Annotated in this window: 103 protein-coding genes and 1 riboswitch (1 of these 104 running past the window's edge); of the genes, 41 read left to right on the top strand and 62 right to left on the bottom strand. The window is 67.6% G+C overall.

All coding sequences use genetic code 11. From position 1 onward, the window contains the following. From hpaH to HMPREF2581_RS19595, 7 genes are all read right to left on the bottom strand, one after another. Positions 1–765, bottom strand: partial view of a 2-oxo-hept-4-ene-1,7-dioate hydratase gene (hpaH, locus tag HMPREF2581_RS19625; protein ID WP_003101261.1) — the 5' portion only. It extends 39 nt beyond the left edge of the window; the window shows 765 of its 804 coding nt (coding positions 1–765); the start codon lies at positions 763–765; the stop codon falls past the left edge of the window. A 17-nt stretch (positions 766–782) separates the two neighbouring features. Further along, positions 783–2087 (bottom strand): MFS transporter, encoded by a 1305-nt coding sequence (locus tag HMPREF2581_RS19620; RefSeq protein WP_003101263.1) that lies wholly within the window; start codon positions 2085–2087, stop codon positions 783–785. A 92-nt stretch (positions 2088–2179) separates the two neighbouring features. Beyond that, a complete protein-coding gene (locus tag HMPREF2581_RS19615; protein WP_003093450.1) occupies positions 2180–2572 on the bottom strand; it encodes a 5-carboxymethyl-2-hydroxymuconate Delta-isomerase in 393 nt (130 codons plus the stop codon). A 10-nt stretch (positions 2573–2582) separates the two neighbouring features. Beyond that, on the bottom strand, positions 2583–3506 hold the full coding sequence (gene hpaD / locus HMPREF2581_RS19610; protein ID WP_003093449.1) for a 3,4-dihydroxyphenylacetate 2,3-dioxygenase: 924 nt from the start codon (positions 3504–3506) through the stop codon (positions 2583–2585). A gap of 131 nt (positions 3507–3637) precedes the next feature. Next, positions 3638–5098 carry a 5-carboxymethyl-2-hydroxymuconate semialdehyde dehydrogenase gene (hpaE, locus tag HMPREF2581_RS19605; RefSeq protein ID WP_003093448.1) on the bottom strand — a complete coding sequence of 487 codons (1461 nt, stop codon included), beginning with the start codon at positions 5096–5098 and terminating at the stop codon, positions 3638–3640. Further along, on the bottom strand, positions 5095–5874 hold the full coding sequence (locus HMPREF2581_RS19600) for a fumarylacetoacetate hydrolase family protein (protein ID WP_003137560.1): 780 nt from the start codon (positions 5872–5874) through the stop codon (positions 5095–5097). The genes hpaE and HMPREF2581_RS19600 overlap by 4 nt, the downstream gene beginning before the upstream one ends. A gap of 10 nt (positions 5875–5884) precedes the next feature. Then, on the bottom strand, positions 5885–6544 hold the full coding sequence (locus tag HMPREF2581_RS19595) for a fumarylacetoacetate hydrolase family protein (RefSeq protein ID WP_003110133.1): 660 nt from the start codon (positions 6542–6544) through the stop codon (positions 5885–5887). Positions 6545–6763: 219 nt separating this feature from the next. Between HMPREF2581_RS19595 and hpaA the strand changes: the two genes are divergently transcribed. Both hpaA and HMPREF2581_RS19585 read left to right on the top strand, forming a co-directional pair. Further along, on the top strand, positions 6764–7675 hold the full coding sequence (gene hpaA / locus HMPREF2581_RS19590) for a 4-hydroxyphenylacetate catabolism regulatory protein HpaA (RefSeq protein ID WP_003093443.1): 912 nt from the start codon (positions 6764–6766) through the stop codon (positions 7673–7675). 51 nt (positions 7676–7726) lie between these two features. After that, the gene (locus HMPREF2581_RS19585) at positions 7727–8530 is read left to right on the top strand and encodes an APH(3')-II family aminoglycoside O-phosphotransferase (protein ID WP_003137562.1); all 804 of its coding nucleotides are present in this window, start codon (positions 7727–7729) and stop codon (positions 8528–8530) included. Positions 8531–8653: 123 nt separating this feature from the next. On the opposite strand, the gene HMPREF2581_RS19580 is transcribed toward HMPREF2581_RS19585, so the two are convergent. From HMPREF2581_RS19580 to ppnN, 4 genes are all read right to left on the bottom strand, one after another. Next, on the bottom strand, positions 8654–9223 hold the full coding sequence (locus tag HMPREF2581_RS19580) for a COG3904 family protein (protein ID WP_003093439.1): 570 nt from the start codon (positions 9221–9223) through the stop codon (positions 8654–8656). Between the two features lie 77 nt (positions 9224–9300). Then, entirely contained in the window at positions 9301–11487 is a 2187-nt protein-coding gene (bphP, locus tag HMPREF2581_RS19575) for a bacteriophytochrome BphP (protein WP_003137565.1), read from the bottom strand. A 27-nt stretch (positions 11488–11514) separates the two neighbouring features. Continuing rightward, positions 11515–12102: a biliverdin-producing heme oxygenase gene (locus HMPREF2581_RS19570; protein WP_003132314.1), complete on the bottom strand. Its 588-nt coding sequence runs from the start codon at positions 12100–12102 to the stop codon at positions 11515–11517. Between the two features lie 117 nt (positions 12103–12219). After that, positions 12220–13605: a nucleotide 5'-monophosphate nucleosidase PpnN gene (gene ppnN, locus HMPREF2581_RS19565; protein WP_003093432.1), complete on the bottom strand. Its 1386-nt coding sequence runs from the start codon at positions 13603–13605 to the stop codon at positions 12220–12222. Positions 13606–14024: 419 nt separating this feature from the next. On the opposite strand from ppnN, the gene HMPREF2581_RS19560 reads away from it, so the two are divergent. The 3 genes from HMPREF2581_RS19560 to HMPREF2581_RS19550 all read left to right on the top strand — a co-directional run bounded on the left by HMPREF2581_RS19560 (position 14025) and on the right by HMPREF2581_RS19550 (position 20259). Next, the gene (locus HMPREF2581_RS19560; protein ID WP_003101282.1) at positions 14025–14534 is read left to right on the top strand and encodes a GNAT family N-acetyltransferase; all 510 of its coding nucleotides are present in this window, start codon (positions 14025–14027) and stop codon (positions 14532–14534) included. 153 nt (positions 14535–14687) lie between these two features. Next, a complete protein-coding gene (locus tag HMPREF2581_RS19555) occupies positions 14688–15878 on the top strand; it encodes a sugar transporter (protein ID WP_003101284.1) in 1191 nt (396 codons plus the stop codon). Positions 15879–16005: 127 nt separating this feature from the next. Then, positions 16006–20259, top strand: a complete 4254-nt coding sequence (locus tag HMPREF2581_RS19550; protein WP_003137568.1) for a PAS domain-containing hybrid sensor histidine kinase/response regulator — start codon at positions 16006–16008, stop codon at positions 20257–20259. A gap of 163 nt (positions 20260–20422) precedes the next feature. Here HMPREF2581_RS19550 and HMPREF2581_RS19545 read toward each other — a convergent pair whose 3' ends face one another. Together HMPREF2581_RS19545 and HMPREF2581_RS19540 are read right to left on the bottom strand one after the other, a co-directional pair. After that, positions 20423–20821, bottom strand: a complete 399-nt coding sequence (locus HMPREF2581_RS19545) for a hypothetical protein (RefSeq protein ID WP_003093424.1) — start codon at positions 20819–20821, stop codon at positions 20423–20425. A 64-nt stretch (positions 20822–20885) separates the two neighbouring features. Continuing rightward, entirely contained in the window at positions 20886–22079 is a 1194-nt protein-coding gene (locus HMPREF2581_RS19540) for a class C beta-lactamase PDC-34 (RefSeq protein ID WP_003137570.1), read from the bottom strand. A gap of 148 nt (positions 22080–22227) precedes the next feature. Between HMPREF2581_RS19540 and ampR the strand changes: the two genes are divergently transcribed. Continuing rightward, complete coding sequence (gene ampR / locus HMPREF2581_RS19535; RefSeq protein ID WP_003137572.1) at positions 22228–23118, top strand: LysR family transcriptional regulator AmpR; 891 nt, start codon at positions 22228–22230, stop codon at positions 23116–23118. A gap of 558 nt (positions 23119–23676) precedes the next feature. On the opposite strand, the gene HMPREF2581_RS19530 is transcribed toward ampR, so the two are convergent. Together HMPREF2581_RS19530 and HMPREF2581_RS19525 are read right to left on the bottom strand one after the other, a co-directional pair. After that, a complete protein-coding gene (locus HMPREF2581_RS19530) occupies positions 23677–24921 on the bottom strand; it encodes a cyclic di-GMP phosphodiesterase (protein WP_003137575.1) in 1245 nt (414 codons plus the stop codon). Positions 24922–25203: 282 nt separating this feature from the next. After that, entirely contained in the window at positions 25204–26079 is an 876-nt protein-coding gene (locus tag HMPREF2581_RS19525; protein ID WP_003093413.1) for a LysR family transcriptional regulator, read from the bottom strand. Between the two features lie 158 nt (positions 26080–26237). On the opposite strand from HMPREF2581_RS19525, the gene HMPREF2581_RS19520 reads away from it, so the two are divergent. After that, positions 26238–26990, top strand: a complete 753-nt coding sequence (locus tag HMPREF2581_RS19520) for an SDR family NAD(P)-dependent oxidoreductase (RefSeq protein WP_003093411.1) — start codon at positions 26238–26240, stop codon at positions 26988–26990. Positions 26991–27006: 16 nt separating this feature from the next. Here the strand turns inward: HMPREF2581_RS19520 and HMPREF2581_RS19515 are convergent, their stop codons facing one another. The 6 genes from HMPREF2581_RS19515 to HMPREF2581_RS19490 form a co-directional block, all read right to left on the bottom strand. Further along, positions 27007–28686, bottom strand: a complete 1680-nt coding sequence (locus HMPREF2581_RS19515) for a GMC family oxidoreductase (RefSeq protein ID WP_003137578.1) — start codon at positions 28684–28686, stop codon at positions 27007–27009. Positions 28687–28840: 154 nt separating this feature from the next. Beyond that, on the bottom strand, positions 28841–30145 hold the full coding sequence (locus HMPREF2581_RS19510) for a carbohydrate porin (RefSeq protein WP_003137580.1): 1305 nt from the start codon (positions 30143–30145) through the stop codon (positions 28841–28843). Between the two features lie 84 nt (positions 30146–30229). Beyond that, positions 30230–30955: an SDR family NAD(P)-dependent oxidoreductase gene (locus HMPREF2581_RS19505; RefSeq protein ID WP_003093405.1), complete on the bottom strand. Its 726-nt coding sequence runs from the start codon at positions 30953–30955 to the stop codon at positions 30230–30232. A gap of 14 nt (positions 30956–30969) precedes the next feature. Beyond that, the gene (locus HMPREF2581_RS19500) at positions 30970–32028 is read right to left on the bottom strand and encodes a 2,3-butanediol dehydrogenase (RefSeq protein ID WP_003137583.1); all 1059 of its coding nucleotides are present in this window, start codon (positions 32026–32028) and stop codon (positions 30970–30972) included. Beyond that, complete coding sequence (locus tag HMPREF2581_RS19495; protein ID WP_003137585.1) at positions 32025–33284, bottom strand: MFS transporter; 1260 nt, start codon at positions 33282–33284, stop codon at positions 32025–32027. The genes HMPREF2581_RS19500 and HMPREF2581_RS19495 overlap by 4 nt, the downstream gene beginning before the upstream one ends. 70 nt (positions 33285–33354) lie before the next feature. Next, positions 33355–33888: a 2,4'-dihydroxyacetophenone dioxygenase family protein gene (locus HMPREF2581_RS19490; protein ID WP_003137588.1), complete on the bottom strand. Its 534-nt coding sequence runs from the start codon at positions 33886–33888 to the stop codon at positions 33355–33357. Between the two features lie 318 nt (positions 33889–34206). Between HMPREF2581_RS19490 and HMPREF2581_RS19485 the strand changes: the two genes are divergently transcribed. Together HMPREF2581_RS19485 and HMPREF2581_RS19480 are read left to right on the top strand one after the other, a co-directional pair. Continuing rightward, positions 34207–35166 carry a helix-turn-helix domain-containing protein gene (locus HMPREF2581_RS19485; protein ID WP_003137590.1) on the top strand — a complete coding sequence of 320 codons (960 nt, stop codon included), beginning with the start codon at positions 34207–34209 and terminating at the stop codon, positions 35164–35166. A 47-nt stretch (positions 35167–35213) separates the two neighbouring features. Beyond that, positions 35214–35630 (top strand): PaaI family thioesterase, encoded by a 417-nt coding sequence (locus HMPREF2581_RS19480; RefSeq protein ID WP_003137592.1) that lies wholly within the window; start codon positions 35214–35216, stop codon positions 35628–35630. 9 nt (positions 35631–35639) lie between these two features. Here the strand turns inward: HMPREF2581_RS19480 and HMPREF2581_RS19475 are convergent, their stop codons facing one another. Both HMPREF2581_RS19475 and HMPREF2581_RS19470 read right to left on the bottom strand, forming a co-directional pair. Further along, complete coding sequence (locus HMPREF2581_RS19475; protein ID WP_003137594.1) at positions 35640–36752, bottom strand: Rieske 2Fe-2S domain-containing protein; 1113 nt, start codon at positions 36750–36752, stop codon at positions 35640–35642. A 28-nt stretch (positions 36753–36780) separates the two neighbouring features. Continuing rightward, positions 36781–37746 (bottom strand): PDR/VanB family oxidoreductase, encoded by a 966-nt coding sequence (locus HMPREF2581_RS19470; RefSeq protein WP_003132330.1) that lies wholly within the window; start codon positions 37744–37746, stop codon positions 36781–36783. 173 nt (positions 37747–37919) lie between these two features. Between HMPREF2581_RS19470 and HMPREF2581_RS19465 the strand changes: the two genes are divergently transcribed. Further along, positions 37920–38711 (top strand): helix-turn-helix transcriptional regulator, encoded by a 792-nt coding sequence (locus HMPREF2581_RS19465; protein WP_223218622.1) that lies wholly within the window; start codon positions 37920–37922, stop codon positions 38709–38711. Positions 38712–38754: 43 nt separating this feature from the next. Here the strand turns inward: HMPREF2581_RS19465 and hpaC are convergent, their stop codons facing one another. The 6 genes from hpaC to HMPREF2581_RS19435 form a co-directional block, all read right to left on the bottom strand. After that, on the bottom strand, positions 38755–39267 hold the full coding sequence (gene hpaC, locus HMPREF2581_RS19460; RefSeq protein WP_003093392.1) for a 4-hydroxyphenylacetate 3-monooxygenase, reductase component: 513 nt from the start codon (positions 39265–39267) through the stop codon (positions 38755–38757). A 29-nt stretch (positions 39268–39296) separates the two neighbouring features. Further along, the gene (gene hpaB / locus HMPREF2581_RS19455; protein ID WP_003137596.1) at positions 39297–40859 is read right to left on the bottom strand and encodes a 4-hydroxyphenylacetate 3-monooxygenase, oxygenase component; all 1563 of its coding nucleotides are present in this window, start codon (positions 40857–40859) and stop codon (positions 39297–39299) included. A 165-nt stretch (positions 40860–41024) separates the two neighbouring features. After that, positions 41025–41315 carry a DUF2218 domain-containing protein gene (locus HMPREF2581_RS19450; protein WP_003093387.1) on the bottom strand — a complete coding sequence of 97 codons (291 nt, stop codon included), beginning with the start codon at positions 41313–41315 and terminating at the stop codon, positions 41025–41027. A 302-nt stretch (positions 41316–41617) separates the two neighbouring features. Beyond that, positions 41618–42379, bottom strand: a complete 762-nt coding sequence (locus HMPREF2581_RS19445) for an SDR family oxidoreductase (protein WP_003104535.1) — start codon at positions 42377–42379, stop codon at positions 41618–41620. Further along, the gene (locus HMPREF2581_RS19440; protein ID WP_003093384.1) at positions 42376–43761 is read right to left on the bottom strand and encodes an aspartate aminotransferase family protein; all 1386 of its coding nucleotides are present in this window, start codon (positions 43759–43761) and stop codon (positions 42376–42378) included. Before HMPREF2581_RS19440 ends, HMPREF2581_RS19445 begins: the two co-directional genes overlap by 4 nt. An 8-nt stretch (positions 43762–43769) precedes the next feature. Next, positions 43770–44594 carry a molybdenum cofactor biosynthesis F family protein gene (locus HMPREF2581_RS19435; protein WP_003111033.1) on the bottom strand — a complete coding sequence of 275 codons (825 nt, stop codon included), beginning with the start codon at positions 44592–44594 and terminating at the stop codon, positions 43770–43772. Between the two features lie 470 nt (positions 44595–45064). Here HMPREF2581_RS19435 and HMPREF2581_RS19430 point away from each other — a divergent pair, with 470 nt between their 5' ends. From HMPREF2581_RS19430 to HMPREF2581_RS19400, 7 genes are all read left to right on the top strand, one after another. Next, on the top strand, positions 45065–45634 hold the full coding sequence (locus HMPREF2581_RS19430) for a fimbrial protein (RefSeq protein ID WP_003137599.1): 570 nt from the start codon (positions 45065–45067) through the stop codon (positions 45632–45634). A 30-nt stretch (positions 45635–45664) separates the two neighbouring features. Further along, positions 45665–46411, top strand: a complete 747-nt coding sequence (gene cupB2 / locus HMPREF2581_RS19425; protein WP_003093375.1) for a molecular chaperone CupB2 — start codon at positions 45665–45667, stop codon at positions 46409–46411. Between the two features lie 321 nt (positions 46412–46732). After that, positions 46733–49267 (top strand): fimbrial biogenesis outer membrane usher protein CupB3, encoded by a 2535-nt coding sequence (cupB3, locus tag HMPREF2581_RS19420; RefSeq protein ID WP_003137603.1) that lies wholly within the window; start codon positions 46733–46735, stop codon positions 49265–49267. Continuing rightward, on the top strand, positions 49264–50004 hold the full coding sequence (locus HMPREF2581_RS19415) for a fimbrial biogenesis chaperone (RefSeq protein WP_003137605.1): 741 nt from the start codon (positions 49264–49266) through the stop codon (positions 50002–50004). The genes cupB3 and HMPREF2581_RS19415 overlap by 4 nt, the downstream gene beginning before the upstream one ends. 87 nt (positions 50005–50091) lie before the next feature. Continuing rightward, complete coding sequence (locus HMPREF2581_RS19410) at positions 50092–53148, top strand: two-partner secretion domain-containing protein (RefSeq protein ID WP_003137608.1); 3057 nt, start codon at positions 50092–50094, stop codon at positions 53146–53148. A 99-nt stretch (positions 53149–53247) separates the two neighbouring features. After that, positions 53248–54393, top strand: coding sequence for a fimbrial protein (locus HMPREF2581_RS19405; RefSeq protein WP_011666547.1), 1146 nt, complete (start codon positions 53248–53250; stop codon positions 54391–54393). A 644-nt stretch (positions 54394–55037) separates the two neighbouring features. Further along, the gene (locus HMPREF2581_RS19400) at positions 55038–55682 is read left to right on the top strand and encodes a response regulator (RefSeq protein WP_003093364.1); all 645 of its coding nucleotides are present in this window, start codon (positions 55038–55040) and stop codon (positions 55680–55682) included. Positions 55683–55696: 14 nt separating this feature from the next. Here HMPREF2581_RS19400 and HMPREF2581_RS19395 read toward each other — a convergent pair whose 3' ends face one another. The 4 genes from HMPREF2581_RS19395 to HMPREF2581_RS19380 all read right to left on the bottom strand — a co-directional run bounded on the left by HMPREF2581_RS19395 (position 55697) and on the right by HMPREF2581_RS19380 (position 60239). Then, entirely contained in the window at positions 55697–56386 is a 690-nt protein-coding gene (locus HMPREF2581_RS19395) for an SDR family oxidoreductase (protein ID WP_003093362.1), read from the bottom strand. A gap of 89 nt (positions 56387–56475) precedes the next feature. Then, entirely contained in the window at positions 56476–59451 is a 2976-nt protein-coding gene (locus HMPREF2581_RS19390) for a non-ribosomal peptide synthetase (RefSeq protein WP_003137623.1), read from the bottom strand. A gap of 210 nt (positions 59452–59661) precedes the next feature. Beyond that, the gene (locus HMPREF2581_RS19385; RefSeq protein WP_003093358.1) at positions 59662–59868 is read right to left on the bottom strand and encodes a helix-turn-helix transcriptional regulator; all 207 of its coding nucleotides are present in this window, start codon (positions 59866–59868) and stop codon (positions 59662–59664) included. Beyond that, complete coding sequence (locus HMPREF2581_RS19380) at positions 59865–60239, bottom strand: hypothetical protein (protein WP_003093356.1); 375 nt, start codon at positions 60237–60239, stop codon at positions 59865–59867. Before HMPREF2581_RS19380 ends, HMPREF2581_RS19385 begins: the two co-directional genes overlap by 4 nt. A gap of 106 nt (positions 60240–60345) precedes the next feature. Here HMPREF2581_RS19380 and HMPREF2581_RS19375 point away from each other — a divergent pair, with 106 nt between their 5' ends. Beyond that, complete coding sequence (locus tag HMPREF2581_RS19375; protein ID WP_003132375.1) at positions 60346–61182, top strand: class I SAM-dependent methyltransferase; 837 nt, start codon at positions 60346–60348, stop codon at positions 61180–61182. Here HMPREF2581_RS19375 and HMPREF2581_RS19370 read toward each other — a convergent pair. Next, entirely contained in the window at positions 61179–61847 is a 669-nt protein-coding gene (locus HMPREF2581_RS19370; RefSeq protein ID WP_003113042.1) for a helix-turn-helix transcriptional regulator, read from the bottom strand. The two genes, HMPREF2581_RS19375 and HMPREF2581_RS19370, sit on opposite strands and share 4 nt — an antisense overlap. 228 nt (positions 61848–62075) lie before the next feature. Here HMPREF2581_RS19370 and HMPREF2581_RS19365 point away from each other — a divergent pair, with 228 nt between their 5' ends. From HMPREF2581_RS19365 to HMPREF2581_RS19340, 6 genes are all read left to right on the top strand, one after another. Then, on the top strand, positions 62076–63563 hold the full coding sequence (locus HMPREF2581_RS19365; RefSeq protein WP_003137624.1) for an aldehyde dehydrogenase family protein: 1488 nt from the start codon (positions 62076–62078) through the stop codon (positions 63561–63563). Between the two features lie 190 nt (positions 63564–63753). Next, entirely contained in the window at positions 63754–65244 is a 1491-nt protein-coding gene (locus HMPREF2581_RS19360) for an APC family permease (RefSeq protein ID WP_003093348.1), read from the top strand. Continuing rightward, positions 65219–65797: a DUF3156 family protein gene (locus HMPREF2581_RS19355; protein ID WP_003137625.1), complete on the top strand. Its 579-nt coding sequence runs from the start codon at positions 65219–65221 to the stop codon at positions 65795–65797. Before HMPREF2581_RS19360 ends, HMPREF2581_RS19355 begins: the two co-directional genes overlap by 26 nt. A 160-nt stretch (positions 65798–65957) precedes the next feature. Then, the gene (feaR, locus tag HMPREF2581_RS19350; RefSeq protein ID WP_003093343.1) at positions 65958–66908 is read left to right on the top strand and encodes a transcriptional regulator FeaR; all 951 of its coding nucleotides are present in this window, start codon (positions 65958–65960) and stop codon (positions 66906–66908) included. A gap of 268 nt (positions 66909–67176) precedes the next feature. Further along, on the top strand, positions 67177–68061 hold the full coding sequence (locus tag HMPREF2581_RS19345) for a dTDP-4-dehydrorhamnose reductase (RefSeq protein ID WP_003113045.1): 885 nt from the start codon (positions 67177–67179) through the stop codon (positions 68059–68061). Continuing rightward, positions 68054–68983 carry an NAD-dependent epimerase/dehydratase family protein gene (locus HMPREF2581_RS19340; protein WP_003137626.1) on the top strand — a complete coding sequence of 310 codons (930 nt, stop codon included), beginning with the start codon at positions 68054–68056 and terminating at the stop codon, positions 68981–68983. The genes HMPREF2581_RS19345 and HMPREF2581_RS19340 overlap by 8 nt, the downstream gene beginning before the upstream one ends. Here the strand turns inward: HMPREF2581_RS19340 and HMPREF2581_RS19335 are convergent, their stop codons facing one another. From HMPREF2581_RS19335 to HMPREF2581_RS19310, 6 genes are all read right to left on the bottom strand, one after another. Next, positions 68984–69340, bottom strand: a complete 357-nt coding sequence (locus HMPREF2581_RS19335; protein ID WP_003159320.1) for a SirB2 family protein — start codon at positions 69338–69340, stop codon at positions 68984–68986. It abuts the gene before it with no gap. 83 nt (positions 69341–69423) lie between these two features. Beyond that, positions 69424–70122, bottom strand: a complete 699-nt coding sequence (oprG, locus tag HMPREF2581_RS19330; protein WP_003093337.1) for an outer membrane protein OprG — start codon at positions 70120–70122, stop codon at positions 69424–69426. A 147-nt stretch (positions 70123–70269) separates the two neighbouring features. Continuing rightward, a complete protein-coding gene (locus HMPREF2581_RS19325; RefSeq protein ID WP_003137628.1) occupies positions 70270–70788 on the bottom strand; it encodes a DUF3299 domain-containing protein in 519 nt (172 codons plus the stop codon). 17 nt (positions 70789–70805) lie between these two features. Beyond that, complete coding sequence (locus HMPREF2581_RS19320) at positions 70806–72071, bottom strand: ABC transporter permease (RefSeq protein WP_003137629.1); 1266 nt, start codon at positions 72069–72071, stop codon at positions 70806–70808. A gap of 2 nt (positions 72072–72073) precedes the next feature. Continuing rightward, positions 72074–72778 carry an ABC transporter ATP-binding protein gene (locus tag HMPREF2581_RS19315; protein ID WP_003093325.1) on the bottom strand — a complete coding sequence of 235 codons (705 nt, stop codon included), beginning with the start codon at positions 72776–72778 and terminating at the stop codon, positions 72074–72076. 88 nt (positions 72779–72866) lie between these two features. Next, the gene (locus tag HMPREF2581_RS19310) at positions 72867–73457 is read right to left on the bottom strand and encodes a DUF2796 domain-containing protein (protein WP_003137631.1); all 591 of its coding nucleotides are present in this window, start codon (positions 73455–73457) and stop codon (positions 72867–72869) included. 132 nt (positions 73458–73589) lie between these two features. Between HMPREF2581_RS19310 and HMPREF2581_RS19305 the strand changes: the two genes are divergently transcribed. After that, the gene (locus HMPREF2581_RS19305; protein ID WP_003137632.1) at positions 73590–73934 is read left to right on the top strand and encodes a hypothetical protein; all 345 of its coding nucleotides are present in this window, start codon (positions 73590–73592) and stop codon (positions 73932–73934) included. Between the two features lie 36 nt (positions 73935–73970). Here the strand turns inward: HMPREF2581_RS19305 and trxA are convergent, their stop codons facing one another. From trxA to HMPREF2581_RS19290, 3 genes are all read right to left on the bottom strand, one after another. Then, on the bottom strand, positions 73971–74840 hold the full coding sequence (trxA, locus tag HMPREF2581_RS19300; RefSeq protein WP_003137633.1) for a thioredoxin: 870 nt from the start codon (positions 74838–74840) through the stop codon (positions 73971–73973). A 71-nt stretch (positions 74841–74911) separates the two neighbouring features. After that, positions 74912–75574, bottom strand: coding sequence for a class I SAM-dependent methyltransferase (locus HMPREF2581_RS19295; RefSeq protein ID WP_003119123.1), 663 nt, complete (start codon positions 75572–75574; stop codon positions 74912–74914). Continuing rightward, a complete protein-coding gene (locus tag HMPREF2581_RS19290) occupies positions 75571–76041 on the bottom strand; it encodes a YbaY family lipoprotein (RefSeq protein WP_003132387.1) in 471 nt (156 codons plus the stop codon). Before HMPREF2581_RS19290 ends, HMPREF2581_RS19295 begins: the two co-directional genes overlap by 4 nt. 185 nt (positions 76042–76226) lie before the next feature. On the opposite strand from HMPREF2581_RS19290, the gene nrdR reads away from it, so the two are divergent. From nrdR to HMPREF2581_RS19225, 13 genes are all read left to right on the top strand, one after another. Further along, positions 76227–76691, top strand: a complete 465-nt coding sequence (nrdR, locus tag HMPREF2581_RS19285) for a transcriptional regulator NrdR (RefSeq protein WP_003107181.1) — start codon at positions 76227–76229, stop codon at positions 76689–76691. Next, a complete protein-coding gene (gene ribD / locus HMPREF2581_RS19280) occupies positions 76688–77809 on the top strand; it encodes a bifunctional diaminohydroxyphosphoribosylaminopyrimidine deaminase/5-amino-6-(5-phosphoribosylamino)uracil reductase RibD (protein ID WP_003137634.1) in 1122 nt (373 codons plus the stop codon). The genes nrdR and ribD overlap by 4 nt, the downstream gene beginning before the upstream one ends. An 81-nt stretch (positions 77810–77890) precedes the next feature. Then, positions 77891–78053: riboswitch (FMN riboswitch) on the top strand. A 183-nt stretch (positions 78054–78236) separates the two neighbouring features. After that, on the top strand, positions 78237–78896 hold the full coding sequence (locus HMPREF2581_RS19275; protein ID WP_003093316.1) for a riboflavin synthase: 660 nt from the start codon (positions 78237–78239) through the stop codon (positions 78894–78896). 26 nt (positions 78897–78922) lie between these two features. Then, positions 78923–80020, top strand: a complete 1098-nt coding sequence (ribBA, locus tag HMPREF2581_RS19270; protein WP_003093313.1) for a bifunctional 3,4-dihydroxy-2-butanone-4-phosphate synthase/GTP cyclohydrolase II — start codon at positions 78923–78925, stop codon at positions 80018–80020. A gap of 117 nt (positions 80021–80137) precedes the next feature. After that, positions 80138–80614: a 6,7-dimethyl-8-ribityllumazine synthase gene (gene ribE, locus HMPREF2581_RS19265; protein ID WP_003093311.1), complete on the top strand. Its 477-nt coding sequence runs from the start codon at positions 80138–80140 to the stop codon at positions 80612–80614. Beyond that, positions 80611–81090 carry a transcription antitermination factor NusB gene (nusB, locus tag HMPREF2581_RS19260; protein WP_003093308.1) on the top strand — a complete coding sequence of 160 codons (480 nt, stop codon included), beginning with the start codon at positions 80611–80613 and terminating at the stop codon, positions 81088–81090. Before ribE ends, nusB begins: the two co-directional genes overlap by 4 nt. Positions 81091–81108: 18 nt before the next feature. Then, complete coding sequence (thiL, locus tag HMPREF2581_RS19255) at positions 81109–82077, top strand: thiamine-phosphate kinase (protein ID WP_003137635.1); 969 nt, start codon at positions 81109–81111, stop codon at positions 82075–82077. Further along, positions 82070–82585, top strand: a complete 516-nt coding sequence (locus tag HMPREF2581_RS19250; protein WP_003093304.1) for a phosphatidylglycerophosphatase A family protein — start codon at positions 82070–82072, stop codon at positions 82583–82585. The genes thiL and HMPREF2581_RS19250 overlap by 8 nt, the downstream gene beginning before the upstream one ends. Before the next feature lie 8 nt (positions 82586–82593). Then, positions 82594–83340 carry a substrate-binding periplasmic protein gene (locus HMPREF2581_RS19245; protein ID WP_003093303.1) on the top strand — a complete coding sequence of 249 codons (747 nt, stop codon included), beginning with the start codon at positions 82594–82596 and terminating at the stop codon, positions 83338–83340. A gap of 2 nt (positions 83341–83342) precedes the next feature. Continuing rightward, positions 83343–83987 (top strand): TIGR02281 family clan AA aspartic protease, encoded by a 645-nt coding sequence (locus tag HMPREF2581_RS19240; protein WP_003093301.1) that lies wholly within the window; start codon positions 83343–83345, stop codon positions 83985–83987. A gap of 130 nt (positions 83988–84117) precedes the next feature. Continuing rightward, the gene (gene ribA, locus HMPREF2581_RS19235; RefSeq protein WP_003093299.1) at positions 84118–84735 is read left to right on the top strand and encodes a GTP cyclohydrolase II; all 618 of its coding nucleotides are present in this window, start codon (positions 84118–84120) and stop codon (positions 84733–84735) included. Next, positions 84732–85151, top strand: a complete 420-nt coding sequence (locus tag HMPREF2581_RS19230; protein WP_003093296.1) for a hypothetical protein — start codon at positions 84732–84734, stop codon at positions 85149–85151. Before ribA ends, HMPREF2581_RS19230 begins: the two co-directional genes overlap by 4 nt. Beyond that, a complete protein-coding gene (locus HMPREF2581_RS19225) occupies positions 85151–85948 on the top strand; it encodes a cobalamin-binding protein (RefSeq protein WP_003137636.1) in 798 nt (265 codons plus the stop codon). Before HMPREF2581_RS19230 ends, HMPREF2581_RS19225 begins: the two co-directional genes overlap by 1 nt. Positions 85949–86071: 123 nt before the next feature. On the opposite strand, the gene dxs is transcribed toward HMPREF2581_RS19225, so the two are convergent. The 3 genes from dxs to HMPREF2581_RS19210 form a co-directional block, all read right to left on the bottom strand. Continuing rightward, positions 86072–87955 carry a 1-deoxy-D-xylulose-5-phosphate synthase gene (gene dxs / locus HMPREF2581_RS19220; protein ID WP_003102816.1) on the bottom strand — a complete coding sequence of 628 codons (1884 nt, stop codon included), beginning with the start codon at positions 87953–87955 and terminating at the stop codon, positions 86072–86074. A gap of 108 nt (positions 87956–88063) precedes the next feature. Continuing rightward, positions 88064–88951: a polyprenyl synthetase family protein gene (locus HMPREF2581_RS19215; RefSeq protein WP_003093289.1), complete on the bottom strand. Its 888-nt coding sequence runs from the start codon at positions 88949–88951 to the stop codon at positions 88064–88066. Beyond that, positions 88948–89190, bottom strand: a complete 243-nt coding sequence (locus HMPREF2581_RS19210; protein WP_003093283.1) for an exodeoxyribonuclease VII small subunit — start codon at positions 89188–89190, stop codon at positions 88948–88950. The genes HMPREF2581_RS19215 and HMPREF2581_RS19210 overlap by 4 nt, the downstream gene beginning before the upstream one ends. Positions 89191–89347: 157 nt before the next feature. Here HMPREF2581_RS19210 and HMPREF2581_RS19205 point away from each other — a divergent pair, with 157 nt between their 5' ends. Continuing rightward, positions 89348–90517: a mandelate racemase/muconate lactonizing enzyme family protein gene (locus HMPREF2581_RS19205; RefSeq protein ID WP_003137638.1), complete on the top strand. Its 1170-nt coding sequence runs from the start codon at positions 89348–89350 to the stop codon at positions 90515–90517. Between the two features lie 231 nt (positions 90518–90748). On the opposite strand, the gene HMPREF2581_RS19200 is transcribed toward HMPREF2581_RS19205, so the two are convergent. From HMPREF2581_RS19200 to mucE, 8 genes are all read right to left on the bottom strand, one after another. Further along, positions 90749–91756: a DUF4340 domain-containing protein gene (locus HMPREF2581_RS19200; protein WP_003137639.1), complete on the bottom strand. Its 1008-nt coding sequence runs from the start codon at positions 91754–91756 to the stop codon at positions 90749–90751. A 1-nt stretch (position 91757) separates the two neighbouring features. Next, positions 91758–93560, bottom strand: a complete 1803-nt coding sequence (locus HMPREF2581_RS19195) for a GldG family protein (RefSeq protein ID WP_003137643.1) — start codon at positions 93558–93560, stop codon at positions 91758–91760. Positions 93561–93569: 9 nt separating this feature from the next. Further along, positions 93570–94304, bottom strand: coding sequence for an ABC transporter permease subunit (locus HMPREF2581_RS19190; protein WP_003137645.1), 735 nt, complete (start codon positions 94302–94304; stop codon positions 93570–93572). Next, positions 94301–95227, bottom strand: coding sequence for an ABC transporter ATP-binding protein (locus tag HMPREF2581_RS19185; protein ID WP_003137646.1), 927 nt, complete (start codon positions 95225–95227; stop codon positions 94301–94303). Before HMPREF2581_RS19185 ends, HMPREF2581_RS19190 begins: the two co-directional genes overlap by 4 nt. A 404-nt stretch (positions 95228–95631) precedes the next feature. Then, a complete protein-coding gene (locus tag HMPREF2581_RS19180; protein WP_003137647.1) occupies positions 95632–97932 on the bottom strand; it encodes a CHASE2 domain-containing protein in 2301 nt (766 codons plus the stop codon). Between the two features lie 18 nt (positions 97933–97950). Continuing rightward, positions 97951–98952, bottom strand: a complete 1002-nt coding sequence (locus tag HMPREF2581_RS19175; protein ID WP_003110517.1) for a FecR family protein — start codon at positions 98950–98952, stop codon at positions 97951–97953. 165 nt (positions 98953–99117) lie between these two features. Continuing rightward, entirely contained in the window at positions 99118–99807 is a 690-nt protein-coding gene (aqpZ, locus tag HMPREF2581_RS19170; protein ID WP_003102790.1) for an aquaporin Z, read from the bottom strand. Positions 99808–100153: 346 nt separating this feature from the next. After that, on the bottom strand, positions 100154–100423 hold the full coding sequence (gene mucE, locus HMPREF2581_RS19165; protein ID WP_003093256.1) for a mucoid induction factor MucE: 270 nt from the start codon (positions 100421–100423) through the stop codon (positions 100154–100156). A 194-nt stretch (positions 100424–100617) separates the two neighbouring features. Here mucE and HMPREF2581_RS19160 point away from each other — a divergent pair, with 194 nt between their 5' ends. Further along, positions 100618–101334, top strand: coding sequence for a response regulator transcription factor (locus HMPREF2581_RS19160; RefSeq protein WP_003093250.1), 717 nt, complete (start codon positions 100618–100620; stop codon positions 101332–101334). A 90-nt stretch (positions 101335–101424) separates the two neighbouring features. On the opposite strand, the gene ppa is transcribed toward HMPREF2581_RS19160, so the two are convergent. From ppa to HMPREF2581_RS19145, 3 genes are all read right to left on the bottom strand, one after another. Next, positions 101425–101952 carry an inorganic diphosphatase gene (ppa, locus tag HMPREF2581_RS19155; RefSeq protein ID WP_003093248.1) on the bottom strand — a complete coding sequence of 176 codons (528 nt, stop codon included), beginning with the start codon at positions 101950–101952 and terminating at the stop codon, positions 101425–101427. A gap of 79 nt (positions 101953–102031) precedes the next feature. After that, a complete protein-coding gene (locus tag HMPREF2581_RS19150; RefSeq protein ID WP_003093244.1) occupies positions 102032–102862 on the bottom strand; it encodes a M90 family metallopeptidase in 831 nt (276 codons plus the stop codon). Positions 102863–102864: 2 nt separating this feature from the next. Next, on the bottom strand, positions 102865–103530 hold the full coding sequence (locus HMPREF2581_RS19145) for a DedA family protein (RefSeq protein ID WP_003093241.1): 666 nt from the start codon (positions 103528–103530) through the stop codon (positions 102865–102867). Between the two features lie 193 nt (positions 103531–103723). Here HMPREF2581_RS19145 and HMPREF2581_RS19140 point away from each other — a divergent pair, with 193 nt between their 5' ends. Further along, positions 103724–105307 (top strand): protein kinase family protein, encoded by a 1584-nt coding sequence (locus HMPREF2581_RS19140; protein WP_011666548.1) that lies wholly within the window; start codon positions 103724–103726, stop codon positions 105305–105307. Here the strand turns inward: HMPREF2581_RS19140 and HMPREF2581_RS19135 are convergent. The 5 genes from HMPREF2581_RS19135 to eat all read right to left on the bottom strand — a co-directional run bounded on the left by HMPREF2581_RS19135 (position 105200) and on the right by eat (position 110501). After that, complete coding sequence (locus HMPREF2581_RS19135) at positions 105200–106093, bottom strand: substrate-binding periplasmic protein (protein ID WP_003093237.1); 894 nt, start codon at positions 106091–106093, stop codon at positions 105200–105202. The genes HMPREF2581_RS19140 and HMPREF2581_RS19135 overlap by 108 nt on opposite strands. A gap of 49 nt (positions 106094–106142) precedes the next feature. Further along, positions 106143–106604 carry a GNAT family N-acetyltransferase gene (locus tag HMPREF2581_RS19130; RefSeq protein WP_003093235.1) on the bottom strand — a complete coding sequence of 154 codons (462 nt, stop codon included), beginning with the start codon at positions 106602–106604 and terminating at the stop codon, positions 106143–106145. A gap of 163 nt (positions 106605–106767) precedes the next feature. Beyond that, complete coding sequence (gene eutC, locus HMPREF2581_RS19125) at positions 106768–107589, bottom strand: ethanolamine ammonia-lyase subunit EutC (RefSeq protein ID WP_003110520.1); 822 nt, start codon at positions 107587–107589, stop codon at positions 106768–106770. Between the two features lie 10 nt (positions 107590–107599). After that, a complete protein-coding gene (locus HMPREF2581_RS19120; protein WP_003093232.1) occupies positions 107600–108994 on the bottom strand; it encodes an ethanolamine ammonia-lyase subunit EutB in 1395 nt (464 codons plus the stop codon). Between the two features lie 58 nt (positions 108995–109052). Continuing rightward, positions 109053–110501 (bottom strand): ethanolamine permease, encoded by a 1449-nt coding sequence (gene eat / locus HMPREF2581_RS19115; protein WP_003093230.1) that lies wholly within the window; start codon positions 110499–110501, stop codon positions 109053–109055. Between the last annotated feature and the right edge of the window lie 264 nt (positions 110502–110765).

The following is a 110765-nucleotide window of genomic DNA, read 5'->3' as shown; positions in this document are numbered from 1 at the left end:
GTCGACGTGGAAGGTGTCCCCCGGCGCGGCCGCCACCGGGCGGGTGAAGGAGCCGCCGAGGATCACCTGGCCGGCCTCCAGGCAGACGCCGTAGGGCGCCAGCTTGTTGGCCAGCCAGGCGACGCCCTTGGCCGGGTGGTTGAGCACCGCGGCGGAGACGCCAGACTCCTCGATCACGCCATTGCGGTAGAGGATCGCCGGTACCCGCCGCAGGTCGATATCGCCTGGCCGCACGGCCCGGCCGCCCATCACCACGCCGGCGTTGGCGGCGTTGTCGGAGATGGTGTCGAAGACCTTGCGCGTGACTTTCGTTTGCGGGTCGACCTGCTGGATGCGCGCATCGATGATTTCCAGCGCCGGGATCACCCACTCGGTGGCCTCGAGCACGTCGAACAGGGTGCAGCCCGGTCCCTTCAGCGGCTTGCCGAGGATGAACGCCAGCTCCACCTCGACCCGCGGCACGATGAAGCGCTGGAAGGGGATGTCGCTGCCTTCCTCGAAGAACATGTCGTCGAGCAAGGCGCCGTAGTCCGGCTCGCTGATGTTCGACGAGACCTGCATGGCGCGCGAGGTCAGGCCGATCTTGTGGCCCTTGAGTACGCGCCCGTCGGCGATCTTGCGCTCGACCCAGGCGCGCTGGATGGCGTAGGCGTCCTCGATGGCGATGTCCGGGTAGTCGAGGGAGAACTGCCTTACCTGCTGGCGCGAGCGTTCGGCGGCGTCGAGGCGGTTGGCGGCTTCCTGGATCAGGCGGGGATCGAGCATGGTCGGGGTCTCTCGGTTCAGCGTGGGTTGACCACGGCGGCGGGGGTCCGCAGGACCAGGCCGGCGCCGAGGGCGATGAGGATGGCCAGCAGGTACAGGGCCAGGCTGGCGCTCTGGGTGGTGTCGCGCATCCAGCCGATCAGGTAGGGCGCGAGGAAGGCGGCGATGCTGCCGAAGGAACTGATCAGGGCGATTCCGGCGGCCAGGGTGGCGCTGGAAAGGAAGGCCGGCGGCAATTGCCAGAACATCGGCAGGGCGGCGCTGGCGCCCATCCCGGCGATCACCAGGCCGCCCATCACCAGCCAGGCGCTGGTCGGCGCCAGGGCCGCCAGGCTGAGCCCGGCGGCGGCCATCAGCAACGGAATGCCCAGGTGCCAGCGGCGCTCGCGCAGGCGGTCGGAGGAACGGCCGATGAAGATCATGAAGGCGCAGCCGGCGAGATAGGGCACCGCGCTGAGCATGCCGATGCGGCTGTCCTGGGCGATGCCGGCGCCGTGGATCAGGCTCGGCATCCAGAACGCGATGGTGTTCACCGCCAGCATCACCGCGAAATAGATCGCCACCAGCAGCCACACCTGCGGATTGCTGAAGATGCCGGAGAAGGAGGTGATGGTCTTGCGCTGCTCCTCGCCGGCCAGTTCCTCGCGCAGCAGGTGCTTCTGTTCGTCGCTGAGCCACGTCACCCGTTCGAAGCTTTCCGGCAGCGAGCACCAGACCACCACGCCGAGCAACACAACCGGCAGGCCTTCGATCAGGAACATCCACTGCCAGCCGCGCAGTCCGAGGGCGTCATGGAAGCCTTCTAGGATCCAGCCCGAAAGCGGTCCGCCGATCACCCCGGCCATGGGCACGGCGATGGCGAACAGGGCGGTGATCTGCCCGCGTCGGCGCGCCGGGAACCAACGGTTCAGGTAGACCAGGATACCGGGGAAGAAGCCGGCCTCGGCGACCCCCAGAAGAAAGCGCAGCAGGTAGAAGCCGCGTGCGGTCTCCACCAGCAGCATGGCGGTGGAGAGACAGCCCCAGACCAGCATCAGGCAGGCGATCCAGCGGCGCGGGCCGATCCGTTCCAGCATCAGGTTGCTGGGCAGGCCGAACAGCGCATAGGCGATGAAGAATAGCCCGGCGCCGAGACCGTAGACGGTGTCGCTGAAGTGCAGGTCGGCGCTCATCTGCAATTTGGCGAAACCGATGTTGATGCGGTCCAGATGGGCGAAGACGTAGCACACCAGCAGCAGCGGCATCAGCCGCCAGGTGACGCGGTCGTGGGTGCTGTCGCTGAGAGGCAGGGTGGTGCTGTTCAGGGTGCTGGCTGTGCTCATGATCTTGTACTTTTTGTGAGCGCCCGGACGTCCCGGCGACCTGTCGGTGGCCGGGAGGCGAGCTGGGTGAGTGCAGCGTTATGGCGGGCCGGTCAGTCCGCCGGGTTGTTCAGGAATTCATGCACGTTGTTGCGCTTGTAGTTCAGCTCCGCGTCCAGTTCGGTGAGTTCGAAGGACAGCGCCAGCAGGCGTCGCGCCTGGAGCTCGGCGAAGTGCGCGGTGATCACCTCGAAAAGTGCCTCGGCGACTTGCCGGCGAGTCTCCAGGTCGCGACCGGCGCCGACTTTCAGGGTCATGTGGACGAAGGCGTAGTCGTGCTTGCCGTCGGCCATGCGCCAGGTGTCCAGGCGCACGCCGCGGCTGCGGATGCCGCCGAGTGGGAACACGCCGCTGGCGCCAAGGCAGGCGTGGACCTTCTCGAACAGGCCGGGCAGGTCGGCTTCGGCTTCGATGTTGTCGGTGTATTCGGCGATGAAGTGCGGCATGGTGGCGTCCTCAGAGGCGGCTGGCGCAACTGGCGCCGGCCGGGTTGCCGGCTTGGGCGGCGGGAATCGCCGAGCCGTCCTGGGCGGTGACCGGGAATACCGCGTTGATCTGCCCGGTGCCGGAGGAGCCGAAGTAGGGCGTCACCACCTCCGCCTTGCCGTCGTAGGCCGACCAGCCGAGGGCGCCGAGGAGCATCGCGGTGTCGTGCATGAAGCCTTCGCCATGGCCCTTGGAGGCGTACTCCGGGAGCATCCCGCAGAATTCCGCCCAGCGGCCTTCCTGCCACATCTGCACGACTTCATGGTCGAGGACCTCGAGGAACGGGCTCCAGATGCGGTCGGAGAAGTCCGGCGCCTGGCCGTTCTGGGCGAAGCGGTGGGACAGTGAGCCGCTGGCGAGGAACGCCACCGTGCCGTCGTAGTGCTCTTCCACCGCCTTGCGCATGGCCCAGCCCAGGCGCGCGCTGTCGTTCAGGTAATGCACGGTGCACAGGGCGGAGACCGAGACCACCTTGAAGTGGCGGTCCTGGTTCATGTAGCGCATCGGTACCAGGGTGCCGTACTCCGGGCCGAGGGTAGTGGCGTCGTGGGCCAGGGTCTCCACGCCGAGCGCGTTGCAGCCTTCGGCGAGGATGCGGCCCAGCTCCGGGTTGCCGGGGAAGCCGTACTCCATGTTGGCGATGAAGTGCGGCAGCTCGTTGCTGGTGTAGAGCCCCTCGAAGTGCGGCGCGCAGTTGATGTGGTAGCCGGCGTTGACCAGCCAGTGGGTGTCGAACACCACGATGGTGTCGACCCCCAGTTCGCGGCAGCGCCGGCCGATCTCGCGGTGCCCGTCGATCGCCGGCTGGCGGCAGCCGTGGCGCGGGCCGGGCAGCTCGGACAGGTACAGCGAGGGTACGTGGGTGATCTTGGCAGCCAGAGCGACTTTGCCCATGACGATTCTCCTGGTGGCCCGTTGGGCCTGGCAGCGGGCGCGGCCGCTGGCGGCTCGCCCGGATTCTTCTGATTGTGTCTGCACGCCGGCGCTGCTGGCGGCCTCGGGCGGCCGCTCTGCACGAGCGCGCCCTACACGCCCCAGCGGGGGATGTGATGGCTGCCCATGGATATACACACGTTCTTGATCTCGGCGAATACCTCGAAGCTGTATTCCCCGCCTTCGCGTCCGGTGCCCGAGGCCTTCACCCCGCCGAACGGCTGGCGCAGGTCGCGCACGTTCTGGCTGTTGATGAAGACCATCCCGGCCTCGATGCCGCGTGCCAGGCGATGGGCCTTGCCGATGTCCTGGGTCCAGATGTAGGAGGCCAGGCCGTATTCCACGTCGTTGGCCAGGCGCAGCGCCTCGGCTTCGTCCTTGAACGGGATTAGGCAGACCACCGGGCCGAAGATCTCCTCCTGGGCGATGCGCATGCGGTTGTCCACGTCGGCGAACACCGTGGGCTGGATGAACTGCCCCTTGCTCAGGTGCGCCGGCAGGCCGGTCGGACGCTCCAGGCCGCCGGCCACCAGGGTGGCGCCTTCCTCGAGGCCGATGCGGATGTAGCCGGTGACCTTGTCGTAGTGGGCCTGGGTGATCATCGAGCCGACCTGGGTCTTCGGGTCCTGCGGATCGCCGACGATCAGGCGCCTGGCGCGCGCGGCGAACTCGGCGACGAACTGCGGGTAGACGCTTTCCTGGACGAAGATGCGACTGCCGGCGGTGCAGCGCTCGCCGTTCAGCGAGAAGATGGTGAACAGCGCGGCGTCCAGCGCCCGCTCGAGGTCGGCGTCCTCGAAGACCAGCACCGGCGACTTGCCGCCCAGCTCCATCGAGTATTTCTTGATGCCGGCCGCCTCCATGATTCGTCGCCCGGTGGCGGTGCCGCCGGTGAAGGACACCGCGCGCACGTCGCGGTGGCGAACCAGCGCGTCGCCGGCGCTGGCGCCGTAGCCCTGGACCACGTTGAACACCCCCGGCGGAATGCCCGCCTCGTGCACCAGGCGGCCCAGCTCGTTGGCGGTCAGCGGCGACAGCTCGGACATCTTCAGCACCGCCGTGTTGCCCAGCGCCAGGCACGGCGCGGTCTTCCAGGTGGCGGTCATGAACGGTACGTTCCACGGCGAGACCAGGCCACAGACGCCCACCGGCTGGTACAGGGTGTAGTTGAGCATCTGGTCGTCGACCGGATAGCTGTGCCCGTTCATCCGCGTGCAGACTTCGGCGAAGAACTCGAAGTTGTGCGAGGCGCGCGGGATCAGCACATTCTTCGTCTGGTGGATCGGCAGGCCGGTGTCGAGGGTCTCCAGTTCCGCCAGGTGCGGCACGTTCCGGTCGATCAGCTCGCCGAGCCGGCGCATCAGGCGCGCGCGCTCCTTGGCCGGGGTATTGGCCCATTTCGGGAAGGCTTCCCGGGCCGCCGCCACCGCCGCGTCGATTTCCGCCGCGCCGCCGCTGGCGACCTCGCCGATCAGCTCGCCGGTGGCCGGGTTGTAGTTCTCGAAGACGTCCTTGCTTTCGACCTCGCGGCCATTGATCCAGTGTTTGATCATTCTGCGTGCTCCTGTGCGCGGGCGCGGAAGAATTCGGCCTCGCTGACGATTCGGTTGACCAGGCGACCGACGCCTTCCACCTCCACCACCACTTCGTCGCCGGGGACCACGTCGGACAGGCCTTCCGGGGTGCCGGTGGCGATCATGTCGCCCGGCTGCAGGGTCATGAAGCTGGAGAAGTATTCGATCAGGTAGGGAATGTCGAAGATCATGTCCGCGGTGCTGCCTTCCTGGCGCAGCTCGCCGTTGACCCAGGTGCGCAGGGTCAGCCGGTTCGGCTCGGGAACCTCGGCCGCGTCGACGATCCACGGCCCCACCGGGGTGGTGGCGTCGCGGTTCTTCACCCGCAGGTTGGGCCGGTAGTAGTTCTCCAGGTAGTCGCGGATCGCGTAGTCGTTGCACACCGTGTAGCCGGCCAGGTAGCCGAGGGCGTCCTCGCGGCGGACGTTGCGCGCCGGCTTGCCGATCACTGCCACCAGTTCGCACTCGTAGTGCATGTAGTCGACGTTGTCCGGACGCCAGCTGACCTGGCGGTGGCCGGTGTAGGTGCCCGGCGACTTGATGAACGCCAGCGGTTCGCTGGGCGCCTTGAACGACAGTTCGGCGGCATGGTCGGCGTAGTTCAGGCCGAGGGCGAACATGCTCCCGGTGGCCGGCGGCAGCCACTCCACCCGGTCCTCGGCGAGCAGGGTGCCTTCGGCCAGGCGGACGGCGTTGGCGTCTTCCACGGTGACCTGGTGAACCCGGCCCTGGTAGCGGATGCGTGCGTGTTTCATGGTCGGTTCCTCATTCCGCGACGATGCTGTTGGCGAGGCGGCCGAGGCCGTCGATCTCGACCTCGACGCGGTCGCCGGGATGCACGTCGACGCGCCCTTCGGGGGTGCCGGTGATCAGCACGTCGCCGGCGTGCAGGGTCATGAACTCGCTGATCTCGGCGATCAGCCGCGGGATGTCGCGCACCAGGTTGGCGGTGTTGTTGCGCTGGCGCAGTTCGCCGTTGACGTACAGCTTCAGCTCCAGCGCATGGGGATCGGCGATCTCCTGCGTCGGCACCAGTTGCGGACCGAACGGGCAGAAGCCGTCGCGGCACTTGGCTTTCACCGCCGGGCGGTAGTAGCTGTCTTCCGGCAGGCTGAACTCGTTGACGATCACGTAGCCGGCGACATGCGCCATGGCCTCTTCCTCCTTCACCCGGCTGGCGTCGCGAGCGATCACCACGCCCAGCGCCGGGCCCGGTTGCAGGCGCTCGACGCCGCGCGGGAAGAGCACCGGGGCGTCGTGCTCGTTGCGGGTATTCGGTGTCTTGATGAACAACACCGGCTTCACCGGCGGCTTCTGGTAGGGCGGCTGCTGGAACTCCGGCAGGCGGCTGTCGAGCAGGCCCTTGTAGTTCAGCGCGACGCCGAACAGGGTGCCGGCGGCGACGTCATTCAGTGCGCGGCTCATTGTGGTGGTGTCTCCTGGCGCGATAAGCGAACGGCGAGGGGGCCGTCCTGGCGAAAACTCGTTAATGTGTTAACGTTATATTTAACATGTTAATGATCGTCAACCCCGGTTGCTGCGCCATTCGTCCCGGGGAGGTGGCAAGAGGCGCCGTCTGCGGTATACGGATGCCCGCGACGGCTTGCGTGCGCAGCCGGGAAGAACAACAAAGAGAAGATCGCCATGCCAGAGCGCCAGCCGATCCCCAACATCAACATTGGGCAGGTCTACGACCAGCGCTATGCCGACGCCGAGGTGCACTACGATGCGCTGGGCAACCTGGCCGGATTCTTCGGCCGTAACATGCCGGCGCACCGGCACGACCGTTTCTTCCAGGTGCACTACGTGAAGAACGGCGCGGTGCGGGTCTATCTCGACGAGCGCCAGTACCTGGAGTCGGGGCCGATGTTCTTCCTCACCCCGCCGACCGTGCCGCACGCCTTCGTCACCGAGGCGGACGCCGATGGCCATGTGCTGACCGTGCGCCAGCAACTGGTGTGGAGCCTCACCGAGGCCGAGCCGGGCCTGGCGCCCGGCCCGCAGGTGGCGCCGGCCTGCGTGGCGCTGGGCAACCTGGAGGGCGGCGCGGCCGAGGAGGCGGCGCGCCTGGCGCTGCTCTTCGAGCAGTTGCGCAGCGAGTCGATGGCCAGCCGTCCCGGCCGCCAGCAGACGCTGCTGGCGCTGACCCGCCTGGTCATGATCAGCCTGCTGCGTCTCTCGGCCAATTCGGTGGCTGCGCGGCCGATGCGCCACGAAGACCTGCAGATCTTCCAGCGCTTCAACGCGCTGATCGAGGAGCGCTATGCCGAGCACTGGCCGCTGTCGCTCTACGCCAGCCGCATCGGCGTCACCGAGGCGCGCCTCAACGACGTCTGCCGGCGCATCGCCGACCTGCCGTCGAAGCGCCTGGTGTACGAACGGCTTATGCAGGAGTCCAAGCGCCTGCTGCTGTTCACCGGCGGCTCGGTGAACGAGATCTGCTACCAGCTCGGCTTCAAGGACCCGGCCTACTTCAGTCGTTTCTTCGTGCGTTACGCGGGGCTTACCCCCAGCGCTTACCGCCAGCGACAGGCCGACGGGGAGTCCCGTCGCTGAGCGGGTGGGCGGGTATACTCGCGCTCCCACTCGAACAGGAAGCGTTTCTCCATGCATGATGCAGCCACCTCCATGCCGCAGGCTCCCTCAACCTGGGCCGACTACCTTGCCGGCTACCGCTGGCGAGGGCAGGGCGAAGGATGTTCCGCGGCCACGGTCCACCGCCTGGAGGCTGAGCGGCGGCCGACCCTGTTCGTCAAGCAGGAAGTGCTGTCCGCACATGCCGAGCTGCCCGCCGAAATCGCCCGCCTGCGCTGGCTGCACGGTGCCGGCATCGATTGCCCGCAGGTGCTGAACGAAACCCAGAGCGACGGCCGGCAATGGCTGCTGATGAGCGCAGTGCCGGGGGACACGCTGTCCGCGCTGGCGCAGCGCGGCGAGCTGGAGCCCGAGCGCCTGGTGCGCCTGGTGGCCGCCGCCCTGCGCCGGCTGCACGATCTCGATCCGGCCGCCTGTCCCTTCGACCATCGCCTGGAACGGCGTCTGGACACCGTGCGCCAGCGGGTCGAGGCCGGGCTGGTGGACGAGGCGGACTTCGACGACGACCATCGCGGTCGCAGCGCCACGGAGCTGTATCGCCTGCTGCTCGACCGGCGTCCGGCGGTCGAAGACCTGGTGGTCGCCCATGGCGACGCCTGCCTGCCAAATCTGCTGGCGGAGGGGCGGCGCTTCAGCGGCTTCATCGATTGCGGGCGGCTCGGCGTCGCCGACCGGCACCAGGACCTGGCCCTGGCCGCGCGGGACATCGAGGCCGAACTCGGCGCGGCCTGGGCCGAGGCCTTCCTCGTCGAATACGGCGGCGATATCGACGGCGAACGGCTGGCGTACTTCAGGCTATTGGACGAGTTCTTCTAGAGTAGGGCCGGTTCGGGTCCGGACTGGATTCGGCCTGCCGTTGCACGAAAACGAGGTACAACGGCATCGGCCACTATCGCCAACGCCACCGCGCGCCCTCGCTCGTTCCGCGGAGTCGCCGGTTCAGTTCAGCCGGTACTGCGCCAGTTCCTTCGCCGAAAGCACGCGCATCCGTTTGGGATCGGTGCTTTGCATGGCCTGTACCAAGGTGCTGGGGATATCCATTTCGCGGAAGTAGGCGGCGGAGTCGTAGCGCATGCCGTTGGCCGAGCGCGAGTGCAGCGAGTCGCCGTGGGCGTAGTAGGGACGGTGCAGGCCGACGTAGCCGCGTACGGTCTTGCGCTTGCCGGCCGCCAGCAGGTAGACGCAGGTGCCCTGGCAGACGCTGCTCGACGGCACCAGCGCGTCGAAGCCGGATTCGCGCAGCAGGCGGCCCATGCGGATCGCCTCCGGCACGCTGCCGCCGATGCTGTTCAGCAGGAGCAGCTTGCGCGAGTAGGTTCCCGGATTGTTGCGCAAACCCTTGAGCAGCGTCTCGTAGTCGCCCGGCGCGATCTCCTCCGAGACGCGGACCGTCAGCACCCGCCCCATGCTCTTGTGTTGCAGCGAATGCACTTCGACCCTGGCCAGTGCGGGAGTCGCGCAGAACACGGCGAGGCAGGCGAGGACGGTCCGGAGGCGGAGGCGGGGCATGGAACGGGGCGATCCTGTCAGACGGCGATGGCTGCCGAAGATACCTGCAAGCGTTGCATTGTGCACGGTCCTCGTCGTCAGGACGAGGAGCCGGTCTCCGCCTGGCGCACCGGCAGGCGCAGGCAGAAGGTGATGACGTCGTCGCGGCAGTCCACGTCGATACGTCCCTGGTGGGCCTGGGCGATGGCCTGGGAGATGTACAGGCCGATACCGAGGCCGTTGCGGTTGCGCTGGTTGTCCGCCGACTCGCGCTTGAACGGTTCGAACAGGTTGGCCAGCTGCGCTTCGGAGAGGCCGCTGGTTTCGTTGAGCACGCTCAGGCACACCTCGTCGCCCTGGCGGGTCAGGGTGACCAGCACCGGCCGGCCGGGCAGGCCGTGATGACGGGCGTTGCTCAGCAGGTTGGCGGCGACCTGGGCGTAGCGGTCCGGGTCGACCACGGCACGAACCTGCGGGTCGATGGCGATCTCGATCACCAGGCCGGGATAGGCGACGTCGGTTTCGCAGACGATCTGCTGCACCAGTTGCGAGACGTCGGTGTCGACCGGGTTCACGGTGAGGCCGATGCCCGATTGCAGGCGGCTCATATCGAGGATCTGGCTGACCAGCCGTTCCATGCGGCTGCTGGACGCGGAAATGTGTTGGCGCAGTTCGGTGGTGCGGGTGTCGCTGGAGGACAGCAGGGCCGCCGCCATGGAGATCGACTGCAACGGGTTGCGCAGGTCGTGGCCGAGCACCGCGATCAGGCGCTGGCGCATGCGGTCGACCTCGGCCGCATGGTTGAGGCACAGTTCCATCAGGTCCAGGCGCAGCTTTTCGGCGATCGCCAGGTCGGTTTCGCTCCAGGGCGTGGAGTGGCCGCGGACCACTTCCTCCCAGGCCTCGAACGAGCCGCGCGGGGTCAGCCGCGGGCCGGAGGGGCCGATGGTCAACAGCTTTTCCGGCTTGCCGCCCCAGCGGATGCGGTGCACTTCCTCGTGGCGGAACCAGAAGATCCAGCCCGATTCCTGGCGGTGGAAACGGATCGCCAGCACACCGCAGCAGTCGCCGCCGTCCGGAGAGTCCTCGCTGGGCTGCGGCCAGTTGTCGGTGTGGTAGATGTCCCGTTCCGGGTCGCGCTGCAGGCGTTGCAGGACATTCCCGGCCTGGCGCTCGAAGTCGCCGCGGATGCTCAGGGTGCGGCCGCCGAGCATGACCAGGGCGCCGTCGCAGGGAATCAGTGCGGCGATGCCATCGTCCGGGTGGGCCAGTGCGCCGAACAGGTCGTCGGCGTCCCGCGCGCGGCGAGCCAGGGCCAGCCTGCGCTCGGTGGACACGCGCAGCAGTTCGGCGATACGCCCCTGCTCCAGGCGCTCGACGATGGCGCTGCAGACCTGGGAGAAGATCTGGAACGACATGCGCACCGGGTAGGGAATCAGTTTGGGCGACATGTGATGGCAGGAGAACAGTCCCCAGAGCTTGCCGCCGACCACGATGGAGATGCTCATCGAGGCGCGCACGCCCATGTTGGTCAGGTATTCGCAGTGGATCGGCGAAACGCTGCGCAGCACGCTGTAGCTGAGATCGAACGATTCGTTGGTCTCCGGGTTCAGCGCGGGAAACACGCGCATCGGCGTATAGGCCACGTCGGCGATCAGCCTGATCGGGTTCTGGATGTACAGGCGACGCGCCTGGGCCGGGATGTCCGAGGCCGGGTAGCGTTGCCCCAGGTAGCTTTCGAGGTCTTCGCGACGGCTCTCGGCGACCACCTCGCCGGAGTCGTCATGACGGAAACGGTAGGCCATCACCCGGTCGTAGCCGGTCATCCGGCGCAGTTCGTCGGTGACGTTGCTGAGCAGGCTGGCGGTGTCGTTGTGCAACTGGACCTGGGCGATGATGCGCTGGGCGTTGAGGGTGAAGGAGGTGATCGACAGCGTGTCCGCGGTGCGGATCTCGAACTCCAGGTAGAACACTTCCTTGTAGCTGTGGCCGATCACGTCGAACAGGTGTTCGCCGATCCGCGTCTCGACGCTGTTCGACCATGGGCCGTTGCCGGTCAGTCCCTCTTCGAGCATGCGCAGGACCTCCGGCCCCACCTGCTCCGGCGTCAGGTAGGAACCCGGCGAGGCGACGAAACCCAGTAGCGCCTGGATGTTCTCGCTTGCCGCGAGGACCATGCCGTCCGCGCGCAGGGCGATCAGCGCCCCGTGCGGCTGGATCGCGCCAGGCACGTGGATGGGTTCGTCCTCGCAGTTCGCCAGGGTAACCGGGGTGATGCTCGTCATCTATCGTCCAGCCTGGTCTCCAGGCAGTCAGGCTTCGTCGAGAACCCATCGACGAAACGAAAGGAATGTAGCCTGTGCCGCATCCTGCGCAAGGCCGATGGCTTCGGGGCTGTCGATCTGCCGGGCGAGCTGTTCGAGAAACTCCTGCCAGCGCACCCCGGTTGCCTGGCCGTAGCCCCGCAACCACTGTAGCGGCAGACCGGGCAGGCGTGGAGCTAGTCGTTTGTAGAGATACGCGCCGCCCAGCGTCGCGCCTTCCATCACGTAGGCCACCCCGAAGACCTCCGCGGCCCGTGTCGCATTCGGCAGGTCGGCGCAGCGCGGTAGCGCCTCCACCTGCGCGCGGCTCATGCCGCCGGCCAGCAGGTCGCTTTCCAGCCAGGCGCTCTTGACCAGCCGCGCGTCGGCCCGCAGCGCCGCCGGCCAGCCGCTGCGGTTGTCGCGCAGCGCGCGCTCCAGAGGCTCCAGCCAGCCAAGGATGCGTCCGGCATGGTCGAGGTAGGCGCGGTCGTCGAGATCGTCGTCGCCCAACGGCGAACGGCGGTCCAGTTCTGCGTGCAGGTCACGGGTGGCGTCGCGGAGTGCGGCGAGGGCTGGCGATGGAGATGGGGACATGAGGTCAGGGCCAGCGATTCGAGGCATGAACGGAAAAGAGTAGCAGGAAGCCGTACGCCCGGCTCGGAATAAATGGGCATCCCCGCGCGTGGCGCAGGGATGCCGGAGCGGGCGCGCTCAGGCCGCCTCGGTCTGCACCACCCGGTAGCAGGGGACGTAGGCCGCGCCGCCGGGCAGCTTCATCCGGTGCTGCTTGACGAAGGCCTGCAGCAGGCGGTCCAGCGGCAGCATCACCGCCGGGTCGCCGTGGATCTCGTAGGGCCCGTATTGCTCGATCATGCGGATGCCGTTGTCCTTGACGTTGCCGGCGACGATCCCGGAAAACGCGCGGCGCAGGTTGGCCGCCAACTCGTGGGGCGGCAGGCTGCGGCTGAGCTGGAGGCTGGCCATGTTCTCGTGGGTCGGCTCGAACGGGCGCTGGAAGCTTTCATCGATCTTCAGCATCCAGTTGAAGTGGAAGGCGTCGTTGCGCTCGCGGCGGAACTGCTTCACTTCCTTCAGGCCCTGGGCCATCTGCTTGGCCACCTCGGCCGGGTCGTCGATGACGATCCGGTAGTGGCGCTGCGCCGCATGGCCGAGGGTCGCCCCGACGAATTCATGGAGCTGCTGCAGGTAGGCTTCGGCGCTGCGGGGACCGGTGAGGATGACCGGGAAGGGCAGGTCCTGGTTGTCCGGGTGCATGAGGATGCCCAGCAGGTAGAGGAACTCCTCCGCGGTCCCGGCGCCGCCGGGGAAGATGATGACCCCGTGGCCGACGCGGACGAAGGCTTCCAGGCGCTTCTCGATGTCCGGCAGGATCACCAGTTCGTTGACGATCGGGTTCGGCGCCTCGGCGGCGATGATCCCCGGCTCGGTCAGGCCCAGGTAGCGGCCGCCGACGATGCGCTGCTTGGCGTGGCTGATGGTGGCGCCCTTCATCGGCCCCTTCATCACCCCCGGTCCGCAGCCGGTGCAGACATCCAGGCTGCGCAGGCCGAGTTCGTGGCCGACCCTCTTGGTGTACTTGTATTCCTCGCTGCTGATCGAGTGGCCGCCCCAGCACACGACGATCTTCGGCTCGACGCCGGGGCGCAGCGTACGGGCGTTGCGCAGCAGCTGGAAGACGTAGTCGGTGAGGCCCTGGGAGCTGTCCAGGTCGACGTGCTGGCTGTCCAGCCCGCTCTGGGTGTAGACGATGTCGCGCAGGGCGCTGAACAGCATCTCGCGGGTGCTGGCGATCATCTCGCCATCGACGAAGGCGTCGGCCGGCGCGTTGATCAGCTCCAGGCGCACGCCTCGGTCCTGCTGGTGGATACGCACCTCGAAGTCCTTGTAGGCGTCGAGGATGGTCTTGGCGTTGTCGCTGTGGGCGCCGGTATTGAGGATCGCCAGGGCGCACTGGCGGAACAGTTGGTAGGTCTTGCCGTTGGCGGTTTCGCTCAGTTGTTGCACTTCGCGTTGGGAGAGGGTTTCCAGCGTGCCTTTCGGACTGACCGAGGCGTTGATCACAGGGCGATGAGACATGTGCGATTCCATGCAGGGGACGCGGCGGCGTAGAAGAACCGCCGCATCCGGATAAGGGAGCGCCGGGCAGGTTGCGTGCCGGGGGAGAGGGCGATCAGCCGTCGGAGTGGGGCGACGAGGCAACCGTGCGCTGGGGCTTGGCTCCAGGGTCTTGGTTAAATGTAATAGCGAGAACCTGACTGATCTGACAAGGAAAATCTCGAATTTATCTGTCGCCGGCCTGGCAGCGGGGAAATCCTGCCACTAGCCGTGGACGAAAAGATCCGGCATCGGCTGGGATAATCGACTCTTCTCCTGATATCGTTGCGTTTCCGCCGGATGCTCGGCCAGTCGAAGGGAGGAACGAAGCATGTCGTATGAACAGTCCAGCAGCGTACCTAGCGACTTTCTTTCCTCCTTTTTCCAAGAGCCTGTCATCCATGATCGAACTCAGAACCATCACCCGCGACGACTGGGAAACCTGCATTGACCTGAAGGTCGCCCGCCACCAGGCGCACTTCGTCGCTTCCAACCTCTATTCGCTGGCCCAGAGCCGCTTCCTGCCGGGGTTCCGCGCGGTCGGCATCCACCACGGCGGGCGCATGGTCGGCTTCGCCCTCTACGGCCCCGACGCCGACGACGGCCACTACTGGCTCTACCGCCTGATGATCGACCGCCGCTACCAGGGCAAGGGGCATGGCCGCGCCGCCCTGCAACGGATCATCGCCAGCGTGCGCCGGACGAGGCGGCGCAGCGATCGCCTGATGGTCGCCTACGCCGTCGACAACGACGTGGCCCGCCAGCTTTATCGGGACGCCGGCTTCGTCGAACAGGGCCTCGCGCCCTGGGGCGAGACGATGGCCTGCCTGATGCTGCCGGAGCCGTCCCATCGTTCCGGGAAGGTCGCCGGAGCGCCGGGCGGGCGTGCAGCGCACGGCGTCCCGGCGTAGAATCGCGGGATTCGGCAGTTCCCTCCAATACCTATAACGACCATCCAACGCACATCGCCGCCCCGGACCCTTGCGTCCGGGGCGTTTTCCGTCGTGCGTGGCGAGGGTCGCGGGACCTGCCCGTCCGCCCCCTGCTCCGGAACCGAACGCCCCATGGACAGCACCTCCGAAACCCGCAGCGGCAGCTGGCTGAGCGTGATCGCCCTGGCCCTGGCCGCCTTCATCTTCAACACCACGGAGTTCGTCCCGGTCGGCCTGCTCAGCGACATCGGCCACAGCTTCGAGATGCCCACCTCGCAGGTCGGCCTGATGTTGACCATCTATGCCTGGGTGGTGTCGCTGGCCTCGTTGCCGATGATGCTGCTGACCCGCAATATCGAGCGGCGCAAGCTGCTGGTCGGGGTATTCCTGCTGTTCATCGCCAGCCACGTGCTGTCCGGGCTGGCCTGGAGCTTCCAGGTGCTGATGCTCAGCCGGATCGGCATTGCCTTCGCCCACGCGGTGTTCTGGGCCATCACCGCTTCGCTGGCGGTGCGCGTGGCGCCGCCGGGACAGCAGGCCAAGGCGCTAGGGCTGCTGGCCACCGGCACCACCCTGGCGATGGTCCTGGGCATCCCGCTGGGGCGGGTGGTCGGCGAGGCCCTGGGCTGGCGTACCACCTTCATGGCCATCGCCGGACTCTCGGTGCTGACCTTGCTCTACCTGGCGCGCTCCCTGCCGCTGCTGCCAAGCCAGAATTCCGGTTCCCTGCGCAGCCTGCCGATGCTGTTCCGACGCCCGGCGCTGGTTTGCCTGTACGTGCTGACCGTGGTGGTGATCAGCGCCCAGTTCACCGCCTACAGCTACATCGAGCCCTTCGCCAAGCAGGTGGCGCAGATGAGCGGCGAGGCGACCACCCTGCTGTTGCTGTTGTTCGGCGGCGCCGGGATCTTCGGTTCGATCCTCTTCAGCCGCTACAGCGAGGCTTTCCCGCGAGGCTTCCTGCTGGCCGCGATCCTCGCCTTGGGCAGCAGCCTGGCGCTGCTGTTGCCGCTGTCCGCGCAGCCGACCTGGCTGATGGCGCTCAGCCTGCTCTGGGGCATGTCGATCATGTGCTTCGGCCTGGCCCAGCAGTCCCGCGTCCTGCGCCTCGCCTCGGACGCCACCGACGTGGCCATGGCGCTGTTCTCCGGCCTGTACAACGTCGGCATCGGCGCCGGCGCGCTGCTCGGCAGCGTGGTCAGCGAACGCATGGGCCTGGCCTCGATCGGCAACGTCGGCGCCGCGCTGGCGCTGGCCGGCCTGCTGCTCGCCCTGTTCGCCGCACTGCGCTACGCGGAGGCGCTGAAAACCACGTCGTTGTGAGTGCTCATTCACTGGCCCGGATGATTCGGCGGAGGAATCCGCCCGCTTGATCTAGTCTTCTGTGACGAAAAGGCGCAGGGAGTGCGGGATTGCCCCGCGCCGGGCCGGCGCAGGGACGGAATATCGGGTGAACGTACAACAGAGCAAGTTCAGGCTGAGCCGCTGGGCGGGCGCGACACTGGCGCTCGGACTGTTGCTGTCCGGGCTGGGCGCCTGGGGGCTGGCGCTGGTCAACGAGCAACAGGCGCGGATGGCGCTGGAACGCGAGGCGGAACTGCTGGCCGAGGCGGTGACCCGCCGCGTGGAACTCTACCAGTATGGCTTGCGTGGGGTGCGCGGTGCCTTGCTGACAGCGGGCGAGGCGCACATCGACCGCGAACTGTTCCGCCGCTACAGCCTGACCCGCGACATCGACCGCGAGTTTCCCGGCGCCCGCGGCTTCGGCTTCATCCGCCGGGTGGCGGCCGCCGACGAGGCCGGGTTCCTGCGCCAGGCGCGGGCCGACGGCCAGCCGGAGTTCCGCATCCAGCAACTGACTCCGCACGATGGCGAGCGCTACGTCATCCAGTACATCGAGCCGGTGGCGCGCAACGGCCAGGCGCTGGGCCTGGACATCGCCTCGGAAGCCAATCGCCGGGAGGCCGCCCGCGCCGCCCTGGAGACCGGGCAGGTGCGCCTGACGGGGCCGATCACCCTGGTCCAGGCCAGCGGCTTGCGCCAGCAATCGTTCCTCATCCTGATGCCGATCTACCGCAGCGGCATCACTCCACCGCCGGGGCCCCAGCGCGAACTCGAAGGCTTCGGCTGGAGCTATGCGCCGCTGCTGACCGGCGAGGTGCTGGCCGGGTTGCCCATCGACAACGCGGCGATCCACCTCGAACTCAGCGACGTCACCGGCGACGGCGCTGCCGTGCCCTTCTTCGTCAACGGCGCCGCGGCGCCGGCTCAACGCCTGTTCGGCCACATGCTGCGGCGGGAGATCTACGGTCGGCACTGGCAGATGGCGTTCAGCGCACTGCCGCTGTTCGTCCAGCGCCTGCACCAGCCTTCGCCGCGCATCCTGTTCCTGGCCGGCAGCCTGGTCAGCCTGTTGCTGGCGGCGCTGGTCAACGCCAGCGCCCTCGGCCGCCAGCGCCGGCATCGGGAGGCGGCGACCCAGGCGCGGCTGGCGGCGATCGTCGGCAATTCGGCGGACGGCATCATCGGCGTCGGCCTCGACGGCGTCATCAGCGACTGGAATCGCGGGGCCGAGGCGTTGTTCGGCTACCGCGAGGAGCAGGCGGTCGGGCGGCGGGTGGTGGACCTGCTGGTGCCGCCATCCAAGGAGAACGAGGAACTCGACATCCTCGCCCGCATCGCCCGTAAAGAACAGGTGGTCAGCTTCGATACCGTGCGCCGGCACCAGGATGGCCACCTGCTCGATGTGGCGGTGACCGTCTCGCCGATCCTCGGTCCGGACGGCGGCGTGGTCGGCGCCTCGAAGACCGTACGCGACATCTCCGCGAAGAAGGCCGCCGAGGCCCGCATCCGCGAACTCAATACCGGCCTGGAGCACCAGATCGCCGAGCGTACCGCCGAACTGCGTCGGTTGAACGTACTGCTCGGCAGCGTGCTGCAGGCGGCGTCCGAGGTGTCGATCATCACCCTCGACCGCGACGGCATCATCAGCGGCTTCAATCTCGGTGCCGAGCGGATGCTCGGCTACCGCGCCGACGAGGTGGTCGGCAAGGCCTCGCCGACCCTGCTGCACAGCGAGCGGGAGTTGCTCGCCCGCGGCCAGGAGCTGGGCGAGGAGGGTTTCCGCGTGCTGGTGGCGCGGGCCGAGCAGGAGGGCGCCGAGACCCGCGAATGGACCTATCTGCGCAAGGACGGCTCGCCGCTCAGCGTGACGCTTTCGGTTACCGTCCTGCGCGACGAGGCTGGGGCGATCAACGGCTACCTGGGCATCGCCGTCGATGTCACCGAATGGCGCAACGCCGAGCGCGAGATGGCCGCGGCGCGCGACCAGTTGCAAATGGCCGCCGACGTGGCGCGCCTGGGCATCTGGCGCTGGAACCTGGCCGACGACAGCCTGCAGTGGAACGAGCGCATGTGCGAGCTGTATGGCCAGCCGCTGGCGTTGCGCGACGGCGGCCTGGTCTACGAGCATTGGCGCAGCCGCCTGCATCCGGAAGACCTCGAGCGCACCGAGGCCAGCCTGCGCGCGGCGGTGGAGGGGCGCGGCAACTACGATGTGATCTTCCGCGTGGTGCTGCCCGACGGCGGCATCCGCTTCATCCAGGCCGGCGCGCAGGTCGAGCGCGACGCCGACGGCAACCCGCTGCAGGTCACCGGGATCAATATCGATATCACCAGCGACCAGCAACTGCAGGCGCGCCTGCGCGAGGCCAAGGAGCAGGCGGACGCCGCCAGCGCGGCGAAGTCGTCGTTCCTGGCGAACATGAGCCACGAGATCCGCACGCCGATGAATGCCGTGCTGGGCATGCTGCAACTGGCCCGGCAGACTGATCTCAACGAACGCCAGCGCGACTACCTGGACAAGGCCAGCTCGGCGGCCACCTCGTTGCTCGGCCTGCTCAACGACATCCTCGACTACTCGAAGATCGAGGCCGGCAAGCTGGTCCTGGAAATGCTCCCCTTCGAGCTGGAGCCGCTGATGCAGGACCTGGCCGTGGTGCTCTCCGGCAACCAGGGCGACAAGGACGTCGAGGTGATCTTCGACATCGATCCCGAGCTGCCCAGCGCGGTGGTCGGCGACCGCCTGCGCCTGCAGCAGATCCTCATCAACCTGGCCGGCAACGCACTGAAGTTCACCGCCCGCGGGCACGTCCTGGTGAGCTTGCGGCGGCTGGCGCACGACGCCCACCTGGTGCGCCTGCGGGTGCTGGTGGCGGACACCGGCATCGGCATCAGCGCGGAACAGCAGCAGCGCATCTTCGAAGGTTTCACCCAGGCCGAGGCGTCCACCTCGCGACGCTTCGGCGGCACCGGCCTCGGCCTGTTCATCTGCAAGCGCCTGGTCGACCTGATGGGCGGTGAATTGCGGGTCGAGAGCGCGCCGGGCAGCGGTAGCCGGTTCTGGTTCGACCTGGACCTCGACGTCGCCCACGACCAACCGCTGCGTGCGGCCTGCCCCGGGGCCGGCGAACCGCTGCGGCTGCTGGTGGCGGACGACAACCTGGTGGCCGGCGAGCTGCTCGAACGCACGGTCGGCGCCCTCGGCTGGCGCGCCGACTGCGTCGGCAGCGGCAGCGAGGCGGTGGCACGGGTCCAGGCGGCGATGGCCGAAGGCCGTCGCTACGACGTGGTGCTGATGGATTGGCGCATGCCCGATCTCGACGGCCTCAGCGCGGCGCAACTGATCCGCCAGTTGCAGGGCGACCTGCCGCCGCCCATGGTGATCATGATCACCGCCTATGGCCGCGAGGTGCTGGCCGATGCGCGCGACCACAGCGCGCCGCCCTTCGTCGATTTTCTCACCAAGCCGGTCACGCCCAAGCAACTGGCCGACTCGGTGCTGCATGCCCTGCACGGTGAACAGGGCGCCCCGGCCAACCCGCCGCCGCGCCCGGTGGAGCGCACCCAGCGGTTGCGGGGCGTGCGTCTGCTGGTAGTGGAGGACAACGCGCTGAACCGCCAGGTCGCCGCCGAGCTGTTGAGCAGCGAGGGCGCCCGGGTGGCCCTCGCCGACGGCGGGCTGGCGGGCGTTCAGCAGGTGCTGGAGGCGAGCGTGCCGTTCGACGCGGTGCTGATGGACATGCAGATGCCGGATATCGATGGTCTCGAGGCGACCCGGCGAATCCGCGCCGACGGGCGCTTCGCCGGGCTGCCGATCCTGGCCATGACCGCCAACGCCTCGCTGGCCGACCGCGAAGCCTGCCTGGCGGCGGGCATGAACGACCATGTGGCGAAGCCGATCGACAAGGAGCGCCTGGTGCTTTGTCTGCTCGGTCATCTCGGCAGGAGCGGCGACAGGGGGGCGCCGGCAACGACAGCGGACGCGGGCGAACTGGTCGAGGCGCGGGGCGATATCGTCGGGCGTTTCGGCGGCAGCCTGGAGCTGATCGTCCAGGTGCTGCGGCGCTTCGTTCCGGATATGCAGGACCTCTTCGCCCAGCTCGAACGCCAGCTCGGCGAGGGCGATGTCCAGGGCAGCGCCGCGACCCTGCATACCATCAAGGGCAGCGCGTCCACCGTTGGCGCCAGCGCCCTGGCCGGCCGTGCCAGCGAGCTGGAGCAGGCCCTGCGCCGCGCCGATCCGCGGCGCGGCATGGAAATCCTCGCCGGCATCCGCCTCGACGAACTGCGCACCCTGTGCGATGCCTGCCTGCTCCGCCTGCAGGCGATGTTCGGCGACGTGCAGGCGGAGTCGGCGAGCTGAACCCCGGCGCGGTGGCCTGTCCCGCCAAGAATTCAGGCGGACCCGGGGCTCGCCTGCATCCGCTGCGGCCTGTAGGGTGAATAACGCCATGGGCGTTATCCGCCGATACTCCTGAAGCCCGCCCAGGTCTTGAGCGACATCCTCTTCCTGTCGTTCAGTGCCTTCAGGCGTCGCGCAGCAGGTCGTGGGCGTTGAGCAGGGCGTAGGCGACTTCCGGGCGCTTCTCCAGGCCGCGGCGGATGGCGGCGGGAATCGCCTGGCGGGTCTTGCGGCAGAGCCCCGGCTGCTCCTCGAAGCGCATGCGGATGCCGCGCATGCTGCGCACCTCGCCGAAGGCCGGGGCGATCCGCAGGCGGATGCCCAGTTGTTCCTCCATGCGCCGCAGCAGGTGTTCCAGGTCTTCCAGGCTGCGCAGGGCTTCCAGGCGAGCGGCCAGGCGCTGCTCTTCCTGGCGGGTCAGGAGGAGGATGCGACGGTCCGCGCCGGGCGCCTCCAGGCGCTCGCGTTCGCAGACGCAGGCGCCGGGCGGGCAGGGCTGGCGGAGGGGCGGGGAAGCGCTCATGGCACCATCATAGCCAGGACCGGCGTCCCGCGCCGCTACGCTCCGTCGCCCTCGCGAGCGCGCCTCAGCGCTTCAGCGGCACCTTGGCCTGCTGCTCCAGGCCGCTGAGGATGGCGTAGGCGATCTTCACCCGCTCGGCATTGGGATAGTTGCGGTTGGCCAGGATCACCAGGCCCAGGTCGCGGCCCGGGACGAACGCCACGTAGGCGCCGAAGCCGTTGGTGGAGCCGGTCTTGTTCAGCAGGCGCTGGCCCTCCAGCGCCTGTGGCGCGGGCAGCCTGGCGATCCTGTGTGGTTGCAGCGCCATCGGCGTCGAGTTGCCGGCCTGCAGGCGCTTCAGGGAGATCGGCCAGTCGTAGGCTTCCCAGCCCAGGCCCTGGGTCATGTCGCCGACCTTGTAGTAACCGCGATGGGTGGCATCGAGCGCCTGCGCCCAGGGCCTGTCCAGGCGCTCCGGATGCAGGTTGGCATCGACGAAGCGCAGCAGGTCGGCCGCGCTGGTCTTCACCCCGTAGCCTTCGGCATCCAGCGGGCCGGGACCGACCCGTAGCGGGCGGTCGTCCTTGCCGTAGCCCTGGGCGTACTGCGCCAGCGCCGCCTCGGGCACGTCGAGGTGGGTCTGTTCGAGGCCCAGTGCCGGGAACAATTGCTGCTCCATGAGCCGTTCGAACGGCTGGCCCAGGCTGCGCGCGGCGAGATAGCCGAACAGGCCGATGCTCGGGTTGGAATAGAGGCGCTGGCTGCCCGGCGCGTAGGTCGGCTGCCACTGGCGGTAGTAGTCGCGGATCTGTGCCCGGTCCTTCTGCACCGAGTCGGGGAACTGCAGCGGCAAGCCGCCGGCGGTATAGGTCGCGAGGTCGAGCAGGCTGATGCCGTCGAAGCGGCTGCCCTGCAGCGCCGGCCAGTGCTGGCTGGCGCGGTCGTCGAGGCGCATCTTGTCCTGGGCCAGGGCATAGCCGGCGAGGGTGGCGGTGAAGGTCTTGCTCACCGAGCCGATCTCGAACAGGGTCTCCGGCGTCACCCGGCGGCCGTCCTCTTTCGAGGCCAGCCCATAGCTGAAGTAATGCGGTTCTCCTTTCAGGCTGATGGCTACGGTCAGGCCCGGAATGTCATTGGCCTTCATCACCGGTTGTACGGCGGCGTCGACCAGTGCCTTCAGGCGATCCGCCGGGGCCTCATCGGCAATGGCCGGGGTGGTGGCGAACAGCAGTGTGGAAGCGGCGATGCCGCACAGGCAGGGGAATCTGGTATCGCGCATGAGGATTGGCGTCCTTTGTCGTTGGCTGCATGAGAAACCGCCCCGGGAGCGCTCCTTGATCGGCGGGCGGGGAAAATCTAGGCTTGCGCAGGATTTGCGGCAAACGACGAATACTCGCGGCAGCCATTAGAAAAATTTGGAGTAGAGATTGGTTCGACCCCATTTGCCGCTGAACGCCCTGCGCGCCTTCGAAGCTTCGGCCCGGCACCTGAGCTTCACCCGCGCGGCCATCGAGCTGTGCGTGACCCAGGCGGCGGTCAGCCACCAGGTGAAGAGCCTCGAGGAGCGTCTCGGCGTGGCCCTGTTCAAGCGTCTGCCGCGCGGCCTGATGCTGACCCACGAGGGCGAGAGCCTGCTGCCGGTGCTGTGTGACTCCTTCGACCGCATCGCCGGCCTGCTGGAACGCTTCGAGGGCGGCCACTACCGGGACGTGCTCACCGTCGGCGCGGTCGGAACCTTCACGGTCGGCTGGCTGCTGCCGCGGCTGGCGGACTTCCAGGCGCGCCATCCCTTCATCGATCTGCGCCTGTCCACCCACAACAACCGCGTCGACATCGCCGCCGAGGGGCTCGACTACGCGATCCGCTTCGGCGGCGGCGCCTGGCACGGCACCGAGGCGCTGGCGTTGTTCGAGGCGCCGCTGACGGTGCTCTGCTGCCCGGAGGTCGCCGCCCAGTTGCACAGTCCCGCCGACCTGCTGCAGCACACCCTGCTGCGCTCCTACCGCGCCGACGAGTGGCCGCTGTGGTTCCAGGCGGCCGGACTGCCGGCGCACGCGCCACTGACCCGGAGCATCGTCTTCGACACCTCGCTGGCCATGCTCGAGGCGGCCCGCCAGGGTGTCGGCGTGGCCCTGGCGCCGGCGGCGATGTTTGCCCGGCAACTGGCCAGCGAGAGCATCCGGCGTCCGTTCGCCACCGAAGTGAGTACCGGCAGCTACTGGCTGACGCGCTTGCAGTCGCGGGGGGAGACCAGCGCGATGCTGGCGTTCAGGGAGTGGTTGCTGGAGAGGGCTGCCGTTGAGGCGCGGGGGAGATAACGGTTATGCAGGCGATTGAAGTGTCGATGAAGAAGTAATCACCTTCCTCGCGCCTTTCTTTATACGCTCGGGCTCTCCCAAGGTTGATACGGTTTGAGGCGTTAGGGTTGTGATTGGAATTGCTGACGGCGTGGTGGATATGGACCGGCTCGTCGGCGTTGCTGATCGCTCCGCTAAGCGTCACTCCCAGGCTGGCGGCATAGGCCCGGCGTGCCGCAACGATCTCGCTCTCGAGCATGCCTGCTTTCCCTGCTGCGGCAACGACGGCAAGTTCGCATAGGCGGCCAGCCTTCCTCGGGGAAACCCTCAGGTCGGCGCCTGCGGACCACAGGGCAAGCAGCGCTTTGGATGGAGCACAGCCATTTCTGCTGCGCTCTTCGATTGTCTCCAGGAGCGGACTCATATGGCCTCTTGAAAACTGTCGGTGGATTGCCAGCAGTATCGACGATGGTGCGCTTAAAGCAATGCGGAGCAGGCGGAGATTGCGGCGAAACGGCGGATAACGCTTCGCGTTATGCGCCCTACGGGAGCGGTGCTCGGCTCGCCGGCGGAAGGCGTCTACGGCTTTCCGGTTCCCGCGTCGAAATACGACCCGCCGTTGCTCGGCAGTCCCGTCCACATCTCGTCGAGATTGCGGAAGTTCCAGGCCTCCGCCGGCTCGAAGCCGACGATTCGGTCGGTCTGTCCGGCCCTACCCAGGTCTATCACCTGCTGCGGGATCGGCACCTTCGAGCGGGCCGAGAAGAATACCTTGACCCGTGGCGTCAGCAGCGAGCGGCCGTGTTGCTCGAGGACCACGCCGAGGCGCCCGCTTTCCAGCCTGACCAGCGCGCCGACCGGGTAGATGCCCACTGCCTTGACGAAGGCGCGGAACACCTGCGGGTCGAAGTGCCCGTTCCATTCGGCCATGCGCCGGATCGCCTCGGCGGCGTTCCAGCCCTTCTTGTAGGGACGGTCGGAGGTGATCGCGTCGTAGACGTCGCACACCGTGCCCATCCGCGCCAGCAGGCTGATCTGCTCCTGCGCCAGGCCGAAGGGGTAGCCGGTGCCGTCGATGCGCTCGTGATGGTGCAGGCAGACATCCACCACCAGGGCGCTGACCTGGCGGCAATCGAGCAGCATCCGCGCACCGTTCTGCGGATGCCGGCGGACCAGGCCGAATTCCTGCTCGGTGAGCTTGCCGGGCTTGTTCAGGATCGGATCGGGTACCGCCATCTTGCCGATGTCGTGCAGCAGTCCCGCCAACCCCGCCTCGTGTACCAGCGGGTCGGACAGTTCGAGCTGGCGGGCGAGGGCGATCATCAGCGCGCAGACCGCCACCGAATGCATGTAGGTGTATTCATCCGAGGTCTTCAGCCGTACCAGGCTGACCAGCGCGTTGGGATGGCGCAGCACCGAGGCGGAGATTTCGTCCACCAGGTCCGATGCATGCGCGGTGTCGATGGCCTGGCCCATGCGCGCGTCGTGGAACATGCTGACCACGGCGGCCTTGGCGCGGCCGCAGAGCAGGGCGGCGTGGCGGATTTCCTCCTCCAGGGCGACCCGCGCCGGCGAAGGGTCGGCCGGCATGGTGACCGGCAGGACCGCAGCGGCCGAGACCGCCGCTTCCTCCGGGAGGTCGAGGCCCTTGCCGGCGTCGATCCAGACCTCCTTCACGGCGCTTTCGCGCAGGCGCTGCAGGTCGGACTGGTTGTCGAGCAGGAAGCCGCCTCTTTTCCAGAACGGGTGGTCCAGCCACGAGCCGCAAAGGCTCTGGACGAACATACCGAGGCGAAGCTGGGTTACCGGAATGCGTTTCAGCACGATGGGCTCGACCTCGAGACTGGGCCAGGTGGCTGTCTCCTAACGGTAGCCGAGATGGGCCGGCGGGAGTGAGAGATGCCCGTCAGTTCGTCGGCGTGACCTTCGCTTGGCTGCGTATCGTTCTGTATCCGCGTACTCCCGGCATACAAATCCCTCCGCCGACGGTACAGCCCCGATACATCGCCCTGGCGAAGTGGCCCTATCCAAACCGGCGCCAGCCAGGTCCTCGCGCTGGCGGAGACGGCGGTGGAAACCTACGGCGGCGATAGCACGGGCCAAATCTCAGTCGCGGCGCTCGACGAGCGCGTCCTGGTGTACAGCCATCAAGCGTTGCGCGTTGGGCGTGAGATGGCCGCTGTGCCAGATGAAATGGATCTCGGTGGTGCCATAGTCGCGCAACGGATGCGCGCGGACCTGGTGGTTGCCAGGTAGCGTCGCAAGCACGGAGCGCAGCACCCAGGCGGCACCCATGCCTGCGCTGACGCAGGCGAGCATGGTGTGGTAGGACTCGATTTCCAGCACTGGCAGTTGTTGCAGGCAGTCGGCTTCCTCCAGCCAGCGATCCATGCGGAAGCGGAACGAGCAGTCGTGACGGAACCCATACAGTTCGGCGCAACGCAGGTCGCGCGGACTGGTGATCGGTGGATGATCCAGCTCGGTAACCAGCACCATTTCGTCGACGAAGGCCAGGCTACTTTCCAGGGTCTGAGAGCGCACGGGACCATCGCTCAGGGCCAGGTCTAGCACTCCATCCGAGACCTGCTGCACCAAGGCTTCCGAGGCTTCGCTGCGGATGTCCAGTTCGATCGCGCGGTGGCGTTGGCGGAACCGCCCGATCAGGCATGGCATGAAGGCGACCAGAACCACGTCGAGGGCACCTACCACCAGGCGGCCGCCGCTCTCTTCGTTGCGCATCATGGCCCGGGTACTGTCGCTGAGATCGAGGATTCGCCGGGCATGCTCCAGCAGACGCCGACCGTCCGGCGACAGGCGCAGACGCTGGTGCTCGCGCAGGAACAGCTGGCAGCCGAGGTCTTCCTCAAGCTGGCGGATGCGTACGGAGAGACTCGACGGGACACGGTTCAGCGCCTTCGCCGCGGCGTTGATCGAGCCGGTGTGGGCCACGGCGCAGAAGGCGCGGAGCTGAGACAATTGCACCTGGGTATTCTCGCTTTGCGAATCGTTGGCTGAATATTTTTCGATTTCCAGAATACCTTGTCGTTCGCTACCGTTCGCCCGTCCTTACGTCCGGTGATCGGATCCCGGCGTTCCTTCCCGGCTTGCGGGCCCATCGCGTCCGCTCATGGAGAGATTACATGGATCTGCAACTCGCACAGCGCAGGGTGCTGGTTAGTGGCGGTTCGCGCGGTATCGGCCGCGCCATCGTCGAACATTTTCTCGCCGAAGGGGCCGAGGTGGCCTTCTGCGCCCGTGGTGAGGCGGGCGTGGCCGAAGCAGCGGATTGCTTCGGCGAGCGTGCCTTTGGCATGTCTGTGGACATCACCGACCCGCAGCAGGTGCGCGGTTGGGTAACGCGCTCGGCGCTGCACTTGGGCGGCATCGACATCGTTGTGCCCAACGTCAGCGCGCTGGCCGGTGGCGGAGACCTGGACACCTGGCGGCGCGCTTTCGAGACCGACCTGCTGGGCAGCGTGGGCATGGTCGCTGCCGCCCTGCCGTGGTTGAAACGCTCCGAGGCTGCCTCGGTGGTGCTGATCTCCAGTGTTTCCGGCCGCGAGGTGGACATGTTCGCCGAGCCCTATGGCGTGCTCAAGGCGGCCCTGGTCCACTACGGGAAGACGCTTGCCAGCCGCCATGCGGAGGACGGCATTCGGGTCAATACGGTGTCGCCGGGCAACGTCTATTTCGAAGATGGCGTATGGGGCGCGATCGAACGGGATAGCCCGGAAACCTTCGCCCGTTGTCTCGCCGCCAATCCCATGGGGCGCATGGCGCGACCCGACGAGGTGGCGCGGGCGGTGCTGTTCCTGGCCAGCCCGGCGGCCAGCTTCACCACCGGAACCAACCTGCTGGTGGACGGCGGGTTGACCCGGGGCGTGCAGTTCTGAGCAGAGTGCCGGAGGCTCAGGCCTCTACCAGCTCCGGCGCATCCCGCCGCTGTTCCGTCGGCGCATGGGGCGCCGGCTTGCCGAGGATCAGGTCGGCGGCCTTCTCGCCGATCATGATCGCCGGGGCGTTGGTATTGCCGGTGATCAGCGTCGGCATGATCGACGCATCGGCCACCCGCAGGCCTTGCAGGCCGTGCACGCGCAACTGGTCGTCGACCACCGCGAGCTGGTCGTGGCCCATCTTGCAGGTGCCCACCGGATGGAACACGGTGCCCAGGTTGGCGCGGATCCAGGCCTCGATCTGGCCGCGGCTGGAAACCTGCGGGCCCGGTACCAGCTCGCCCTTGAGGTGACGGGCGAAGCTGCGGCTGGCGGCCAGTTTGCGGACCAGTTGGAAACCCTGGACCAGGGTATCGAGGTCGGCAGGGTGGCTGAGGAAGTTGGCTTCGATCAGCGGCCGGTCGTGCGGGTCCGGCGAGTTCAGGCGGACCCGCCCGCGGCTCTGCGGGTGCATCACCGCGACGTGCAGGCTGACCCCGTGGCCGAAGGGGACCAGGCGCTGGGGCTGGTTCTTCAGCGCGGGGGCGACGATCAGACCCAGCTCCGGGGTCTCTGCCTGCGGGTCGAGGCGGAGGAAGCCACCGGACTCGACGGTGTTCGAGGTCAGCGCCCCGCGCCGGCCGAACAGGTACTGCCAGGGCGAGCGCAGCAGCGGCAGCCAGCCCTTCGGCGAGAAACCCAGGCCGTAGCCGAGCTTGGCCTCGGTGCGGTACATCAGCACGATGTCCTGGTGGTCCTGCAGGTTCTCGCCGACCCCAGGCAACTCATGGCGCTGGACGATGCCGTGGCGCGCCAGTTCCGCCGCCGGGCCGATGCCGGAGAGCAACAGGAGCTGCGGCGAGTTGATCGAGCCGGCGCTGAGGATCACTTCGCGGCGTGCCTGCAATTGCACGACCTCGCCAGCCTGGCTGATCTCCACGCCGGTGGCGCGGGTGCCTTCCAGCAGCACGCGCAGGGTCAGCGCGGAGCTGAGGACGGTGAGGTTGGGCCGCGCCAGGGCCGGGTGCAGGAAGGCGCGCGCCGCGCTACAGCGTTCGCCGTTGACCTGGGTGACGTGGAACGGGCCGATGCCTTCCTGGCGCTCGCCGTTGAAGTCGGCGTTGTACGGCCAGCCCATTTCCTCGGCGGCCTGGAAGAACACCTGGTTGATCGGCCCCGGGCTGCGCTGCGCGGCGACGTTCAATTCGCCGCCGCGCCCGTGCCAGGGCGATTCGCCCGGCTCGAAATGTTCCGAGTGGCGAAAGTAGGGGAGCAGCTCGTCGTAGCTCCAGCCACGGTTGCCGAGGGATGCCCAGCGGTCGTAGTCGTGGCGGTCGCCGCGGATGTAGATCATCCCGTTGATCGCGCTGGAGCCGCCCCAGACCTTGCCGCGCGGGCAGGCGATCGGCTGGTTGGCGGTGCCGGGCTGGGCGGCGAAGCGATGCATCCAGTTCCACTTCGGGTTGGCGATCAGGCGGATGATCCCGGCCGGCGTGCGGATGTAGGCGGCGGGGAGCGGCGTGCGGTCGCTGGGGCCGGCCTCGACCAGGCAGACCGAGACGGCGGGATCGGCGGAAAGACGGTTGGCCAGGACGCAACCGGCGGAGCCGGCGCCGACCACGATGTAGTCGAACGAGCGGCGGGCAGTGGAAGTCATGTCGGCACCTTTCTGGGTGTGCTGCCGGGCCTCGCCCGGCGTTCTTTTTCGCCCCGCGCCTATGGGCGCGACGCTACTCCATTGGACGGGGAAGCGCGCCCGGCCGCTTGTACCAGCCTGCCGGCGGGCTTGACCGAGGCTGCCAGGTGGCGCGCTAAAGCCCCAGCAGCGAGCCCATGTCGACCATCAGTTGCAGGCCGACGACGAAACCGTCTCCACTCAGTTCGCGAGCGCCGGGGTTGTAGTAGTTGTCCGGGTTGAAGATGTACTGCACCGACGGCTCCAGCGCGATGTGCGGGGTCAGTGCGATGTGCGCATTGGTTTCCAGGGCGTACACGTCGCGCTGGCCGAGTTTCGCATCGCCGCCAGCGGCGATCCGCGCCTGGCGCTGGAACTCCAGCTGGTGATCGTTCAGGCGCAGGTAGCTGGCCTTGAGGTTGAGCTTGTCCCGCGTGCGGTCGAAGGGTGCATGGTAGGTCATGCCCAGCTCGGCGAAATGACGGAACGGCTGCTTGTCGTCGGCTGATACCGACAGCGAGCCGAACAGCCCCAGCGCCCTCGGCGAATCGAGGCGGCCGCCGTCGGCGCGCCAGAACAGCTGCTGGAACTTGAAGAAGCCGCCGGCGCTGCCGTGGTCGCTGGCGCCGGTGAGCGGGTCGACCTGGTTGGCGGTGTTCAGGTAGGCATTGAGTTCATAGTGCGAGCGATAGGGATCGAGGCTTTCCTCGCGCTTGTCGCCGATCCCCAGCAGCAGGCTGGTGCCGCTGGCGTCGTCGGTGCCGAAATCGAGGCCATGGCGCTTCTTCAGGTAATCCACCGGGTTGGACTCGAAGGCCCCGGCGTGCAGGTACAGGGTCGGGGTCGCCCGGTACTTCAGGTAGCCGCCCCAGGCGCCGTAGGGCGGCGGCAGGATGCCGGTGGAGGCGTCGATGATCGGGTCATTGCAGGTGACCACGGTCTCGCAGTTGTAGATCAGGAAATAGCGCCGCGCATTGGTGCGTCCGAGATGGCTGTCGAGGCGTCCGCCCAGCCACTGCTGCTGCCAGGTGAGCAGGCTCAGCTGGTTGGCGCCGATGTCGTTGTGCAGCGGCGCGCCGCCGAAGTAGCTGCCCACCGCGCCCTGCCAGCTCGGCCCGGTGGGCTGACCGGTGCCGCGGTCGAGGATGAACAGGGTTTCCTCGATGTGCAGCGAGGCGCCGTCCAGGCCGGCGAGGGTGGCGAGGTCGAGGTCGGCGCCGAGGAACAGGTCGCCGCTGTTGCCGAAGCTGTGCTGGCGCGGGCCGGTGTCGAGGTTCTTCAGCGACAGGCTCCAGAACTGCGCGTGGGTCTTCACGCCGTGGCGCTGGAGTCGTTCGCCGAACCCGGCCAGCGGGCCGCTGCGGCTGTCTTCGGCGGCCTGCGCGGAGAGACCGAGGAAACCGGCGCAGAGCAGCGCCGGCAAGGTGCGGAGGGTTTTCATGGCAAGGCACTCGTCTTGTTGTTGTTCTGTCGTGCGAATCGCTGTCCGCCCCAAGCGGACAGGTGCATCCGGAGCGAAGGCGGCTCAGGCGCAGAGATAGCCGCCGTCCACCGCCAGCACGGCGCCGGTGACGAAGCTGGCGCCGGGACCGCAGAGGAAGGCCGCGGCGCTGGCCACCTCGGGCGCCTCGCCCCAGCGCGCCAGCGGCGTGCGCTGCATGATCCGGCGGGTGGCCTCGACGTCGGCCTTGAGCCCGGCGCCCAGCGGCGTGTCGATCCAGCCGGGGGCGATGGCGTTGACCCGGATGCGCTCGGCGGCATACTCGCAGGCCAGGGAACGGGTGAGCTGGACGATGGCGCCCTTGCTGGCGCTGTAGGCCGGGCGGTCGGCGGAACCGAAGGTGCTGTACATCGAGGCGATGTTGAGGATGCTGCCGCCGCGCTGCGCCAGCAGCGGACGGGCCAGTTGGCTGGCGAGCATGGCGGCGCTCAGGTTGAGGCGCAGCACCCGTTCGAAGGTCGCCAGGTCGTATTCCTCGCGGTCGCGGCTGATGCCGGCGTTGTTCACCAGCACATCCAGGCGCGGCAGCGCTTCGAACAGCCGTTGCAGGCGCTGGCTGTCGGTGATGTCCAGTTCTTCCCGGCGAATCCGCGGATGACGCGGTGCGTGCACGCCGTCGGCGTCCAGGCCGAGGGCGACGACTTCGGCGCCGAGTTCGGCGAACTGCATGGCGATGGCCGCGCCGATGCCGGAGCTGCCGCCAGTGACCAGCACCTGCTGGCCGGCGTAGATATCGTGTTGGAAAACCATCGGCGATCGTTCCTTCAGGCGTCGGCCAGGGCCGGGTTGGGATTGACCAGCACCTTGACCTGCGACTTGTCGCGCAGCAGGGCCTCGAAACCGTGCTCGACGGCCTGCTCCAGGGGCACGCTGCGGGTCACTGCGCGGGCCAGGTCGAGGCGGCCATCGGCGAGCAGGGCGATCAGCTCCGGGTAGGCGTCGCGGTAGCCGACGCTGCCGAGCAGGCGCAGTTCGCGGTTGACCAGGTCGAAGGCGTCCAGCCTGACCTCGCCCATCAGGCTCACCAGCACCAGCTCGCCACCCTTGCGCAGGCTGGCCAGGGCGGCGTCGAGGCTGGCCTGGCTGCCGGCGGCCTCGAAGGCGCAATCGAGCGCGCCGCCTTCGCGCAGGCGCGCCGCCGTGTCGCCGTCACGGGCGTCGAGCGCCCGGCTGGCGCCGAATTCGCCGGCCAGGGCGAGGCGCTCGGGACTGACGTCGACCGCGGCGATGTCCTCGATTCCGCGCAGGCGGGCGAGCATCACCAGCAGCAGACCGATCGGGCCGAGCCCGAACACCGCGCAGCGCTGGCCCGGCGCCAGGCTGCTGCGGCGCAGCGCGTGCAGGGCCACGGCGGCCGGTTCGAGCACGGCGGCCTGGCGGAAGCCCACCGCGTCCGGCAGGCGGTGCAGCATGTAGGCCGGCACCCGCGCGCGCTCGGCGAAGCCGCCGTCGCCCATCAGGCCGATGAAGCCCATCGACTCGCAGAGGTTGTAGCGGCCTTCCCGGCAGTAGCGGCATTCGCCGCAGCGGTATTCCGGCTCCACCGCGACGCGGTCGCCGATGCGCAGTCCCTCCACGCCAGGGCCGAGCGCGGCGACCACGCCGCAGAACTCATGGCCGAGGGTCAGCGGCGCGCGGCAACCGGACAGCGGGTGCGCCTCGGCCTGGGGAATCGAGTGCGGGCCGCTCTGGTATTCGTGCAGGTCGCTGCCGCAGATGCCGCAGTAGGCGACTTCCAGTTCGACTTCGCCGGGCCGCGGCGCCTGGCGTTCCAGTTCGCTCAGGCGGAGGTCGCGGGCGGCGTGCCAGCGCAGTGCTTTCATGGTTGGTTTCCTTGCAGGACGGAGGTAGGCGCGCTGCGCTGGCGCGCCAGCACGGCGGGCGCGGTTTCGCGCAGGAACAGCGAGAGGAACGCGGCGAGCAGGGCGCCGCCGCAGGACATCCACATGACGATGGACAGGTCGAAGCGGTCGGCGGCGAAGCCGGCCACGGTCGGCGCGAGGAAACCGCCGACCAGTTCGCCGAGGCCCATGATCAGGCCGAGGGCGGTGGCGATGACGCCGCGCGAGACGGTCTCCGCCGGGATGGTCGCCATGAACAGGGTGAAGCAGCCGAGCCCGGTGTAGGTCAGCAGCAACAGCAGGCCGAGGCTGGTCGCGTTCGGCGCATAGAGCAGCGCCAGCGGGCAACACGCGGCGAGCAGGGAGAACGCCACCAGGGTCGGCCGACGGCCGATGCGATCGGATATCGCCGGTACGGCGAAGCCCCAGACCACCCAGGCGACGCCCAGGCAGCTCATCAGCCTGCCCATGGTCGCCGGGCTGAAGCCGCGGGCGTTGACCAGGAAGGTCGGGGTAAAGGAAATCAGCACGATGAACCAGGTGACGAATACGCAACTGATCAGGGTGCAGAGCAGGATGTTGCGGCTCTTCAGCAGTGCCAGGCGCTTGCCTTTCGCGTCCTCCGCGCGCGGCGCCGGGCGCTGCGCACGGGGCGGGTCGGGACGCACATGGCGCCAGATCAGCCAGGCGATCAGCAGGCCCGGCAGCAACGAGACGATGAAGGCGTGACGCCAGCCGAGGGCTTCGGCCAGGGCCACCAGCAGCGGCGGGCCGATCACCGCGCCGAGCAGGCCGGCCGCCGAGCCCTGTAGCAGGCCCATGTTGAGGCCGCGGCGATGCGGCGAGGAGGCCTCGACCATCAGCGATTGCGAGAGCGGCAGGATCGGCCCCTCGGCCAGGCCCATGATGCCACGGAACAGCAGCAGGCTGAGGAAGCCGCCGACCAGCCCGGACAGCGCCGAGCACAGCGAGAACAGGATCACCGCCACGATCAGCAGCGGCTTGCGCTGCCCGCGGCGGTCGGACCAGGCGCCGACCAGCGCGCCGGATACCGCCCAGGCCAGGGCCAGCACCGAGGAGAGCATGCCCAGGTGGCTGTTGCTCAGTTGCAGCTCCTGTTCCATGAAGGGAAACAGGAAGGACAGCGCCAGGCGGTCGAAGAAGACGAAGCCGAAGGTCAGGAACAGCACGCAGAGCAGGACGTTTTCGTAACTGGCGGAATTGTTGTTATGCGCCATGTCGGTCTCCAGGCCGGGCGGGCCGGCCGGCGGGGAGGCGCGCATCCGCCGGGGCGGCGCGCGCCCGGGGTCAGCGGAACAGGGAGTCGATGTAGGCGGCGCCGACGCCGATCTTGTCGTAGTGCGCGCGGCACATCGCGATGTAGTCGTGGACGTCGAAGATGCCGTCCGCGTTGCCCTTCTCGTCGAGCCAGACCAGCGGCCCCTTGACGATGAAGAACGCACGCATCGGCTGCTCGTGCTCGTAGGCCACCAGGGTGTGGCCCTCGCCGGGCGTCTCGTAGACGAAGTCGCCGGCGGTGGCGGTCCAATCGTGCTCCAGGTAGCCCCACTTGCCGCTGATGGTGTAGGCGAACACCTCGTGCGGGTGGTAGTGGCGGTTGACCAGGCCGGCGCTCGTCGCCATCAGGATGTCGCACCAGCGGTTTTCGCTTGGCGAGATCCACAGCGGACGCGACTTCACGGTCTCGGTGAAGGGCACGTAGAGGCGCTCGTCTTCGGTCGGCGCGTTGTGCAGGTAGACCTCGGGCTTGGCGTCCGGCTTGAAGCAGTCGGGAATCGGTTGCAGGTCTTTCCAGAATTCACGGGTGGCGAGTTCGGGCATGGGGCGGCCTCTGTCGTTGTTATCGTCGGGCCGACTCTAGCCATGGGCGGGCCTCCGGGTTTGACCCTGGCGGCCAGGAAACTTGCGCTTTTCGGACATGGCCTGGCGCGACCCGCGACGCGCCGCCAAGCTGGCCTGCCCAGCGTCGGAGCCGGCTGGAGGGCGATTGACGGAGGAAAGGATTCAGATGTTAATGACGGGGTGCCAGGCGCCTCGCCGACCGACCGCGACAGGTCGGCGGAGCGGCCCGGCGCCTGGCCCCGGAGGCCTTGCCTGAGGTCCGGGAGGTCCACGCAGCGTTCGACGAGAAGAATAAAAATGCCCGCACATGCCTTGCTCGAAATCCGGCGGGCCAGCACCCAGGACATTCCCCTGGAGCAGCGGCTGGCGTTCTGGGAGGACTACAACGCTTCCATCCTGGTTGGCCTGAAATGTTCGTCGTATTCCCAGGTCGGCTTCGCCGCGACCCAGGACAACCTCTGCCTCGAACGCCTGCGGCTGGCCCGCATCGGCGGCAACGAGCACGTGGTGGAGCGCGACCGCTCGATGATCCGCGCAGTGCCCAAGGAGTCGATCTTCGTCTCCCTGGTGCAGGGCAGCCAGTCGTTCTTCTACCAGGACAACGGCTGCAACCTCCTGCAACCGGGCGAGCTGGTTATCTACCGGACCGACAAGCCCTACCTGTTCGGTTTTTCCGGACCGATGCGGCAGTTCATCTTCGACATTCCCCAGGACGATTTCGCCGAGCGCTGCCTGCGCGACTTCAAGGGACCGCTGAAGATCGGCGCGGAAAGCCCGGTGCAGCGCCTGCTGGTGCGGACCCTCGGCGAGCGTACCCGGGATTTCCTCGACAGCCCCCATGGCGAGGATGCCGAGCGCTACCAGGAGGAAGCCTACGACCTGCTGGCGAGCATCATCAGCGACCATGCCGGCGAGCACCGCGCCAGCGCCCTGGGCGCGTCCTACCTGCTGGCGGCCAAGCAGTACATCCAGCAGCACCTCGACGAACCCGCCCTGAGCTGCGAGCGGGTGGCCGCCGCCACTGGCGTCTCCAGCCGGCACCTGGCGCGGCTGTTCGCCCAGGAAGGCAGCTCGCCCGGGCGCTACCTGCAGGAGCGGCGCCTGGAGCGCGCCCGCCAGTTGCTCGCCTCGCCCCAGGGCCGGCGCCTGGACGTCGCCGAGGTCGCCTATCGCCACGGTTTCTCCAGCCAGGCGCATTTCGCCCGGGCCTTCAAGGCGCGCTACGGGATGACGCCGAGCGAGGCGCGTGGCCGCTAGACCCGATTACCGTACCTTTCCTCCTCCTACTGCCAAGGACCCGTTCCGTGACCGACAAGAAAGAGCAGATCGCCCGTTTCATCCAGCACGAATTTCCCCAGACCCGGGTCGTGGTCGAAGCCGTCGGCGAGCGTAGCGCCACGGTCTGGCAGGCGGTCGACGCCAGCGACCTGCGCCCCGGCGGCACGGTCTCCGGGCCGACCCTGATGGCCATCGCCGATGTCGCGCTGTACGTGGCGGTACTGGGCGAGATCGGCATCGTCCCGCTGGCGGTGACCACCAGCCTGACCATCAACTTCCTGCGGCGTCCGGCGGCGGACCGCCGGGTGGTCGCCGAGTGCCGCCTGATGAAGGTCGGCAAGACCCTGGCGATGGGCGAGGTCTCGCTGTTCTCCGAAGGCGACGCGGAACCGGTCGCCCATGTGGTCGGCACCTACTCGATCCCACCGGCGCACCGCCGCTGAGGGCGGCGCTCAGGCCACCCGGTGCGCCGCGCGCTGGTGCGCTTCCTCATCGGCGCGGCGCTTGAGGTAGGTGCGGGTGGCCACCGCCGGCGCGTCGCTGGCAACGGAGATCTCGTAGCTATCCTCATCGGCCTCCGCGAGTACCTTTTCCAGCGCGCCGAGGCCTTCCACGTCCTCGACGAAGGCGGCGAACAGTTGCTCGTGCATGAAAGCGCCGACGGTCTCGTCGTCCTGGGCAAAATCGCGTCCGTGGACGATGAAGTAGTGCATGCTGCCGTGGGTCTCCGGGGTGAGGATGTGCGCCGTGCGGATGTGGAATTCCGGTCGCCGCTCGGCGGGCAGGGCTGTGTCGTAGAAGGTCGCGCTGACCTGGTGCAGGCCTGGCGAGAGAAACTCCGAGGTGGTGATGCGCGCCGCCGTGGGACAGCCGTCGAGGCCGGTGGTGCGGCCCCAGACCGGCGACAGGGTGGTCGGCAGCACGTGCCGTACCAGCCGGTAGTGGCCTTCCTTCAGGTCCAGCTCATAGGGCGCCCCGGCGTAATCCGGGGTGCCGATGGTATTGGCGTGGAGGTAGGTGAGATGGGTCAGGTCCATCAGGTTCTCGTGCATGCTCACGTAGTTGCCCGGGTGTAGGAAGTAGCCCTTGGAGCAGGCCCAGCCCGGATCCTCCAGCCAGGGCCGCTGCGGCAGTCGCTTCGGGTCGGCCAGTCGCGGGTCGCCGAGCCAAATCCAGACCAGCGGGCCGCGCTCCAGAAGCGGGTAGTGACGGATGCCGACGCCGCGCGGACAGGCTTTCTGCGACGGTGTCTCGATCAACTCGCCCTGGCTGTCGTAGCGGAAACCGTGATAGCCGCAGACGATCCCGTCCCCCTCCAGGCGACTGCGCGATAGCGGGAAGGAGCGATGCGCGCAGCGGTCTTCCAGGGCTACCGCCTGGCCGGCGAGGGTGCGATAGAGCACCACGCGCTTGCCGAGCAGAGTGCGCGCGAGCAGTTCGCGGCCGACCTCCTCGGCGAAGGCGGCGACGTACCACTCGTTGAAGATGAACGACGTGTCGCGCGTGGCCATCTGCGCGGCGGCCTTGCGTGAACTGGCGATGAGATTGGCGTTGGGCAGGCTCATGAGGCGTCTCCGTGGTTGTTCTTCGGGGTCAGAGATCGAGTTCCAGGTAGTTGCCGCGGCAGCGTGATACGCAGATCAGCAAGGTTTCCCCGCTGGCCCGCTCGGTGTCGGAAAGCACATGGTCGAAGTGCTCCGGCTCGCCGGCGCAGACGCGTGTCTCGCAGGTCCTGCATATCCCGGCGCGGCAGGCGTAGGGAGGCTCCAGGCCCTGTTCCTCGAGGACTTCGAGGATGCTCTGGTGGCTTTCGACGCGCAGGCTCAGGGCGCTGCGGCGCAACTCCAGGCGGAAGGCGTCGGTGCCGCCGGACGAGGACGCCGGCGCTACTGGAGCGTCGAAGCGTTCGAAGTGCAGGCGTTCCGCGCAGCCGCTCCCGGCGTCGCGGATGGCCTGCATCAACCCGTCGGGTCCGCAGCAATAGAGTTCTTCGTCGGCACCTAGGCCGGCGATCAGCGCGGTACTGTCGAGTGGGTCGCCTTCGTCGCTGCAATGCAGCCGCGTCCGTTCGCCACCGAGCGTCATCAGTTCGGCGAGGAAGGCTGCGCGCTGGCGTTCGCGGACCGCATACAGTAGGCGCCAGTCCTTGCCCTGCGCCTGGCACCAGCGAACCATCGAGAGAATCGGGGTGATGCCGATGCCGCCAGCGACGAAACAGTAGCGCGCGGCGTCTTCGCGCAGCATGAAGTGGTTGCGCGGTGCCGCCGCGTGCAGGCGGTCGCCCGTGCGCAGTTGGCGGTGGATGAAGCGGGCGCCGCCACGGCTGTCGTCGCCAAGGCCTATCGCCAGTTGGTAGCGCTGGCGTTCGCGGCAGTCGTTGAGCAGGGAGTAGTGGCGGATCAGGCCGTTGCCCAGGTGAAGCTCCAGATGCGCGCCGGGGGTGAAGGCCGGCAGTTCGGTGTCGTCCACGGCGGCCAGCTCGACCAGCACCACGTCGCGCGCAACAGCGCGGAAATCGGTGACCTGCAGGTGCAGGCGGGAGGAAGGCGATGCGCTCATTGTCGGGGGTTCCTTCGGCAGACATGCAGCGAGGCTAGCGCTCCTCCAGTGCCGGCCTGTCCCCCCAGAGGTGGACAGCGGGTTTACCGGCGTCCGTCGCGGTTGCTAACGTGTCGGTCGAGGCCTGGACAGGACCTGCCCTTCCTCACCCATTACAACAAGAACAACGATGCGTGCCCGCCACCATGATCAGCTTCTGGAATGCCCCGCCGGGGTCGCCGTCGGCGGACCTGCGCCCCTTCGTCGAGCTGGCCTGCGCCTTGGGTGGCGAAGGCTTCCCCGCCGCTCTGCTGGAAACCCTTGGCCATTGGGTTGCCGCCCGTCATTTCAACGTGCTGCGCATCGGTGCACCGCGCCCCGAACTGCTCCTGGCCGGCACTCGCCATCGCGACGCGCAACTAGTGTGGCGCTGCTGGCAGGCCTATTCGCGGTACTACCACAGCCATGACCCGCTGTTCCTGCGCATGCAGCGCCAGCGCCGCGGCCCGGTGCCGCTGCTGGGCCACCTGCTGGCCGAGGACATCGAGTTCGATGCTTACCGCGAGGCGATCTATCGGGACAATGGCCTGAGCGAGCGGCTGTCGAGCCTGCATTGGGACGAGGAAGGCCGGCCGCTGCTGTTCAATCTCTACCGGCACCGCGAGGACGGCTATTTCAGCGAGCGCGAGATCGCCGCCTTCGAGCAGTGGGTGCCGGCCCTGCTGCAACTGCTGAGGGGGCACCTGGCCTTGCGCCGGGGACGCAGCGCGACCGACGAGTGGCGGCTGGCGCTGTTGCACCGGGCGACGGACCTGACACCCCAGGAGCTGGCGGTCTGCCTGCACCTGCTGCGCGGGTTGAGCCATGCCGGTATCGCCGCCGAGCTGGGGCTCAAGGAAAGCACGGTGAAAACCTACCGCAACCGCGCCTTTGCCCGCCTGGACATCCATTTTCGCAGCCAGCTTTTCGCCCTAGTGCAGGGCTGAGGAGGGCCGGACGCCGCCTGTGGGGCGGCTCCGGAGAGAGGGGTCAGGCGGCTCGGCAGGCTCGCTGCAGGCGATGGAAGCTGCGGCTGAAGTAGACCAGGCCGTCGCCCTGTTCGAGGACCTGGATGTCCTCCAGCTCCAGCAACAGCACCGAATGGGTGCCGATCTCCTGGACCTCGGCGATGCGTCCCTGCAGGTTGGCCAGGGCGCCGTGCAGCACCGGCAACCCGGCGAGGCCCTCGCGCCAGTCGTGGAGGGCGAAGCGGCGTTCCATCGGGACCTCGGTCATGCCGGCGAAGTGGCGGGCCACCTCTTCGTGTTCGCCGCTGAGGACGTTCACGCAGAGCCGGCCGTTGGCCTTGAACACCGTGTTCATCTCGCTGTTGCGGTTGATGCAGAGCATCAGCGTCGGCGGGCTGTCGGTGACCGAGCAGACCGCGGTGGCGGTGATCCCGCAGCGTCCGGCCGGGCCGTTGCTGGTGATCACGTTGACCGCCGCCGAAAGATGCGCCATGGCGTTGCGGAAGGCTTGCTGCCTGGGTTCGAGCTGGGACATGGGAATAACCTCCGGACGCGACGCGGGCGTCATTGGCGGATGCGGTCGAGCACGTTGATGTCGTCCGGGTTGTGCAGGTGCGGCACGGTCCAGCCGTTCTCGTCGTAGTCGCCCATGCACTGCTCGACCATGCCGAGCATGCCCTTCATCGCCCCGCTGCCGACCGCCTGGCGCAGGGCCTGCATGCGGATCTCGTCCTGGCTGCCGGCGTAGTTGATCTCGTACAGCTCGTGGCGGCCGCCGAACTCGCTGCCGATGGCGTCCCAGAGCAGCTTGAGGATCTTGATCCGCTCCCGGTGGCCCATGCCGCCGGAGCCGCGGCAATAGGTGGAGAGGTACTTGTCGAGCTGCGGATTGTGCAGGTCGCGAACGCCGGAGGGCAGGTAGATCAGGCCGCTGGCGACCACCTGCTCGATGGTCTTCTTGATCTCCGGGTAGGCCTGCGGCGCCAGCACGCGGTAGGCCTGCAGGGCCTCGGCGCTGGGTAGGAAGGCGCCGCTGTACCATTCGCTGGCGTTGCCGTACATGGCGTCGGTCAGCGACCAGAACAGGTTGCGCCAGGCCACCACTTCGCCGACCTGCGCCTGCACGCCGCGGAACTCCAGGGAGCCGGTGCATTGCAGGGCCTTGTAGAGGGCGCCGGTGATGAAGTCGAGCTTGACCGCCAGGCGGGTGCAGCCCTGCATCGGGAACAGCCGGCCGAAGCCACCCTGGGGGAACCACTGCTTGCAGCGCTCGAAGTCGCGGTAGATCAGTACGTTCTCCCAGGGGATGAACACCTTGTCCATCACCAGGATCGCGTCGTTCTCGTCGAAACGGCTGGACAGCGGGTAGTCGAACGGCGATCCGGCGATACCCGCCACCAGTTCGTAGGAGGGGCGGCAGATCAGCTTCATGCCGGGGGTGTTCATCGGCGCGATGAACATCAGGGCGAAGTCGGTGTTGTCGCCGAGCAGTTGCGCCGAACCCTGGCCGACGAAGTTGTAGTGGGTCAGCGCGGAATTCGTGGCGACCACCTTGGCGCCGCTGACGACGATGCCGCCGTCGACTTCCTCGTCCACCGAGATGAACACGTCCTTGACCTGGTCCACCGGCTTGTCGCGGTCGATCGGCGGGTTGACGATGGCATGGTTGAGGTACAGGCAGGCTTCCTGGATGCGCTTGTACCAGGTTTTCGCGTTGTCCTCGAAACGCCCGTAGAAGCCCGGGTTGGCGCCGAGGGCGCTGCCGAAGGCGGCCTTGTAGTCCGGGGTGCGGCCCATCCAGCCGTAGGTCAGCCGCGACCACTCGGCGATGGCGTCGCGCTGCTGGCGCAGTTCGTCGGCGCTGCGCGCGTAGCGGAAGAACTTGTGGGTATAGCCGCCGTTGCCGGTATCGGTCTCCCAGCAGAGCTTTTCCTTGCTCTGCGGATCGTGCAGGGCGTCGTAGAGCCGGGCCATGGAGGCGGCCGCGTTGCGGAAGGCGGGGTGGCTGGTGACGTCCTTGACGCGGTCGCCGTAGATGTAGATCTCACGGTCGTCGCGCAGGCTGGCGAGGTACTCCTCGCCGGTGAACGGACGGGTGGCAGAGGCACGGAAATCTTCGGGTTTCATCATCGTCTCCAGTCATTGTTGTTATCTGCGCGAGAGCGCCTGGAGGGGATGATGGGACGGGGGCGGAGCGAGCTGAATGGCTTTTCCGGGGAATGAATTGCACTTTCCATGGCCCCGCGTGACGCCCGGCGCCCGGCCGCGAAGGGCGGCCGGGTGGCGGCGCGTTCAGCTTTCGGCGGGCTGCCAGGCAATCTCCAGGCTTTCGCTGTTGGCCATGCGTTGCAGGTGATCGGCGACCACGTTCTGCATGTGGGCGAGGCTGTCCTCGTCGGGGCTGTTGAGAATCATCAGGACATGGTCGGGGTGGGCGAGCAGCTCGCAGTTGGAGTCGCCGAAGTCGATGAAGCCGCGCTCGGGAGTGAGTTCGACTTCGAACTTGTGGCCCCAGTGCTTGCACAGGCGATTGACGTAGCGTGCGGCCGATTCGGTACGGACATGGGAGGTGGAGCGGAACATGAAGCGAATCCTCTCGGTTGGGGATTTCCGATACTAACCTGCTGAGAGTCATTCTTATTCATCCATTTTGCAGGGGCTTTCGATAATCGCCCGGCAAATGGCCGGCCCTTGTCCGTGGGGTAGGGCGAGCGCCAGTTGTGGGGGCGGCTGCATCGAGGCCTGCCGGGAGGTTCAGCTAGATGCCGGAGCACGCCTGGCGGATAACCGCGAGCGGTTATTCGCCCTACCGGAGCCGGCGGAAGTGTTTGCCGGATACGTCGGAAGGCGCTCTCTCTGGAGGGAGAGGGCGAACGCCAGCGGCTTCAGGCCAGCCCGCCGTTTTCCGGCAGCAACGCGCCGCCATCCACAACCAGGGTCTGCCCGGTGATGTAGCTCGCCTCGTCGGAGGCGAGGAAGAGCATGGCGTGGGCGATGTCCAGCGGCTGGCCGACACGCCCGAGGGGGATGTGCGCGGCCAGCGCGGCGGCGTCGCCGAGGCTGCCCAGCGCCGGAGTCGCGACCAGGCCGGGCTCGACGCCGTTGACGGTGATGCCGTCGCCGGCCAGCTCCAGCGCGGCGGCGCGGATGAAACCGTTGACCCCGGCCTTGCTCGCCGCATAGTGCGAGAGCCCAGGGATCGCCGTGCGCGGACCGGTCACCGAGGAGGTCACCAGGACGCGCCCGGCCACGCTGCGGCGCAGGGCGGGAAGGGCGGCCTGGGTCAGCCTGAAGCAGCTTTTCAGGTTCACCGCCAGGGTCCGTTCCAGGGTGCCTTCGTCCAGTTCCGCGAGGGCGCACTGGGGAAAGGCAGCGGCGTTGTGCAGGAGGATGTCCAACTGGCCGAAGCGCTCCAGGGTCGCGCTCACCGCTCGTCTCGCGGCGTCGTGCTCGCTCAGGTCGACGGCCAGCAGTTCGGCCGTGCCTCCGCCCAGGCGGATCGCCTCCAGGACGGCCTGGCCGCGGCTGGCGGTACGCGTCGCCAGCAGAACCCTGGCGCCTTCGGCGGCGAAGCATTCGGCGATGGCCCGGCCGATGCCCTGGCCGGCGCCGGTGACCAGTGCGACGCGGTTCTCCAAGCGCCTCACGATGGGCGCTCCAGCAGTTCGCCCAGGCAATCGCGGAGCAGGCGGTCGTGCAGTTCGACGTCCTCCGCGCGGGTCGCCGGGCAGGTCAGCGCCATGTTGTGGAATGGCGTCAAGAGCACGCCGCGGTTGAGCAGGTAGAGGTGCAGGCAGGCCTCGACCAGGCCGTTGCGTGCGTGGTGGGCCTCGCCGCCGTTGCGCGGGGCGTGGGTCATGAACAGGTACTCGACGCGCGCGCCGATGCGCGTCACGTGCCAGGGCAGGCGCAGTTCCTCGAGCGTCGCGCGGACGCCCGCCTCGAGCTGCGCGGCGAGCTGGAACATATGCCGATAGGCGTCCTCCGTCATCACTTCGGCGAAGGTCGCGCGCATCGCCGCCAGTTGCAGCGCGTTGCCGGCCAGGGTGCCGCCAAAGCCGAAATGGTTGATCGCCTGCCCCGGTCGGAAGTGCGGCAGTACCGCCCAGATCCGCTCCGCCTGCGCCTGGCTGCATCCCCAGACGGCGCTGGGAATGCCGCCGGCGATGCATTTGCCGAGGACGAAGAAGTCCGGCTCGAGGCCATGCGCGCCGCTATAGCCGGCGGGACCGCAGGAGATGGTGTGGGTCTCGTCGATGATCAGCGCCACGTCGTGGCGGCGGGTCAGTTCGCGCAGGCCGGCGTGGAAGCCTTCGGCCGGCGGGACCATGCCGACGTTGGTCATGAAGGGTTCGGTGAGCACCGCGGCGACGTCGCCATGGGCGAGGGCGGCCTCCAGCGCGTCGAGGTCGTTGAACTCCACCAGGCGGGTGGTGGCGTCGTGGCGTACGCCATTGGGGTGAACGCCCGCGCGCGGAACCATGCGCCCGGCGGCGTCGAATTCCACCTGCGATTCGTCGACGCTGCCGTGGTAGTTGCAGTTGAACACCACCACCTTGTCACGTCCGCTGAGCATCCGGCACAGGCGCAGGACGAAACGGTTGGCGTCGGTGGCCGAGGTGGTCACCTGCCAATAGGGCAGGCCGAAGCGCCGCGCCAGTTCGGCGCCGACCCACAGGCTGTCCTCGGTCGGCAGCATCAGGGTCGAGCCGCGCCGCGCCTGGCGGGCGATGGCGTCGGCCACCGCCGGTTGGGCGTGGCCGAACATGGCGCCGCTATCGCCGAGGGCGAAGTCGACGTACTGCTGGCCGTCGATGTCGGTGACGCGCGCGCCCTGGGCCTCTTTCACCAGCAGCGGGCAGTTGCCCGGCCACTGTTGCATCCAGTGCAACGGTGCGCCGTACAGCCAGTGGCGGCGGTTTTCCCGGTAGGCCTGGGCGGAGCGCGGATGCAGTTCGTCGAAGCGTCGCAGCTCGCGCTTGAACAGCGCTTCGACGCGGGCCAGGTCGAGGCCGAAGGTGGTGTCCATGGGCGTCCTCACAGGTCGTGGCGGGTCTGGTTGAGCACCTGGGCCAGGGCGCCGACCGGGAAGTTAACCGGGGTGGCGAAGTCGTCGTCCTGGTAGCCGAAGATCTTGCCGTCGGTGCGCCCGGCTTCCAGGTCGATCAGCAGCACGCCGAGGGTCGGCACGATCTTCTCGCGCCAGACGAACAGGTACAGGCGTTCGGCCAGTCGGTAGCAGTGGCAGCGGTCGGTATCGGCCAGCCCTCGCTCGGCGCCGCGCAGGCATTGCCAGGTGTAGAAGTCGGGATTGAGGTAGACGTGTTCGTAGGCCTCGCTGGCGCTGTAGACGTAGCGGTTGCGCAGGCCGACCAACTCGTCGCTGGGGACGTGCGGGCAGGCGCCGGGCTGCCACGGGCGGTCGAGGCTGCCATGCAGGAACTCGGCCTCGACGCCGGTCAGTTCCCGGCCGGCCAGGGCCCGGGAGAACAGACCCTGTTCGCAGGCCGTGCGGTCGGGCAGATGGCCGAGCACCGCGGTGAACGCCTGGTTGTCGAAGTCCAGCACCAGGCTGACCGAGACCGGCCGGCCGTTTTCCTGCTTGAGGAAATCCACCAGGTAAAGGTTCTCCCGCAGTGAACTGGCGCGGTAGTCCGACTCGCCGCTGGCACTGCCGTCGGCCAGGCGCCAGCGCAGGCGCTGCGAGTCGAAGGCATGTTCGATGACCCAGCCGTTGGCGAAGTGCAGGACCCGTTCGAGCCCGGCGAGATCGCCGCAGGCGGGAAGGACGTGGTTGTCCGGAGCGAAGCCGTCGGCCAGGGCGCCGACGGTGATCCATCCGGAATGCGAGTGGGCGGACATAGGGTTCTCCTCGTCGTGGGAAACCCATGCTGGCCTGTCTTCGAGTATCCCGATATCGACCGGATGGTTGATAGGTCGATATGCCACGGAAATAGCACGGAGCGGCGAAGGGAAAGTTATCGAAGATGAAGTATTAGATGGGTTTTCGTTTCTTCTTTTTTGGTTTTTTAGTTAATGGGTTCCTGTTCTTCTATAAGTATTTTCTGAATGTATTCTTATGTACCTATTGGCTGTTATCGGAAATGGACTACATATGTTTTCGTATGATTATTATTTTTAAATCCTGTCTTTCTTTCTAGTATTTGGGTCTGCGTTTATCAGGGCGCAATCTTCGGCTGTCGCGTAATGGTCGGAGGCGCTCTAGGCGGCCGTCCCGGTTGCGCGCAAAGGCTTGGCTACCTTGGCCGGTTCGTACTGCATCGGCTCTCCAGGGAGCAGCCAGGATGTTCCACAACTCCAAAGGAAATCAGATGAACAAGTTCAAACGTGCAATTCTTGCGCCCCTCGTTGCGTCGGGCACCCTTCTCGCGCTGATGTCCCCCGCGGCCCATGCGGTCGATGGGATCGTCAACTTCTCGGGCAACATCACCGACGTCGCGTGCGATATCAACGGCCAGGCGCCGGGTGCGGGCAACGTCACCAACGTCGACCTGGGTATCGTGGCGCCGACCCATTTCACCGCCGTCGGAACCAACTCCACTTTCCAGGAGTTCGATCTGGTCCTCTCCGGTGCCGGCTGCACCAATGACAAGAAGGTTTCCATCGCCTTCGATACGGTCACCAACGTCGACCGCATCAGCGGCAACCTGATGCTGATGGGGCCGTCGAAAGCCAAGGGCGTGCAGATCCAGATCTTCAACAATTCGGCGGCCAACACCACGAAGATCCCGCTGGGCTTGGTCGAGGCCGCCCCGCAGAAGGCAACCATCGACAAGAACACGGCGACCCTGAAGTACAAGGCCTCCTATGTGTCCACCGAGAAGACCGTGATCGCGGGTACCGGCCTGTCCCATATCCGCTACCTCCTGGCGTACGAGTAAGCGGCGGTCGACGGACGAAGAGGTGAGGCCATGGCGCCGCTAATGCATCGTTTTCATTCTTTCGTGGCGGCAAGCGCCGTGGCCATCGCCCTGTGCGCCGGAACGGCTCATGCCGGGCTGATCGCACAGGGCACTCGCGTCGTCTTTCCGGCCAGCGAGCGCGAGGTCACCTTGCGGGTCAGCAATACGTCCGGCACTCCCGTGCTGGCGCAAGCCTGGATCGACGATGGCCGGCAGGACGTTCCCCCCGAGGAACTGCAGGTCCCCTTCAGCGTCACGCCGGCCGTGACGCGAGTGGACCCCAATGGCGGCGCCGTATTGCGCATCGCCTACCTGAAGGCCCCGTTGCCGACGGATCGCGAATCGCTGTTCTGGCTGAATATCCTGGAAGTTCCGCCCAGGGACGAAGACGAAAACAATGCATTGCAGTTTTCCTTTCGTTCGCGCTTCAAACTCTTCTTTCGACCCAGCCAGTTGAAGAGTGTCGATTCGGCTGCCGGGAAACTTCAATGGAAGTTTCTGGAGTCAGGGGGAGCAGGAAAAAAGACCGTAGTACAGGTAAATAATCCGACGCCTTACTACGTTTCGTTCGCCAGCGTCGAATTGATTGTCGATGGCCGTGTCATGTCCGTGGGAAAGGGAATGGTCGCGCCATTCTCGACGAAGGAGTTCGACTGGCAGGGAAATCCGAAGAACATGGAAGCCGCTTCCGTCAGATACGAAGTCATCAACGATTACGGTGGCCGCAATACCCTCGATAGGGCACTCGGCAAATAACCCCTCCGTTTCCCCGCTTTTTACTTACGGCCCGACATATGAGTGGCGATTTTAAAATCGCTGCAGGGATTACATATGCCCAAAGTTTCTCTTCATAGGTGCTTGTCCGCTCCCGCTTACGGTGGGCAGGTCGCCCTGTTGCGAATGGCGATACAGGGAGGGATCGCCGTTCGTTCCCTGCGATTCGCCTGTCTGCTGGCACTGTTTCCTTCGCTGTCCTCCTGCCAGTCCTGGTCCTCCGTCGGCGCCGCCGGCGTAGCCGGGGCGAAAGCGAAGGAGGCCAGGGCGGGAGCACCGGCGAAACAGCCGCAGGCGCCCGCGGTGGCCGTTGCGTCACCGGCCGGCGGGTTGGACGCACCGTCGCGGCGGATCGTCTTCGACGCGCAGATGCTGGCCCTGGGGCCGGGCGGACGCTCGATCGATACATCGCGTTTCGAGCGCGGCGACGTCATCGAGCCAGGCCGCTATCGCCTCGACCTGCTGCTCAACAGCCGATGGCGCGGTGTCGAGGAAGTCGAGCTGCGCCGCCAGCCGGGGCGGGAAAGCGCGGTCTTCTGCTACGACCGGGGCCTGCTGGAGCGGGCGGGCATCGACCTGGAGAAGAGCGCGCGTGGCCAGGATCGTTCCTCGGCTCGCGATCCTCTGCCCGAAGGTTTGCACTGCGACCCTCTCGAGCGCTATGTGCCGGGGGCCCGGGTCAAGCTCGATATCGCCGAGCAGTCGATCTATATCTCGGTGCCCAGCTATTACCTGAGCCTGGATTCGTCGAAGACCTATGTCGATCCGGCGAGCTGGGACAGCGGCATTTCCGCCGCCTTGCTCAACTACAACAGCAATCTCCACGTCAGGGAAAACCACGGCAGGAGCGCCACCAGCGGCTATGCCGGGATGAACGCCGGCTTCAATTTCGGGCGGGCGCGCCTGCGCCACAACGGCACGGCCACCTGGTCGCGCCGCATGGGCAGCCATTACCAGCGTAGCGCAACCTATGTGCAGACCGACCTGCCGGCCTGGCGTGCGCAGTTATTGCTGGGAGAAAACTCCACCAGCAGCGAGTTCTTCGATGCGGTGTCCTTCCGTGGCGTGCAGCTTTCCAGCGATGACCGGATGCTGCCGGATTCGCTGCGCTACTACGCTCCGGTGGTCCGTGGGACCGCCAGTACCAATGCGCGGGTATCGGTCTACCAGCGTGGCTACCTCATCTACGAAACCACGGTGGCACCCGGGGCGTTCGCTCTCGACGAACTGCAGACCGCCAGCTATGGCGGGGACCTGGAAGTGCGGGTGACCGAAGCCAGCGGGGAAGTCCGCAGTTTCATCGTGCCGTTCGCCACCACCGTACAACTGCTGCGCCCCGGGACCACGCGCTACAGCCTGACGGCCGGGCGGCTCAACGATCCCAGCCTGGAGCGTCGCCCGAACATGCTGCAGGGCGTCTACCAGCGCGGCCTGGGCAACGACGTCACCGCATACGCGGGCGGGGCCTTCACCGGCAGCTACATGTCCGGGTTGATGGGCGCGGCGCTGAACACGCCGGTGGGCGGATTCTCCGGTGACGTGACGCTGGCGCGTACCGAGGTTCCCGGCGACGACCGCCTTAGCGGCTCCAGCTACCGTCTCGCCTACAGCAAGAACCTGCCGAACACCGGCACCAACTTTTCGCTGCTCGCCTATCGTTACTCCACCGGTGGCTATCTCGGCCTGCGCGACGCGGCCTTCATGCAGGACCGGGTAGAGCGAGGCGAGCCGCTGGAGTCGTTCTCGCGCTTGCGCAACCGTCTCGACGCCAACATCAGCCAGCAACTGGGCAACGGCGGCAACCTGTACCTGAACGGCTCCTCGCAGCGCTACTGGAGCGGCGGCGGGCGGGCGGTCAACTTCTCCGTCGGCTACAGCAACCAGTGGCGCGACGTCAGTTACTCCATTTCCGCGCAACGCCTGCGCAGCCACTACGAAGGCTTTTCCAGCGGTGACAAGCGCGGCGAGACCAGCACGCTGTTCAGCCTGAACCTGTCCATTCCGCTGGGCGGCGCGGGACGCGGGTCGCCGACCCTGAGCAGCTACCTGACCCGCGACAGCAACAGCGGAACCCAGCTCACCAGCGGGGTTTCCGGCATGCTGGGCAAGCGTGGCGAGGCCTCCTACTCGCTGTCGGCCTCCCATGACCGCGACAGCCGGCAGACCTCGAAGAGCGCCAGCCTCGACTATCGACTGCCGCAGGTCGAACTCGGCTCCAGCCTCTCGCAGGGACCGGGCTATCGGCAGTTGTCGGTCAAGGCCGCGGGGGGCCTGGTCGCGCACAGCGGCGGGATCACCGCGGCACAAACCCTGGGCGAGACGATCGGCCTGGTCCACGCGCCAAACGCCAGGGGCGCGGGTGCCGGCTACTCGGGAAGCCGGGTCGACCGCCACGGCTATGCGGTGATTCCCAACCTGCTGCCCTACCAGTTGAACAGCGTCGACCTCGACCCCAACGGCATGGCCGACGAGATCGAGCTGAGGTCCAGTTCGCGCAACGTGGCGCCCACCGCCGGAGCTGTGGTGCGCCTCGACTATCCGACGCGGGTGGCGAGGCCCTTGCTGGTGGATAGCCGGATGCCCAGCGGCGAGCCCCTGCCGTTCGCCGCGGAAGTGCTCGATGCCCACAGCGGGCAGCCGGTGGGCGCCGTCGGCCAGGGCAGCCGCCTGGTGCTGCGGGTCGAGCAGGATCGCGGCTCGGTTCGGGTGCGCTGGGGCAACGAGCCGCAGCAGCAGTGCCTGGTCGACTATGCGCTGGGCCCGCGCGAGACGACGCCTCCCGTCCTGCAACTGGCATGTCGCCCGGCGTCGGCCGCCGACCGGGAGCGCACGCTGTGACCGGCGTCGGCCTGGGACGATGCGGCACGGCCTGGGTCCTGCTGGTGGCGCTGGTGGCCGATGCCTCCGCCTCGCTGTCCGTGATCGGGACCCGTTTCATCTATCCGGCGGGCGTTTCCGCGCTGACGATTCGCGTCGGTAACGTCGGGACGCGCCCGGCCCTGGTCCAGGCCTGGCTCGATCGCGGCGACGAGACGGCGGACCCGAGCGCTGTCACGGTGCCGTTCATCCTGTCGCCGCCGCTGTTGCGCATGGACCCGCAGGAGACCCAGGCGCTCCAGCTTCGCCATACCGGCGAGCCGCTGCCGGACGACCGGGAATCGCTGTTCTGGGTCAACCTGCTGGAGGTGCCGGGGCGGGAGGACGGCAGCGGCAACCTGCTGCTGGTGAGCTACCGCCTGCGGATGAAGCTCCTGTTCCGTCCGCAGGGTCTGGCCGGCGATCCGCGAGCCGCCGCGCGCCAGGTCGTCTGGCGCCTGCGTCCGGCGGTACGGCCGGGGCAGCGGGCGCTGCTGGAGGCGGACAACCGCAGTCCCTATCACGTTTCCCTGGTGCGCCTGGAGCTGGGCGAGGGCGACCTCGCCATGTCCCTCGGCAGCCTCACCCTGCCGCCTTTCGCCCTTACCCCGTTGAGTCTGCCGGCCGTGCCCGGCGAGGCGGCGCGGGTCCATTTCGATGCGGTGGGGGATGACGGCCAGATCGAGCGCGGCGACGCGCCGGCAGAGAGATACCCGTAGGAGTTCGGCAGGGCCCGGGGAGTTGGGCTCCTGCCGTAGCACGGCCCTGCGAATAGGTCGCGGGGTTTCACTGGAGGAAGGAAGCACATGAACAAATGCTATGCACTGGTCTGGAACGTATCCCAGGGCTGCTGGAACGTCGTCAGCGAAGGCAGTCGCAGGCGCGGCAAGCCCGCCGGCGCCAAGGCGGCGATCGCCTCCGCCCTGGCCCTGCTGGGCGCCACGGCCCTGGCTCCGGCCTATGCGCTGCCAAGCGGGGGAACGGTGGTCGGCGGGAGCGCGAACGGGGAGATACACCTGTCGGGCGGCAACAGCCTGTCGGTCAACCAGAAGGTCGACAAGCTGATCGCCAACTGGGACTCCTTCAGCGTTGCCGCCGGCGAGCGGGTGATCTTCAACCAGCCGAGCAGTAGCTCGATTGCCCTGAATCGGGTGATCGGCACCAAGGCCAGCGATATCCAGGGCCGGATCGATGCCAACGGCCAGGTCTTCCTGGTCAACCCCAACGGCGTGCTCTTCGGTCGCGGCGCCCAGGTCAATGTCGGCGGCCTGGTGGCTTCCACGCTGGACATCACGGATGCCGAGTTCAACGGCAACTCCTCCAGATACCGTTTCACGGGTCCCTCTACCAACGGTGTCCTCAACCACGGGGGCGCCATCACCGCGGCGGAAGGCGGCAGCATCGCCCTGCTGGGCGCGCAGGTCGACAACCGCGGGACGGTCCTGGCGCAGATGGGCGGTGTCGGGCTCGGCGCGGGCAGCGACCTGACGCTGAATTTCGACGGCAACAAGCTGCTCGACATCCGCGTCGACGCCGGGGTCGCCAATGCGCTGGCAAGCAACGGCGGCCTGCTCAAGGCCGACGGGGGGCGAGTCCTGATGGCGGCCAGGACCGCCAATGCGCTGCTCAACACGGTGGTGAACTCCCAGGGTGCCATCGAGGCCCGTTCGCTGCGCGGCAAGAACGGGCGGATCGTGCTCGATGGCGGCCCGGACGGCAAGGTCATGGTGGGAGGCGCCTTGTCCGCCAATGCGCTGAAAGGTCCGGGGCACGGCGGCACGGTCGAGGTCCGGGGGCAGGCGGTGGAAGTGGCCCTGGGCACCCAGGTGAACACGCTCGCCAGCAATGGCCTCAACGGCACCTGGAAGATTGCCGCCGACAAGATCGACGTGCGCCCGTCGGCGGTGTCGGATGGCGTCACCGTTCATGCCGACACCCTGTCGCGGAACCTGGCGAGCACCAATATCGAACTGGTTTCGACCAAGGGCGACCTGGACCTCGACGGCTCGGTGAGCTGGGCATCGGGCAACCGGCTGGGGCTGGGCTCCGCGGCCGACCTGACGCTGAATGGCAGGCTGAATGCCAGTGGCGCCAAGGCTGGGCTGGAGCTGAAGGCCGAAGGCGCTATCGATATCAATGACAAGATCGTTCTCGGCGGGGCTGGCAGCGCGCTGGCCATGGATGCCGGCGAAGGCCACCGGGTGAACGGCACGGCGTCGGTCTCCCTGGCCGGGGCCAACGCGACCTACGTCTCCGGCGGCTATTACTACACGGTGGTGCAGAACCTGGCGCAGTTGCAGGCGATCAACAAGAACCTAGACGGCCTGTACGTGCTCGGCGGCAATATCCTGGGCGGCAGCTATTACTGCACGGCACTGCAGTCCATCGGCGGGCCCGCCGGCGTCTTCAGCGGCACCCTGGACGGTCTCGGCAACAGCATCGGCAATCTCTCGATCAGCAACACCGGGCCGAATGTCGGGCTGTTCGCCCGCTCCTCGGGCACCCTGAGCAACCTGAAACTGAACAACCTGCGGGTATCCGATAACACCTACGGCTCCGGTCCGTCTTCGCTCGGCGCCCTGGTCGGGATCAACAGCGGGCGTATCGCCAACGTCAGCGCCAGCGGGGTCTCGGTCGTCGGCAGCCGACTGCGCTCCAACGCACTGGGCGGCCTGGTCGGGCGCAATATCAACGGGCAGATCACGAACGCATCCGTCAGCGGCGGCGTCACCGCTTATGCGGCGAGCACAGCGGTCGGCGGTCTGGTGGGGGAGAACTTCACCACCGCCTGGGGGCCGGAGGCGGTCATCGAGAACGCCCACAGCAACGTCCATGTGGCTGCACAGTCCACCGAGCGCAACAGCCTGGGCGGCGTCGGCGGCCTGGTCGGACTGAATGCGAAGGCCACGATCAGGGCGTCCGGCAGCCAGGGGAAGGTCGAGACCTACCGGCCCGGCCTGAACGTCGGCGGCCTGGTCGGCTACAACATGTTCGGCCACGTCTCCGATAGTAGCGCCAGCGGCCAGGTGGAGGCCGGCGGCGCGGGGTATACCGGCGGGCTGGTCGGCCTGAGTTCCGGCGGCGAGATATTCCGCTCGCAGGCGAGCGGGTCGGTGTACAGCAAGGGCGGCCTGGCGACCGGAGGGTTGATCGGCAAGGCAGAAGGCAACGGCATGCTCGGAAACCTGAAAGCCAGCGGCAGCGTCATGGACCAGGGGGGCGCGGATCTGGGCGGGCTGGTCGGCAACAACAGCCAGGGTGCCATCGAGACCGCCGAGGCGACGGGCAAGGTCAGCGGCGGCAGCAACAGTCGCGTCGGCGGTCTGATTGGACACAACCTCGGCGGTTCCGTCGCCCATGCGATCTCGCGCGGCGACGTGAGCGGCGGCTTCAACAGCCTGGTGGGCGGGCTCGTCGGCCACAACGGCGGCGAACTGTTCAACGTGGATGCCAGCGGCAGGGTCAGCGCCGCTGCGAGTGCGTCGGTTGGCGGCCTGGTCGGCAGCAACGCCGGTTCGATCCTGTCGGCGCGCAGCAGCAGTACCGTTAGCGGCGGCGGGCGCAGCCGCATCGGCGGCCTGGTCGGCGAGAACCAGATCCAGGGACGCATCGTTTCGTCCATGTCGGAAGGCACCGTCAGTGGCGACTACTACGTCTCCATGGGCGGGCTGGCCGGCGTCAACCTGGGATCGATCGAGTACTCCGGCGTCAGCGGCAAGATCGACTTCAAGCCTCAGTCCCATTACGGCCAGATCTACGGTGCGCAGGTCGGCGAGAACCGTGGGGTCCTGGGCGGCAACTACGTGATCGGCGAGGCGGCGCTCCTGCCGCCTGCCGGTATCGACTACGGCAACATCTGGTAAGGCCGGCAGGGGAGGTCCCAGGCGGACCTCCCTTCCCGGCCGGGGCCGCTCTCGCCTGGAGTGTGGCCCTCTTCCGCAGGCGCAATCTTGGAGAGTTCCATGAGCATGAGGTTATTTCCCGGCCGCGTTTCCCTGCGCCGCCGGCCTGGCGCGCAGGCTCGGCAGGCGCTCGTTCTCGGCCTCTGCTGCCTGACCGGCGGCCAGGCCTGGGCCCTGAACGAGGTCGCCCTGAACTGCTCGTTCGGCAATGGCAAAGGCTTGCCCTGGCGTGTGGTGAACGAGCTGACCAGCGGCACGGCGAAAGGCACGGTGCTGTTCGCCAGGCCGGTGAGCCTGTTCCTGAGCTACAAGCCCCAGGCTTCCCAGGAGGCGCATGAGCTGGTCCTCGGGGGGAACTGGTCCGGGGTGGGCTATCCGGGGCCCTACGGCACGGTAGCGTCCGACGTCAAAGGCATCGGCTATCGGATCTCGGTGGATGCCCAGGACGGCGTCAAGCGGGTGATTCCGGTCGACAACCAGCCCCATGCGCTGGACAAGCGAGTCACGAGCTTTTCCGGAAGCACGACCAGCGACTACCTACAGGAACTGGTCCTGACGGTCGACCCCGGCGAGTTGCCTGCCGGCGACCTGAAGGTAACCAGCGTATCCGGCAGCGCCACCCTGAATCTCTGGGCGGTGGACAGGCTGAAGGGCGAAGCGTCCATCGGCAGCGTCCTGGCGGTGCCTGCGGACAACTACCCCACCGGGGTTTGCCGAAAGCCCTATTCGCTGATCGGCCCGGCCTCCATCGCTATCGGCGGCGGTCCCCCGCCGCCGCCGATCCCGAAGAAATGCAAGGTCGAGGTGGGACGGGAAATCAACGTCAAACTGGGTAGCGTCGCGTTGAAGAATTTCCCGCGGGTCAACGACACCTCCACGGAGCGCTCCTTCGATATCTCTCTCAGCGAGTGTGCGGCGCTGGCCAAGCCGGAAATCGCTTTCCGCGACAAGTATGTCTCGGCGCAGCAAGCGGACCCGACGATCCTCAGCTTGAAGAGCGGCGGCGCGGCGGGGTTCGGCATCGTCGTGAAGAACGGCCTGGACCAGCAGCGGATACGTTTCGACGGCACGCCCTACCCGATGCGGCGTGTCGGCGACAGCGCCGACCTCCCGCTGAGTGCCGCCTACATCCGTATCGGCGCGGAGGGCGAATTGAAGGCCGGGGTCGCCGACGGCGCCGCCGAGTTCACGTTTACCTTCCCCTGAGCGGCGCCGCCGCTCTTTCCCCGGCGTTTCCCGCCCCGCCTCGGGAAGCGCCGTCGGCCGCTTTCGCGCCAGCCCTCGCGAAGGCTCGGCCCCTCACCTCCAGTGGTTGCAGATCGCCGAAGGCGCTCTGCATATCGCTCCGCTGCTCGTCCTGGGTCTCGTGCGCACATGCCATTCCCGCACGCGGAATACCGATATTGCGTATGGGCGAAGGCTTTCTGAGGGATATGCAAGTTTCCTCGGTAGGATTTCGCGCAAATAAACGAACGCTATTTTCCAGGCGATAGTTTCAGGTTGTCGCGGAACTCTTTTTTCAAACTTTTTGCTGCTCTGGCTTGTCCGTTTCGTATTTCATAATTTCTCATAAGTGTCTGCGTAGGCGTTTTTCGGGGGCTGTTTCAAGTGTCTTTGTTGTTAGTTTACGAGGCGAAAAAATAGTAGTTTTACTATATTAAATATCGTCGGTTTCACTAGAAAATACACATGTTCACTTTGAACCGGGGCAGTGGCGTCGGCGGATTCCGGACCGCGCTTTCCTCCTTGCCGGCCGAGCGGCGGCCGCCTGCCTGCGGCAGGCATGACCGAGACCACAGGTTTCCTGGTAACGCTTTCGCCTGCCGTGTACCGCTTAAGGAGACGCAAGGATGTCCCTACATCGCATTCGCGTAATGGTTGCGGATGATCATCCCGCCATTTCGCTGGGTATTTCCTACGAACTGAGTCAGTGCGGTTCTTTGGAGATGCTCGGTCAAGTTTCCAATTCTACCGAGTTGATCGGCCGGCTCGACGAAGGCGACTGCGATGTCGTTATCGTCGACTATACGATGCCGGGCGGGAAATATGGCGATGGACTGGCATTGTTGTCATTGCTGCGACGACGTTATCCGCATCTGCAATTGGTCGTCTTTACCATGCTGAACAATCCGGGTCTTATCCGGGCCATTCTCAAGCAGGGTATCAATTGCATCCTCAGCAAGTCCGACTCGACCAGTCACCTGCTGGCGGCGGTGAGCGCGGCCTATTCGCGAAACCAGTATTTCTCGCCGTCGATCAGGGACATCTTCGTCAACCAGGTGCTTTCCTCGCACAACGAACGGCTGACGCCCCGGGAGGCGGAAATCGTCCGTCTGTTCGGCTCCGGACTGACCATCACCGAAATCGCCGAGCGCTCGCATCGCAGCGTGCAGACCATCAGTACGCAGAAGGTCAGTGCCATGAAGAAGCTCGGCATCAAGCGCGATGCCGACCTCATCAGGTATGCGGCCGAGGGCTATTGCCGGATGCCCTGACGGATCGGCCCGCTTCACCAGGGCAGCGGCTGGTTCCGATAATCGACGAAGCGACAGGCATTCACGCCCGCGGCATCCTCCACCGCCGCGACCAGTCCGGCGGCGCTTTCCTCGACGCTCAGCGGCGCGCTGTCGCCGCCCATTTCGGTACGCACCCAGCCGGGATGCAGGAGCAACAGGCTGAACGGCAACTCCTCGAACTCGCCCTCCCAGCTGCGTACCAGGCTGTTCAGCGCCGCCTTGCTGGCGCCGTAGAGCGGCATTGTGGCCGACAGGCCCAGCGCCAGGCTGGCCATCTGCGAACTCATGAACGCCACCACGCCACCCCGGCTAACCCGCCCGGACAGTGCCCTGGCCAGGCGCAGCGGCGCGATGGCGTTGGTCAGGAACAGCTGGGCGGTCTGCTCGGCGTCGATTTCCGCCACATCCTGTTGCTGCGGGCCGTAGATGCCGGCGTTGACGATCAGGCGATCGATCCGCCGCTCGCCCAGCGCCTCGCCGATGCGTTCGGCGCAGTCGCGTTGGTTGAGGTCGCCGGTCACCGCTTGCAAGCGCTCCCCGGCTCGCTCCGCCAGTGCCTGCAGCCCGGGAGAGCCTTGCGGTCGCCGGGCGACGGCGAATACCTGTGCGCCGCGTTGCAGGAAGGCATCCGCCAGTCCCAGGCCGATGCCGCGCGAGGCGCCGACGATCAGAACGTTGTGCATGAGGTTCTCCGGGCGATAAAGCGGACAGGATACCCAAGCGCGTCCCGCTGCGGTAACCGCCGCGGCGACCGGCCGCGGCGGCCTCGACCTTACCGCATGGCGCTGCCGCCCAGGCCGGCGAGGTACAGGTCGAGCAGGCGGTCGTCGAACTCCGGCTCGCGCACGGCGCTCCCGCGCAGGTGTTCCTCGACGTTGGTGCAGTCCCAGAGATAGGTATCCTGGTACAACTCGACGGTGCTGCGGCCGGCGTACATGTTGTCGCGGAACATACTCAGCAGGGGATAGAGCGGGGCGTCGCGATTGTCTTCCCAGAGACTTACCCAGTCGTCGAACGGCATCTGCCGGAGGGGACGCCCGGCGCGTCGCCCGAGACGGTCGAAGAACTCGTCCAGGGTCAGGCAGCGCGGAATGCTCGGCACCAGGTTGAATTTCTTGCCCAGCGCCGAAGGCTGGCGGGCGATGACGCTGATCGCCTCTACCATGTAGTCCACCGTGGTCAGGCCCTCGCGCAGCTCGCGCAGGAGCGGCACGGCCCGGTACTCCAGGCAGGTCCGCGCCAGCCGGCTCCACCACTGGTAGTCGGCATGGGCGCCGGTACGGCTGTGGCAGGTGGCGTAGCCGAGGCGGAAGGTCATCAGCGGCAGGCCGCGTTCGGCGGCGAGGTCGGCGATCTTTTCCATCACCCATTTGCTGCGCACGTAGCCCATGTCGGTGACCACCGCCGGCAGGTTCTGGTCGATGTCGTCGTCCTCGCGCATCAGGCGCTTGCCGGTATGCAGGTGGCCCCAGCTGTACACCGAGATGCTCGACAGCAGCATCAGCGGCTTGCAGCGGCCGCTGGCGCAGAAGCGCAGGACCTGGCCGAGCCCCTCGACGTTGTCGCGCTTCATGTAGCTGTATGGCTGGATGAAGTTCACCGCGCTGGCGGAATGGAAGACCTGGTCGACGCTGCCGGCCAGCTCGCGGTAGGTTTCCGCCGGTAGTCCGAAACCTGGTTCTGCGAGGTCGGCGGCGTAGGCCCTGACCCGTCGCCAGTCCGACTCGGCGAGTTCGATGCGGTGCTGCCGGGCGGCCTGGCGCAGGCGTTCGAGGGCGTGGGCGTCGTTTTGCGCACGGACCGGACAATGCAGGTCGGCCTCGCGGCTGGCCAGCAGCTCGGCGAGCAGGTGGGCGCCCATCAGCCCGCTGGCGCCGGTGAGCAGGATGTGCCGTGGCGCGAGCAATTGGGCGGTGTCCATGGGCCGGCTGAAATCCACGTCGGCGGGCAGGCGCACGTCCCGTTGCAGCTCCTGGGCCGGTTCGCTGTCCAGCGCCGGCGGCGCTTCGCCGGCGCGCCGCGCCAGGCTGGCCGCCAGTTGGCGCACGCTCGGGGTGCGGTAGATGTCGTGGATGTAGGCACGGTTGCCGAAGCGTCGGCTCAGTTCGCGCACCAGGGCGGCGGCCAGCAGGGAATGGCCGCCGACCTCGAAGAAGCTGTCGTCCAGGCCGAAGTCGGTATGCCCCAGCACTTCCTGCCAGGCCAGAGCCACTTGCAGTTCGCCGGGAGTGCCGAAGCGTTGCTCGTCGAGTCGTTCCTGGCATTGTTCCTCCAGGCGTCGACGCAGGGCCTGGCGGTCGATCTTGCCGTTGACCGTGGTCGGCAGGCTGTCCAGCGACAGATAGCGGCTGGGCAGCATGTAGTCGGGCAGTTCCTGGCGCAGGGCGGTCTTGATGGCGGCGAGCACGGCCCTGGCATCGCCGCCCCGCTGGCGGGGGACCACGAAGGCGCTCAATTGCTGGCTACCGCAGCGTGGGTCGGCATGCGCCAGCACCACCGCGCCATGGATCGCCGGCTGGCGCAGCAGCGCGGCTTCGACGTCGCCGAGTTCGACGCGGTGGCCGCGGATCTTCACCTGGTCGTCCAGCCGACCGAGGAACTGCAGGCTGCCGTCGGCCAGCCAGCGGGCCTTGTCGCCGGTGCGATAGAGCCGGCGCCGCAGTGCCTGCGAGTAGTGGAAGCGCCTGGCGGTCATGTCCGGGTCGCGCAGGTATTCGCGCGCCAGGCAGACGCCCGCCAGGTTCAGCTCGCCGGGCCGGTCGCCATGGCAAGGCCGGTCGTCGGCGTCGAGAATGAATGCCTCGCAACCGTCGATGGGCGTGCCGATTGAGGCGGGCCGCCGATGAGCTTCGGCGTCGACGATGCGGCAGGTGGCGAAGACCGTGGCTTCGGTCGGGCCGTAGTAATCCACCACGGTATAGGGCAGCCCGCCGGTTGCGACCGGCGGCAGTTTTTCCCCGGCGCAGAACAGGTAGCGCAGCGCCAGCGACGGCGGAGCGGGTTGCTCCACCAGCGCAGGGACCATCACGGTAGGCGCGAAGGCATGGCTGATCCGCTGCTCGGCGAAGAATGCCAGCAGCGCCGCCGGGTCCGGGCGCACCTCGTCGGGCACCAGGTGGAGGCAGGCGCCTGCGCACAGGGTGGACCAGATTTCCCATTGGCAAACGTCGAAGCCGACGCCGGCCATCAGGGTGGTGCGGCTCCGTTGGTCCATCTCGAAGCGCCGGTTGTGCCAGTCCACGAGGTTGCTCAGGGAGCGGCTCTCGATCACCACGCCCTTGGGTTCGCCGGTGGTGCCCGAGGTGAAGATCACATACAGCGCTTCGCTGCCGTCGAGCGCCGGCCTCGGCGCGGCACCCGCCGCGCTCGTCGCGAGCACCTGTGCGATGACCTCCACCGGTTGCCCCGGCAGGTCCTCGGCCTGGGTGGCGAGGGCCACGGGGGCCTGGCACTGGCGGAGGATTTCCTGCTTGCGCCTGTCGGGTTGCCGACGGTCCACCGGTACGTAGGCCGCTGCGCACTTGGCGGCCGCCAGGATGGCGATGACCAGTTCGGCCGAGCGTTCGGCCAGCAGGGGCAGCCGCTCGCCCCGGGCGACGCCGCGCCTGGCCAGGTGGGCGGCCAGCCGGTCGCTGAGTCGGTCGAGTTCGCGGTAGCTGAACGAGCGCTCGCGATCGACGAGGGCGGGGCGTTCGGGATGGGTATCTGCGTGTTGCCTGAATAAGCCAAGAACAGAATCTTTCGACATGGCTGAGACTCCTGTCTTGCCGGTTGAAAAGACGTTATCCGTGGTTTTTCAGCGTATCGAGCGGGGACCAGGGGGAAGGCTGGCGATAGGCCTGGTCCAAGGCTAGCCCCGAGGGGAAATGCGGCAACTGCCATTTGGTACAGGGTAAGGGGGGCTCGCCGCCGGGGTCGCCAGGGGGCGCCCCGGACATTTTCGGCAGCGGGACCGGACTCAGTCCAGTTGGCCTTCCCGGTCGTCGAAGATCGCTTCTATCGCCAGTCCGAACACCCGGGCGAGCTTGAAGGCCAAGGGCAGGCTTGGGTCGTAGCGGCCGGTTTCGATGGCGTTCACCGTCTGCCGCGATACCTCCAGCTTTCCGGCCAGCTCCGCCTGTGACCAACCGCGCTCCGCGCGCAACTCGCGAACCCGGTTCCTCATGCGTAGCGCCTCAGTCCCAGGACGCAGCCGATGGCCCAGAACGCGCCCATCAGGGGCCAGACGAAGAACATCGAGAGTTTCGGAAAGCCGGTGGTTTCGAGGAAACCGTAGGCGAAGGTGAGCAGGGCGGTGCCGACGAAGGCCAGGGCGAGGGCTTCGAGATGGATGCGCCGGGCCATTTCGTCGAGGCGCCGCAGGTAACGGATCACCACCAGCGCCAGGGCGACCATCGGTGGCACCGGCAGCAGGGCGAGGAAGACCCGGCCGGCGCCCGGTTCCGTGCCTGCCAGCAACTGGCCGCTGATCAGAACGGCAGCGGCATAGCCGACCAGCGCGAGAAGCAGTTCGAGGAAGAAACGTTTGTGGGTCATGGTTGAACCGTCCATGTAAAGGGAGCTTTACATTGGCCGGGGTGCTCTTCTTTGTCAAGCAAGCTTTACATTCTCTATGGGCTTGCCTTGGCGAGGAGACTCGGGGATGGTAGCGGGCGGTCTCTGGGAGAACGGCGAAATGGCGACGGGCGACGAATTCGACGCGCTGCTGGTGGAAGCCGGCCGCACACCGATGCGCGGCTGGGAATACGACTATGGCGGACGCATCCGCCTGGAACCGCCGCCATGGGATTTCCCGGGGCGCATGCTGGAGCGCTGCCGGGCCGCCGCCAGCCTGCTGGACATGGGCACCGGCGGCGGCGAATGGTTGAGCCGGCTGCCGTATCGTCCGCCGCTCACCGTGGCTACCGAGGGCTGGGCGCCCAACCTGGAGATTGCCCGGGGTCGCCTGGAGCCCCTGGGCATCCGCGTGGTCGAGGTGGAGGGCGCGCCGGACAACCATCGCCAGGGCCGGGAGGGCGATGGCGGCGGGGCGTTGCCGTTCGCCGATGGCACCTTCGACCTGGTCGGCAACCGCCACGAGTCCTATCTGCCATCGGAGGTCCGGCGGGTGCTGGCGCCCGGCGGCTGTTTCCTCACCCAGCAGGTGGCCGGCGACTTCAACCGCGAGTTCTATGCGTTGCTCGGCGAACCGGCGCCGACGCCGGAGGCGCCGCACTGGAACCTGGGTTTCGCCCGGGCCCAGCTGGAGGCCGCGGAGTTGCCGCCGGTGGCAGGCGGCGAAGGTTGGGAGGTGTTGCACTTCGCCGATGTCGGCGCCCTGGCCTGGTACCTGTTGAACCTGCCCTGGGTATTTCCCGGTTTTTCCTTCAGGCGCCACCGCGAGCGCCTGCGCGGCCTGCACGAGAGCGGCAAGCCGCTGGCGGTGCGGCAGTTCCTCTTCTGGCTGGAGGCGCGCAGCCCCCAGGCCGCGCGCGGCTAGAGGAAGAGTCGCTTCACCAGCTCGGTGCGGCTGCGCGCGCCGGTCTTGCGGAACAGGTTGAGCAGGTGGGTCTTCACCGTCGGCAGGCCGAGTCCGAGGCACTGAGCCAGGCATTTGTTGCTGACGCCGTCGCGCAGCAGCAGGGCGATCTCCCGTTCCCTCGGTGTCAGGCCTTGCAGGCGCTCGGCGCTGGCCGTTGGCGTGGCGCATGCCTGCGCCGCCAGCTCCATCAGGCCATGCAGGGCGCGCAACTGTCGCAGCTCCTGGTCGGAGAAGGCCCCTAGGCGGGCGTCGCGCAGCAACGACAGGGCCGCGACCGGACGCTGATGCGCATGCGCCAGCACCTCGACCACGTCGCAGATCCCGTGGCGTCGCAGGAAGCCCTGGTACAGCGCGCTGTCCTCCGCGGGCTGGCGGGCGATGCCCTGGCGCAGCGGCACCACCGGCGAAGCGCTGGCCAGGCAGTGGCGCGGCTGCAGCGGATCGTAGTCGCGGTAGTGGCGCAGGTAGTCGCGGTGCATGCCGGCCGGCATCCGCAGGAGCTGGAAATCGTGTGCGCGGCAGTCCTCGTCGATGCGATAGAACACGCACAGGCTGGCCGGTACCACCTGGGTGAAGGCCTGCATGCAGCGCGGGCCGAGGTCGGGCGACAGGGTCGAAGGCATGGCGCGGGACTCCCGTGGGACGAGGCGGCGGGACGTCCACTGTCCTGCCTGCCGGGCAGAATGTCCATGCCCCGGCGCGCCGTCTTGTCTTTCGCTGCCTGGCTTGGCAGGCAGCGGCAAGAAACCCGGCAGGCTGGAGCAAGCGAGCGGGGGAGCGGTGGGTCCAGAGTATTCCCGGGTAGTAGGCGCATGCACGACGCAGCGCCGTCGCCAAGCCGAGGAGCACACATGAGTATTGCCATCGACCCGTCCGTCAGCGCCTTCTTGCGCAGTCCCCATGGCCTGCTGATCGAGGGCGAGTCCGGGCCGGCGCGTTCCGGCGCCGACATGCCGCTGTACGACCCGGCGACCGGTGCCGAGCTGGCGCGCGTGGCCCGCGCCGGCGCCGAAGACGTCGATCGGGCGGTCGCCGCCGCGCGGCGTGCGTTCGAAGGCAACTGGGCAGGCCAGCGCCCGGCCGATCGCGAGCGCCTGCTGCTGCGACTGGCGGAACGGATCGAGGCGCATGGCGAGCAACTGGCGCAGCTGGAGACCCTGAACAACGGCAAGTCGATCAACCTGTCGCGGGCCCTGGAGGTCGGCGCCTCGGTGGAGTTCATCCGCTACATGGCCGGCTGGGCGACCAAGATCGAGGGCCGCAGCCTCGACCTGTCGATCGCTGCGGTCCCAGGCGCGCGCTACCGGGCCTACACGGTGCCGGAGCCGGTGGGCGTGGTCGGAGCCATCGTGCCGTGGAATTTCCCCTTGCTGATGGCGATCTGGAAGATCGTCCCGGCCCTGGCCTGCGGCTGCACCGTAGTCCTCAAACCGGCCGACGAAACCCCGCTGACCGCCCTGCGCCTCGGCCAGTTGTGCCTGGAGGCGGGGATTCCACCAGGGGTGGTGAACATCGTCACCGGCACGGGCGCCGAGGCCGGCGCGGCACTGGCGGCGCACCCGGGCATCGACAAGCTGGCGTTCACCGGCTCGACCCCGGTGGGCAAGCTGATCGGGCATGCGGCGGTGGAGAACATGACGCGTTTTTCCCTCGAACTCGGCGGCAAATCCCCGGTGATCATCCTCGATGACACCAGCCTGGACATGGCTGCCGCCGGTTCCGCCGGCGCGATCTTCTTCAACCAGGGGCAGGTCTGCACCGCTGGTTCGCGCCTCTATGTGCAGCGCAAGCGTTTCGACCAGGTGCTGGAGCGCCTGGCGGCCATCGCCGGCGACCTGAGCATCGGCCCCGGCCTGGATCCGACCACGCAGATCAACCCGCTGGTCTCGGCCAGGCAGCAGGAGCGGGTGCTGGGGATGATCGAAAGCGGGGTGGCCGAGGGCGCCAGCGTGGTCTGCGGCGGGGCGCGCCAGGGCGAGACGGGGTTCTACGTGCAGCCGACGATCCTTGCCGACGTTACCCCGGGGATGCAGGTGGTGCGCGAGGAAATCTTCGGGCCGGTGCTGGTGGCGACGCCCTTCGACGATCTCGACGAAGCGGTGCGTCTGGCCAACGACAGCATCTACGGGCTCGGTGCGAGCATCTGGTCCAACGACCTGCGCCAGGTCATGGACCTGGTGCCCAGGATCAAGGCCGGCACGGTATGGGTGAACGCCCACAACCTGCTCGACCCGTCGATGCCGTTCGGCGGCTTCAAGCAGTCCGGCATCGGTCGCGAGATGGGCCATGCGGCGATCGAGGCGTACACCGAGAACAAGTCGGTGTGCATCGCCTACTGATATCGATGAAATCGGGGTGAGCCGATTCGTTCGGCTCTTTCGCTGCCCTCCGCGGCAGCCTTTTGTTCGACACGCTTCGCCTGCCGGCGGAGCGTACGGGACGCCGGCGCGTCCCGCAGGGCGCCTGGCGCGCCCTGGCAGGGCCTGACGCAAGAACAACAACAGCAACGCTGCCGTCGAGGATACGTCGATGTCCAACTCCAGACTCACCCAGCACCTGCTCCGCGGGCGGGTTGGTTTCCCCACCGCCCTGGCCAGTTCGGTCGGGTTGATCATGGCCAGCCCGGTGATCCTCACCGCCACCACCGGCTTCGGCCTGGGCGGCGGAACCTTCGCCGTGGCGATGCTGGTGGCGCTGCTGCTGATGCTGGCGCAGTCCACCACCTTCGCCGAGGCCGCCTGCCTGCTGCCGACCCGTGGCTCGGTCTACGACTACCTGTCGTGCGGCCTCGGGCGCTTCTTCGCGATCACCGGCACGCTGTCGGCCTACCTGATCGTCCATGTGTTCGCCGGCACCGCCGAAACCATGCTCAGCGGCACCATGGCGCTGGTCAACTTCGAGTCGCTGAATACCCTCACCGAGCCGGGCGGCGGCGCCTGGCTGGTGGGTGTCGGCATGGTGCTCTGCTTCGGCCTGCTGAATGCGCTGGGGATCACCGCCTTCGGTCGCGCCGAAGTGATCCTCACCTTCGGCATGTGGAGCACCCTGATGATCTTCGCCGTGGCCGGTCTGCTGCGCCTGCCCGCGGTGGAGTTGCAGGGCTGGTTCGGGGCCTCGATGGTCGGCGACGACCTGCCGACCCTGCTGTCGCTGGTGGGCATGGCGATGTTCATGTTCGTCGGTTGCGAATTCGTCACGCCGCTGGCGCCGGAGGTGCGCCACGCTTCGCGGACCCTGCCGCGGGCGATGGCCCTGGGGTTGGTCGGGGTGGCCTGCTGCATGTTCCTCTATGGCGCGGCGATGCGCCGGCAGGTGGAAAACCTCGACCTCGGCGGCGGCCTGCACCTGCTGGAGACGCCGATGGCGATCCCGCGATTCGCCGAGCAGGTGATGGGACCGTTCGGACGCATCTGGCTGGGCGTGGGCCTGCTGTTCGCCGGGGCCGCCACCATCAACACCCTGATGGCCGGCCTGCCGCGGATTCTCTACGGGATGGCGCTGGATGGCGCCTTGCCGAAGGCCTTCACCTACCTGCACCCGCGCTTCAAGACACCGTTGCTGTGCATCGCCGTGGCAGCGGCGATTCCCTGCCTGCACGCCTGGTGGCTGGGCGGCGACAGCGAAGGGATCATCCACCTGGTCCTGGCGGCGGTCTGCGCCTGGGGCACCGCCTACCTGCTGGTGACCCTCTCCGTGGTGCTGCTGCGCATCCGTCGCCCGGACCTGCCGCGCGCCTACCGCTCGCCGCTGTTCCCGTTGCCGCAGCTGTTCTCCAGCGCCGGAATCCTGCTGGGGATGTTCTACATCACGCCGCCGGGTATGAACCCCGCCGACATCTACCTGCCGTTCGCCCTGATGCTCGGCCTGGCGGCCGCCTACGCCCTGTTCTGGACCCTGTGCGTACAGCGGGTGAATCCGTTCCGTCCGCTGGCGGTGGAAGAGGTGCTGGAGAAGGAATTCGCCGAAGAGGACCAGCAGCAGCGGGAGAAGGCGCATGTCCGCCTGGGCGCGCTGGTATGAGCGCCACTGGCGCGACTGGCGGCCAGCCGCCTATCGCCCCGGAGCCACCCTGGCCCTGGTGCGGCGCAACCTGGCTGCGTGCGACGGCGAGGCGCAGGACGGCAGGCTGTTGCTGCGTACGAAAGAGCTGAGCCTCGAGGTTCGCGAGCGGGTCCAGGCGCACCTGTTCATGCATATCGTCAGCACCGAGTTCAGCCTGTTCGTGGCGGCGCCCGGGGGGCCGCCGGCCAGCCTGGAGCTGCGTCACGCCGGTTGCTTGCGGCGTCGCGGCATCCTTTGCAAGGTGCGCCGCGGGAGCGGGCTCGAGCCGTTGCGGGAGGCCTTGCAGGGGGGCGACCGGGCCTTGCTGGAGCAGCTCATGCCGCTGGACTTCCGGAGCTTGCGCCTCTGCCGCGACGACAGGGGCTGGACCGTGAGCCTGGAACACCTGGGGGCGTGCGAGGTGGTCAACCGCTTCCCCGCCTATCGCCGCTACATCCCTCTGGTCGCCGAGCAGCGCCTGGCCCTGCTGGGCGCCTTCGCCCAATTGCAGCGCCTGCTTTCTCCCGCCTGAACGGCCCTTGCCGGCTCTCCCGGATGCGTATCCGCCGGTCCATTTGCGCTAGCTTGTGGGTATATCGATAACATGTTAATCATATCGGCAGCGCTGCGTGGCTCGGTAATTGCCGCGCCATACAACAATAACGATGGCCGTTGCCGTCAGGAGGTGCCCGGTGCATACCCTGTCTTCCGCACACAACAGCTTCGAAGCCTGGAACCAGGCGTTGCGCCAGGTCTGCGGGCGCTTCGAATCGCAGCCCGCGCTGAACCGGACGCTGTTCATCGGCGATATCTCGCGGCAGGACCTCGGCGGCCTGGAGCTGGCGCAGATCCGCACCAACGCCGGGCGCATCGCCCGCCAGGCCACCCATGCCGATCATGACGACGACCGTCACTGCTTCCTGGTCGTCCAGCGCAGCGGCCATGCGCAACTGCGCCAGGGTGGGGACAGCATAGAGCTGGCGCCAGGGGAAATGGCGCTGATGGACTCCGCGGGCGGCTGCGAGATCATTCCCCACGGACTCATCGAACACACCTCGTTCCATCTCTCCCGCGACCAGGTATGCCGGCACCTGCCGCCCAGCCAGCGGGCCTTCGGCAAACTCTCGCCGAACTGCGCCAGCGGTCGCCTGCTCGGCCTGCTGGTGCAGCAGGTGTGCGCCGGAGAACTGCAGCCGTGGGCGGTGGCGGACGAGGGCGGGGCGTTGCAGGAGGCGCTGATCGCCCTGCTCGGGCCGGCGCTACAGCACGCCGGCGAGGAATTGGAGGGACCGCTGGCCGGGCTCTATGGCTACAGTCTGCGCCGGCACGCGGAGCGCCTGATCGAGCAATCCCTGCAGGAGCCGCGCCTGAGTCCGGACATGCTCGCCGGCCGCCTGCGCATCTCGGTGCGCCAGTTGTACCGGTTGTTCGAGGAGCAGGGCGACAGCGTCTGCCGCTACATTCTCCGCCAGCGCCTCAGCCGCAGCGCCGCCGACCTCGGCAACCCACGGCTGCGCGGCGAATCGATCACCTCCATCGCCTTCAAGTGGGGTTTCAGCGACTCGGCGCATTTCAGCCGGGCGTTCAAGAAGCAGTTCGAGGTTTCGCCCAAGGACTATCGGGCCGGCGCGCTACCGGCCTGACGCCGCCGCGCGCTGCCATTCGTCCCGCCGATCCGCGCCGCTGGCGGAGCTGGCCCGGTGAATGCTTGACGCTTCACCGGAGGCACAGCAAGAATGCGGCGTGTCAGGTTGCATGAAAATAACGGCGGCGCTGTCCGGGGTACCTGCCGCGACAAGCAGCACCCGATGCCCGCACCTTTCATGTCGCCAGCGAGGCGCAGGATGTCATTGCCTTGGGGCGTGCGCCGCGTCGCTATTCACTATCAGATTTCGAGTGCCCCCCTACACCATGCGAATGCGCCTGATGCTTTTGGGCGGCGGTAATGCCCTTGGACAGGCGCTGATCCGCCTAGGGGCGGAGGAAGACATCGGTTTCCTCGCGCCCAGACCACCCGAGCAGGGCTGGGATGCCGCCAGCCTCACCACCCTGCTGGACGAAACGCGCCCCGACGCGGTGATCAACCTCGCCTTCTACCACGACTGGTTCCAGGCCGAGCAGGTCGAGGCGGAGCGCCTGGGCGCCCAGGAGCGCGCCGTCGAGCGCCTCGCGGAACTCTGCCAGCACTACGAGATCCTGCTGGTCCAGCCGTCCAGCTACCGGGTCTTCGACGGCGCCCGCGCCACCGCCTACAGCGAGAAGGACGAGACCCTTCCGCTGGGCCTGCGTGGCCAGGCGCTCTGGCGCATGGAGCAGAGCGTGCGCGCGGCCTGCCCGCGACATGTGCTGATCCGCTTCGGCTGGCTGCTGGACGAAAGCCCGAACGGCTTGCTGGGACGTTTCCTCAGCCGCGCCGAACAACCGCAGCCGCTGTTCCTCGCCGACGACCGGCGCGGCAACCCGACGCCGGTGGACGACGCCGCGCGGGTGGTGCTCTCTGTGCTCAAGCAGCTCGACTGCCAGGCGCCGCTGTGGGGCACCTACCACTACGGCGGACTGGAAGCGACCACCACCCTGGCGCTGGGACAGGTGATCCTCAACGAGGCGCGTACCTATCGCTCCAACCTGATCCAGGAGCCTTCGGCGGAGGCCCATGCCGCGCGCCCGGACGCGCTCGACGAGCCGCAGCACGCGGTGATGGTCTGCAAGAAGATCCTCCACACCTTCGGCATCAAGCCGCGCGCCTGGCGCGCAGGTTTGCCGGCTCTATTGGACAGGTACTACAGGCATGTTTGAACGCCCCATCCTGATCACTGGCGGCGCCGGTTTCATCGGCTCCCACCTGACCGACGCGCTGCTGGCGCGCGGCTACCGCGTGCGTGTGCTGGACAACCTGTCCACCGGCAAGCGCGACAACCTGCCCCTGGACGACGAACGGGTAGAGCTGCTCGAAGGCGACGCCGCCGACGCGGCGACCCTGGCGGCCGCCCTGAAGGGCTGCGCGGCGGTCGCCCACCTGGCCGCGGTCGCCTCGGTACAGGCCTCGGTGGACGACCCGGTCGCCACCCACCAGAGCAATTTCATCGCCACCCTGAACCTCTGCGAAGCGATGCGCGAGCAGGGCGTGAAGCGCGTGGTGTTCGCTTCCAGCGCAGCGGTCTACGGGCAGAACGGCGAAGGCACGGCGATCGACGAAGACACCCCGAAGTCGCCGCTGACGCCCTACGCGTCGGACAAGCTGGCCAGCGAGTACTACCTCGATTTCTATCGCCGCCAGCATGGGCTGGAACCGGCGATCTTCCGCTTCTTCAACGTCTACGGGCCGCGCCAGGACCCGTCCTCGCCCTATTCCGGGGTGATCAGCATATTCACCGAGCGCGCCCTGAAGGGGACGCCGATCACCGTGTTCGGCGACGGCGAGCAGACCCGCGACTTCATCTACGTCGCCGACCTGGTCGATTTCCTGGTCCAGGCGCTGGAGGCGACGGCGGTGGAGCCCGGGGCGGTGAACGTCGGCCTGAATCGCAGCATCAGCCTGAAGCAGTTGCTGGCGGAGATCGGCCAGGTGCTCGGTGGCCTGCCGCCGGTGACCCACGCCGACGCGCGAGCCGGTGACATCAGGCATTCGCGGGCGAACAACGAGCGCCTGCTGCGGCGTTTCTGCTTCGACCAGCCGACGCCGATGGGCGTGGGCCTGGCGCGCCTGCTCGGCCGCTGATCACCACCAGGGCTTGTTCAGCGCCAGGTAGAAGATCCCGCCCAGCAGGGCAAGGCTGAGGACGCTGAGCAGGCCCTTGCCGGGGCCCCGCGCCATCCGCAGGGCGAACGCCGCGCAGACGATGTAGCCCAGCAACAGCCCCAGCTTCGCCAGCAGCCAGAGCGGCAGCGGCCAGGGCATCGCCAGGTGCACCAGGCCGAGCGCGCTGAGCAGCAGCAGGGTGTCCACCAGATGCGGTCCCCAGCGGCGGATGCCGCTGGCCTTGCGCCCCGACCAGTTCCAGGCCAGGCGCCAGACGAACAGGGCGGCGCTGCTGAGGGCGAAGGTGATGTGCAGGGTCTTCAGCCAGAGGTACATGGGGTCCGTTTCCGCAGGATGAAAAAAGGCGCCCGAAGGCGCCTTTTTCCGTTGGGGGCGCAAGCCCCGCGACAGTCTACGACTCAGAACTTGTAGCCGAAACCGATCATGTAGACCCACGGATCGACGTCCACGTCGACCTTGGTCTTGTTCACGCCCAGGGCGCTCGGGCCGTTGATGCTGGCCTTGGTGTCGATGTCCATGTACCAGACGGCCATGTTGAACAGCGCGTGCTCGTTGAGCATGTAGTCGAAGCCCAGTTCGCCGGCCAGGCCCCAGGAGTCCTGCAGCTTCATGCTGCTGAAACCCTGCGCCTTGCGGTTGCTGGCGAGGTCTTCGTCGAAGAAGGTGGTGTAGTTCACGCCCAGGCCGCCGTAGGGCTGGAAGGCGCTGTTGGTACCGCCCATGGGGTAGTACTGGAGCAGCAGGGTCGGCGGCAGTTGCTTGATGTCGGCCAGCTTGCCGTCCAGGCCCGGGCCGAGGCCCTTGACGTCGACCTGGTGGTTGAACGGAGTGGCGGCGACCAGTTCCACGCCCCACTTGTCGGCGAACATGTAGGTGAAGGTCAGGCCGAGCTGGGTGTCGCTGTCGACGGTCGCCTTGGTACCGCGCTGCTTGGCGCCGTCCAGCTTGATGTCGGAACTGCTGTCGTCGGGATCGACGGTGGCGAAGCCGCCACGGATGATGAAGTCACCGGCCTTGTGTCCTTGAATATCCGCAGCGGCGAACGGGGAGGCGACGGTGAGGGCCAGCAGGGAAGCGGTAAGCCAGGACTTACGCATGATGAGCTCCATTCCTTGTATTAGAAAGTGTTGGTGCTGCTAATGGTCAGCCAGCTAACAGTTGCCTTCCTTGACACAGCTCAATCAATCCTAGGAGCAAATGTGACCGCCGCAACGTAAACGGCGCGGCGGATTGTCGCATGTCGTTCAGCTACCTTCGTATTCGTAGGGCGTCACCTTGCTCGCCTGCATGCGGTAGCCGGCCGCCGCCAGCTCGCTGCTGGCGTTCTCCACCTTGAAGGTGCCCTCGACCCAGAACGGCTGGTACAACTCGTCCATCTGCACGCCCTTGGCGGTCTTCACGTAGACGATCTGGTTCGACGGCGGCGGCGGTACGTGGATGCAGGCGCCGTAGTAGGGGACCAGGAGGAACTCGGTGACCAGCCCGGCCTCGCTGATTTCCAGCGGCACGATGTAGCCCGGCAGCTTGGCCTCGATGCCGTCCAGTGCCTTCACCACCGGGGCGTTGGGGCTCTGCTGGCTGGCCGCCGGGCCGGCTTCGCTGAGGGCGTTGGCGAGGTCGTGGATCGGCAGCGGCGCCGGGGCGGGCGGGGCGCCGGCCGGGATCAGTTGCGACCAGGTCAGTTCGCGCGGCGCGGCGCGCGCCACGGCACTGCCCAGGAGCAGGGCGAAAGCCAGCAGGAGGACGGTCAGGGAGCGCAGCATCGGGGAATATCTCCGGGTCATAGGCGGATCGACAGGCCATCGGCCAGGGACTGGCGGTAGGCGCGCCAGGCCGGCACGCAGCCGATCAGCACGGCGGCCGCCAGGATAGCCCCGAGCAGGCTCCACTCATAGTCGCTCGGCCAGGCCAGCGGCAGGTAGATGCCGTAGTTGGCCTGGACGTAGCCCTGGCTGGCGGCGATGCCGAGGTAGAGCAGGCAGAGGCCGAGGGCGACGCCGGCCAGCGCCAGGCTGAAGGCCTCGGCCAGCAGCAGGCCGAAGATGTGCCAGGGGCGCGCGCCCACCGAGCGCAGGATGGCCATCTCCCGGCGGCGCTCGTTGAGGCTGGTGAGGATCGCCGTGAGCATGCCGATCAGGCCGGTGAGGACGACGAACAGCGAGACCACGAACAGTGCCTTCTCGGCGGTGCCCATCAGGCCCCACAGTTCCTGCAGGGCGACACCGGGGAGGATCGCCATCAGCGGTTCGCCGGGATAGTCGTTGACCTCGCGTTGCAGGGCGAAGGTCGCCACCTTGCTCTTCAGGCCGACCAGGAACGCGGTGATCGCCTGTGGTTGCAGGTCCATGTGCCGCGCCTGCTCGGCACTGACGCGCCCGGCGCCCATCGCCGGCACCCCGTTGCGCCAGTCGACGTGCAGCGCCTCCATGCCGGCGAGGGATATGTGCAGGGTGCGGTCCACCGGGGTACCGGTGCGCTGGAGGATGCCGACCACGGTGAACGGCTTGTCGTCGTGCTTGACCAGGCTCACCGTGCTCACCCCATGGGCCAGCACGATCTTCTCGCCGAGCCTGTAGTGCAGGGCTGCGGCCACCTCGGCGCCGAGCACCACGTCGAACAGGTCCTGGCCGAAGGCGCGGCCCTCGGCCAGTTGCAGTTCCTGGCCGCGGCCGTAGCGGTAGTGCTCGAAATAGCCGGCATCGGTACCCATTACCCGGTAGCCGCGGTGCGAGTCGCCGAGGGAGATCGGGATCGCCCACTTCACCCGCGGGTTTTCGGCGAAGTGCCGGTAGCTGTCCCAGCGGATGTTGTTGGTCGCGTTGCCGATGCGGAATACCGAGTAGAGCAGCAGGTTCACCGAGCCGGAGCGCGCGCCGATGATCAGGTCGGTTCCGGAGATGGTACTGGCGAAGCTGGCCTTGGCCTCGGTGCGGACCCGCTCCACCGCCAGCAGCAGGCAGGCGGAGAGGGCGATGGCGAAGATCGTCAGCAGGGCGGTGAAGCGGCGGTTGGCCAGGCTGGCCAGTGCCAGTCGGAAGAGATACATGCTCAGAGTCCTGCCGGCCGGGCGGCGCGGTTGAGATCGGAAAGGGACAGGCTGCGGTCGAACAGCCCGGCCAGGCTCTGGTCGTGGCTGACGAACAGCAGGCTGGCGCCGGCCTCGCGGCATTCGGCGAAGAGCAACTGGAGAAACGCCTCGCGGCTGTCGGCGTCGAGCGCCGAGGTCGGCTCGTCGGCGATCACCAGCTCCGGCTGGCCGATCAGCGCGCGGGCGGCGGCGACCCGCTGCTGCTGGCCGATGGACAGGCTGTCGGCGCGGCGTTCGTGCAGTTCGCCGCCGAGGCCGAGCTGGCCGAGCAGATGGCTGGCGGCCTGCGCCGGGCTACCGTGGCGTTCGCGGGCGCGCTGACGGCGCAACGCGGAAAAGTGACAGGGCAGCTCGACGTTCTCGCGTACCGAGAGGAATGGCAGCAGGTTGAACTGCTGGAAGATGTAGCCGGTGTGGTCGACGCGGAAATGGTCGCGGCGCGCGGCGGACAGCTTTTCCAGGTCCTCGCCGAGCAGGCGGATGCTGCCGCGGCCGGGCTTCTGCACGCCGCCGAGGAGGCCGAGCAGGGTGGTCTTGCCGCTGCCGGAAGGCCCCTTGAGGAACAGGCTCTCGCCGCGTTCGAGATGGAAGCTGGGAATGTCCAGCAACTCCGCCTGGCCGGGCCAGGCGAAGCCGAGGTTGGTCAGGGTGATCAGTGCGCTCATGGGGGTAGGGGCGGAACGCTCCGCCGGAGCCTCGAGAATGGATGGAGGGGCGCCGCGCCGAATCCCTCGCGGCGCCTCCGGAACGATCCTACAGCTTCAGCTCGGCGCTGGCCGGGGCCAGGTCGGCGCCTTTCTGGCCGTCGGGACCGATCAGTTGTACCTGAATTTTCTGGGTGGCGGGGAAGCGCTTGAAGAACTCGGCGAGGGTCAGCAGCTTGAGCAGCTCGGGCTTCTCGCAACTGAGCTGGTAATGGGCGTGGATATCGGCATGACCGTTTTCGTGTTCGTGTTCATGTTCATGTTCGTGGCCTGCCTTCTCCTTGTGCGCGTGGGCCGGCGCCTTGTCGCCGAACAGCGGACTCCGCAGTTCCTGGCTGGCCACCGAGCAGCCGGCGGTGACCGGCAGGGCGAACAGCTCCAGCGGTTTTTCCAGTTGCGCGCGGGCCTTGGCCACGGCGGCCTTGTCCGCGTCGGTGCTGGCGGCGTGTTCGAAACCGACCAGGTTCATCGCCGGGCTGTCCAGCTCCAGTTCGAGGGTCTTGCCGTCCAGCGCCACGTTCAACTGGGCGACGCCGTGCTCGTGCTTGCCCAGGCTGCCGTGGGCGTGGTCATGGTCGTGGTCGTCATGGGCCTGGGCGGCGAACGGCAGCAAGACGAGGGCTAACAGCAGTGGGCGCATGAACGGGACTCCGGCAAGGAAGGAAAAGAGTTTGTTACGTTATAACGAATTTTTCCGCCTGCCTAGCCTGGCCGATTTGGCCCCTACGCGCCGACGTGGGAGCATGGCGCGATTCGCTTGTGGAGAAACGAGATGGTGCGGATTCGCGGAAGCATCGGCGACTGGCCGGTGGACCTGACCCTGGAACTGGACGCCGAGGATTGGCGCCAGCTGGCGCAACACGTGCCCCCGCCGCCGCTGGGCGAGCCGCAGGTCGCGGCGGCCAGGGCGCCGGCGTCGGCAGCGCCGGTGGATCGCCTGTGGCAGACCGCCCAGGACCTGCTGCGCGGCAGCGGGCGGATCGAGGGGCCACAGTTGCTGGCGGAGCTGGAGGCGTTCAGCGGCAACGCCGGCGCCGCCAAGCAACTGCTGGTGCGCCTGCGGCACGACGCCCGGGTCAAGGTCGAGGTGGTCGACGGCACCCAGGTGTTCGTCTGACTGGAGGACTGAGCCCCGCGGACGGGGCTCGGCGACTCAGTAGAGCGCCTGGTACAGCTTGCGGCGGTAGGTGGTGACCAGCGGATGGTCGTTGCCGAGCAGGTCGAAGACCTGCACCAGGGTCTTGCGCGGCAGGTCGTCCTGGTAGCCGCGGTTGCGCAGGAACAGCTTGAGCAGTCCGTCCAGAGCCGCCTCGTACTGCTGCCGGGCGAGCTGCTGGACGGCCAACTGGTAGGCCGCCTCGTCGTCGCCGGCATCGGCGGCCAGACGGCTCTTCAGTTCTGCACTGTCGGGCAGGTCGGCAGCCTGGCGCAGGAAGGTCAGTTGCGCGCGGGCGCCGGCCAGGGCCTGCTTGTGCTCGTCGCTCTTCACCGCGTCGAGGATGGCCTGCGCCTCTTCCAGTTCGCCGCGCTCGGCCAGGCAGCGGGCGTAGAGGATCAGCGCCGCGGGGTTGTCGTTGTTCTCCGCCAGCAGGGCTTTCAGGGTCGCTTCGGCGTCGCCGATGCGGCCTTCGGCGAACAGCGCCTGGGCCACTTCCAGCGGGTCTTCGTCGGGCAGCGCCGGTGCTTTCACATGGGGTTCGAGCAGGGCGCGGATCTGCGATTCGGGCTGGGCACCGGCGAAACCGTCGACCGGCTGGCCATCCTTGAACAGGACCACGGTCGGCAGGCTGCGGATGCCGAAGCGCATCACGATGTCCTGCTCGACGTCGCAGTTGACCTTGGCCAGCAGCAATTCGCCCTGGTAGGACTCGGCGATCTGCGCCAGCAGCGGCATCAGCGCCTTGCACGGGGCGCACCAGTCGGCCCAGAAGTCCACCAGGACCGGCTTGTGGAACGAGTTCTCGATGACCAACTGCTCGAAGTTGGCGCCGGTGACGTCGAAGATGTAGGGCGTATCGCTCATGTCGATTCTCGGAAACGCAAGGTGGTGACCACTATAAGTGGGGGCGCGCCGCGCGCAAACAAGCCCGTGCCTCAGGCTTGCCCGCGTTCGGCGTGATACAGGCTGACCAGGCGGAATTCGGCGGGTTCGGCGAGGTCCGGCCAGGTACAGGCGTCGAGCACGTCCAGGCGCCGGTACAGCGGATGACGGAAGTCACGGACCCGCGAGTCGGCGACCAGCGCCTGGCGGCCGCGGCTGAGGAACTGGTCGAGCAGCGGCAGGTTGGCGCGGTCGTAGAGCACGTCGGCCACCAAGATCAGGTCGAAGCGATCGTCCTCGGCGAAGAAGTCCGCCGAATAGCTCAGCTCCACTCCGTTCAGTTCGGCGTTCGCCCGGCTCGCTGCCAGCGCCAGGGGATCCAGGTCGCAAGCCACCACCTCGGCGGCGCCGGCGCGGGCCGCGGCGATCGCCGCCACCCCGGAGCCGCTGCCGAAGTCCAGCACGCGCTTGTCGCGGACCCACTGCGGGCGCTCCGCCAGCCAGCGCGCCAGGACCAGCCCGCTGGCCCAGCAGAAGCACCAGTACGGCGGCTCTTCGAGGATGCGGCGGGTTTCCTCCGGGCTGAACTGGCGGTCCATGTTCTGCGCGTCGATCAGCCACAGGCGCAGGTCGGTGCCGGGCAGCGCGGTGGCGCTGAGCCGGGCGTCGCCGAGCAGCTCGCCCAGCGCCTGGGTCAGGGCTTGGGGTGCCGTCACGGCGCGCGTACCAGGCGCAGTTCGCCGAGGGACTGGGTGGTCGGCTGGGCGATCCGCAACGGATGCAGGCGCCAGGCCAACTGGCCGGACTGGATCACCCGCGCGTGCAGTTCGACGCGCAGCGCGCCACCGGCCGGCGGGAAGGACTCGGGGTTGAACGGCAGGCGGAAGGGCATGAGTTCGCCGGTGGCCAGCACCGTCTCGCTGGCCAGCAGCCGCTGTGGGCGGTCGCGCTCGTCGATCACCAGCAGTGCCATCTGCACCTCGCTGCCGCGTGGCAGGCTGCCCTGGATGCTGCTCAGCGTTCCGCTCAGCTCGCGCAGGTGGGCCGGCAGCACCGGCTCGACCATGGTCACGCTGCGCGAAGCTTGCGGCGTTGGCGCAGGCTTCGGCTTGTCGCTGGAACAAGCGGCGAGGAGAAGGACGGCCAGCAGGGCGATCGAGCGCAGGGTCATGGGCTGCTCCATAGCGGTGGAATCCGGGCGGCGCTTGTATAGCGCAAAGTGTGATTCTTGTCGCGCTTCGCGTAGGCCGCAACGTCCGATTCTTCCCGCCTCTCCCAGCGTGCCGGCGCCGGTCGATTCTGCGGGTGCTCGGTCGGGCGCGGATGCGCTACCATGCGGCTTCCTTCAGCTACGCCTGTATCAGCACCATGCATTGTCCCTTCTGCGGTGCCCATGACACCAAAGTGATTGACTCGCGACTGGTCGCCGAGGGCGATCAGGTGCGCCGGCGCCGCGAGTGCCTGGCCTGCGGCGAACGCTTCACCACCTTCGAGACCGCCGAGCTGGTCATGCCGCGCCTGATCAAGCAGGACGGCAGCCGCCAGCCGTTCGACGAGGACAAGCTGCGCGCCGGCATGCAGCGCGCCCTGGAGAAGCGTCCGGTCAGCGTCGAGCGCCTGGAAGCGGCCATCGGCCACATCAAGCACCAGTTGCGCGCCACCGGCGAGCGCGAGATCAAGTCGCGGGTGCTGGGCGAACTGGTGATGGCCGAGCTGCAGAAGCTCGACGAAGTCGCCTACATCCGTTTCGCCTCGGTCTACCGGCGCTTCCAGGACCTCAACGAATTCCGCGAGGAGATCGAACGCCTCGCCCGCGAGCCGGCCAAGGAATGAACGCCGCCGACCCGCTGTACATGGCCCGCGCCCTGGAACTGGCGCGCCAGGGGCTGTACTCCACCCATCCGAATCCGCGCGTCGGCTGCGTGCTGGTCAAGGACGGCCAGGTGGTCGGCGAGGGCTGGCACGTCCGCGCCGGCGAGCCGCACGCCGAGGTCCATGCCCTGCGCCAGGCCGGCGAGAATGCACGCGGCGCCACCGCCTACGTGACCCTCGAGCCCTGCAGCCACTTCGGCCGCACCCCGCCGTGCGCCGACGCGCTGGTGGGCGCCGGGGTGGCGCGGGTGGTCGCGGCGATGCAGGATCCCAACCCCGAGGTCGCCGGTCGCGGCCTGCTGCGTCTGATGCAGGCCGGCATCGCGGTGCAGAGCGGGGTCCTCGAAGCCGAGGCGCGGGAACTCAACATCGGTTTCATCAAGCGCATGGAACATGGCCTGCCGTTCGTCCGGGTCAAGCTGGCGATGAGCCTGGACGGGCGCACCGCCATGGCCAGCGGGGAAAGCCAGTGGATCACCGGGCCCTCTGCGCGTTCGGCGGTGCAGCGCTTGCGCGCTCGCTCCAGCGTGGTGTTGTCCGGCGCCGATACGCTGCTGGCGGACGATGCGCGGCTCAACGTACGCCCCGACGAACTGGGCCTGAACGCCGAGCTTACCGCGCTCGCCGCGGCTCGCCAGCCGTTGCGGGTGCTGGTCGACGGGCGCCTGCGGGTGCCGCTGGAGTCGGCGTTCTACCAGGCCGGTCCGGCACTGGTGGCGACCTGCGCCGCCGCCTCGGCGCGCGAACGCTTCCAGGACGCCGGTCACGAACTGCTGGCGCTGCCCTCCGCCGAGGGGCATGTCGACCTGCACAAGTTGCTCGTGGAACTGGCGGCGCGCGGCGCCAACGAAGTGCTGGTGGAGGCCGGCCCCCGCCTGGCCGGCGCCTTCGCTCGACTGGGGCTGGTGGATGAGTACCGGCTGTTCGTCGCGCCGAAGTTCCTCGGCTCCAGCGCCCGTCCTTTGCTCGACTGGCCGCTGACGCGGATGGCCGATGCGGCGCAGTTGCGGATCGACGACATCCGCGCGGTGGGCGACGACTGGCTGGTCACCGCGCGGCCCCATCCGCGGGACGCTTGAACTTCGCTGCGCGGCGACGCGGCGGACGATGCACAAGCGGCGCAACTGTGGTAAAACGCCACACGGCCATCTTGGTGGCCGTAACGTTCTCAGGGCGGGGTGAAAGTCCCCACCGGCGGTAATGGCGCGCAAGGTGCCTAGCCCGCGAGCGCTTGCCGGACCGGCCACCGCCGGACGACAAGGTCAGCAGACCCGGTGCGATTCCGGGGCCGACGGTCATAGTCCGGATAAAGAGAGAACGGGATTGCCTGCCTGGGCGTACCCTGTGCGCCCGCAAGATCCCCTTCGATCCAAAAAGCCCTGTTTTTCACGAAACAGGAGTTCGTCATATGTCTTCATCTTGGAATACCTGCGCTATGGCACGCAGGCCGCTCGGCGTCGCGCCGGCCATGCTGCGCGCCTGTGCGGCGGAAAAACGGGAGGTCGCATGTTCACCGGCATAATCGAATCGATCGGCAGCGTCCGCGCGATGACGCCCAAGGGCGGCGACCTGCGGGTCTACATCGCCACCGGCAAGCTCGACCTGGGCGACGTCAAGCTCGGCGACAGCATCGCGGTCAACGGCGTCTGCCTGACCGCGGTGGAACTGCCCGGCGATGGCTTCTGGGCCGACGTCAGCCGCGAGAGCCTGGCGCGCACCGCCTTCCAGCACCTGAAGGTGGGCAGCCGGGTGAACCTGGAAAAGGCCCTGACGCCGACCACCCGCCTCGGCGGACACCTGGTGAGCGGCCACGTCGACGGCGTCGGCGAGGTGCTCAAGCGCGAGGAGAACGCCCGCGCCATCCAGTTCACCGTGCGTGCCCCGCGCGAACTGGCCAGGTACATCGCGCACAAGGGCTCGATCACCGTCGACGGCACCAGCCTCACGGTGAACGCGGTGAACGGCGCGGAGTTCGAGCTGACCATCGTCCCGCATACGCTCAGCGAAACCATCATGGCCGAGTACCAGCCCGGACGCCGGGTCAACCTCGAGGTCGACCTGCTGGCCCGTTACCTGGAGCGCCTGCTGCTTGGCGACAAGGCCGCCGAGCCCAGCGCCTCCGGCATCAGCGAAGCGTTTCTCGCCGAGAACGGTTTTCTCAAGTAACCCACGAATTGCATAAGGGGGTGCCCATGGCACTCAACACGATCGACGAACTGATCGAAGACATCCGCCAAGGCAAGATGGTCATCCTGATGGATGACGAGGACCGCGAGAACGAAGGCGACCTGATCATGGCCGCCGAATGCGTCCGCACCGAAGACATCAACTTCATGGTCAAGCATGCCCGCGGCCTGGTCTGCATGCCGATGACCCGCGAGCGTTGCGAGCGCCTCGGCCTGCCGCTGATGGTGCAGCGCAACGGCTCCGGCTTCGGCACCAAGTTCACTGTCTCCATCGAGGCCGCCGAGGGCGTCACCACCGGCATCTCCGCCGCGGACCGCGCCCGCACCGTGCAGGCTGCGGCGGCGAAGAACGCCGTGGCCGCCGACATCGTCAGCCCCGGCCACATCTTCCCGCTGATGGCCCAGCCAGGCGGTACCCTGGCTCGCGCCGGGCACACCGAGGCGGCCTGCGACCTGGCGCGGATGGCCGGGTTCGAACCGTCCGGGGTGATCTGCGAGGTGATGAACGACGACGGCAGCATGGCTCGCCGGCCCGAACTGGAGGCGTTCGCCGCCGAGCACGGGATCAAGATCGGCACCATCGCCGACCTGATCCACTACCGGCTGATCCACGAGCGCACCGTCGAGCGCATCGCCGAGCAGCCGCTGGACAGCGAACTGGGCCACTTCAACCTGATCACCTACCGCGACTCGGTGGAGGGCGACGTGCACCTGGCGCTGACCCTCGGCAAGGTCTGCGCGGAAGAGCCGACCCTGGTCCGCGTGCACAACATGGACCCGCTGCGCGACCTGCTGCAGGTCAACCAGCCGGGCCGCTGGAGCCTGCGCGCGGCGATGACCAAGGTCGCCGAGGCGGGCAGCGGCGTGGTGCTGCTGCTCGGCCACCAGATCGGCGGCGACGACCTGCTCGCCCATGTCCGCGAGATCGCTTCGGCGCCGGCCCCGGCGCCCAAGGCCACCACCACCTACAGCACCGTCGGTGCCGGCTCGCAGATCCTGCGCGACCTCGGCGTGCGCAAGATGCGCCTGCTGAGTGCGCCGATGCGCTTCAATGCGATATCCGGTTTCGACCTGGAAGTTGTAGAATACCTGCCCGCCGAATAAGGCCTGTCCCGCCCGCCGCGTGCAAGATCGCGGCGGGCGCTATGCTGGACCGACCTTTCGACCCTTTTCGCTCGGGGCGCAACGGCGCCCCGGCTCTTTAACAGATGAGACCTGCTCATGACCCTGAAGACCATCGAAGGTACCTTCATTGCTCCCAAAGGCCGCTACGCCCTGGTGGTCGGCCGCTTCAACAGCTTCGTCGTGGAAAGCCTGGTCAGCGGCGCCGTCGACGCCCTGGTCCGCCACGGCGTGGCTGAAAGCGAGATCACCATCATCCGCGCCCCGGGTGCCTTCGAGATCCCGCTGGTGACCCAGAAGGTCGCCCAGCAAGGCGGCTTCGACGCCATCATCGCCCTCGGCGCGGTGATCCGTGGCGGCACCCCGCACTTCGAATACGTGGCCGGCGAGTGCACCAAGGGCCTGGCCCAGGTGTCCCTGCAGTTCGGCATCCCGGTCGCCTTCGGCGTCCTCACCGTCGACTCCATCGAGCAGGCCATCGAGCGCTCCGGCACCAAGGCCGGCAACAAGGGCGCCGAAGCCGCGCTGTCGGCCCTGGAAATGGTCAGCCTGCTGGCGCAGTTGGAGGCCAAGTGAGCAATCAAGACAGCGGCAACCCGGCAGCCAAGCCGCCGAAAGGCAAGACCGCCGCTCGCCGCAAGGCCCGCAGCCTGGCCGTCCAGGCCCTGTACTCCTGGCAGATCGCCGGCCAGCCCCTGCACGAGATCGAGGCGCAGTTCCGCACCGACAACGACTTCTCCGAGGTCGACGGCGCCTACTTCCACGAGATCCTGCACGGCGTGCCGCGGCAGAAGAGCGAGCTGGACTCCACCTTCGAGCCCTGCCTGGACCGCCCGCTGGCCGAGATCGACCCGGTCGAGCTGGCCATCCTGCGGCTGTCCACCTACGAGCTGCGCAACCGCATCGACGTGCCCTACAAGGTAGTGATCAACGAGGGCATCGAGCTGGCCAAGACCTTCGGCGCCACCGACGGCCACAAGTTCGTCAACGGCGTGCTCGACAAGCTGGCGCCGCGCCTGCGCGCCGCCGAGCTGCGCGGCGGCAAGCGCTGATCCCGCGCCGGCGGCGTCATGGGTGAGTTCGAGCTGATCCGCCGCTTCTTCGCCGCGGCCGCCTGCGCGGCGCCGGCGACGGAGGTGGCCCTCGGCATCGGCGACGACTGTGCCCTGCTGGCGCCGCCTGCCGGCGAACAGCTGGCGGTCTCCACCGACACCCTGGTGGAAGGTGTGCATTTTCCCGCCGGTTGCGACCCTTTCCTTCTTGCCCAGCGCGCCCTGGCGGTCTCCGCCAGCGACCTGGCGGCGATGGGCGCCGCGCCCCTGGCCTTCACCCTGGCCCTGACCTTGCCGAAGGCCGAAGCCGAGTGGTTGCAGGGCTTCGCCCGCGGCCTCGACGCCATGGCCCGGCAGTGCGGCCTGGCCCTGGTCGGCGGCGACACCACGCGCGGCCCGCTGAGCATGACCCTGACCGTATTCGGCAGGGTGCCGGCCGGCCAGGCGCTGACCCGCGCCGGTGCGCGCCCTGGCGACCTGCTCTGCGTCGGGGGCCCGCTCGGCGAGGCTGGAGCGGCTCTGGAACTGGTGCTGGAGCGAAGATCGGCGCCCGCCGAGGTGGCCGAACCGCTGCTGGCGCGCTACTGGACGCCGGCCCCGCAATTCGGTCTAGGCCTCGCCCTGCGCGGCAAGGCCAGCGCCGCCCTGGACATCTCCGACGGGCTGCTCGCCGATTGCGGGCATATCGCCCGCGCTTCCGGCGTTGCCCTGCTGGTCGAATGCCAGCGCTTGCAGGCAAGCGCCGCGTTGAGCGGCCTGCTCGCCGGCGAGGAAGCCTTGCGCCAGCAACTGGCCGCCGGCGACGACTACGTGCTGGCCTTCACCCTGCCGCCTGCGTACCTTGGCGAGATTCGCGCCGCGTGGCCGGCCATGGCCGTCATCGGCCGGGTCGAGGCGGGGCAGGGGGTGCACCTGCTCGACGCCGACGGAAAGGAACTCATACCGGCCGTGGCCGGCTACCAACATTTCGGAACCCAACGTGACTGAGCATCCTGATCAGGCGCCGGCGCAGCCGGTGCCGCCGTCGGTCTGGCGCAATCCCTGGCATTTCCTCGCCTTCGGCTTCGGCTCCGGCACCCTGCCCAAGGCGCCGGGCACCTGGGGGTCGCTGGTGGCCATCCCGTTCATCCCGCTGTGGCAGATGCTGCCGGACTGGGGCTACTGGCTGATGCTGGGAGTGACCATGCTGTTCGGCTTCTGGCTGTGCGGCAAGGTCGCCGACGACCTGCGCGTGCACGACCACGAAGGCATCGTCTGGGACGAGATGGTCGGCATGTGGATAACCCTCTGGCTGGTGCCGGAGGGCTGGTGGTGGCTGCTGATCGGCTTCGTCGTGTTCCGCATCGTGGATATTCTCAAACCCTGGCCGATCAGTTGGGTGGACCGCAACGTGCACGGGGGCGTCGGGATCATGCTCGACGACGTCCTGGCCGGGGTATTCGCCTGGCTGGTCATGCAGGGTCTAGTCTGGGGATGGGTACACTGGCTGGTCTGAGGCCTCCCATGCGTCTGCTCGTCCTGTTCTGCTGCCTGTGGCTGCTGCCCGGCGTCGCTTCCGCCGAACCCTCCGTGGGTGAGATCCGCGTGGTCAGCGAAACCTGGACGCGCTACACCCAGGAGGACGGTCGCGGGGTGGCCTGGGACCTGCTGCGGGCCGTCTACGAGCCGGCCGGGGTACGCCTGCGGATCGCCAACGAGCCCTATACCCGGGCGGTCGGCCTGGTCCTGCGCGGCGAGGCCGACGCCTGGGTCGGCGCCTACCGCGGGGAAATCGACGAAGCGCTTTACCCTCGCTGGCCCTATGACGTCGATCCGATTGCCGTGCTTTCCCTGAAGGACAATCCGCCGCCGCCGCTGGAGGGCCTGAGCCGGTTCCGCCTGTCATGGATGCGTGGCTACGCCTTCGCCCGCTATTTCCCTACCCTGACCCCGCACAGCGAGTTGCAGCGCCGCACCTCGGCGCTGCCGATGCTGCTCAACCACCGGGTCGACTATTTCATCGATTCGCGTCCGGAACTGGAGGAAATGCTCGCAGGGGCCGGAGCGCTGGCGGCTGAGTACCGCATCACCGACGTCACTCGGTTGCCGCTGTATCTTGGCTTCTCCGATTCCCCCAGGGGCCGTGAGCTGCTGGCGCTGTTCGACCGGCGCATGCGGCAGTTGCATGCCAGCGGCGAGCTGGAGCGGATCTTCGCCCGCTGGAACTGGCCCTATGCGCCGTTGAAGGCAATCCTGCCACCCAAGGAGTGATCATGCTGCGGCTGTGCGTCGCCCTGTTTTCCAGCGTTCTCGCGTTGTCCTCGCTGGCCGCGCCCCAGGTGTTCGTGGTCGGCCTGTTCCCCGGCGCGGCGGTACTCAACGTCGATGGCCAGCGCAAGCTGGTCAGGGTCGGCCAGACCGGCCCGCAGGGCGTCCAGGTGGTCAGCGCCGACAGCCGCAAGGCGGTGCTGCGGATCGACGGCGTCGAGCGCACCTACGAACTGAGCCGCGAATACAACGAGGCGGGCTATTCGGCGCCGCAGCGGCAAAGCTTCAGCATCGCTCGCGGCACCGGCGGGCACTATTGGGTGGCTGGCTCGGTGAACGGGCAGAACATGCAGTTCCTGGTGGATACCGGCGCCACCAGCATCGCCATGAACGAGAACGAGGCGCGCCGCCTGGGTATCGATTACCGGGTGGACGGCAAGCCGATGGTCGCCTCCACCGCCAGCGGCACCTCGCGCGGCTGGCGGGTGACCCTGGACCGGGTGAAGATCGGCGGTATCGAGTTGCTGGGTGTCGAGGCGGCGGTGATCGAGGGTGGCTATCCGACCGAAGCCCTGCTCGGCATGAGTTTCCTCAACCGGGTGCGTTGGCGCGAGGAACAGGGAATGCTGCTTATCGAGGCCAAGCATTGAATGTCGCTCGCTCATAACCCGGGGTTCTATTCATCGTCCATCTCGATAGGTATTTGCGGCATTTCGAGCTGACCGGGCGCCGGACGCTGCTGGTACAATGGCGGACTTCCGTTTCCCTAGGAGTTCCCCGGTGTCCGTCGTGTTCGTCGCCGCCTCCAAACTGCCGACTCCCTTCGGCGAATTCACCATGCATGGTTTCCTCGACGAGGAGAGCGGCAAGGAACATGTAGCCCTGAGCATGGGCGACATCGCCGATGGCGCGCCGGTGCTTGGTCGCCTGCATTCCGAATGCCTGACCGGCGACGCGCTGTTCAGCCTGCGCTGCGATTGCGGTTTCCAGTTGGAAGGCGCGCTTGCCGCCATCGCCGAGGAGGGCCGCGGCGTGCTCCTCTACCTGCGCCAGGAAGGTCGCGGCATCGGCCTGCTGAACAAGATCCGTGCCTATGAATTGCAGGATGGCGGTGCCGACACCGTCGAGGCGAACCTGCAACTGGGTTTTGGCGCCGACCAGCGCGACTACGCCATGTGCCAGCCGATGCTCGCGCACCTGGGCGTCTCCTCCCTGCGCCTGATGACCAACAATCCGCGCAAGGTCAAGGCGCTGGAAAGCTACGCCATCACCGTGGCGGAGCGCGTGCCGCTGCAAAGGGGCCTGAACAAGCACAACAGGCGCTACCTGGCGACCAAGGCCGGCAAGCTCGGGCACATGCTCGGCAGCCTGCACCAGGGCGAGGCGGAAACCACGTGAGTCGCCAGCAAGCCCGCGGCGCGCTGGGACGCGCCTGGTGGTTGCAACTGGCGTTGGCGCTGTTGCCGCTGATCCTGGTCGAGTTCTTCCTCGGCGAACTGCAACCCCTTCCCCATGGCCTGGCGATGCCGCTGTTCATCGCCGCGCTGCTGTCGATGTTCGTCAATCTGCCGCTGTTCGGTGCCTACAAGCGTGGTCTCATCGCCACCCAGAAAGCGCTGGATACGGCGGAGGAAGCCGCCGCCTGGACCCGCCTGGCGCAGGTGCGCCGCAAGGCCCTGTTCGGCGCCAGCCTGCCGGCCTGGATCGGCGTGCCGGGTGTGTTCGCCGGGCTCAACGGCGTTGCGCTGATCCTGCTCGGGATCACCAGCCTGGTGTTGTTCTGGCTCTACCGTATTCCGCGTCAACTCGGTTGATGCGCTCGTTCTGGCTGCTCGCCTGCCTGCTCCTCAGCCTTTCCGCCGGGGCGGCGCAGCGGGTGGTCAGCCTGGCGCCTTCGCTGACCGACAGCGTCCTCGAACTCGGCGCCGCGCGCCGCCTGGTCGGCGTGCTGGATGGTGGCGAGCGTCCGGCGGCGATTGGCGACCTGCCTTCCGTCGGCCGCTACGGCCAGGTCAATCTCGAACGCCTGCTGGAACTGCAGCCCGATCTGATCCTGGTCTGGCCCGGCAGCGTGCCCGAGGCGCAGTTGCAGCGCCTGCGGGACTTCGGCATCGCCCTCTTCATCGCCGAACCGCACAGCCTCGACGAACTGGCCCTGCAACTGGCTGCGCTGGGCGAGGCATTGGGCGAGGCCGAGGCCGGCCAGCGGCTGTCGACCAGGTTCCGCGAAGGCATGCAGCGCCTGGCCGAGCGCTACCGGCGGGACAAGCCGCTGAAGGTGTTCTACCAGGTCTGGGACCGGCCGCTGTACACCATTGGCGGACGCCAGGTGATCAGCGATGCGCTGCGCGTCTGCGGCGCCGAAAACCTGTTCGGCGACCTGCCGCAGCCGGCGCCGCAGGTCAGCGTCGAGGCGGTTCTGGCGCGCGATCCGGCGGTCATCGTCGCCGGCAGTCACGCCCAGCTCGAACTCTGGCGGCAATGGCCGGCGCTGGCGGCGACGCGGCGCGGACAGCTGTACCGGATCGAAGACAAGAACCTCGAGCGGCCGAGCTTCGCCATGCTGGCGGCGACCGAGAAACTCTGCCGCTCGCTCGCCGGGGCGCGCTGAATGCTTGCCGGTATCGCGCTGTACCGGCGGATAACGCCGGTGGCGTTATTCGCCCTACGGGCAATTGGGGGGTAGGGCGAATAACCGCAACGCGGTTATTCGCCGTTGTCGCTGGGTTTGGCGCTACTGCCGGTCGAGACGCTGGCGTACCGCCTTTTCGATGCCCGCGGCATCCAGGCCGCATTCGGCGAGCATCTCGCTGGGCTTGGCGTGTTCGACGTAGTAGTCGGGCAGGCCCAGTTGCAGCAGCGGGACTTCGAGGCCCTCGCTGGCGAGGAACTCGCCGACCGCCGAGCCGGCGCCGCCCATCACGGCGTTTTCCTCGATGGTCACCAGCAGTTCGTGGCTGCCCGCCAATTCGCGTACCAGGGCTTCGTCGAGGGGTTTGACGAAACGCATGTCGACGACTGTGGCGTCGAGGCTTTCGGCAACCTTCATCGCCTCCGCCAACTGCACGCCGAAGACCAGCAGTGCGACCCTGCCGCCGCGCCGACGGACCACGCCCTTGCCGATCTCCACCGGTTGCAGGTCCGGATCGATCGGATGGTTGGGGCCGCTGCCGCGCGGATAGCGCACCGCGGCCGGGCCATCGAACAGGTAGCCGGTGGTGAGCAGCTTGCGCAGCTCGTCCTCGTCGCTGGGGGTCATCACCAGCATGCCGGGGATGCAGCGCAGGTAGGAGATGTCGAAGCTACCGGCGTGGGTCGGGCCGTCCTCGCCGACCAGGCCGGCGCGGTCGATGGCGAACAGCACGTCGAGGTGCTGCACGGCGACGTCATGGATCAACTGGTCGTAGGCGCGCTGGAGGAAGGTCGAGTAGATCGCCACCACCGGCTTCATGCCCTCGCAGGCCATGCCGGCGGCCAGGGTCACGGCATGCTGTTCGGCGATGGCGACGTCGAAGTAGCGTTCCGGGTAGCGTTCGCTGAAGGCCACCAGGTCGGAACCTTCCTTCATCGCCGGGGTGATGCCGAGCAGGCGCGCGTCCTGGGCGGCCATGTCGCACAGCCACTGGCCGAAGACGCTGGAATACTTGGGTCCGCCGGTCTTCTTCGGCGCACTGCCGGGAGCTTCCAGCTTGGTGATCGCGTGGTAGCCGATCGGATCCAGTTCGGCCGGGGCGAAGCCCTTGCCTTTCTTGGTCACCACATGGAGGAACTGCGGGCCCTTCATGTCGCGCATGTTGCGCAGGGTAGCCACCAGGGTCGGCAGGTCGTGGCCGTCGATCGGGCCGATGTAGTTCCAGCCGAGCTCCTCGAACAGGGTGCCGGGGACCAGCATGCCCTTGGCGTATTCCTCGGTGCGCCGGGCGATCTCCCAGGCCCCGGGCAGGCGCGAGAGCACCTTCTTGCTGCCCTCGCGCATGCTGCTATAGGTGCGGCTGGAGAGGATCTTCGCCAGGTAGTTGGAGAGCCCGCCGACGTTGTGCGAGATCGACATGTCGTTGTCGTTGAGGATCACCAGCATGTCGGCGTCGACTTCCGAGGCGTGGTTGAGTGCCTCGAAGGCCATGCCGGCGGTCAGCGCACCGTCGCCGATCACGGCCACCGACTTACGCTCCTTGCCTTGCAGGCGGGCGGCGATGGCCATGCCCAGGGCGGCGCTGATGGAGGTGCTGGAGTGGCCGACGCCGAAGGTGTCGTACTCGCTCTCTGCGCGGCGCGGGAAGGCCGCCAGGCCGTTCTTCTGGCGCAGGGTGCCCATCAGCTCGCGGCGTTCGGTGAGGATCTTGTGCGGATAGGCCTGGTGGCCGACGTCCCAGACCAGGCGATCGTCCGGAGTGTCGAAGACGTAGTGCAGGGCGATGGTCAGCTCGACCACGCCGAGGCCGGCGCCGAAATGACCGCCGGTCTGCCCGACGGTATACAGCAGGTACTGGCGCAGCTCGTCGGCCAGGGTTTCCAGGTCCGCCTCGCCCAGCCGGCGCAGTTCGGCCGGCGAAGAGGCGCGGTCGAGCAGGGGCGTGGCGGGGCGCTCGCGGGGAATCTCATGGAGCGTCTTGGGCATCAGGCTATCGTTATGCAATCCGGAGAGGCCAGCAGTTTACCTGATGCACCGGCCGCGCCCAAGCAAGGGAGCCCCTACCTTTGCCGGGGACTTCCGACGACCCGTCGGTCAGTTGCGTCGCTCGACGATGTAGCGGGCCAGTTGGCGCAGCGGGTCGGCGCTCGGCGGAAAACCGTCGAGGGCGGCCAGGGCCAGGTCGCGCAGCTCCAGGGCATAGCCTTTGGCGGCCTCCAGGCCGAGCAGGGCGGGATAGGTCGGCTTGTTGTGCGCCTGGTCCTTGCCCTGGGTCTTGCCGAGGGTGGCGGTGTCGCTTTCCACGTCGAGGATGTCGTCCTGCACCTGGAAGGCCAGGCCGATCGCTTCGGCGTAGCGTTCCAGGGCGGCCAGCGCGGCGGGCTCGGCGCGACCGCTGGCGAGGGCGCCGAGGCGCACGCTGGCTTCGATCAGCGCGCCGGTCTTGTGCCGGTGCATGACTTCCAGGGCCGCCTGGTCGAGGGCCACGCCGACCGAGCCGAGGTCGATCGCCTGGCCGCCGACCATGCCGGCGGAGCCTGCGGCGCGCGCCAGGCGGGTGAGCATTTCCAGACAGACGGCATGTTCCTGTGGATTGCGCCGGGTGTCGGCGAGCACTTCGAAGGCTAGCGCCTGCAAGCCGTCGGCGGCGAGGATCGCGGTGGCTTCGTCGAAGGCCCGGTGGGTGGTCGGCTGGCCACGGCGCAGGTCGTCGTCGTCCATCGCCGGCAGGTCGTCGTGGACCAGCGAGTAGGCATGGATCAGCTCCACTGCGCAGGCCGCGGCGTCGGCGCGCTGCGGCGCACCGCCGAGGGCCTCGCAGGCGGCGTAGGCGAGCAGCGGGCGAACTCGCTTGCCACCGTTCATCACGCTGTAGCGCATGGCCTCGTAGAGGCGTTGCAGTTCTTCGCGGGGAGCGACGAACAGGGCGTCCAGGGCGGCATCGACGCGCGCCTGGCAGCGCGCCTGGTAGGCCGCGATCATGCCTCGTCGCCTTCCGCATCGAACGGCGCTTCGCTGAGCTCGCCGTCGCGTTCGAGGAGGATCTGTACCTTCTGTTCGGCCTGGCTCAGCGACGTCTGGCATTCGCGGGTCAGGCGGATGCCCTGCTCGAAGGCGCCCAGCGACTCTTCCAGCGACAGCTCGCCGCTTTCCAGGCGTTCCACCAGGGTTTGCAGCTCGGTGAGGGACTGTTCGAAATCGAGGGTTTTCTTGCGGGCCATCGGGGGAGTCTCGGCGAGGTGTACAAAACCCCGCGACACTAGCAGAGGGGCGGGGGCCGGGCAAATCGGCGGAAGGTCGCTACGACCGATCGGGACGACCATGGCGGCGGCCTTGGCTAAGGTGGAGAGAGGTCCAGCGAGGAGGAGCCGACAGGCGATGCGCATCCAGGAGGTCCGGGAACGCAGTATTCCCCTTTCCCGTTACGCCGGCGTGGCGGCTGCCACCGGTGGTTTGAGCACCAGCCTGGTGGCGGTGCTCACCGATGCCGTGCGTGACGGTCGGCGTGTGGTCGGCTACGGCCACGCCTCGGTAGGGCGCTACGCCCAGGGCGGGCTGATCCGCGAGCGTTTCGCCCCGCGCCTGCTGGGGGCTCCGGCGGACAGCCTGGCGAGCGACGACGGCAGTGGCATCGATCCGTTGCGTGCCTGGGACCTGATGATGCGCGACGAGAAGCCCGGCGGCCACGGCGAACGCTGCGTCGCGGTGGGCGCCCTGGACATGGCCCTGTGGGATGCCGCGGCCAAGGCCGCCGGCCTGCCGCTGCATCGCTTCCTGGCGCGACGCCTGGGGCTGGCGGAAGACTATCCGCAGCGCGTACCGGTCTACGCCGGCGGCGGCTACCCCTATCCGCACGACGACCTGGGACGCCTGGAAGAGGAACTGCGGCGCTTCGTCGATCTCGGCTACACCCACGCCAAGATCAAGATCGGCGCGGCCGGGCTGGACCAGGACCGGCGCCGTATCGACAGGGCGCTGCGGGTTCTCGGCGACGCTTCGCGGCTGGCGGTCGACGCGATGAACCGCTACGACGCGGGGGGCGCGGTCGACGCAGCGAAAGCCCTGGCGCCGCTGGGGTTGTGGTGGTTCGAGGACATCTGCGACCCCCACGATTTCCCTACCCAGGCCGAAGTGGCGGATATCTATCCGGGGCCCATCGGTGCCGGCGAGGCCTTGTTCTCCCTGGCCGAAGCTCGCTTGCTGGACCTCTATGGCGGCTTGCGGCGGGAGCGTGACGTGCTGGTCTTCGACCCCGTGCATTGCTATGGCCTGCCGGGCTACCTGGCGATACTCGACCACCTGTGCGCCCGGGGTTGGCCGCGCGCGGCCTTCCGCCCGCACGCCGGCTACCTGTTCAGCCTGCACCTGGTGGCGGCCCTGCGCCTGGGCTGGGCCGAGGCTACGCCGTCGGCTTTCCGGCCATTCGACGATTTCGCCGGTGCCCTGCCGTTTTCCTCGGGACTGGCGGGGTTGCCACAATCGCCTGGTATCGGCTTCGAGCGCCAGGCGACACTTGCCGGGCTGTTCCACAAGCTTCTGGAGGCCTAGAGAACGGTGATTGGCTGGGGTTGTGCGGAGGCATTAAAAAAACCGGCTTGTGGCCGGCTTTTCTGGGGTGGGGTTGGCTTACTTCTGATAAGCCGCGCCTGCCTTAGGAATTCTGCATCGACGAGCCGAGGGCTCGTGAAGGAGGCGCTACTCTAGCAAACTCGGCCGGTCCTGCCCAGCATCCCGCGGGGCTCTATTTCGCCGGCTGCTAGCGGCGCCTGGCGAGAGCGCTCAGCACTTGGGCGACGAGGGCTTGGCCGGCTTGCTTTTCTTCACCGGCGATGCCTTGGGTAGCTGGGGCGCGGGAGCGGTATCCGGACTCAGACCCTCCACGCGGTAGCGCCAACCCTTGACGGCTGAGACCTGCCCGTCGGCGAAGCCCTTGCTGTCGGTCAGTTGCAACCAGTACTGGCGCTCCAGTTCCAGAAGCTGGCCCTGCAGCGTGCCGCCGGCGAAACTCTTGAGCGTGAAGGTCAGCAGCGGTTTTTGCCGCGAGGCCTTGGCCGGCGCGACCTCCAGCAGCCTGAGCGCAGCGAACAGGCGTGCGGCCTGCTCGGCTTCCGCCTCGCCCATCAACTGTGGCCTGGATGGGAACTGTCGCAGGCGGATGCCATCGTCCTTTTCGCTGGCTCGGGAAATGTTCAGCCGTACACCGTTGCCATAGGACAGGGTCAGCTCGCGCAACTGTTCGAATGGCAGGTCGGTCAACCGAGGGTCGAGCAGGGCCAGGTCGTTGACCGGCAGGCCGACCGTTCGGTCGATCAGCCAGGCCCGCTCATCGTCGGCCTGCCTGACCAACTGCCCGCCCTGCGAGGTGCGCTTGCCCAGCAACAGAACCAGCGGCGGCGCGTCGCCGCGCTCCAGGGTGATCCGGCTGGCCTGGCCCTTGCCCTGGTCGGAGAGTCCCATGCGCTCGCGGTTTTCCGGCGAGGCGCTCTTTTCCTCTAGCAGGCGCGCGTCGGCCAGGCTGCGCAACAGCTGCCTGATGGTTTCCCCCGAGGCGGGATAGCCGTCCTTGCTGGCGAGCGTCCAGTCCTTGCCATCGCGCCTGGCGCGGATCGTCGGTTGGCCGGGGGTGGCGATGCACAGGGCGGTCACCTGGTGCGGTTTCAGCCCTGGCAGCCAGGCGCGGCTCGCAGGCGGTTGCGCGGGCGGTTGCTGCCGTTCGTGGAGCCAGCCCAAGGTTCCGGCGAACAGCGCCAGGGCGAGAGCGAGTCCCGCTATGCTACCCAGGCGCATGTCAGCCCCTCCTCCGGCGCATGCTGCGCCAGCTCCAATGCAGCAGGAGGAGCAGGGTGAGGAGCGCCGGCAGCAGGACCGTATTGGCCAGTTTCACCTGTTCCGCCAGGCGCTCGACATCGGCATTCAGTTGGAACTGCAATTGACGCAGTTGCTGGCGGATGCGCAATTTGTCATCAATGAAGCGGCGCAGCGTCGCTTCCATTTCCGGAGTCACCTCCTGGTCGCCGTCGTCCATCGATTGCTGCAGGGCCCGCAGGTTCTTGTCGGTATCGTTGAGGCTCTGCTGCAGCGCGTTGAGCTGTTCCTGGGCGCGCATCCCGGCTTCGCGTCGGAGCGCTTCCACGCGGGTGAACGGGCGCTTCGTATGGCCTCGCGAGGGTAGGTCGATCAGCGCGTCCGAACCGGAGAGATAGTCGAGGGCATTGCCGACGAACAGGTCGTTGTCCGCCCATACCTGCGGCTCGTTGTGGCCGGGCTGTTCCTGGAGCCAGAGCGGATTGCTCAGCAGGTCCGTATCGGCGACCAACAGCACATGGATGTTCGCGCTGTCGCTCAGGCCTTCGCCTTGCTTCCCGCGGTCCGCGGGGAAGGCACTCGTCGCCGGCCCCTCGACCTTGGCGGCCAGCACGTAGCGTTCTCCGGTCGGGACCAGGGTGGCGTTGAGCTGCTCCGTCGAGGATTGGCGGAAGCGCTCCAGCGACAGCGGCATGCTGTGCGCCGAGCTGTGCAGCAACGGAATGAAGCGCGTCGAGGCTCCGCCGAGAGGTTCGAGCAGGCCGACGCTGGCGAGGTTGAGGCTTTCCAGGCCGGTGGTCAGCACGTTGTCGTGGGGGAACGTGTCGCCGGGGAGATGTAGCCAGGTCGGATTGCGCTCCGGGCGACGTTCGGCGTTGGGTTTGATCATGGCGAACGAGGCATCCGCCAGCAGGGTATCCGGCCGCAACTGGACGCCCCAGGAACGCAGCAACGGGGCCAGGTCGGAGCCTTTCCCGCCGTCCGCATCGGCGAGACTCAGAGGATCGACGAAGGCCAGCAGCTTGCCGCCGCGCAGGACGAACTGGTCGATGGCGTATTGGGTCTGTTCGGACAATTGCCTGGGGTGCACCAGCATCAACACCGAGATGTCGGCGGGGATTTCCGTCGAGGCGAGCCCCAGGGTGCGGATGTCGAACTGTTGGTAGAGCTTGTCCATCATCGCCCACGGCCTGCTGCCCGACTGCCCGTCGGTGGGCGCCTGCCCGGTCATCGGCAGCGAACTCATCAGGCCGACTACCGTGCGCTCCCGTTGCGCGAGCGCCTGGACCAGGCGGCTGAGATCGTATTCCAGAAGCGGCTCTTCTTCCGGCGAGAAGAACGGGATCACCTGGAGGCCGTCGGTCGGGTTGGTGGCCGCCAGGCCAAAGTAGATGGCTTCGCCATTCGGGCCGATGGGCGGCGCCTGCAGGCCGAAGCGCGCGGCACGGTCCTCGTCGTCGGAGAATGGCAGGGGATCGATCACGAACAATCGGACATTGCCATGGCTCCGCCGTGCATAGAGGTCCAGCACTTCCTCGACGCGGCGGGCGTAGTTGCGCAGGGCGGGTAGGTCACTGGCGCGGCTTTTCGAAAAGAACAGGTAGAGGTTGAGCGGTTCGTCGAGACTGTCGAGGACTTCCTGGGTGCCGGCGCTGAAGGTGTAGAGCTTCTGCTGGGTGAGGTCGAACTGCTGGTCGCGCAGCAGCAGGCTGGACAGCAGGTTGAAAGCGAGGAACAGCAGGCCGACCAGCAGCAGGCCGACGCCCGAGTACAGGGTTCGTTTCATGGATGTTTCCTACGCTGCCTTTTTCAGGTCGATGACGATGGTGGTGGCGACCAGCCAGGCGACGATCAGGCTGCAGAAGTAGGCCAGGTCGCGGACGTCGAGCACGCCCCGGCCGAGCGCCTCGAAACGGACCAGCACGCTCAGCGAGGCAATGCCGTCCAGCAGCCATTGCGGAAGCCAGCCGGAGAGCGCCTGTTGCACGTGGGGAGTGCCGGCGCCGACGAACAGCAGGCAGACGAGAACGGTCAGGGCAAAGGCGATGATCTGGTTCTTCGCCAGCGCCGACATGCAGGATCCGATGGCCAGGTAGCCGCCGGACAGCAGCCAGCCGGCCAGGTAGCCGGCGATGATCGCGCCGTTGTCGGGCGAGCCGAGGTAGTTCACCGTCAGCGGCATCGGGAAGGTCAGCAGCAACGCCAGCCCGGCGCAGAACCAGGCCGCCAGGAACTTGCCGGTGACCAGGGTGGCGCGGGAGACGGGCAGGGTCATCAGCATCTCGATGGAGCCGGACTTGCGCTCCTCGGCCCACAGGCGCATGGCCAGCGCGGGGATCAGCAGGAGGTAGAGCCAGGGCAGGCTGGAAAAGAACGGCGCCAGGTCGGCCTGGCCGCGCTCGAAGAAATCGCCCAGGTAGAAGGTGGCCACGCCGGAGAGGACGAGGAATACCAGGGTGAACACATAGGCGAGCGGCGTGGCGAAGTAGCTGCTCAGCTCGCGTCTGAAAATGGTGCCGATGGCGGTCATGCGGGGGTTTCTCGGGTCAGTTGGCGGAACACTTCTTCCAGTTGGCCGTGTTCGGTACGCACCCCGGATACCCGCCAGCCGCTGCCGTGGATCAGGCGGTTGAGCGCGGGAAGGATCTGCGCGCCGGGGCGGGCCAGGATGGTCAGGGTGCCGGCCCGGTCGGGGCATCCTTCTATACCGGCGACGCCGGGGAGCATGGCGATGGCCAGCGGGTCTACCGGTGCTTCGATGCTGAGGCTGACGGCATGGTGGTAGCGGCTGCGGGTCCTGAGTTCGCCCGGGGTGTTGTCGGCCAGCAGGCGGCCGCCGTTGATCACCAGGGCGCGGCTGCACATGAACGAGACTTCTTCGAGGATGTGCGTGGAAATCACCACGATCTTGCTTTCCGAGAGGTTCTTCACCAGTTGCCGGACCTGGTGCTTCTGATTCGGGTCGAGGCCGTCGGTGGGCTCGTCGAGCAGGAGCAGCTCGGGATCGTGGAGGATCGCCTGGGCCAGCGCGACGCGACGCTTGAAGCCCTTGGACAGGGTTTCGATGATGCTCCTGCGCTCATCCCGCAGCTCCATGCAGTCCATGGCGCTGTCGATGCGCCGACGTTTTTCCCGTCCGCTGTAGTCGCGGATGGACGCGACGAAGGCGAGAAAGCCCTCGACCGTCATTTCTCCGTAGCTGGGAGCGTTCTCCGGCAGGTAGCCGATCAGCTTCTGCGCCTGGCGCGCCTTGTCCTGCATGTCGAAGCCGAAGATGCGTATGCTGCCGGCGCTCGGCGCGAGGAAGCCGGAAAGCATCTTCAGGGTGGTCGACTTGCCCGCTCCGTTTGGGCCGAGGAGACCGACGATCTCTCCCCGGTCGATCCGGAAGCTCAAGTCGTTTACCACCGTCCGGCCGGAAAAGCGTTTGCTCAGTCTGTCTATGTCGATCATGGTTTCACTGGAAGTTGAGCCGTTTGCTGTTATGCGTAGGGGATCGCATGAGCGCGGTAGATTACCGGGAGTTATTGGCTGGTTTTTCCAGTGGGCTCTTTTTGAGATTAGTTACTTATATTGTTGGGAAACTTCCTACGAACTATCGTTAAAAGATGGAAGTTATCGAGACTTCCAGGGCAGCCCTGGAGCTGGCGCAGCGCCTTGGTTCCGCTGCGGGAACGCGGCCATGTCGCGCTCGCTGGTGCCTATGTTGGGGACGCGTCGATTCCCCCTGCGGAGTTTCACGAGGGAAGGCAGTTGCCGTTTCGATAGACGGGAAGCGGAATAGTCCGGCCGCCTGGATATTCCGAACTTCGAGACCAATGCAAGTTGGAGGAAGACCCGACTTCCGCCAGTAGCGGTTATTCCTCGCCTTTCAGCAGCGGAAGGCGAATCTCGAAAGTGGTGCCCTGGCCAACCTGGCTCTGGCAACCGATCCTGCCGCCGTGCCGGTCGATCACCGTCTTGACCATGGCCAGCCCCAGGCCCAGGCCGGTGCTGCCCTCGGCGGAAGCGAAGCGCTGGTACTGGCTGAACAGGCGCGGTAGTTCGGCGGCCGCGATACCTTTGCCCTGGTCGACGATCCGGCAGCTCAGCCAGTCGCCTTCGAGGCGGATGCTCAGGCTGACGACGGTCCCCGCCGGGCTGTACTTGACCGCATTCTCCAGCAGGTTGAACAGCGCGCGCGTGAGCAGGCCGGGGTCGGCCCAGACCATCGGTTCCTGCTCGTCGTCCCAGTCGCGCCGCAGGTCGATGTCCTTCTGTTGCGCGAGGGGCCAGAGCTGGTCGGCGGCGTCCATCGCCAACATGGTGAACATGCACGCTTCGAAGCGGTAGGCGTCGGATTCGGCCTTGGCCAGTTGCACGAAGGCGTCGGTCAGGCCCAGGGCGCGACGGACCTGCTGCTCTATCTGTCGGTAGACCTGCTGGCCGGCTTCGTCCTCGGCGGGGCGAACGTCGAGCAGGGCGAGGATCGCCGAGTGCGGCGCGCGCAGGTCGTGGGAGAGGAAGCGCAGGAGGGTGGCGCGCTGGCGCTCGGCATCGCGTTCGGCGCTCAGGTCGATCAGGCTCACCAGCCAGCCGATGGCGGTTTCGCTTTCGACCGGCAGCAGGCGCGCCAGGTCGAGGCGCAGGTCGCGTTCCCGATGGTCGCGGAACTCGATGGCTTCCAGGGTTTCCAGCGTTGGGCGGGCGCCGCCGGCGAGGCTCGGATGGCCGAGTTCGGCCAGGCACTGGCGCAGTTCGGCGCCGCGCAGCTCGCCGCCGAACAGGTCGCGTGCCTTGCGGTTGGCCAGCAGGATCTGCCCCTGCGGGTCGCAGATCAGGGTCGCCACCGGCAGGCCTTCCAGGCCGTCGGCCATGAACCGCCGGCTGTCGCGGGTGCGGCTGACCGCCTGCTCCAGGGCGGCGATGCGGTTCTGCAATGGATCGTTGCCGGCGCGCGGGGGGCTGGCCCGCTCGGGCAGCACCTTGGGCTCGCGGTCGAGGCGCGCCAGTTCCCAGCCGAAGTAGGCGAGCACCGCGTTCAGCCGGCGCCAGCTCCAGATCAGGTAGGCCAGCAGCAGGCCGACCAGGCTGGCCAGCGGTGACCACCACCAGCCGTTGAGCAGCAGCGCCCAGGAAAGACCCAGGGCCAGGGCCGCGCAGGCCAGGGTGAGGAGCAAGGCGTGGCGCGAGCGGAACAGCATCAGGCCGAGCAGCAGCGCTACGCTGGCGGCGGAGAGCAGGGCGGCGAGCCAGGGTTGCAGGTCGACGGCGGTGCGCTGCTGCAACAGGCCGTTGAGGATGTTGGCCTGGATCTCCACCCCCGGCGTGGTGCCGAGGCTGGCCGACAGCGGGGTGACATAGCGGTCGCCGAGGCCCGGCGCGGTGGCGCCGACCAGGACCAGGCGGTCGCGCAGCAGGCTGTCCGGCACCTCGCCGCGCAACACGCTGACGTAGGGCACGCTGGGGAAGCCCGCGTCGGCACCGATGAAGGGAATGCGGATGGCGTGGTCACGCTGCCAGCCGGGCAGGTTGCGCATGTCGTCGAGGCCGGGCATGGGCATGGCGCCGGCATCGGCGAATGCTTGCCAGGCGAGCAGCGGGCGCGGCTGGCCGAGCGGTCCTTCGCGCAGGTAGACGCTGCGCACCGTGCCGTCGCTGTCCGCTTCGACGTTGATATGCCCGATGCCGGCGGCGCAGCCGGCCAGCGGCGCGGTCGGCGGTATCTCCCGTGGCGGTTCGCCGTAGCGCGGCACGCTTTCGCGCAGCAGTGGCAGGAGGACGTTGCCGGCCCGGCACAGCGATCTTGCCAACTGGCGGTCGCTGTCCGGATTGGAGGAGGGTTCGCTGAAGATCACGTCGAGCAGTACGCTGCGTGCGCCGGCGGCGGCCAGGCGATCCAGCAGCTCGGCGTGGACGCTGCGCGGCCAGGGCCAACGACCGAGGCTTTCCAGGCTACGGTCGTCGATGGCGACGACGAGGATGCGCGGATCGACGGCCAGCGGGGTGAGGTTGCGCAGGCGGTCGTAGAGCAGGTTGTTCAGCGGCAGGCCGCTGCTCAGCGAAAGCAGGGCGGTGAGCGGAAGGAGCAGCAGGCTGACCAGCAGCCATTCGCGCACCAGGCCGCGGAACAGCCGCTGCGCCTGGCTGGGCTCGTCCTGGCGGTCGAGCGCCTTCATCGGCGAGGCCCCGGCGCCCTATCGGGCACTGCCGCCTCGCGGGTAGTAGAGAATGTCGTAGACGCTGGTCTCGCCCTCCAGGCCGTCGTTGTCGAAGGCCGAGAGACGGACGTGGTAGAAGGCCGCCTTGAGTCCGCTGAAACTGACTTCCGGAGTGCTCGAGAAACGCTCCTGCTGGATGCGCAGGAAGTCCGGATCGCTGGCCACCTGGGCACGGTAGCGCTTGGCGCCGTGCAGCGGGGCAAGATAGAGCTTCCAAACCGGCGACTCGCCGTGCTCGCCGCCCTGGCCGCGCAATTGCGGGGCGGGTAGCAGGTCCACCGGCGTCAGCTTGCCCTGCGGCTTGACCTTCAGGCCGCGGCGGGCGTCGACCAGCACGTCCTCGTCCGGCTCGGCCTGCGCCGCCTTGCGGGCCGGGCGCCTGCCGTTGAGCGGCAGGTCGTCGCTGGTCAGCTCGCGGTTCACCGCGACGCGCCCGTCGAGCACTTCGGTCAGCGCCTGGCCGTCTTCGGTGCGGGCGCGGAAGTGGGTACCGCGCACGCCCAGTACGCCGACCGGGGTCAGCACCTGGAAGCGGTCGTGATCGCTCTTTCTCTTCAGGACATAGGACTCGACCTGCCCCGCGCGCAGGGCGATCTGCGGAATGCCGGTGTCCTCGTCGAGGTGCAGGGTGACTTCCGAACTGGAGGGCAGGACGATGCGGCTGCCGTCGCCGAGCAGCAGGCTGACGAAGGCGGTCGGAGAGGTCTTGACGCCTTCCAGTTCGTCGATGTCCATGCCTTCTTCCAGGGGCGTCTGGTTGCCCTTGGCGTCGAGCTTCCAGGCGTCGCCGGCGAGATAGAGCACGCTGGCGGGGAGCGGCTGGGGCAGGCACGTTTCGCCCTGCTCGATGAACGGCGGCCGTTTCGTCTTGGCCGGCGCGGCCGCGACGGAGCCGGCGAGCAGCGTCAACAGTCCGCCCAGCGCCAGGGCGGCGCAAGCCGGAAAGAGGGATCGGGAAGTAAGGGCGAGGGCTGTCATAGGCTTCACTGGGCGGCGGGTCAGGTATCGCTGGCGGTCCGGTCAGGCTGCAATCTGCCTGATCGGGCGCCGGTTTCGCAATCCTTGCAACGACATCGGGAGCCCGCAGGCTCCCTTGTCGTTTCCTCGGCCGCAGCGCCTGGCGGTTGGGCCAGGCGCTTCGGTTCAGTCGTTCTTGTCGCCGATCAGGCGATAGGCCAGGGCGCCGAGTACCGCACCGAGAATCGGCGCGACCCAGAACAGCCACAGCTGGGAAACCGCCCAGTCGCCGACGTACAGGGCGACCGCGGTGCTGCGCGCCGGGTTCACCGAGGTGTTGGTGACCGGGATGCTGATCAGGTGGATCAGGGTCAGGGTCAGGCCGATGGCGATCGGCGCGAAGCCCTGCGGCGCGCGCTTGGAGGTGGCGCCGAGGATGATCAGCAGGAACATGCCGGTAAGTACCACTTCGCTGACCAGCGCGGCTTGCAACGAGTAGCCGCCCGGCGAGTGTTCGCCGTAGCCATTGGAGGCGAAGCCGGCGGCTAGGTCGAAGCCGGCCTTGCCGCTGGCGATCAGGTACAGCACGCCGCCGGCGGCGAGGCCACCGAGGACCTGGGCGACGACATAGGGCAGCAGTTGGCTGGCCGGGAAGCGCCCGCCGACCCACAGGCCTACCGATACCGCGGGGTTCAGGTGTGCGCCGGAGATCGGGCCGATGGCATAGGCCATGGTCAGCACGCTGAGGCCGAACGCCAGGGCCACGCCGAGGTAGCCGATTCCCAGTTCCGGTACGCCGGCAGCGAGTACTGCGCTGCCGCAGCCGCCCAATACCAGCCAGAAGGTGCCGAAGAACTCTGCTCCGTATTGCTTCATGATGAGGTCCTTTTCAGATCCAGGGTGGGACGCGGATCGAGGCGTCCGGATAGCGGGAGGGGATGATTCGAACAAGGAAGGGGAGATGACACATCCGTGTGTCGAAGCCAGCCCTGGGGGGATTGGCTCGGTTGCCTGGGGCGATCGTCCGTCACCGACCCCTGACTGTGGTTCGAGTGGTCTCGTCCCACGGCCCGCCGGAGCGGGTTTACACATCCCTGTGTCGGAGCAATCCATTTGCTCCTTGGCCTACTCAGCGGTTGGAAATCTACCAAGCGCGATTTGTCTGCTGTGAGATTTGCCATATTTCTTCAGATTCTTCCGCGCTATTTCAGATTCGTCGCGTTCAAAACACCCAGCGCAACTCGTCACGCACGCTGACGGCGCCGGACAGGCCGACGTTCCACATCTCGGCCCTGGCGCGGGCCGGGCCGTCGAGGCCGAGCGGAGTGGCGAAGGACGGGCTGGCGGTGCCCTGGCTGAACGATGGGGCCTGGACCGGACCGGCCGGATGGCTCACCGATTCCAGGCCGAGGACCAGGGCAAGGCAGGAAAACTTGCCGAGGGCCTGCAGGTTGATGTCACGCAAACGTTGGCTAACTGGCCGGAAACCCATGGCTACGACTCCTTGATAGGTCAGGCTGGCGCTGGCTCACGGGCTCTTCGTCCCGCTTAATGGCTATTTGGAATCAGGCTATCAAGGGCTGGTCGCGACCAGAGAGATTCGTCACAATTCTTCAGATTTGTACGTAATTCGCCGTTCCTGGAGCGAAAAAGGGGCGTTAGCCCGATTGAACAGGACCAGCTTTTATGCGTGTCGCGATACTGGACGACGAGTCGGCCGAACTGGACCGGGTCGAGCAGACCTTGCAGCAGATACCCGCGCAGGGCGAACAGGCCTGGACGGTGCACCGTTTCGCCCGTGGCGAGGACCTGCTCAAGCAGCTCAAGCGGGAAACCTTCGACCTGCTGATCCTCGACTGGCAGTTGCCGGACCTCAGCGGCCTGCAATTGCTGCGCTGGAGCCGCGAGCATCTGGATGCGCCGCCGCCGGCGATCATGCTGACCAGCCGTGACGCCGAACAGGACATCGTGCAGGCGTTGAACAGCGGCGCCGACGACTATGTCAGCAAGCCGTTCCGGCCCAACGAACTGAAGGCGCGGGTAGCCGCCGTGCTGCGTCGCCACGGGGGAACGCGTCCCGCGCAGCATGAGGTGCAGACTTTCAACGACCTCAGCTTCGACGATGCCGAGCTGACCGTGACCCGGGCCGGCGCGCCGATCAGCCTGACCGAGCGCGAATACCGCCTGGCCCGCTGCCTGTTCGCCAACCTGGGACGGCCGTTATCGCGGGAATATCTCTACGAGCGCTTCTGGCCCCACGAGGAAGTGTTGTCCTCGCGGCCGCTGGATACGCACATCTATCGCCTGCGCAACAAGCTTGGCCTGACCGCCGAGCGTGGTTGGCAGTTGCTGACCATCTACGGCTACGGATATCGGTTGGAGAGCGTGGCGACGGTCGACTGAGCGGCGCGGGGGGCGAGACCGACCTTGGCGGTCGGCGAGGGAGAATGAAAAAGCCCCGCGGCTGCGGGGCTTCTTTTCGGCGAGGCGCGCTTACTTCTGGAACGCGGCCACGGCCTTGGTGATCTCGGCGCGGGCGGCGTCGGCGTTGCCCCAGCCTTCGACCTTGACCCACTTGCCTTTCTCGAGATCCTTGTAGTTCTCGAAGAAGTGCTTGATCTGCTCCAGCAGCAGGGCCGGCAGGTCGGTGTATTCCTTCACGTCCTTGTACAGGACGCTCAGCTTGTCGTGCGGCACGGCGATCAGCTTGGCGTCGCCGCCTGCCTCGTCGGTCATGTGCAGGACGCCAACCGGGCGCGCGCGGATCACCGAACCGGGAGCGACCGGATAGGGGGTCACCACCAGCACGTCCAGCGGGTCGCCGTCGTCGGCCAGGGTGTTCGGGATGAAGCCGTAGTTGGCCGGGTAGAACATCGGGGTGGCCATGAAACGGTCGACGAACAGGCAGTCGGTGTCCTTGTCGATCTCGTACTTGATCGGCGCATGGTTGGCCGGAATCTCGATAGCGACGTAGATGTCGTTCGGCAGGTCCTTGCCGGCCGGGATCTTGCTGTAGCTCATGGGTGACTCCAGAGGTTTCTGGCCAAAAAAGAGGCCGCGATTATAGGCATATTCGGTTGTCGATGCCATGTACCGGCATTCAGCCGTTAGTCGTGTCGCCCGCCGCCTCGCGGTAGTCCGGATGCTCGGCCTGCAGGCGGCGCAGGCGTTGCAGTGGGTCCTGGCGGTAGAACAACTGGAGCTGCCGGTATACCGCCGGATAGGCCTCGTGGAGGAGATCCGGAGCGGTGAAGAAATACTCGCTGGTAACGGCGAAGAACTCCGCCGGATCTTCCGCCGCATAGGGATCGATGGCGGTCTGCGCGTCGGGATCGCGGTCGAGCAGGGCGTTCATCTCGTCGTAGGCGGCCTGCATGGCGCTCGCCCAGTCGCCGATGCGCATGCCGGCGTGCAGCGGCGGCAGGCCGTTGGCGTCGCCGTTGAGCATGTCCAGCTTGTGCGCCAGTTCGTGGATCACCAGGTTGTAGGCATCCCAGCCACCCCCGCCGACGACGCCGGGCCAGGCCAGGACCACCGGCCCTTGCAGGGAGGTCTCGCCGCTGCGTTCGTCGTCGAACTCATGGACTACGCCGCTGGCGTCGCGGTGTTTCTGCGGGCTGACGAAATCGTCGGGATACAGCACCAGCTCGTGGAAGCCCTGGTACCAGTTCAGCTCCGGCAGGTGCAACAGCGGCAGTTGCGCCTGCGCCGCCAGCAGCAGGCGGCCGAAGTCGTCGAGATCGACGCCGGCGAGTGCGGTCAGGTGCTTGTCGGCGAGAAACAGCACGGCCCGCTCGCGCAGGCGGCGGTCCTCGTCGGCGTCCAGGCCGTCGAGGATCGGCAGGTGCCGGCGTACCCGCTGCCAGAGCTCTTCGGCCACCGGGTGGCGCGCCAGCAGGCGCCGGCGCCGCCAGGCGCGGAACGACCACATGCTCAGTCGCTCTGGGCCTTGGCCTGTTTGGCGGCGCTCGCCTGCAGGCGATGGCGAATGAAGCCGAGGATCATCGGCAGCAGCGACAGCAGGATGATGCCGATCACCAGCAGCGACAGGTTCTTCTTGATGAACGGCACGTTGCCGAAGAAGTAGCCCAGGGTCACCAGGCCGCCGACCCAGGCCACGGTGCCGACCACGCTGAACATGACGAAGCGCGGGTAGTGCATCTTCGCCATGCCGGCGACGAAGGGCGCGAAGGTCCGCACGATGGGCAGGAAGCGCGCCAGGGTCACGGTCTTGCCGCCGTGGCGTTCGTAGAACTCATGGGTGCGGTCGAGGTAGTCGCGGCGGAAAACCTTCGAGTCGGGGTTGCTGAACAGCCGCTTGCCGAGGGTCCGGCCGATCACGTAGTTGGTGCTGTCGCCGGTGATCGCCGCGACCATCAGCAGCCCGCCGAGCAGCCATGGGTCCATGCCGCCGGTGGCGCAGATGGCGCCGGCGATGAACAGCAGCGAGTCGCCGGGGAGGAACGGAGTCACCACCAGGCCGGTTTCACAGAAGATCACCAGGAACAGGATGGCGTAGATCCAGACGCCATAGTTGCTGACCAGCATGGCCAGGTAGGTATCCAGGTGGAGAATCAGATCGATTGGGTTGAAGTCCATTGAGCAACCTGCGGAGACAACGCGTTGAGCGGCAGAGGGCCGCCATTATAGGGGGGCGTCCGGATGGGTGGGGGGCTGTTTGTCGCGATCCCGGCAAAACCACTGATTGCAGGATGTTTCGGTAATTTTTCCGAAATTGGTCGGCATAAAGTCTGCAAGAACAGGAGAAATTTCTAGCAGGGAAGGGCGTGCGATGACACTCCAGCCTTTTGCCCAGCCACCGCTCAGTCTCGCCCTGGGCACCGGGCGCGACTTGCCGGGGCAGGCCGCGCGGGTTCGCGCCGAATGGCTCGCGCCTCGCCCCGGACGGGCTCCGGCGTTTCTCCTGGCGCTGCTCTGGGGACGCGGTTGCGCCAACGTGGTGCAGGCCATCGAAGGCCATCTCGACGCACTGTTCGCCGACTACGCCTGTACCCCCGAGGGTTGGCCGGAAGCGCAGGCGGCGCGGCAGGTCCTGGCTTCGCTGAACATGCAGCTGTATCGCCGGCGCCGCGAAGGCGAGCCGGGCGTGCTCGAGCTGGCGGCGGGGTTGCTGCTGGTCCATGCCGGGGGCGTGCACTTTCTCCAGTGCGGCGCCGTCGGCCTGCTGCGTTATCGCCAGGGCAGCCTGCAGCGCATGGGAGGGAGCGGCCAGCCGCTGGGTAGCAGCGCGGAGCTGGCGCTGGTCCAGCACAACCTGACCCAGGTGGCCGGCGAGCCCTTGGTGCTGGCGCCCCAGCCGTTGCTCGAAGTGGCCGACCTGCGCGCCCTCGGAGAACGTTGTGCCGGGCTGATCACGGGGCGCCTGGAGGGCGTGCTGCAGCCGTTGCTGCATGCGCCGGGGGCGGTGGCGCTGGTCTTGCCGGGGGCGCTCGAGCGCGCCCCAGCGGCGCCACGGCATACCGGCTGGCCAGCGCTGGGCGCGGCGTGCCCCGGCGACTGCGTGGATGGCTGGACCTTGCAGGCGGCTTGCGCGTTCGGCCCGCCCGGGCGGCTGTTCCGCGCCTGCGACGAGCAAGGACGCGAGGCGTTGCTGCTGCTCGCGGCGGCCGATGCCGACGAAGCGTTCTGGCAGCGCGAATGGGCACTGCGGCGCTGCCGTGCGGAGAGCCTGCCGCGAGTATTGTCGTCGCCCCGGTTGCGTCGTCATGCCTTCCAGTTGTTCGCTCCGCCGCGCTGGCCGATGCGCAGCCTGCTGGATTGGGCGCCAGCGCACCTGCCGCTGGAACCGCAATGCGCGCTGGTCCTCCTGGAACAACTTATCGATGCGGTTCGCGCCTTGCAGCGGCGCGGTGTACAGGGCTTGTGGCTGGCGCCGCGGCAGATCCTGCTGGACGAGGGTGGGCGCCTGCTGTTCCTCCCCGAGGCAGCGGCGATACTGCCGGGCGTGGCGCGCCAGGCGCTGCCTGCGGACAGCGTGCCGCTGGCGCCGGAGTTGCGTCGCGGCGAGGCGCTCGATGGCCGGGCCGACCAGTTTGCCCTGGCGGCGCTGTTCTATTGGCTGCTCTGTGGTCGCTGGCCGTCGATCGCCTGCCCGGAGAGCGACGGCGGATGCCGCTACGAGCCGCTGGGCGAGCGTCAGGCGGACCTGCCGGTCGGCTGGGACGGGGTATTGGCGCGGGCCCTGGCGCCGCGTCCGGAGGCGCGCTTCGAAGCGTTGTCGGAATTCTGGCTGGCCTTGCAGAAGCCGCTAGCGCATCCCCAGCGGGTCTTTGCGCCACGCCGGTTGCAACGGGGCGTGCTGGCCCTGGTCCTGCTCCTGGCCGGGGCTGCGCTGCTGGTCGGCCTGGCCGGTTAACGGATCGACGGCCAGCGTGCGGGTCTGCCCGCTGCGTTCGAGGTGCGCTTCGGCGATCAGTTGTTCCAGCCGGCCGCTGCGACGCATCAGGCGCAGGTTGCGGTCGAGGCTGGCGGCAAGGGCGGCGCCGCGGGCGTGTCTTTTCGGCACCAGTACATAGAGCGGCTTGACCTCCAGCGGCGGTTCGATGAACACCAGGCGATCCTTCAGCGCCGGCACGTTGCGCGCCAGCAGGTGGTAGCCGGTGTAGCGATCGACCACGGCCAGGTCGATACGCCCGCGCAGGAGCTTCTCGAGGTTCTGCCAGTCGTTGGTCACCGCGTCCTTGGTCAGGCTGCGGTCGGCGTCGAAATCCTCCCGGTTGACGTAGCCGCGGACCACGCCGATGCGGTACGGACGCAGGCTTTCCAGATGCGCGGGATTGACCGGCAGCAGGCGCTCGCGCTGGCGGAAGAAGCCCAGTTGCGAGTCGAGCAGGGGGATGGTGGCGTGGAACAGTTCGCGCCGCTCGGGCGACAGGTAGGCCGGCATGAGGGCGTCGAAGCGCCCCTCGGCGGCTTCCTTCAGGGCACGTTGCCAGGGCAGGAACACCAGTTCGGCGCGGTGCCCGTCGAGGGCCAGGGCTTCGTCGAGGATGCGGCTGGCGAGGCCCTTGCCCGGCAGGTCGGGGCCGACGTAGGGCGCCCAGTCGAGGGTCGCCACGCGCAGGGTGTCGGCCTGCGCGCCGGCCGTGGCGAGGAGCAGGCCGAGCAGGACGCCGGGCCAGTGCCAGGTGCGCGAACCCATGGATGCCTCTGCTCTGAGCTATCGGTTGGGAAGTGCCGTGCCTTTGTCTTCAGCTTAGTTCGTCGCTGATCGGCAGGGTGTAGTTCTTGAACTCCTGGTCTTCGCGGAAGCCGATCGACTCGTAGACTTTCTGCGCTACCTCGTTGTCGACGCTGGTGGAGACACGCATGCGCACCGCATGGGTTTCCCGGGCCATCTGCTTGGCGTGTTGCAGCAGGTGGTCGGCGACCAGTTGCCGGCGCGCCTCCTCGGCGACGTAGATGTCGTTGAGGATCCAGACGCGCTTGAGCGACAGCGAGGAGAAGCTCGGATAGAGCTGGCAGAAACCGAGCAGCCGGTCTTCTTCGTCGGCCAGCGCCAGGTAGATCACCGACTCCTTGCGGCGCAGGCGTTTCTCGAGGAATTTCCGCGAGGACTCGGGGTAGGAGAGCATGCCGTAGAATTCGCGGTACTTGACGAACAGCGGCGCCAGCAGGTCGAGGTGTTCGAGGGTGGCTTGCACGATTCGCATGACGGGCCTCGCATTGCGGGAAGGGGCTGCCGGGACGATGCAGGCTGCATGCCAGCAACGCCTCGATGCTGCCCAATCTCCCTGGAAAGCGCAATCCAAGCGAACGTTTGAATCGGTCGAAGGAGGGGGCGTCGCGCGCCGGCCCATCCTTCGGCCGGGAGGCTCAGTCCCTCGCCAGGAGGAAGTTGCCGGTGCGCGGAGCCTCGCCTTCCAGCGCCTGGACCTCCGCCTCGTCCTTCAGGTTGACCCCGGAAAGCTGCCGCCGGCAGGCCTCGCGCATCAGGTAGAGCAGGCGGTGCGCGGCCATGCCGTAGCTGAGGCCTTCCAGACGGACGTTGGAGATGCAGTTGCGATAGGCGTCGGTGAGACCGACCCGCGGGGCCCAGGTGAAGTACAGGCCGAGGCTGTCCGGCGAGCTGAGGCCGGGACGCTCGCCGATCAGGATCACGCTCATCTTCGCCCGCAGCAATTCGCCGATCTCGTCGGCCACCGCCACCCGTCCCTGTTCCACCAGGACCACCGGCGACAGCGACCAGCCTTCGGCCAGCGCCTGTTCCTCCAGGCGTTCGAGGAAGGGCAGGGTGTGACGCTGCACGGCCAGCGCGGAGAGGCCGTCGGCGACCACGATGGCCAGGTCGATCTGCCCGTCGTAGCCGGCGGCGTGTTCGCGCAGGCGTTGCACCGAGGCCTCGTCGAGGCGCCGGCCGAGGTCCGGGCGTTGCAGGTAGACGTGGCGGTCGGCGGCGGCGCTGTGCAGCAGCAGGCTGTCGCGGCCGCGCTGGCGCAGGCCGTCGCTGATGGCCGCATGGTCGAAGGGCAGGTGCACGGCGTCGCGCGCCTGGGCGTGGGCGTACTGGAAGTCCAGTTGCGGGCGGGTCGGCAGGCTGGTGCCGGTGCGGCCCAGGGCGATCCGCGCGGGGGTCAGCTGGCGCAGCGGCAGCCAGGGGTTCTCGGCGCTGGCGTCGGGCAGGTGCTTGTCGTTCATCGGCATCTCCTCAGGCCAGTTGCGCCAGGGCCTGGCGGAACGCCGGCGGTAGCTCGTCGCCGAAGCGGATGCGCCCGTCGGCCTGGGTGAAGATTCCCATCCGCTGCAACCAGTCCTCGAATTCCGGCGCCGGCTTCAGGCCCAGCGTCTGGCGCGCATAGAGGGCGTCGTGGAAGGAGGTGGTCTGGTAGTTGAGCATCACGTCGTCGGAGCCGGGAATGCCCATGATGAAGTTGATCCCGGCGACGCCCAGCAGGGTCAGGAGCATGTCCATGTCGTCCTGGTCGGCCTCGGCATGGTTGGTGTAGCAGATGTCGCAACCCATCGGCACGCCGAGCAGCTTGCCGCAGAAGTGGTCTTCCAGGCCGGCGCGGATGATCTGCTTGCCGTTGTATAGGTACTCGGGACCGATGAAGCCGACCACGGTGTTCACCAGGAACGGCTTGAAGTGACGAGCCACCGCATAGGCGCGGGTCTCGCAGGTCTGCTGGTCGACGCCGTGATGGGCGTTGGCCGAGAGCGCGCTGCCCTGGCCGGTCTCGAAGTACATCAGGTTGTTGCCGAGGGTGCCGCGCTTCTGGCTGAGCCCGGCCTCGTAGCCTTCCTGGAGGATCTTCAGGCTGATGCCGAAGCTGGCATTGGCCGCCTCGGTGCCGGCGATCGACTGGAACACCAGGTCCAGCGGCACGCCGCGGTTGATCGCCTCGATGGAGCTGGTGACGTGGGTCAGCACGCAGGCCTGGGTGGGAATCTCGTAGCGCTGGATGATCGCGTCGAGCATCTCCAGCAGGGCGCAGATCGAGGCCATGCTGTCGGTGGCCGGGTTGATCCCGAGCATCGCGTCGCCATTGCCGAACAGCAGGCCGTCGAGGATGCTCGCGGCGATTCCGGCCGGGTCGTCGGTCGGGTGGTTCGGTTGCAGGCGGGTGGAGAGTCGGCCGCGAAGGCCGAGGGTGTTGCGGAAGCGGGTGACCACGCGGATCTTCTGCGCCACCAGGACCAGGTCCTGGACACGCATGATCTTCGATACCGCCGCTGCCATTTCCGGCGTCAGGCCCGGAGCCAGGGCGCGCAGGCTGGCCTCGTCGGCGGCGTCGCCGAGCAGCCAGTCGCGGAAGCCGCCGACGGTGAGATGGGACACCGGGGCGAAGGCGTCGCGCTGGTGGGTGTCGATGATCAGGCGGGTGACCTCGTCGTCCTCGTAGGGAATCAGCGCCTCGTCGAGGAAGTGTTTGAGCGGGATGTCGGCCAGGGCCATCTGCGCGGCGACCCGCTCGCCGTCGTTGCTCGCCGCGACGCCGGCGAGGAAATCGCCGGAGCGCGCGGGGCTGGCCTTGGCCATCACGTCCTTGAGGCTGTCGAAGCGGTAGGTCTCGCCGCCGACGCTATGGGTGAAACGTGCCATGTGTGTCTCCAGTGCCCGGCCTCGCCATGCGGCGGGCCGGGCTTTGTCGTTGTCGCTCTCAGCGCAGGTCCTGTTCCGCCGCCTGGATCGCGGCGAACTCCTCTTCCGGGGTGCCGGACACCAGGTGATGCCGACTGTACAGGGCGAAGTAGCCGATCAGTACAGCGTAGATCGCCACCGCGCCGACCACGACCCGCGGGTCGACCAGGAAGCCGGCGACCACCGCGACGCAGGCCAGCGCCAGGGCTACGCCGGAGGTGAGGATGCCGCCAGGGGTGCGGTAGGGGCGCTGCATGTCCGGGCGGCGGATGCGCAGGGTGATGTGCGCGGCCATCATCAGCACGTAGGAGATGGTCGCGCCGAACACCGCGACCAGGATCAGCAGGTCGCCCTGGCCGGTCAGCGACAGGCCGAAGCCGATCACCCCCGGCACCACCAGGGCCAGTACCGGCGCCTTCTTGCGGTTGGTCAGCGAGAGGCTGCGCGGCAGGTAGCCGGCGCGGGAGAGGGCGAAGATCTGCCGCGAGTAGGCATAGATGATCGAGAAGAAGCTGGCGATCAGCCCGGCCAGGCCGACCAGGTTGACGAACTGGCTCATCCAGGTCGAACCCTTGTAGGCCGACTCCAGCGCTTCCACCAGGGGATTGCCCGAGCCCATCAGCTCCTTGGCTCCGGCGGCCCCGGGACCGACGACCAGAATCAGTGCGGCGAAGGCGAGAAGCACCAACATGGCGCCGATCAGTCCGCGCGGCAGGTCGCGCTTGGGGTTCTTGGTTTCCTCGGCGGCCAGCGGCACGCCTTCGACGGCGAGGAAGAACCAGATCGCGTAGGGGATCGCCGCCCAGACCCCGACATAGCCGAACGGCAGGAAGCTGCTGGCGCCGGTCGCCGCGGTCTGCGGGATGTTGAACAGGTTGGCCGAGTCGAAGTGCGGAACCATCGCGACAATGAACACGCCGAGGGCGATGGCCGCCACCGCGGTGATGACGAACATCAGCTTCAGCGCCTCGCCGGCGCCGAGGATGTGGATGCCGATGAACACGATGTAGAACACCAGGTAGATCAGCCAGCCGCCGACGCCGAACAGCGACTCGCAGTAGGCGCCGATGAAGCAGGCGATGGCCGCCGGGGCGATGGCGTATTCGATGAGGATCGCGGTGCCGGTGAGAAAGCCGCCCCAGGGCCCGAAGGCGCTGCGGGCGAAGCCGTAGCCGCCGCCGGCGGTAGGGATCATCGAAGACAGCTCGGCGAGCGAGAAGCACATGCACAGGTACATGGTGGCCATCAGCAGGGTGGCGAGGAACATCCCGCCCCAGCCGCCCTGGGCCAGGCCGAAGTTCCAGCCGGCGTAGTCGCCGGAGATCACGTAGGCGACGCCGAGCCCGACCAGCAGGACCCAGCCGGCGGCGCCTTTCTTCAGTTGACGGTGTTGGAAGTAGTCGGCGTCGACGCTTTCGAAGTCGACCCCGGAAGTTGCGGGCGCATGGCCGGTTTGTTCGAGGGACATGGGTTTTTCACCTCAATCTTGTTGTTATCGACCCCGGTTTTCCCGGTGGTGTGCTGTACGTGGTGAACGCAGGCAATAGCTATGCCAGCCGCTCTGCAATCGGCTTGGCGAGGAGGTGGAAGGGGCGCCGCCGTCAGCCTCGGCGGCGTGTTTCACGAGCCGGCGCGACCGCTCCGGGAAAGAGCGGTCGCGGCCGGTCCGGGGTCCTACTAGAAGAAGCCCAGCGGATTGATGTCGTAGCTCACCAGCAGGTTCTTGGTCTGC

Origin of the sequence: Pseudomonas sp. HMSC057H01 (assembly GCF_001836405.1) — a bacterium.
Lineage (GTDB): Bacteria > Pseudomonadota > Gammaproteobacteria > Pseudomonadales > Pseudomonadaceae > Pseudomonas > Pseudomonas aeruginosa.
Note: the sequence above shows the minus strand (reverse complement) of the source record. Positions and strands in the feature narration are given on the sequence as shown.

Bases quoted from the DNA above. Each gene is read 5' to 3' on its own strand.
- HMPREF2581_RS19355 (WP_003137625.1), top strand. From the start codon at position 65,219: ATGTCCGCCTGGGCGCGCTGGTATGAGCGCCACTGGCGCGACTGGCGG.
- eutC (WP_003110520.1), bottom strand. From the start codon at position 107,589: ATGAACGACAAGCACCTGCCCGACGCCAGCGCCGAGAACCCCTGGCTG.
- HMPREF2581_RS19430 (WP_003137599.1), top strand. From the start codon at position 45,065: ATGAACAAGTTCAAACGTGCAATTCTTGCGCCCCTCGTTGCGTCGGGC.
- HMPREF2581_RS19400 (WP_003093364.1), top strand. From the start codon at position 55,038: ATGTCCCTACATCGCATTCGCGTAATGGTTGCGGATGATCATCCCGCC.
- HMPREF2581_RS19470 (WP_003132330.1), bottom strand. From the start codon at position 37,746: ATGAGCGCATCGCCTTCCTCCCGCCTGCACCTGCAGGTCACCGATTTC.
- HMPREF2581_RS19275 (WP_003093316.1), top strand. From the start codon at position 78,237: ATGTTCACCGGCATAATCGAATCGATCGGCAGCGTCCGCGCGATGACG.
- oprG (WP_003093337.1), bottom strand. From the start codon at position 70,122: ATGCGTAAGTCCTGGCTTACCGCTTCCCTGCTGGCCCTCACCGTCGCC.
- HMPREF2581_RS19325 (WP_003137628.1), bottom strand. From the start codon at position 70,788: ATGCTGCGCTCCCTGACCGTCCTCCTGCTGGCTTTCGCCCTGCTCCTG.
- HMPREF2581_RS19390 (WP_003137623.1), bottom strand. From the start codon at position 59,451: ATGTCGAAAGATTCTGTTCTTGGCTTATTCAGGCAACACGCAGATACC.
- HMPREF2581_RS19600 (WP_003137560.1), bottom strand. From the start codon at position 5,874: ATGAAACACGCACGCATCCGCTACCAGGGCCGGGTTCACCAGGTCACC.
- HMPREF2581_RS19485 (WP_003137590.1), top strand. From the start codon at position 34,207: ATGCCCGCACATGCCTTGCTCGAAATCCGGCGGGCCAGCACCCAGGAC.
- HMPREF2581_RS19205 (WP_003137638.1), top strand. From the start codon at position 89,348: ATGCGCATCCAGGAGGTCCGGGAACGCAGTATTCCCCTTTCCCGTTAC.
- ppa (WP_003093248.1), bottom strand. From the start codon at position 101,952: ATGAGCTACAGCAAGATCCCGGCCGGCAAGGACCTGCCGAACGACATC.
- HMPREF2581_RS19340 (WP_003137626.1), top strand. From the start codon at position 68,054: ATGTTTGAACGCCCCATCCTGATCACTGGCGGCGCCGGTTTCATCGGC.
- HMPREF2581_RS19380 (WP_003093356.1), bottom strand. From the start codon at position 60,239: ATGACCCACAAACGTTTCTTCCTCGAACTGCTTCTCGCGCTGGTCGGC.
- HMPREF2581_RS19335 (WP_003159320.1), bottom strand. From the start codon at position 69,340: ATGTACCTCTGGCTGAAGACCCTGCACATCACCTTCGCCCTCAGCAGC.
- ribD (WP_003137634.1), top strand. From the start codon at position 76,688: ATGAACGCCGCCGACCCGCTGTACATGGCCCGCGCCCTGGAACTGGCG.
- HMPREF2581_RS19175 (WP_003110517.1), bottom strand. From the start codon at position 98,952: ATGACAGCCCTCGCCCTTACTTCCCGATCCCTCTTTCCGGCTTGCGCC.
- ribBA (WP_003093313.1), top strand. From the start codon at position 78,923: ATGGCACTCAACACGATCGACGAACTGATCGAAGACATCCGCCAAGGC.
- HMPREF2581_RS19135 (WP_003093237.1), bottom strand. From the start codon at position 106,093: ATGGGTTCGCGCACCTGGCACTGGCCCGGCGTCCTGCTCGGCCTGCTC.
- HMPREF2581_RS19385 (WP_003093358.1), bottom strand. From the start codon at position 59,868: ATGAGGAACCGGGTTCGCGAGTTGCGCGCGGAGCGCGGTTGGTCACAG.
- HMPREF2581_RS19505 (WP_003093405.1), bottom strand. From the start codon at position 30,955: ATGGTTTTCCAACACGATATCTACGCCGGCCAGCAGGTGCTGGTCACT.
- HMPREF2581_RS19515 (WP_003137578.1), bottom strand. From the start codon at position 28,686: ATGACTTCCACTGCCCGCCGCTCGTTCGACTACATCGTGGTCGGCGCC.
- HMPREF2581_RS19200 (WP_003137639.1), bottom strand. From the start codon at position 91,756: ATGCGCCTGGGTAGCATAGCGGGACTCGCTCTCGCCCTGGCGCTGTTC.
- mucE (WP_003093256.1), bottom strand. From the start codon at position 100,423: ATGGGTTTCCGGCCAGTTAGCCAACGTTTGCGTGACATCAACCTGCAG.
- dxs (WP_003102816.1), bottom strand. From the start codon at position 87,955: ATGCCCAAGACGCTCCATGAGATTCCCCGCGAGCGCCCCGCCACGCCC.
- HMPREF2581_RS19570 (WP_003132314.1), bottom strand. From the start codon at position 12,102: ATGTCCCCATCTCCATCGCCAGCCCTCGCCGCACTCCGCGACGCCACC.
- HMPREF2581_RS19490 (WP_003137588.1), bottom strand. From the start codon at position 33,888: ATGCCCGAACTCGCCACCCGTGAATTCTGGAAAGACCTGCAACCGATT.
- HMPREF2581_RS19210 (WP_003093283.1), bottom strand. From the start codon at position 89,190: ATGGCCCGCAAGAAAACCCTCGATTTCGAACAGTCCCTCACCGAGCTG.
- hpaB (WP_003137596.1), bottom strand. From the start codon at position 40,859: ATGAAACCCGAAGATTTCCGTGCCTCTGCCACCCGTCCGTTCACCGGC.
- HMPREF2581_RS19360 (WP_003093348.1), top strand. From the start codon at position 63,754: ATGTCCAACTCCAGACTCACCCAGCACCTGCTCCGCGGGCGGGTTGGT.
- HMPREF2581_RS19580 (WP_003093439.1), bottom strand. From the start codon at position 9,223: ATGCCCCGCCTCCGCCTCCGGACCGTCCTCGCCTGCCTCGCCGTGTTC.
- HMPREF2581_RS19310 (WP_003137631.1), bottom strand. From the start codon at position 73,457: ATGCGCCCACTGCTGTTAGCCCTCGTCTTGCTGCCGTTCGCCGCCCAG.
- HMPREF2581_RS19180 (WP_003137647.1), bottom strand. From the start codon at position 97,932: ATGAAGGCGCTCGACCGCCAGGACGAGCCCAGCCAGGCGCAGCGGCTG.
- HMPREF2581_RS19395 (WP_003093362.1), bottom strand. From the start codon at position 56,386: ATGCACAACGTTCTGATCGTCGGCGCCTCGCGCGGCATCGGCCTGGGA.
- HMPREF2581_RS19185 (WP_003137646.1), bottom strand. From the start codon at position 95,227: ATGATCGACATAGACAGACTGAGCAAACGCTTTTCCGGCCGGACGGTG.
- HMPREF2581_RS19435 (WP_003111033.1), bottom strand. From the start codon at position 44,594: ATGTCCGCCCACTCGCATTCCGGATGGATCACCGTCGGCGCCCTGGCC.
- HMPREF2581_RS19345 (WP_003113045.1), top strand. From the start codon at position 67,177: ATGCGAATGCGCCTGATGCTTTTGGGCGGCGGTAATGCCCTTGGACAG.
- HMPREF2581_RS19150 (WP_003093244.1), bottom strand. From the start codon at position 102,862: ATGTGGTCGTTCCGCGCCTGGCGGCGCCGGCGCCTGCTGGCGCGCCAC.
- HMPREF2581_RS19145 (WP_003093241.1), bottom strand. From the start codon at position 103,530: ATGGACTTCAACCCAATCGATCTGATTCTCCACCTGGATACCTACCTG.
- bphP (WP_003137565.1), bottom strand. From the start codon at position 11,487: ATGACGAGCATCACCCCGGTTACCCTGGCGAACTGCGAGGACGAACCC.
- eat (WP_003093230.1), bottom strand. From the start codon at position 110,501: ATGTCCCTCGAACAAACCGGCCATGCGCCCGCAACTTCCGGGGTCGAC.
- HMPREF2581_RS19225 (WP_003137636.1), top strand. From the start codon at position 85,151: ATGCGCTCGTTCTGGCTGCTCGCCTGCCTGCTCCTCAGCCTTTCCGCC.
- HMPREF2581_RS19240 (WP_003093301.1), top strand. From the start codon at position 83,343: ATGCTGCGGCTGTGCGTCGCCCTGTTTTCCAGCGTTCTCGCGTTGTCC.
- HMPREF2581_RS19510 (WP_003137580.1), bottom strand. From the start codon at position 30,145: ATGAAAACCCTCCGCACCTTGCCGGCGCTGCTCTGCGCCGGTTTCCTC.
- HMPREF2581_RS19620 (WP_003101263.1), bottom strand. From the start codon at position 2,087: ATGAGCACAGCCAGCACCCTGAACAGCACCACCCTGCCTCTCAGCGAC.
- HMPREF2581_RS19500 (WP_003137583.1), bottom strand. From the start codon at position 32,028: ATGAAAGCACTGCGCTGGCACGCCGCCCGCGACCTCCGCCTGAGCGAA.
- cupB2 (WP_003093375.1), top strand. From the start codon at position 45,665: ATGGCGCCGCTAATGCATCGTTTTCATTCTTTCGTGGCGGCAAGCGCC.
- HMPREF2581_RS19410 (WP_003137608.1), top strand. From the start codon at position 50,092: ATGAACAAATGCTATGCACTGGTCTGGAACGTATCCCAGGGCTGCTGG.
- ribE (WP_003093311.1), top strand. From the start codon at position 80,138: ATGACCCTGAAGACCATCGAAGGTACCTTCATTGCTCCCAAAGGCCGC.
- HMPREF2581_RS19190 (WP_003137645.1), bottom strand. From the start codon at position 94,304: ATGACCGCCATCGGCACCATTTTCAGACGCGAGCTGAGCAGCTACTTC.
- HMPREF2581_RS19475 (WP_003137594.1), bottom strand. From the start codon at position 36,752: ATGAGCCTGCCCAACGCCAATCTCATCGCCAGTTCACGCAAGGCCGCC.
- hpaD (WP_003093449.1), bottom strand. From the start codon at position 3,506: ATGGGCAAAGTCGCTCTGGCTGCCAAGATCACCCACGTACCCTCGCTG.
- HMPREF2581_RS19375 (WP_003132375.1), top strand. From the start codon at position 60,346: ATGGTAGCGGGCGGTCTCTGGGAGAACGGCGAAATGGCGACGGGCGAC.
- hpaE (WP_003093448.1), bottom strand. From the start codon at position 5,098: ATGATCAAACACTGGATCAATGGCCGCGAGGTCGAAAGCAAGGACGTC.
- HMPREF2581_RS19130 (WP_003093235.1), bottom strand. From the start codon at position 106,604: ATGCGAATCGTGCAAGCCACCCTCGAACACCTCGACCTGCTGGCGCCG.
- HMPREF2581_RS19305 (WP_003137632.1), top strand. From the start codon at position 73,590: ATGGTGCGGATTCGCGGAAGCATCGGCGACTGGCCGGTGGACCTGACC.
- ppnN (WP_003093432.1), bottom strand. From the start codon at position 13,605: ATGTCTCATCGCCCTGTGATCAACGCCTCGGTCAGTCCGAAAGGCACG.
- HMPREF2581_RS19195 (WP_003137643.1), bottom strand. From the start codon at position 93,560: ATGAAACGAACCCTGTACTCGGGCGTCGGCCTGCTGCTGGTCGGCCTG.
- HMPREF2581_RS19160 (WP_003093250.1), top strand. From the start codon at position 100,618: ATGCGTGTCGCGATACTGGACGACGAGTCGGCCGAACTGGACCGGGTC.
- HMPREF2581_RS19560 (WP_003101282.1), top strand. From the start codon at position 14,025: ATGATCGAACTCAGAACCATCACCCGCGACGACTGGGAAACCTGCATT.
- HMPREF2581_RS19495 (WP_003137585.1), bottom strand. From the start codon at position 33,284: ATGGCGCATAACAACAATTCCGCCAGTTACGAAAACGTCCTGCTCTGC.
- aqpZ (WP_003102790.1), bottom strand. From the start codon at position 99,807: ATGAAGCAATACGGAGCAGAGTTCTTCGGCACCTTCTGGCTGGTATTG.
- nrdR (WP_003107181.1), top strand. From the start codon at position 76,227: ATGCATTGTCCCTTCTGCGGTGCCCATGACACCAAAGTGATTGACTCG.
- hpaA (WP_003093443.1), top strand. From the start codon at position 6,764: ATGCCAGAGCGCCAGCCGATCCCCAACATCAACATTGGGCAGGTCTAC.
- HMPREF2581_RS19290 (WP_003132387.1), bottom strand. From the start codon at position 76,041: ATGGAGCAGCCCATGACCCTGCGCTCGATCGCCCTGCTGGCCGTCCTT.
- HMPREF2581_RS19120 (WP_003093232.1), bottom strand. From the start codon at position 108,994: ATGGCACGTTTCACCCATAGCGTCGGCGGCGAGACCTACCGCTTCGAC.
- HMPREF2581_RS19315 (WP_003093325.1), bottom strand. From the start codon at position 72,778: ATGAGCGCACTGATCACCCTGACCAACCTCGGCTTCGCCTGGCCCGGC.
- trxA (WP_003137633.1), bottom strand. From the start codon at position 74,840: ATGAGCGATACGCCCTACATCTTCGACGTCACCGGCGCCAACTTCGAG.
- HMPREF2581_RS19545 (WP_003093424.1), bottom strand. From the start codon at position 20,821: ATGAGCGCTTCCCCGCCCCTCCGCCAGCCCTGCCCGCCCGGCGCCTGC.
- thiL (WP_003137635.1), top strand. From the start codon at position 81,109: ATGGGTGAGTTCGAGCTGATCCGCCGCTTCTTCGCCGCGGCCGCCTGC.
- HMPREF2581_RS19405 (WP_011666547.1), top strand. From the start codon at position 53,248: ATGAGCATGAGGTTATTTCCCGGCCGCGTTTCCCTGCGCCGCCGGCCT.
- HMPREF2581_RS19540 (WP_003137570.1), bottom strand. From the start codon at position 22,079: ATGCGCGATACCAGATTCCCCTGCCTGTGCGGCATCGCCGCTTCCACA.
- HMPREF2581_RS19245 (WP_003093303.1), top strand. From the start codon at position 82,594: ATGCGTCTGCTCGTCCTGTTCTGCTGCCTGTGGCTGCTGCCCGGCGTC.
- hpaC (WP_003093392.1), bottom strand. From the start codon at position 39,267: ATGTCCCAGCTCGAACCCAGGCAGCAAGCCTTCCGCAACGCCATGGCG.
- HMPREF2581_RS19320 (WP_003137629.1), bottom strand. From the start codon at position 72,071: ATGTATCTCTTCCGACTGGCACTGGCCAGCCTGGCCAACCGCCGCTTC.
- HMPREF2581_RS19140 (WP_011666548.1), top strand. From the start codon at position 103,724: ATGACACTCCAGCCTTTTGCCCAGCCACCGCTCAGTCTCGCCCTGGGC.
- HMPREF2581_RS19595 (WP_003110133.1), bottom strand. From the start codon at position 6,544: ATGAGCCGCGCACTGAATGACGTCGCCGCCGGCACCCTGTTCGGCGTC.
- HMPREF2581_RS19585 (WP_003137562.1), top strand. From the start codon at position 7,727: ATGCATGATGCAGCCACCTCCATGCCGCAGGCTCCCTCAACCTGGGCC.
- HMPREF2581_RS19615 (WP_003093450.1), bottom strand. From the start codon at position 2,572: ATGCCGCACTTCATCGCCGAATACACCGACAACATCGAAGCCGAAGCC.
- HMPREF2581_RS19450 (WP_003093387.1), bottom strand. From the start codon at position 41,315: ATGTTCCGCTCCACCTCCCATGTCCGTACCGAATCGGCCGCACGCTAC.
- HMPREF2581_RS19365 (WP_003137624.1), top strand. From the start codon at position 62,076: ATGAGTATTGCCATCGACCCGTCCGTCAGCGCCTTCTTGCGCAGTCCC.
- HMPREF2581_RS19215 (WP_003093289.1), bottom strand. From the start codon at position 88,951: ATGATCGCGGCCTACCAGGCGCGCTGCCAGGCGCGCGTCGATGCCGCC.
- HMPREF2581_RS19555 (WP_003101284.1), top strand. From the start codon at position 14,688: ATGGACAGCACCTCCGAAACCCGCAGCGGCAGCTGGCTGAGCGTGATC.
- HMPREF2581_RS19520 (WP_003093411.1), top strand. From the start codon at position 26,238: ATGGATCTGCAACTCGCACAGCGCAGGGTGCTGGTTAGTGGCGGTTCG.
- HMPREF2581_RS19370 (WP_003113042.1), bottom strand. From the start codon at position 61,847: ATGCCTTCGACCCTGTCGCCCGACCTCGGCCCGCGCTGCATGCAGGCC.
- HMPREF2581_RS19440 (WP_003093384.1), bottom strand. From the start codon at position 43,761: ATGGACACCACCTTCGGCCTCGACCTGGCCCGCGTCGAAGCGCTGTTC.